The organism is Micromonospora vinacea (assembly GCF_015751785.1).
Lineage (GTDB): Bacteria > Actinomycetota > Actinomycetes > Mycobacteriales > Micromonosporaceae > Micromonospora > Micromonospora vinacea.
Genome location: NZ_JADOTY010000001.1, coordinates 6155651 through 6269226, shown reverse-complemented (window position 1 = coordinate 6269226; position 113576 = coordinate 6155651). Strand labels below are relative to the sequence as shown.

Annotated in this window: 98 protein-coding genes (1 of these 98 cut by a window edge); 50 read left to right on the top strand and 48 right to left on the bottom strand. The window is 70.9% G+C overall.

Translation table 11 applies throughout. The features are described 5' to 3' along the window. Window positions 1-3: 3 nt before the first annotated feature. The gene (locus tag IW249_RS29295) at window positions 4-582 is read left to right on the top strand and encodes a sigma-70 family RNA polymerase sigma factor (protein ID WP_307788747.1); all 579 of its coding nucleotides are present in this window, start codon (window positions 4-6) and stop codon (window positions 580-582) included. 25 nt (window positions 583-607) lie between these two features. Here IW249_RS29295 and IW249_RS29290 read toward each other — a convergent pair whose 3' ends face one another. Together IW249_RS29290 and IW249_RS34545 are read right to left on the bottom strand one after the other, a co-directional pair. Then, window positions 608-1435: a transposase gene (locus tag IW249_RS29290; RefSeq protein ID WP_231392697.1), complete on the bottom strand. Its 828-nt coding sequence runs from the start codon at window positions 1433-1435 to the stop codon at window positions 608-610. After that, on the bottom strand, window positions 1378-1776 hold the full coding sequence (locus IW249_RS34545) for an IS110 family transposase (protein WP_231392696.1): 399 nt from the start codon (window positions 1774-1776) through the stop codon (window positions 1378-1380). Before IW249_RS34545 ends, IW249_RS29290 begins: the two co-directional genes overlap by 58 nt. A gap of 242 nt (window positions 1777-2018) precedes the next feature. Here IW249_RS34545 and IW249_RS29285 point away from each other — a divergent pair, with 242 nt between their 5' ends. Beyond that, window positions 2019-3077, top strand: coding sequence for a threonine aldolase family protein (locus tag IW249_RS29285; RefSeq protein WP_231392695.1), 1059 nt, complete (start codon window positions 2019-2021; stop codon window positions 3075-3077). Window position 3078: 1 nt separating this feature from the next. Here the strand turns inward: IW249_RS29285 and IW249_RS29280 are convergent, their stop codons facing one another. Continuing rightward, the gene (locus tag IW249_RS29280) at window positions 3079-3960 is read right to left on the bottom strand and encodes a LysR family transcriptional regulator (protein WP_196923731.1); all 882 of its coding nucleotides are present in this window, start codon (window positions 3958-3960) and stop codon (window positions 3079-3081) included. A 132-nt stretch (window positions 3961-4092) separates the two neighbouring features. Between IW249_RS29280 and IW249_RS29275 the strand changes: the two genes are divergently transcribed. Continuing rightward, window positions 4093-5466: an MFS transporter gene (locus IW249_RS29275; RefSeq protein WP_196923730.1), complete on the top strand. Its 1374-nt coding sequence runs from the start codon at window positions 4093-4095 to the stop codon at window positions 5464-5466. Window positions 5467-5536: 70 nt separating this feature from the next. Here IW249_RS29275 and IW249_RS29270 read toward each other — a convergent pair whose 3' ends face one another. After that, window positions 5537-10999 carry an ATP-binding protein gene (locus IW249_RS29270; RefSeq protein ID WP_196923729.1) on the bottom strand — a complete coding sequence of 1821 codons (5463 nt, stop codon included), beginning with the start codon at window positions 10997-10999 and terminating at the stop codon, window positions 5537-5539. A 358-nt stretch (window positions 11000-11357) separates the two neighbouring features. On the opposite strand from IW249_RS29270, the gene IW249_RS29265 reads away from it, so the two are divergent. Together IW249_RS29265 and IW249_RS29260 are read left to right on the top strand one after the other, a co-directional pair. Then, window positions 11358-12614: a phosphodiester glycosidase family protein gene (locus IW249_RS29265; RefSeq protein WP_196923728.1), complete on the top strand. Its 1257-nt coding sequence runs from the start codon at window positions 11358-11360 to the stop codon at window positions 12612-12614. Window positions 12615-12740: 126 nt separating this feature from the next. Continuing rightward, a complete protein-coding gene (locus IW249_RS29260; RefSeq protein WP_196923727.1) occupies window positions 12741-13838 on the top strand; it encodes a winged helix DNA-binding domain-containing protein in 1098 nt (365 codons plus the stop codon). A 37-nt stretch (window positions 13839-13875) separates the two neighbouring features. On the opposite strand, the gene IW249_RS29255 is transcribed toward IW249_RS29260, so the two are convergent. Further along, window positions 13876-14949, bottom strand: a complete 1074-nt coding sequence (locus IW249_RS29255) for a hypothetical protein (RefSeq protein WP_196923726.1) — start codon at window positions 14947-14949, stop codon at window positions 13876-13878. A gap of 316 nt (window positions 14950-15265) precedes the next feature. Here IW249_RS29255 and IW249_RS29250 point away from each other — a divergent pair, with 316 nt between their 5' ends. Next, window positions 15266-15994: a cellulose binding domain-containing protein gene (locus IW249_RS29250; RefSeq protein WP_196923725.1), complete on the top strand. Its 729-nt coding sequence runs from the start codon at window positions 15266-15268 to the stop codon at window positions 15992-15994. 55 nt (window positions 15995-16049) lie between these two features. On the opposite strand, the gene IW249_RS29245 is transcribed toward IW249_RS29250, so the two are convergent. Next, window positions 16050-16847, bottom strand: coding sequence for an SAM-dependent methyltransferase (locus IW249_RS29245; protein WP_196923724.1), 798 nt, complete (start codon window positions 16845-16847; stop codon window positions 16050-16052). 353 nt (window positions 16848-17200) lie between these two features. Here IW249_RS29245 and IW249_RS29240 point away from each other — a divergent pair, with 353 nt between their 5' ends. After that, on the top strand, window positions 17201-17908 hold the full coding sequence (locus IW249_RS29240; RefSeq protein WP_196923723.1) for a hypothetical protein: 708 nt from the start codon (window positions 17201-17203) through the stop codon (window positions 17906-17908). Here IW249_RS29240 and IW249_RS29235 read toward each other — a convergent pair. Beyond that, complete coding sequence (locus IW249_RS29235; RefSeq protein ID WP_196923722.1) at window positions 17905-19269, bottom strand: serine/threonine-protein kinase; 1365 nt, start codon at window positions 19267-19269, stop codon at window positions 17905-17907. The two genes, IW249_RS29240 and IW249_RS29235, sit on opposite strands and share 4 nt — an antisense overlap. Before the next feature lie 56 nt (window positions 19270-19325). Between IW249_RS29235 and IW249_RS29230 the strand changes: the two genes are divergently transcribed. Together IW249_RS29230 and IW249_RS29225 are read left to right on the top strand one after the other, a co-directional pair. Further along, window positions 19326-19874, top strand: coding sequence for an RNA polymerase sigma factor (locus IW249_RS29230; protein WP_196923721.1), 549 nt, complete (start codon window positions 19326-19328; stop codon window positions 19872-19874). A gap of 157 nt (window positions 19875-20031) precedes the next feature. Beyond that, the gene (locus IW249_RS29225; RefSeq protein ID WP_196923720.1) at window positions 20032-22110 is read left to right on the top strand and encodes a PQQ-dependent sugar dehydrogenase; all 2079 of its coding nucleotides are present in this window, start codon (window positions 20032-20034) and stop codon (window positions 22108-22110) included. Between the two features lie 78 nt (window positions 22111-22188). Here the strand turns inward: IW249_RS29225 and helR are convergent, their stop codons facing one another. Continuing rightward, the gene (gene helR / locus IW249_RS29220; protein WP_307788746.1) at window positions 22189-24324 is read right to left on the bottom strand and encodes an RNA polymerase recycling motor ATPase HelR; all 2136 of its coding nucleotides are present in this window, start codon (window positions 24322-24324) and stop codon (window positions 22189-22191) included. Window positions 24325-24478: 154 nt separating this feature from the next. Next, complete coding sequence (locus tag IW249_RS29215) at window positions 24479-24859, bottom strand: YccF domain-containing protein (protein WP_196923718.1); 381 nt, start codon at window positions 24857-24859, stop codon at window positions 24479-24481. Window positions 24860-24970: 111 nt separating this feature from the next. Between IW249_RS29215 and IW249_RS29210 the strand changes: the two genes are divergently transcribed. From IW249_RS29210 to IW249_RS29200, 3 genes are all read left to right on the top strand, one after another. Beyond that, window positions 24971-25738, top strand: coding sequence for a glycerophosphodiester phosphodiesterase family protein (locus IW249_RS29210; protein ID WP_196923717.1), 768 nt, complete (start codon window positions 24971-24973; stop codon window positions 25736-25738). A 1-nt stretch (window position 25739) separates the two neighbouring features. Then, window positions 25740-26288: an SLATT domain-containing protein gene (locus IW249_RS29205; RefSeq protein ID WP_196923716.1), complete on the top strand. Its 549-nt coding sequence runs from the start codon at window positions 25740-25742 to the stop codon at window positions 26286-26288. A 114-nt stretch (window positions 26289-26402) separates the two neighbouring features. Next, entirely contained in the window at window positions 26403-26999 is a 597-nt protein-coding gene (locus IW249_RS29200) for a hypothetical protein (protein ID WP_196923715.1), read from the top strand. A gap of 46 nt (window positions 27000-27045) precedes the next feature. On the opposite strand, the gene IW249_RS29195 is transcribed toward IW249_RS29200, so the two are convergent. The 8 genes from IW249_RS29195 to IW249_RS29160 all read right to left on the bottom strand — a co-directional run bounded on the left by IW249_RS29195 (window position 27046) and on the right by IW249_RS29160 (window position 36459). After that, complete coding sequence (locus IW249_RS29195; protein WP_196923714.1) at window positions 27046-28962, bottom strand: glycerophosphodiester phosphodiesterase; 1917 nt, start codon at window positions 28960-28962, stop codon at window positions 27046-27048. A gap of 100 nt (window positions 28963-29062) precedes the next feature. Further along, window positions 29063-29800, bottom strand: a complete 738-nt coding sequence (locus IW249_RS35085) for a cellulose binding domain-containing protein (protein WP_196923713.1) — start codon at window positions 29798-29800, stop codon at window positions 29063-29065. A gap of 74 nt (window positions 29801-29874) precedes the next feature. Then, window positions 29875-30255 (bottom strand): DUF742 domain-containing protein, encoded by a 381-nt coding sequence (locus tag IW249_RS29185; RefSeq protein WP_196923712.1) that lies wholly within the window; start codon window positions 30253-30255, stop codon window positions 29875-29877. Further along, entirely contained in the window at window positions 30233-30682 is a 450-nt protein-coding gene (locus IW249_RS29180; protein WP_196923711.1) for a roadblock/LC7 domain-containing protein, read from the bottom strand. Before IW249_RS29180 ends, IW249_RS29185 begins: the two co-directional genes overlap by 23 nt. Then, window positions 30679-32061, bottom strand: a complete 1383-nt coding sequence (locus IW249_RS29175) for a nitrate- and nitrite sensing domain-containing protein (RefSeq protein WP_307788745.1) — start codon at window positions 32059-32061, stop codon at window positions 30679-30681. Before IW249_RS29175 ends, IW249_RS29180 begins: the two co-directional genes overlap by 4 nt. Then, the gene (locus tag IW249_RS34870; protein WP_196923709.1) at window positions 32043-32633 is read right to left on the bottom strand and encodes a nitrate- and nitrite sensing domain-containing protein; all 591 of its coding nucleotides are present in this window, start codon (window positions 32631-32633) and stop codon (window positions 32043-32045) included. Before IW249_RS34870 ends, IW249_RS29175 begins: the two co-directional genes overlap by 19 nt. Continuing rightward, the gene (locus IW249_RS29165) at window positions 32630-35194 is read right to left on the bottom strand and encodes a helix-turn-helix transcriptional regulator (protein WP_196923708.1); all 2565 of its coding nucleotides are present in this window, start codon (window positions 35192-35194) and stop codon (window positions 32630-32632) included. Before IW249_RS29165 ends, IW249_RS34870 begins: the two co-directional genes overlap by 4 nt. A 5-nt stretch (window positions 35195-35199) precedes the next feature. Next, entirely contained in the window at window positions 35200-36459 is a 1260-nt protein-coding gene (locus tag IW249_RS29160; RefSeq protein ID WP_196923707.1) for an Hsp70 family protein, read from the bottom strand. Between the two features lie 301 nt (window positions 36460-36760). Between IW249_RS29160 and IW249_RS29155 the strand changes: the two genes are divergently transcribed. From IW249_RS29155 to IW249_RS29145, 3 genes are all read left to right on the top strand, one after another. Then, window positions 36761-37642, top strand: a complete 882-nt coding sequence (locus IW249_RS29155; RefSeq protein ID WP_196923706.1) for an IniB N-terminal domain-containing protein — start codon at window positions 36761-36763, stop codon at window positions 37640-37642. A 115-nt stretch (window positions 37643-37757) separates the two neighbouring features. Next, window positions 37758-39614, top strand: coding sequence for a dynamin family protein (locus IW249_RS29150; RefSeq protein ID WP_196923705.1), 1857 nt, complete (start codon window positions 37758-37760; stop codon window positions 39612-39614). After that, a complete protein-coding gene (locus tag IW249_RS29145; RefSeq protein ID WP_196923704.1) occupies window positions 39611-41071 on the top strand; it encodes a dynamin family protein in 1461 nt (486 codons plus the stop codon). The genes IW249_RS29150 and IW249_RS29145 overlap by 4 nt, the downstream gene beginning before the upstream one ends. Before the next feature lie 104 nt (window positions 41072-41175). On the opposite strand, the gene IW249_RS29140 is transcribed toward IW249_RS29145, so the two are convergent. Together IW249_RS29140 and IW249_RS29135 are read right to left on the bottom strand one after the other, a co-directional pair. Then, window positions 41176-41466, bottom strand: coding sequence for a DUF1540 domain-containing protein (locus tag IW249_RS29140; RefSeq protein ID WP_196923703.1), 291 nt, complete (start codon window positions 41464-41466; stop codon window positions 41176-41178). Between the two features lie 133 nt (window positions 41467-41599). Continuing rightward, the gene (locus IW249_RS29135) at window positions 41600-42331 is read right to left on the bottom strand and encodes a DUF2470 domain-containing protein (protein ID WP_196923702.1); all 732 of its coding nucleotides are present in this window, start codon (window positions 42329-42331) and stop codon (window positions 41600-41602) included. Between the two features lie 41 nt (window positions 42332-42372). Between IW249_RS29135 and rpsD the strand changes: the two genes are divergently transcribed. The 4 genes from rpsD to IW249_RS29115 all read left to right on the top strand — a co-directional run bounded on the left by rpsD (window position 42373) and on the right by IW249_RS29115 (window position 48696). After that, window positions 42373-42981, top strand: a complete 609-nt coding sequence (gene rpsD / locus IW249_RS29130; RefSeq protein WP_196923701.1) for a 30S ribosomal protein S4 — start codon at window positions 42373-42375, stop codon at window positions 42979-42981. A gap of 253 nt (window positions 42982-43234) precedes the next feature. Then, window positions 43235-47170 carry a ThuA domain-containing protein gene (locus tag IW249_RS29125; RefSeq protein WP_196923700.1) on the top strand — a complete coding sequence of 1312 codons (3936 nt, stop codon included), beginning with the start codon at window positions 43235-43237 and terminating at the stop codon, window positions 47168-47170. Window positions 47171-47275: 105 nt separating this feature from the next. Then, window positions 47276-47623: a PadR family transcriptional regulator gene (locus tag IW249_RS29120; protein WP_091399577.1), complete on the top strand. Its 348-nt coding sequence runs from the start codon at window positions 47276-47278 to the stop codon at window positions 47621-47623. Beyond that, window positions 47620-48696 carry a hypothetical protein gene (locus IW249_RS29115; RefSeq protein ID WP_196923699.1) on the top strand — a complete coding sequence of 359 codons (1077 nt, stop codon included), beginning with the start codon at window positions 47620-47622 and terminating at the stop codon, window positions 48694-48696. The genes IW249_RS29120 and IW249_RS29115 overlap by 4 nt, the downstream gene beginning before the upstream one ends. 13 nt (window positions 48697-48709) lie before the next feature. Here the strand turns inward: IW249_RS29115 and IW249_RS29110 are convergent, their stop codons facing one another. After that, complete coding sequence (locus IW249_RS29110; protein WP_196923698.1) at window positions 48710-49069, bottom strand: hypothetical protein; 360 nt, start codon at window positions 49067-49069, stop codon at window positions 48710-48712. A gap of 55 nt (window positions 49070-49124) precedes the next feature. On the opposite strand from IW249_RS29110, the gene IW249_RS29105 reads away from it, so the two are divergent. Continuing rightward, window positions 49125-49577, top strand: coding sequence for a MarR family winged helix-turn-helix transcriptional regulator (locus IW249_RS29105; RefSeq protein ID WP_196923697.1), 453 nt, complete (start codon window positions 49125-49127; stop codon window positions 49575-49577). Between the two features lie 36 nt (window positions 49578-49613). Here IW249_RS29105 and IW249_RS29100 read toward each other — a convergent pair whose 3' ends face one another. Continuing rightward, entirely contained in the window at window positions 49614-50078 is a 465-nt protein-coding gene (locus IW249_RS29100) for a septum formation initiator (protein WP_196923696.1), read from the bottom strand. A 57-nt stretch (window positions 50079-50135) separates the two neighbouring features. Beyond that, the gene (locus tag IW249_RS29095; protein ID WP_231394402.1) at window positions 50136-51035 is read right to left on the bottom strand and encodes a helix-turn-helix transcriptional regulator; all 900 of its coding nucleotides are present in this window, start codon (window positions 51033-51035) and stop codon (window positions 50136-50138) included. A gap of 104 nt (window positions 51036-51139) precedes the next feature. Here IW249_RS29095 and IW249_RS29090 point away from each other — a divergent pair, with 104 nt between their 5' ends. From IW249_RS29090 to IW249_RS29075, 4 genes are read left to right on the top strand one after another with little or no spacing between them, the layout of a single operon-like run. After that, complete coding sequence (locus IW249_RS29090; RefSeq protein WP_196923694.1) at window positions 51140-51838, top strand: SDR family NAD(P)-dependent oxidoreductase; 699 nt, start codon at window positions 51140-51142, stop codon at window positions 51836-51838. A 25-nt stretch (window positions 51839-51863) separates the two neighbouring features. Continuing rightward, window positions 51864-52559 (top strand): response regulator transcription factor, encoded by a 696-nt coding sequence (locus IW249_RS29085; protein ID WP_196923693.1) that lies wholly within the window; start codon window positions 51864-51866, stop codon window positions 52557-52559. Further along, the gene (locus IW249_RS29080) at window positions 52556-53842 is read left to right on the top strand and encodes a sensor histidine kinase (protein ID WP_196923692.1); all 1287 of its coding nucleotides are present in this window, start codon (window positions 52556-52558) and stop codon (window positions 53840-53842) included. Before IW249_RS29085 ends, IW249_RS29080 begins: the two co-directional genes overlap by 4 nt. A 28-nt stretch (window positions 53843-53870) precedes the next feature. Then, window positions 53871-54425, top strand: a complete 555-nt coding sequence (locus IW249_RS29075; RefSeq protein ID WP_196923691.1) for a DUF5872 domain-containing protein — start codon at window positions 53871-53873, stop codon at window positions 54423-54425. Window positions 54426-54459: 34 nt separating this feature from the next. Here IW249_RS29075 and IW249_RS29070 read toward each other — a convergent pair whose 3' ends face one another. Next, window positions 54460-55443 carry a LysR substrate-binding domain-containing protein gene (locus IW249_RS29070; RefSeq protein ID WP_196923690.1) on the bottom strand — a complete coding sequence of 328 codons (984 nt, stop codon included), beginning with the start codon at window positions 55441-55443 and terminating at the stop codon, window positions 54460-54462. On the opposite strand from IW249_RS29070, the gene IW249_RS29065 reads away from it, so the two are divergent. Further along, window positions 55442-55891, top strand: coding sequence for a GNAT family N-acetyltransferase (locus IW249_RS29065; protein ID WP_231392694.1), 450 nt, complete (start codon window positions 55442-55444; stop codon window positions 55889-55891). The two genes, IW249_RS29070 and IW249_RS29065, sit on opposite strands and share 2 nt — an antisense overlap. Window positions 55892-56042: 151 nt before the next feature. Further along, window positions 56043-56603, top strand: coding sequence for a PepSY domain-containing protein (locus IW249_RS29060; protein ID WP_196923688.1), 561 nt, complete (start codon window positions 56043-56045; stop codon window positions 56601-56603). Between the two features lie 103 nt (window positions 56604-56706). Here IW249_RS29060 and IW249_RS29055 read toward each other — a convergent pair whose 3' ends face one another. Continuing rightward, entirely contained in the window at window positions 56707-58599 is a 1893-nt protein-coding gene (locus tag IW249_RS29055) for an ABC transporter ATP-binding protein (protein WP_196923687.1), read from the bottom strand. Between the two features lie 84 nt (window positions 58600-58683). On the opposite strand from IW249_RS29055, the gene IW249_RS29050 reads away from it, so the two are divergent. Then, a complete protein-coding gene (locus IW249_RS29050; RefSeq protein ID WP_307788744.1) occupies window positions 58684-59508 on the top strand; it encodes an alpha/beta fold hydrolase in 825 nt (274 codons plus the stop codon). 100 nt (window positions 59509-59608) lie between these two features. Here IW249_RS29050 and IW249_RS29045 read toward each other — a convergent pair whose 3' ends face one another. After that, on the bottom strand, window positions 59609-60862 hold the full coding sequence (locus IW249_RS29045) for an HNH endonuclease signature motif containing protein (protein WP_196923685.1): 1254 nt from the start codon (window positions 60860-60862) through the stop codon (window positions 59609-59611). A 40-nt stretch (window positions 60863-60902) separates the two neighbouring features. Between IW249_RS29045 and IW249_RS29040 the strand changes: the two genes are divergently transcribed. Continuing rightward, the gene (locus IW249_RS29040; protein WP_196923684.1) at window positions 60903-61103 is read left to right on the top strand and encodes a hypothetical protein; all 201 of its coding nucleotides are present in this window, start codon (window positions 60903-60905) and stop codon (window positions 61101-61103) included. Window positions 61104-61138: 35 nt separating this feature from the next. Here the strand turns inward: IW249_RS29040 and IW249_RS29035 are convergent, their stop codons facing one another. From IW249_RS29035 to IW249_RS29025, 3 genes are all read right to left on the bottom strand, one after another. Then, entirely contained in the window at window positions 61139-61627 is a 489-nt protein-coding gene (locus IW249_RS29035; RefSeq protein ID WP_196923683.1) for an HAD domain-containing protein, read from the bottom strand. Between the two features lie 35 nt (window positions 61628-61662). Then, on the bottom strand, window positions 61663-62301 hold the full coding sequence (locus tag IW249_RS29030) for a methyltransferase domain-containing protein (protein WP_196923682.1): 639 nt from the start codon (window positions 62299-62301) through the stop codon (window positions 61663-61665). A gap of 160 nt (window positions 62302-62461) precedes the next feature. Further along, window positions 62462-63673 carry a chitosanase gene (locus IW249_RS29025; RefSeq protein ID WP_196923681.1) on the bottom strand — a complete coding sequence of 404 codons (1212 nt, stop codon included), beginning with the start codon at window positions 63671-63673 and terminating at the stop codon, window positions 62462-62464. A 271-nt stretch (window positions 63674-63944) separates the two neighbouring features. Between IW249_RS29025 and IW249_RS29020 the strand changes: the two genes are divergently transcribed. The 3 genes from IW249_RS29020 to IW249_RS29010 all read left to right on the top strand — a co-directional run bounded on the left by IW249_RS29020 (window position 63945) and on the right by IW249_RS29010 (window position 66033). Further along, the gene (locus IW249_RS29020; protein WP_196923680.1) at window positions 63945-64544 is read left to right on the top strand and encodes an RNA polymerase sigma factor; all 600 of its coding nucleotides are present in this window, start codon (window positions 63945-63947) and stop codon (window positions 64542-64544) included. After that, window positions 64541-65248 (top strand): hypothetical protein, encoded by a 708-nt coding sequence (locus IW249_RS29015; protein ID WP_196923679.1) that lies wholly within the window; start codon window positions 64541-64543, stop codon window positions 65246-65248. The genes IW249_RS29020 and IW249_RS29015 overlap by 4 nt, the downstream gene beginning before the upstream one ends. Before the next feature lie 164 nt (window positions 65249-65412). Continuing rightward, entirely contained in the window at window positions 65413-66033 is a 621-nt protein-coding gene (locus IW249_RS29010; protein ID WP_196923678.1) for a hypothetical protein, read from the top strand. Window positions 66034-66079: 46 nt separating this feature from the next. Here IW249_RS29010 and IW249_RS29005 read toward each other — a convergent pair whose 3' ends face one another. Further along, window positions 66080-67705, bottom strand: a complete 1626-nt coding sequence (locus tag IW249_RS29005; RefSeq protein WP_307788743.1) for a glycoside hydrolase family 43 protein — start codon at window positions 67703-67705, stop codon at window positions 66080-66082. A 251-nt stretch (window positions 67706-67956) separates the two neighbouring features. On the opposite strand from IW249_RS29005, the gene IW249_RS29000 reads away from it, so the two are divergent. Genes IW249_RS29000 through IW249_RS28985 form a run of 4 tightly spaced genes read left to right on the top strand, consistent with a single transcriptional unit; the run spans window position 67957 to window position 72164 of the window. Next, window positions 67957-69249, top strand: a complete 1293-nt coding sequence (locus tag IW249_RS29000) for an extracellular solute-binding protein (RefSeq protein WP_196923676.1) — start codon at window positions 67957-67959, stop codon at window positions 69247-69249. Window positions 69250-69298: 49 nt separating this feature from the next. Beyond that, window positions 69299-70297, top strand: a complete 999-nt coding sequence (locus tag IW249_RS28995) for a carbohydrate ABC transporter permease (protein ID WP_196923675.1) — start codon at window positions 69299-69301, stop codon at window positions 70295-70297. After that, window positions 70294-71133 (top strand): carbohydrate ABC transporter permease, encoded by an 840-nt coding sequence (locus IW249_RS28990; RefSeq protein WP_196923674.1) that lies wholly within the window; start codon window positions 70294-70296, stop codon window positions 71131-71133. Before IW249_RS28995 ends, IW249_RS28990 begins: the two co-directional genes overlap by 4 nt. After that, complete coding sequence (locus IW249_RS28985; RefSeq protein WP_231392693.1) at window positions 71130-72164, top strand: LacI family DNA-binding transcriptional regulator; 1035 nt, start codon at window positions 71130-71132, stop codon at window positions 72162-72164. The genes IW249_RS28990 and IW249_RS28985 overlap by 4 nt, the downstream gene beginning before the upstream one ends. Window positions 72165-72170: 6 nt before the next feature. Here the strand turns inward: IW249_RS28985 and IW249_RS28980 are convergent, their stop codons facing one another. Further along, window positions 72171-72878 carry a SanA/YdcF family protein gene (locus IW249_RS28980; RefSeq protein ID WP_196923673.1) on the bottom strand — a complete coding sequence of 236 codons (708 nt, stop codon included), beginning with the start codon at window positions 72876-72878 and terminating at the stop codon, window positions 72171-72173. A gap of 554 nt (window positions 72879-73432) precedes the next feature. Then, window positions 73433-74767: an extracellular catalytic domain type 1 short-chain-length polyhydroxyalkanoate depolymerase gene (locus IW249_RS28975; RefSeq protein ID WP_196923672.1), complete on the bottom strand. Its 1335-nt coding sequence runs from the start codon at window positions 74765-74767 to the stop codon at window positions 73433-73435. A 364-nt stretch (window positions 74768-75131) separates the two neighbouring features. Between IW249_RS28975 and IW249_RS28970 the strand changes: the two genes are divergently transcribed. Continuing rightward, complete coding sequence (locus IW249_RS28970; RefSeq protein WP_196923671.1) at window positions 75132-77192, top strand: cellulose binding domain-containing protein; 2061 nt, start codon at window positions 75132-75134, stop codon at window positions 77190-77192. Window positions 77193-77341: 149 nt separating this feature from the next. Here the strand turns inward: IW249_RS28970 and IW249_RS28965 are convergent, their stop codons facing one another. The 3 genes from IW249_RS28965 to IW249_RS28955 all read right to left on the bottom strand — a co-directional run bounded on the left by IW249_RS28965 (window position 77342) and on the right by IW249_RS28955 (window position 81672). Then, on the bottom strand, window positions 77342-79693 hold the full coding sequence (locus tag IW249_RS28965) for a VWD domain-containing protein (RefSeq protein WP_196923670.1): 2352 nt from the start codon (window positions 79691-79693) through the stop codon (window positions 77342-77344). Beyond that, window positions 79690-80292: a hypothetical protein gene (locus IW249_RS28960; RefSeq protein ID WP_196923669.1), complete on the bottom strand. Its 603-nt coding sequence runs from the start codon at window positions 80290-80292 to the stop codon at window positions 79690-79692. The genes IW249_RS28965 and IW249_RS28960 overlap by 4 nt, the downstream gene beginning before the upstream one ends. 450 nt (window positions 80293-80742) lie before the next feature. Further along, window positions 80743-81672 (bottom strand): DDE-type integrase/transposase/recombinase, encoded by a 930-nt coding sequence (locus tag IW249_RS28955; protein WP_307788742.1) that lies wholly within the window; start codon window positions 81670-81672, stop codon window positions 80743-80745. Between the two features lie 536 nt (window positions 81673-82208). Here IW249_RS28955 and IW249_RS28950 point away from each other — a divergent pair. Then, a complete protein-coding gene (locus tag IW249_RS28950; protein WP_196923667.1) occupies window positions 82209-83009 on the top strand; it encodes a helix-turn-helix domain-containing protein in 801 nt (266 codons plus the stop codon). Continuing rightward, a complete protein-coding gene (locus IW249_RS28945; protein WP_196923666.1) occupies window positions 83000-83191 on the top strand; it encodes a DUF397 domain-containing protein in 192 nt (63 codons plus the stop codon). The genes IW249_RS28950 and IW249_RS28945 overlap by 10 nt, the downstream gene beginning before the upstream one ends. A gap of 71 nt (window positions 83192-83262) precedes the next feature. Here IW249_RS28945 and IW249_RS28940 read toward each other — a convergent pair whose 3' ends face one another. Further along, window positions 83263-86055 (bottom strand): M14 family zinc carboxypeptidase, encoded by a 2793-nt coding sequence (locus tag IW249_RS28940; RefSeq protein WP_231392691.1) that lies wholly within the window; start codon window positions 86053-86055, stop codon window positions 83263-83265. A gap of 10 nt (window positions 86056-86065) precedes the next feature. On the opposite strand from IW249_RS28940, the gene IW249_RS28935 reads away from it, so the two are divergent. From IW249_RS28935 to IW249_RS28925, 3 genes are all read left to right on the top strand, one after another. After that, a complete protein-coding gene (locus IW249_RS28935) occupies window positions 86066-86620 on the top strand; it encodes an effector-associated constant component EACC1 (protein WP_307788741.1) in 555 nt (184 codons plus the stop codon). Between the two features lie 153 nt (window positions 86621-86773). Beyond that, window positions 86774-88867, top strand: coding sequence for a hypothetical protein (locus tag IW249_RS28930; protein WP_196923663.1), 2094 nt, complete (start codon window positions 86774-86776; stop codon window positions 88865-88867). A 10-nt stretch (window positions 88868-88877) separates the two neighbouring features. Continuing rightward, the gene (locus IW249_RS28925; RefSeq protein WP_196923662.1) at window positions 88878-91139 is read left to right on the top strand and encodes a hypothetical protein; all 2262 of its coding nucleotides are present in this window, start codon (window positions 88878-88880) and stop codon (window positions 91137-91139) included. Between the two features lie 118 nt (window positions 91140-91257). Here IW249_RS28925 and IW249_RS28920 read toward each other — a convergent pair whose 3' ends face one another. After that, window positions 91258-92601 (bottom strand): glycoside hydrolase family 18 protein, encoded by a 1344-nt coding sequence (locus tag IW249_RS28920; protein ID WP_196923661.1) that lies wholly within the window; start codon window positions 92599-92601, stop codon window positions 91258-91260. Between the two features lie 146 nt (window positions 92602-92747). Here IW249_RS28920 and IW249_RS28915 point away from each other — a divergent pair, with 146 nt between their 5' ends. Beyond that, window positions 92748-93632 (top strand): bile acid:sodium symporter family protein, encoded by an 885-nt coding sequence (locus IW249_RS28915; protein WP_196923660.1) that lies wholly within the window; start codon window positions 92748-92750, stop codon window positions 93630-93632. Between the two features lie 60 nt (window positions 93633-93692). On the opposite strand, the gene IW249_RS28910 is transcribed toward IW249_RS28915, so the two are convergent. The 3 genes from IW249_RS28910 to IW249_RS28900 all read right to left on the bottom strand — a co-directional run bounded on the left by IW249_RS28910 (window position 93693) and on the right by IW249_RS28900 (window position 95459). Next, entirely contained in the window at window positions 93693-94112 is a 420-nt protein-coding gene (locus IW249_RS28910) for a PPOX class F420-dependent oxidoreductase (protein WP_196923659.1), read from the bottom strand. 212 nt (window positions 94113-94324) lie between these two features. Beyond that, on the bottom strand, window positions 94325-94951 hold the full coding sequence (locus IW249_RS28905) for a VOC family protein (RefSeq protein WP_196923658.1): 627 nt from the start codon (window positions 94949-94951) through the stop codon (window positions 94325-94327). A gap of 97 nt (window positions 94952-95048) precedes the next feature. After that, the gene (locus tag IW249_RS28900) at window positions 95049-95459 is read right to left on the bottom strand and encodes a VOC family protein (protein ID WP_091399534.1); all 411 of its coding nucleotides are present in this window, start codon (window positions 95457-95459) and stop codon (window positions 95049-95051) included. 69 nt (window positions 95460-95528) lie between these two features. Between IW249_RS28900 and IW249_RS28895 the strand changes: the two genes are divergently transcribed. Continuing rightward, a complete protein-coding gene (locus tag IW249_RS28895; RefSeq protein ID WP_196923657.1) occupies window positions 95529-96422 on the top strand; it encodes an NAD-dependent epimerase/dehydratase family protein in 894 nt (297 codons plus the stop codon). Between the two features lies 1 nt (window position 96423). Here the strand turns inward: IW249_RS28895 and IW249_RS28890 are convergent, their stop codons facing one another. The 4 genes from IW249_RS28890 to IW249_RS28875 all read right to left on the bottom strand — a co-directional run bounded on the left by IW249_RS28890 (window position 96424) and on the right by IW249_RS28875 (window position 99516). Further along, window positions 96424-97392: a glycoside hydrolase family protein gene (locus IW249_RS28890; protein ID WP_307788740.1), complete on the bottom strand. Its 969-nt coding sequence runs from the start codon at window positions 97390-97392 to the stop codon at window positions 96424-96426. Between the two features lie 352 nt (window positions 97393-97744). After that, the gene (trxA, locus tag IW249_RS28885) at window positions 97745-98092 is read right to left on the bottom strand and encodes a thioredoxin (protein ID WP_269215343.1); all 348 of its coding nucleotides are present in this window, start codon (window positions 98090-98092) and stop codon (window positions 97745-97747) included. Next, window positions 98071-98454 (bottom strand): MerR family transcriptional regulator, encoded by a 384-nt coding sequence (locus tag IW249_RS28880; protein WP_196923655.1) that lies wholly within the window; start codon window positions 98452-98454, stop codon window positions 98071-98073. Before IW249_RS28880 ends, trxA begins: the two co-directional genes overlap by 22 nt. A 105-nt stretch (window positions 98455-98559) precedes the next feature. After that, complete coding sequence (locus IW249_RS28875; RefSeq protein WP_196923654.1) at window positions 98560-99516, bottom strand: AraC family transcriptional regulator; 957 nt, start codon at window positions 99514-99516, stop codon at window positions 98560-98562. A 216-nt stretch (window positions 99517-99732) separates the two neighbouring features. Between IW249_RS28875 and IW249_RS28870 the strand changes: the two genes are divergently transcribed. The 4 genes from IW249_RS28870 (at window position 99733) to IW249_RS28855 (ending at window position 104706) form a co-directional block, all read left to right on the top strand. Further along, window positions 99733-101274: a flavin-containing monooxygenase gene (locus IW249_RS28870; RefSeq protein WP_196923653.1), complete on the top strand. Its 1542-nt coding sequence runs from the start codon at window positions 99733-99735 to the stop codon at window positions 101272-101274. A 114-nt stretch (window positions 101275-101388) separates the two neighbouring features. Next, window positions 101389-102588 carry a low temperature requirement protein A gene (locus IW249_RS28865; RefSeq protein ID WP_196923652.1) on the top strand — a complete coding sequence of 400 codons (1200 nt, stop codon included), beginning with the start codon at window positions 101389-101391 and terminating at the stop codon, window positions 102586-102588. Between the two features lie 159 nt (window positions 102589-102747). Continuing rightward, on the top strand, window positions 102748-103644 hold the full coding sequence (locus IW249_RS28860) for an acetyltransferase (protein ID WP_196923651.1): 897 nt from the start codon (window positions 102748-102750) through the stop codon (window positions 103642-103644). A gap of 75 nt (window positions 103645-103719) precedes the next feature. Then, window positions 103720-104706 (top strand): alpha/beta hydrolase, encoded by a 987-nt coding sequence (locus IW249_RS28855; protein ID WP_196923650.1) that lies wholly within the window; start codon window positions 103720-103722, stop codon window positions 104704-104706. 54 nt (window positions 104707-104760) lie between these two features. Here IW249_RS28855 and IW249_RS28850 read toward each other — a convergent pair whose 3' ends face one another. Further along, window positions 104761-105300: a DUF308 domain-containing protein gene (locus IW249_RS28850; RefSeq protein WP_196923649.1), complete on the bottom strand. Its 540-nt coding sequence runs from the start codon at window positions 105298-105300 to the stop codon at window positions 104761-104763. Window positions 105301-105545: 245 nt separating this feature from the next. On the opposite strand from IW249_RS28850, the gene IW249_RS28845 reads away from it, so the two are divergent. Continuing rightward, window positions 105546-106148, top strand: coding sequence for a VOC family protein (locus IW249_RS28845; protein ID WP_196923648.1), 603 nt, complete (start codon window positions 105546-105548; stop codon window positions 106146-106148). Window positions 106149-106256: 108 nt separating this feature from the next. After that, window positions 106257-108980: an ATP-binding protein gene (locus IW249_RS28840; RefSeq protein ID WP_196923647.1), complete on the top strand. Its 2724-nt coding sequence runs from the start codon at window positions 106257-106259 to the stop codon at window positions 108978-108980. A gap of 23 nt (window positions 108981-109003) precedes the next feature. Here the strand turns inward: IW249_RS28840 and IW249_RS28835 are convergent, their stop codons facing one another. The 3 genes from IW249_RS28835 to IW249_RS28825 form a co-directional block, all read right to left on the bottom strand. Next, complete coding sequence (locus IW249_RS28835; protein ID WP_196923646.1) at window positions 109004-109921, bottom strand: NADP-dependent oxidoreductase; 918 nt, start codon at window positions 109919-109921, stop codon at window positions 109004-109006. A gap of 88 nt (window positions 109922-110009) precedes the next feature. Beyond that, window positions 110010-110387 (bottom strand): nuclear transport factor 2 family protein, encoded by a 378-nt coding sequence (locus IW249_RS28830; RefSeq protein ID WP_196923645.1) that lies wholly within the window; start codon window positions 110385-110387, stop codon window positions 110010-110012. An 11-nt stretch (window positions 110388-110398) separates the two neighbouring features. Beyond that, window positions 110399-111502, bottom strand: a complete 1104-nt coding sequence (locus IW249_RS28825; protein ID WP_196923644.1) for an aldo/keto reductase — start codon at window positions 111500-111502, stop codon at window positions 110399-110401. A 141-nt stretch (window positions 111503-111643) separates the two neighbouring features. On the opposite strand from IW249_RS28825, the gene IW249_RS28820 reads away from it, so the two are divergent. Then, window positions 111644-112249, top strand: a complete 606-nt coding sequence (locus tag IW249_RS28820; RefSeq protein ID WP_196923643.1) for a TetR/AcrR family transcriptional regulator — start codon at window positions 111644-111646, stop codon at window positions 112247-112249. A gap of 59 nt (window positions 112250-112308) precedes the next feature. On the opposite strand, the gene IW249_RS28815 is transcribed toward IW249_RS28820, so the two are convergent. Next, window positions 112309-113576: the 3' portion of a tannase/feruloyl esterase family alpha/beta hydrolase gene (locus tag IW249_RS28815; protein WP_196923642.1), read on the bottom strand. The gene runs 325 nt beyond the window's last position; 1268 of the gene's 1593 nt are visible here — the last part of the coding sequence; its start codon lies off the right edge, out of view — the gene reads right to left on this strand; it ends in the stop codon at window positions 112309-112311.

Here is a 113576-nt window from a genome sequence, read left to right as displayed (position 1 = left end):
TCTGTGCGGAACGGCGTCGCTGACGACGACCAGGTGACCCGGTGGGCGCGGGAGGCGGGCCAGGGTGACCGGCAGGCCGCCACGGCGTTCGTCCGGGCACTACAGGACCAGGTCTGGCGGTTCCTGTCGCACCTGGCCGGGCCGGGGGAGGCCGACGACCTGACCCAGGAGACGTTCCTGCGGGCAATTCGCAACCTCCCCGGCTTCGCCGGCCGCTCGTCCGCCCGTACCTGGGTGTTCACGATCGCCCGCCGCGTTGCCGTGGACCACGTCCGGACGGCGGTGGCCCGCCCGAGGATGGCGTCGGTGCCGGACTGGCAGGCGGCGGCCGAGGCCGCGGGTGCGATCACCGCCGGCGCCGACGAGGGCGTGACCCTGCACCAGATGATCGCCGGCCTGACCCGGGAGCGCCGCGAGGCGTTCGTCGCCACCCAGGTCCTCGGCCTGTCCTACGCCGAGGCGGCGGACGTCTGCCAGTGCCCCGTCGGCACCATCCGTTCCCGGGTCGCCCGGGCGCGCGAGGATCTCGTCGCCGCCTGGCAGGCCGACACCGACCCTAGCCGCAAGCGACGAACCGGCTGACGGTGGATACTGGCTCCCCTCTGTGTCAAGACAACGCTGGGAGCGGAGTTCTAAGCTGGGTCTTGGCGGGTCCGGGAAGTGACTTCTCCGAAGAGCCGGCTTGGGGATGCGAGCTGGTCACGCTGGAGTCAGTGGTCGTTCCCCGTTGTCCTCCCGGGCCCGCTGCCGTGGCGGCCACGGCGTCGTTGATCATGAACCGGTAGACGATGTCGGACAGGCGTCGTTTCAGCGCGCGCAACGCTTCCATTGACGTCTTGCCGGAGGCTTTCTTGCGGTCGAAGTAGGCGCGTCCTTCGGTGGGGTTGCGGAGCTGGACGGTGGCCATGATGTGCAGCACTCGGTTGATCTGCCGGTTTCCGGCGCGGGAGAGCCGGTGTCGCACCTGCTCGCCGGAGGATGCGTCGATGGGGGCGGTGCCGTTCCAGGAGGCGAAGTGGGCCCGGTTCGGGAACCGGGTGATGTCTCCGACCTCGACCAGGAGCCGGGCGGCGCCGGATGGTCCGATGCCGTGCAGGTCCATGAGGGTGGTGCCGGTGGAGGCGACGAGTTCTTTCAGTTCCTTGTCGGCGTCCTTGGTGCGTTGGTAGACCCGTTCGAGGTCGCTGATCAGCTCCGCGGCGACCCGGCGTCGGGCTTTGCCGACCGTGTCGCGGGGTCGGACCTTGGCCAGCAGTGCCTTGGCCTGGGCGGCGGACAGGCTCTTCTTCGCCCCACCGGGAATCAGTTCCAGCAGCAGTTGGTGCAGCTGGGAGACTATTCGGGTGTGGTCGACACCGAGGGAACGGCGCCTGTCGATCAGGATCCGCAGCAGGGCGAGCTGTTCGTCGTTGACCACTGGGCGCAGTCCGGCCATGCGGGTGCCGACCAGCGCGATGGAGTGAGCGTCGGTGCGTCGGTCTTGCGGCCTTGGCCGGTGGCGAACACCCGCGCCCTGGCGGACAGCTTCGGCGGGACGTCGACGACCTGTTCGCCGTCGGCGAGTAGCCGGTTGGCGATGTGCCGGCCGATGCCCTGGCAGCCCTCGATCGCCCAGACCCGGTTCGGCCACTGCTTGGCGTACTTTGTCATCGCCGCATAGCCGTCCCGGCCGGTGTCGAACCGGCCGCCGCCGACGATGGTCTCGTCGCTGGTCATGACCTCGATCGTGGCGGAGCGTTTGTGCGGGTCCATCCCGATGACCACACGATCTGACATGCCACTCACCGCGCTCTCCGATGCTCGATCCGCTTGGGTTGTCGAGCCGGGAGGGCAACGCTACTTCGAGCCGAGCAAACCCCTCTTGAGCCTCTCCCCGCCCTGGGGCGGCGCCCGGGCCGCGCAGGCCAAATGAGAGCCACACGACCAGCGTGGGCAGCCGCAATGAGAGCGACAGCCCGGGCGCCTCGACCGAAGCCTGGCCGGGCCACGGTCGCAGGTCAATGAAACAAGTAGCCGCAATGAGTGTGCGGCGTTCCCTGTTTCTGCACTCCGAGCTGCGCCGCCGACCGCACGACCTGCTGCGGTCGATGCTGGCCCAGGTCGACCCGGCCACGCCGCCGAACGGCCCGGACGGACCGGTGGCCACCCTCGAACGGCGCGTGGCATCCCTGCTCGGCACTGACGAAGCCCTGTTCTTCCCGTCCGGGACGATGGCGCAGCAGGTGGCAGTGCGCATCCACGCCGACCGCCGTGGCCGGCGGGCCTTCGCCGCCCATCCGCAGTGTCACCTGGAGGTCTGGGAGCAGCAGGGGTACGCCGTCGTGCACGGGCTGCGGTTCCAGCCCGTCGGCGACCGCCACCGGCTGATCACCCTTGCCGATCTCGCCGCCGTCGCCGAACCGCTCGCGGCGGCGGTCTGGGAGCTGCCGCAACGGGACATCGGGGGAGTGCTGCCGGAGTGGGACGACCTCGTCGCGCAGACCACGGCGATGCGTGAGCGTGGCGCCGCCGTCCACCTCGACGGCGCCCGCCTGTGGGAGGCCCAGACGTACTACCAGCGGCCGTTCGCCGAGATCGTCGCGCTGTTCGACACCGCGTACGTCTCGTTCTACAAGGGACTACAGGGCGTCGGTGGTGCCGCGCTCGCCGGAGACGCCGCACTGATGGCCGAGGCACGGGTGTGGCGCCGCCGGCTCGGCGGCGACGTCTACGACGCGTGGCCGCTGGCGCTCACCGCACTGCACGGCCTGGACACAGTGCTGTCCCGGCTGCCGGCACACCGGGAGCACGGGGTGGCGATCGCGGCGGCCATCAACGCCGACGGGGTGGCCCGCGCGTTTCCGGACCCACCGCAGACGCCGATCTTCCACGTCCACCTCCCGATCGGCCCGGACGCCGCGATGCGGGCCGCCGACGCCCTGCTCGCCGCCGACGGGGTGGAGTTGTTCGGCCGGGTCCGGTCCGCCCCAGATCCGGACCGGTGTTCGTTCGAGGTCAGCGTCGGTGAGAACGCCATGGACCTCGCCCCCGACGAGGTCGTCACGTTCCTCCATGAGCTGCTGCGGCGCGCCACCTGAGTCAGGGCCGGGCTGCTGCATACAGGATGTCCCGCATGCCAGGCAACGCCTCCTGGTCTTCTCGCCAGATCAGCCGCAGGCAGAGATCCGGGAGGGGAAGGTCGAGTTGGACCAGGGTGCCGGAGCGGAGGCTGTCGGCGACCGCGAAGCGGGGTAGCAGCGAGATTCCGAGCCCGTGCTCGGCCCACGCGCGCATCACCGGGACTCCTCCGGCTCTGATCCGCTGAGGCCCGGAGCCGAGGATCCTGTCTCCGGCCATCCAGAACGAACACTCCGGCACGTTGACCAGGAGCCGCTCGTGCGTGAGGTCATCGGGGGTCAGCGCGGCACGGGCCGCGAGCGGGTGCCCGGGCGCGGATACCAGGGCGAGGGGGACCGGGTCGAGGTCGATGAAGGTGAGCGGTTCGGCGGGGGCCGGGAACCCGAGTCCGCCGACATCGTCGCCGGAATCCAGCAGCAGGGCGGCCTCGAGTCGTCCCTTGATCACATCGGCGAGGAGACCGTCGCGGGCGCGTTCGGTGTGGATCTCGAGGTCGATGTCCGGTCGACGTTCGGCAAATCGGGTGATCACCGCAGGCAGGTAGGAGCCGGCGAGGGTTTCCAGCGCACCGAGCCGGAGCTGGCGCCGTTCGCGTCTGACGTCGCGGGTGGCCTGCTCGGCCTGGTCGAGCAGCGCCCGTGCCCATCCCTGCAACCGTTCTCCGGCGGGGGTCAGCCGCATTCCCTTGGGACCGCGCACGAACAGGGCCACGCCGAGTGCTTCTTCCAGAGTCCGGATCTGCTGGGAGACGGACGAGGGGGCGAAGCCGAGCGCGACCGCGGCATCGGTCACGGTTCGGTAGCGGACGACGGCTTCGAAGGTGCTGAGTTGGCGTAACTCCACGTGCTCAGCAACCGCCCGGAGCGTTCGGAAATTCCGAACGCGTCGTTCGGCTACGGCGGTGGAGCCGCTGGTCTGCCGAAACGCACAGTGGTGGCGTCCTTCCACAGTCGTCTTCGGGGAGCTTCGCCAGTCATGACCCTTTTGAGATCGTCCGCACCAGCACGTGCGGATCTTCGGCAGCGGCGGAGGCACTCCACCGCCCTGACCGGCATTTCGCTGGGCTACTTCATGGTGCTGCTGGACATGACGGTGCTGTCGGTCGCCGAGCCTGCTCTGGCATCGTCACTCGACACCACAATGGCCGGGTTGCAGTGGGCGACCGTCGGCTACACAGTGGCGTTCGCCGCGCTGCTGCTGTCGGCGGGAGCGGCGGCGGACCGTTTCGGTGCCGAGCGGCTCTTCCGGGCCGGCATAGCGGTCTTCACACTCGCGTCACTGCTCAGCGCGTTCGCCCCGGGGCTGTGGGCCCTGGTCCTCCTGCGCGCGATCTCGGGGGTCGCCGCGGCGCTGTGCGTGCCAGCCTCGATGGCGATGATCGCCCAGCTCTACCCGGAACCGGCGGCGCGGGCGCGAGCGGTCTCGGCGTGGGCCGCGATCAGCGGTGCGGCCGTGGCAGCCGGTCCGATCGCCGGCGGCGCACTGGTCGGCGCGGCCGGGTGGCGGTCGATTTTCCTGGTCAACGTGCCCATCGGCCTGGCGGTGCTGGCGCTGACGTACGGCCCGGCGGTGACCTGCCCGCGCGGTTACCGCCGGATCGACTGGCCCGCCCAGTTGGCGGCCGTTGCCGTGCTGGCTCTCGTTACGGACGCGTTGATCGCTGCCGGTTCGCAGGCGTGGGCCCACGCCGTGTGGTCCTCGGTGGGGTGCGGAGTCTCGATGCTGGTCTTCTTCGGCCTGGAGCGCCACAGCCGGGCGCCGGTCCTGAACCGGGCGCTGCTGCGGTCCAGCCGGGTGCGGGCCGGGCTGCTGGCCGCTGCGGCGGTGAACTTCGCACTGACGGGGGCCCTGTTCGTGCTGCCGCTGCTGCTGCAGCAGCAGCGGCATTTGAACCCGCTGCAGACCGGGCTGGCGTTCCTGCCGCTGACGGTGCCCTTCGCGGTCAATCCGCCGATCACCGGCCGGATCGTGGCACGGGTGGGTCCGCGCCGACCGATCCTGGCCGGTCTGGCCCTGCTGACCGCCGGAGGCGCGGCGCTCGCCGGGGTGGTCTTCGCCGACGGCGGCTACCAGTGGCTCGCGGTCGGCCTCCTGATGACCGGCTTCGGTGTCTCCTACGCCCTGCCGGCGCTGGTCGCGGCCCTCGTCGGCGCCGCCCCGGCGGGCACGGCCGGTGCCGTGGGCGGCCTGCTCAACGCCGTGCGGCAAGTCGGTGCGACCCTGGGTGTCGTCGTCATGGGCGCTGCTGCCGCCGCCGGCACGGGGTGGGCTCTGCTGATCTCGGCCGCGGTCTGCACCATCGCCTGGTTCGTGTTCGCTGTCGCGCGCCCCGCCGATACCACCGGATGAGACCGGGGCGGGGCGGTGCCCGGTTCCTCGCTTCTCAGGATCCGAGCACTGCCCCGCCCGTCTCGTCGCGTTATCCCAGGTGGGCTTCGATGGCCTCGACGATGCGCGGACGCAGCTCGGCGGCGCGGATGACGGCGTCCACCGAGCCGACCTCGACGGCGCGGTGGATGTTGTGCACCCGGTCGAACTCCGAGGCCACCTCGCTGAGTTTCTCCGCGCGTACCGACGAGCGCAGCTCGTCGAGCTCCGCGGTCAGCGCGGCGCGTTCGGTGCCAGCCGAGGCGGCGGTGCGGGTCTCCAGGTCGCGCACCCGCGGGTCGGCCGCGGTACGGGAGTTGACGTCGGCGGAGAACACCACAGCGGCGGCGGGTGCGCCACCGAGCACCGAGGCGAACGAGCCCTCCAGCGCCAGCACCGTCATGTTCGGGTTCAGCGCCTTCGAGAACACCACGAACGCGCCGCCGTGGTAGCGCGAGATCACGCAGAAGACGATGGGTCCCCGGAAGTTCACGATCGCCCGGCCGATCTCGGCGCCGTACTCCAGTTGCAGCTTGCGCATCGACTCCGGTGAGCCGTCGAAGCCGGACAGGTTCGCCAGCACGACGAGCGGCCGGTTGCCGCTGGCCGCGTTGATCGCCCGCGCGGCCTTCTTCGACGAGCGGGGGAACAGCGTGCCCGCCGTGTAGGTGTCCGGACCGTCGGTGGGCGGGAAGCCGTGCCGCGGCACCGACCGGGACTCGATGCCGAGCAGGCAGACCGGGATGCCGCCGAGGTGGACGTCCTGCACGACGGCGGTGTCCGCGTCCGCCATGCCGGCCCAGCGCTCCAGCACCGGGTGATCCTGGTCGGAGAGGGCCCGCATCACCGTACGGATGTCGAAGGGCTTCTTGCGGTCCGGGTTGGACTCGACGGAGAAGATCTCACCGACGGTGGCGAAGGCGCTGCCCGCCACGTCGTGCGGGAAGGCGGAGATGTCGCGGTCGGCCGGGTCGGTGGTGACCGCCCGTCGGGGCGCGTCCTCGCCGGGCGCGACGTACGTGTGGTCGTAGTGCGCCATCACCACGTCCCGCGCGGCCGTCAGGTTCGGCGCCCAGTACTGCGCCTGCCCGTTCGGCCCCATCACGCGGTCGTAGCCGCCGATGCCGAAGTTGTCCTCAGCCGACACGCCACCGGAGAAGTCGAGCGACTGCTTGCCGGTGAGCACCATCGCCGAGTCGGGCGTCATCACCAGGATGCCCTTGGTGTGCATGAGCATCGTCGCCTCGGCGTTCCAGTACGGCTGCGCGCCGACGTTGATGCCCGCGACCACGATGTTGATCTCACCGCCGGCCTGGGTGAACTCGACGATCCGCTTGAGCGCGGCGGCCACCCAGTCCATGTTCTCCGTACCGGAGCTCATCGAGATCCGGGCCCCGGCGGACAGCGCCCACCACTCCAGCGGCACCTGCATCCGCTCGGCCAGGTCCAGTGCGGCGATCACGCGCCGGCACTCCGGCTCCGACAGGGCGCCCAGCGACTTCGTCGGGTCGCCGAGCAGCACCACCCGGGTGACGCCCTGGGGGTAGCGCTCGGTCGGCGTGGTGACCACTCCGGCGACGATGGCGGCGCTGTTGCGCCCCTTCGGCCGGTCCACCGGTACCAACACGTGGTCGTCGTCGAGGTCGTGCTCGACGAAATCGCCGAGCCGGCCGGTCAGCTCGTACGGGTACACGGTGTTGCGGCTGCTGGCCCGCAGCACCTTGAGCCGGTACTCGTCGAGCGGCTCGATCGGCTCGACCGGCGGCTCCCCGACGGCCAGCTCGGCGCCACCCGCGGCGTCGAACGAGATCCGTACGGCGATCCTGGTCAGCTCGCCGGTCCGGCGGTCGCGCTGGCGCGCGATGAACAGGATCTCCTCCAGGCCGGCGCCCGCTGTCGTCGGGCGGACCCGCCCGGCGATCATCTCCATCTCCTCGCGGGTCAGCTCGCTCGGCGGCCACACGTAGACCACGATGCGGTTGGTGTTGAATCGCGTCTTCGACGGCCGCCGCGACTGGGCGCGGCGGATCGAGTCGAGGCAGGCGGCGATGGCGTCCTCGGTCGTGGGCAGCGCGACCAGGCGGCCGTCCTGCTCGCGAAGCTCGGTCAGGTCACGTACCTGCGCGAACGCGACGAGGCGCTCGTCGGCCCGGTTCTCCCGCGCCACGCACTGGAAGAGGTAGACCTCCTCGTCCGACGACGGCAGCCGGGTCAGGTCGAACTTGTGCAGCCGCTCCAGCTGCATCCGCTGCGCGATGTACGGGTGCAGCCCGCGGATCAGCCGGTCCTCGGCCAACTGGGCACCCGCAGGGCGGAAGGTGAAGTGGTGGTGCATCACCGCGCCGCCGCGACCCGCGACGGTGGTGGTGACCCGACGTACCTGGGGCGGCAGCGGGTGCGCGGCGATGACCTCGGCCAGCGCCGCCGCCATCGCGTCGAAGTCCTCCGGCTGGTTCTCCCAGCCGAGGTAGATGTCGGCGTCCACGGCGTCCTCGCCGGTGGCCAGCTCGGCCAGCCCGCGTAGGGCGCTGCCCAGCGCGTCGAAGCTCACCGCGGCGGAGACCACGCTCGAGTCGGCGCGCTCGGCGACCACGAACGTGCAGTCGGCGACCCCCTGGGTGCGCACGCTGGTGAGTGACCGGTTGCCGTAGTACCGGCGGGTCAGCACCTCCAACATGACCGCGTTGTCGAGGTGGTCGCGAACGAGCCGCTGGCCGAGGAGCCGGACCAGCGGTTCGGTGCTACGCACCATCTCGGCGATGCGCTCGGCGCGGTCCGGTGCGTCCGGGTGCGCGTCCAGGTGCCGCAGGTGACCACGGACCTCGGCGTAGACGCGGGCGCGGTTGCGGCGCAGCAGCGGCTGGGCGAACCAGGCGAACACCACGCCGCGGGCGAGGTCCGCGACCACGGGGAAGCGGACCTGCGTCGCGGCGATCAACCGCTCCAGCGCGAGGCCGGCCGGCTCGCGCAGCGTCTCGTCCGGCGGGGTCTCCCGCAGCCAGGCGCGCAGCAGCGCCGCGACGACCTGCGCGTCCGCGGAGGCGCGCTGCTGGGCGAGGAAGATCCGGAAGACGGCGGCTTCGAGGGCGGGGGTGCGGTCCAGGTCGGTGACGCCGTAGCGGCCGAGCGCCTTGCCGAGCCTGGTCTGGAAGGCGTCCGGCAGCCCGGCCCGCTCGACGTCGAGGCTCTGCAGGTAGGTGTGGAAGTACTCCCGGGCGCTGTGCACGTGCGCGGCGCCGCCGTCCTCGCCCGTCGGACGGTTGCGGCTCAGCTCGGCGAGGTCGGCGAACACCTCGATGAGGTCGAGTTCGGCGGCCAGGGGTCGTTGACCGGCTTCGGTGGCCGCCCGCCGTGCGGTGAGGTAGTCGTCGAGCACCCGGCGGTCGTCGTGCGGGTCGACGTCGAAGCCGAGCAGCAGACCCCGCAGGTCCTCCTGACCGCGCCGGCTGCGCTCGTCCGCCGGGACGTCGGCGGCGGCGGTGGGCAGGTCCAGTTCGACGGTCTCGGTGCTCGGGTCGTCAGTGGTCTCCTCGGCGTCGTCCGCGAGCGGCTCCAGGCGCAGCAGCGGCGCACCCGCCTCGACCTGACTGCCCACCGAGACGGCGCACTCCTTCAGGCGCGCCTTGAACGGCGCCCGCAGCACCGTCTCCATCTTCATGGCTTCGAGCACGAGCACCGGCGCGCCCGCCTCGACCTCCGCGCCGACCTCCAGTGGCGTGGCGACGACCAGCGCGGGCATGGGCGAGCGCAGGACACCGCCCTCGTCCCGGCTGACCCGGTGCGTCACACCGTCCACCTCGACCAGGTGGGTCGGCCCGTACGTGCCGGTGAGCAGGCGGTAGCGGATGCCGTTGACGACGATCTGACCGGTGTGCCGGTCGAAGCGGTCGAGCTCGACGTCGGCGGTGCGCACGACGGGGCCGCTCTCGATGCCGACCCGGAACCGGTGCGCGCCGACACGCGCCACCCGCGTGCGGTAACCGACGCCGCGCAGCTTGAGGTCCAACGGTCGGCCGCTGGCGTGCTGCACCTGCGGGCGCCCGCCGGCCGCCGTCGACAGCAGCCGCTGCCGCTCGACGCGCTCCTCCTCCTCGTACGCCTCGATGGCGGCGGCGGCCAGGGCGACAGCGGAGTGGCGGTGCGTGACGAGCCGGCCCTCGCTGCGGACGCGGTCGATCCAGCCGGTGTCCGCGCTGGCGTCGATCACCTCGGGCTGGTCGAGCAGGTCGAGCACGAAGCTCTTGTTCGTCGCCCCACCCTCGATGATCACGGTGGTGTTCGCCATCGCCCGGCGCAGCTTGCCGAGCGCCTCGTCGCGGTCGCGGCCGTACGCGATGATCTTCGCGATCATCGAGTCGAAGTCGGCCGGGATGGTGTCGCCCTCGCTGACGCCGGTGTCCACCCGGATGCCGGGTCCGCTGGGCAGGTCCAGCCGGGCGATGCGGCCGGGCGACGGCGCGAAGTCGCGGTCGGGGTCCTCGGCGTTGAGCCGCGCCTCGATGGCGTGCCCACGCTCGGACGGCGGCGCACCTTCGAGTCGCCCGCCGGAGGCGACGTGCAGCTGCGCCTTGACCAGGTCGAACCCGGTGGTCAGCTCGGTGATCGGGTGCTCGACCTGGAGGCGGGTGTTGACCTCGAGGAACGCGAACAACCGGTCGCCGGGGTGGTAGAGGAACTCGACGGTCGCCGCGCCGCGGTAACCGACAGCCACGGCCAGCCGCTCGGCCGACGTCTTCAGCTCGGCGGCCTGCGCCGGGTCGAGCACCGGCGACGCCGACTCCTCGATGACCTTCTGGTTGCGTCGTTGCACGGAGCAGTCGCGCACGCCGAGCGCCCACGCGGTGCCCTGCCCGTCGGCGATCACCTGGACCTCGACGTGCCGCGCCCCGGTGACCAGGCGTTCCAGGAACACGATGCCGCTGCCGAAGGCCCGTGCCGCCTCCTGGCTGGTGCGCTCGTACGCGTCGACAAGCTCGGCCTCGTTCCTGACCACGCGGATGCCGCGCCCACCGCCGCCCGCTGTCGCCTTCAGCATCAGGGGGTAGCCGACCTCGGCCGCCGAGGCACGTGCGGCGTCCAGGGTCTCGACGGCGCCGCGGCTCCATGGCGCGACCGGCACGCCGACCTTCTCGGCGATCAGCTTCGAGCCGATCTTGTCGCCGAGTTGGCGCATGGCGTCCGGGCTCGGCCCGACGAAGGTGACGCCGATCTTCTCGCACAGCTCGGCGAACGCCGGATCCTCGGCGACGAAGCCCCAGCCGACCCAGGCGGCGTCGGCCCCGGTCTCGGTCAGGGCGCGCTCCAGCACCGCCAGGTTGAGGTACGGGCGGGCGGACGCCGGGCCGAGATCGTAGGCGATGTCCGCTTCGCGAACGAACGTGGCGTTGCGGTCGACATCGGTGTAGAGAGCCACGGTTTCGAGTTGGATGCCGGTCTCCGCGGCCAGCTCGCGGACCGCGTGGATGAGCCGCATGGCGGCTTCACCACGGTTGACGATGGCGACACGGTTGAACACCCGAAGAACCCCTTAGCTAGACCTCGACCTGCGTGCCGGGAGACGAAGGCTCCCAGCAGTGATCACCTTTCCGGGTGGCGGCGGCCAGCGCTATGGCGCAACCACCGAACCCACCGTCCCTCAGTTGTAGGAAGTGCACAAAACTTTTTGGCACCCCCGGGGATCGTGCCCGCCTGCGTCGGCCCGTCCCGCCGCTCCGGCAGTTGATCAAGACGGTGCGGGCGGTTCACGTCCGCAGCCTCCCGTGTTCACCCCCGGGTGATCGGCTGACCAGGAAGATCATCGCCGGTCCGGTCAACCGCCGGCCCGGCTCGACCATCCCGGCCCAGGCCAGGAACGCACCAGGAAAGGAGCGGCAATGAGGTCACCACACCTCGTACGCCCACGTCTGGCGCTGCTGCTCGCGGCGGGGCTGACCACGCTCGTGACGCCGGCCGGCGTCGCCCACGCCGCGACCGCCACGGTACCCGCGACGGCCACCCCGATCACCATCACCTCGACCGAGCAGCTCGCCCCGGGCGTCACATACGGCTCGTTCCAGGTGACCACGCCCCGAGGCGTCACAGTCGGTTACCTGCTCACCGCCGACCTGAAGAAGAACAAGGTCTCCCTGGACCTGCTGCACCCCGACGCGGTGGCGCAGCGCACTGTCGTCTCGGCGATGACGAACGAGCAGGGCGCCGTGGCCGGCGTCAACGGCGACTTCTTCAACAACAGTGAGACGCACGCGGGCGTGACCCCGACCTACTCGTCGTCCGGTCCGGAGATCGCCGACGGCGAGGAGTTGAAGTTCGCGGTGCCGACCGCCCAGCGTTTCGGCCCCGGCCTGGCCCCGGGCACCTCGACCCGGGACGTGTTCGGCGTCGGCGTGAACGGCAAGGCGCGCGTGGACACCCTGAGCTTGGACGGCGAGGTGCGCAGCGCGAAGGGCACCGTCGCGCTGGGCGGCCTGAACCAGTACGCGCTCCCGGTCGACGGCGTCGGCCTGTTCACCGCCGACTGGGGGACCGCCTCCCGGGTCCGGTCCACCTGCGGCACCGACACCAGCCGCAGCGACCCGTGCAGCACCCACACCTACGAGGTGACCGTACGCGACGGCGTGGTGACTGCGGTTGGCCCGACGCCCGGTGCGGGCGCGATCCCGGCCGACACCCAGGTGCTGGTCGGCCGGGAGGGCGGCGCGGACGCGCTCGACGACCTCGCCGTCGGCGACCGGGTGCAGGTGCGCGAGAAGCTCGTCTCCGTCGGCAAGCCGAAGCTGACCTTCGCGGTCGGTGGCGCGCCGATCCTGCGCGACGGTGCGCCGCTGGCAGGCCTGGACACCAAGACCGCCGCGGTACGCAGTGCGGCCGGTGTCAGCCCCGACGGTCGAACCGTGTACCTGGTCGCCCTGGCCGGCCGCGCCCCGGCCAGCGCCGGGTTCACGATCGCCGAACTGGCCGACCTGATGCGCTCACTCGGCGCGGACGCCGCAGTGAACCTGGACGGCGGTGGTTCGAGCACTGTCGCCGTCCGCGAGCCGGGCCAGGCCGCGGCCACCGCCCGCAACAGCCCATCCGACGGTACGGAGCGAATGGTCGCCAACGGCATCGGGATCTTCGTGGGCAGGCACTGATCGGTGCACCCGCTCGAATCCGCCCCGCCCGGTGCCGCCGGACGGGGCGGTTTCGCGTATCTGAGGCGGTCGGGCGCCCAGACTGTCGGCTCCGGGTCAGATAATGACGCCGGCCGAAAGGACCCTATGACCATTCTCGACACCCGGGCGCTCAACCGCGCGACGCTCGCCCGGCAGTTGCTGCTGGACCGCGCCGACCTGCCGGCGCTCGACGCCGTCGCCCACCTCGGTGGCCTCCAGGCCCAGGAGCCGCAGGAGCCCTTCATCGGGCTGTGGTCGCGGCTGCGCGCGTTCGACCCGACGGTGCTCTCGACCCTGCTGACCGAACGGCACGTGGTGCGTACCCACCTCATGCGCCGCACCGTCCACCTGCTCGTCGCCGACGACGCCGTGGCCTGGCGTCCGCGTCACGACGCCATGCTGCGCCAACGTGTGCTCGGGGTCTACCGGAGCGAGCTCGACGGGGTTGACCTCGACGACCTCGCCGCTGCCGCACGGGCCGTGGTGTCCGACGGTGAGCCCCGCTCGATGCCCGAGATCGGGCGGGCGCTCGGCGAGCGCTGGCCGACGGCGGGGGTGCAGGCGCTGGGCGAGATGGCGATCGCGCTGCTCCCGATGACACAGCTGCCGCCGCGCGGGGTGTGGCGGGCGAAGGGGGGCGTGCGCTACGCCCTGGTCTCCGCCTGGCTCGACCGGGAAATCGCCCCCCCGACCGCAGAAGGCGCCGACCAGGTCGGCCAGCTGCTCGTGCGCCGCTACCTGGCCGCGTTCGGCCCGGCGGCCACGGCCGACCTGCGGGCCTGGTGCGGCCTCGCCGGGCTGCCGGCAGTGGTGACCGCGATGCGGGACGAGTTGGTGACCTTCCGCGACGAACGTGGTCGGAAGCTGATCGACCTCCCCGACGCGCCGCGCCCCGACCCGGACACCCCCGCCCCGGTGCGGTTCCTGCCGGCGTTCGACAACGCGATCCTCGGCTACGACGACCGCACCCGGATCATCGACGACGCCCACCGTGGCCTGTCGGTGGCCGGCGAACGCGTGGTGCTCGTCGACGGCCGGGTCGCGGCGACCTGGAGCGTCGAGTCGGGCACGGTGACCGTCAACCCACTACGCGGCTTCTCCCGAGCGGACCGGGCCGCCGTCACCGAGCAGGGGCAGGCGCTGGCGGCCTTTCTCTCCGACGACGAGAGCGACCGGGTACGGGTCGGTTCGTCTCCCCGGTGACGGACCAGGACGGTCCGACCCCGGGGAGACGAAGAGATCAGTCGACGGTCGGTGGAGCCGTCCTCGCCGCCTCGGCGAGCGCCGCAGCCGCACCGGCGTACGGGTTGTAGCTGTAGGTGCGGGCCAGCCCGGTCGGCACTGTGAAGTACGCGGCCGACAGTTTCGCCGGGTCGCTGGCGATCTCGCCACGCGCGGGGGCGTCGTTGCCGTCGTCCCAGCCCCAGGGCGCGTTGGCGGAGTTGGTCGAACAGCTCCAGGTGCCGACGCCGCAGTCGCCGGACGTGTCACCGGCGAACGTGCCCAGGCTGGCGAACAGGCTCGCGTTGGACCGCTGCGCCCACAGGCCGCCAGCGGCGAAGATGTCGATCAGTTGGTACCGCACGTCGCGGTCGTTGCTGCTGCTGGGGGTCTCGGCGACGGTCGACGGGTAGTAGACCAGGCCGTCGCCGTTGATGTCGTACTGCGGGTGTGCCTTGAGGCCGTGGCCCTGTGCCTCCTGCGCCGTCACCGGGTGCTGGAACGTGTCGTGCGGTGACGCCTGGAACCGCAGGGTGCCGTCGATGCTCTCCCCGCCGCTGGTCCAGGTGCTGCCGGTCGGCGTGTAGGAGAAGAAGTCACTGTGCGCGACAGTGACGGCCGAGCGGAGAACGCCGTACGTGGAGCCGTCCCGCTCGATCGCGAACAGCGCGCCCTCACCGTCGTTCTCGTGTTCGGTCTCGAAGAACGGGTGGTCGGTCCAGTCGCGAGGGTGGAAGAAAAAGTACGTGATGTACCAGTGGGTGCTCGTCTCCACGACGGAGTAGTACACGTGCGCGGCGAACGAGGAGCCTGCCTGGCCGGCCCGGTCCCAGTTGTTGCGTCCGTCCAGGTCGCCGTCGAAGTCGACCCGGGTGAGGTGGTCCGACTGGCCGCTCAGGGCGTGGCTGCCGGTGGCGTCCACGTCCTGGTAGTGGATGGGCGCCCAGCGGAGGGCCAGCTCGGCCCGGCTGGCGGCGGCGTCGGCGGGGGCCGGTGCGGCCAGCGCGGCGGCCGTCAGCAGTGCCGCAGCGCCTGCCGCGATCAGTGCCCGCACTCCCCGGGGTCGCCGGGTCGTGCTGCTTGCGTCGAGCATGGTGTGCTCCCGTGTCCGAATGGATAGATGCCAATAGATCATTCGGGGTTCGGGCGCCCAGCGGGTGTCAGTGCGGCGACGAGGAAGCGGACGATGTTCGACGAGATCGGGATCAGGTTGTATCGATGTCCATCGCCTGCCATGCTGTGGTTCGGTGGTGCTCGGGGAGCCAGCGCGCACCAGATCTCCTCCGGTCCACGGGGCGTACGAGGTGACCATGTCACCCGTGCCGGGCAGCCCTCGTCGTCGACCGAAACCCGAGTGCGGCACCGGCTACCACCTCGGTCATCGGTGCCTGGTAACCACGGAGGTACCGATGCTTCGCATGTTCCTCGCCGTCACGGCCATGGCGCTGGCCACCTGGACCGGGACGACCACCACCGCCGAAGCGACAGCCACGCCGACGCCAACGCCGTCGGCGACACCGACGCCGGCCTGCCCACCGGCATTGCCGATCACTGCGAACGTGACCGGAGCTACCACCACGAGCCTGACCATCTCGTACTTCATCTTCTTCCGCCCACCCTGCGGCTACGACCCGCCGATGACAGTCAGCCTCTTCACCAGCCGCGAGGACGCCCAGCAGTGGCGGGCCGCTGTCGCCGAGGGCGTCTCCGGGCCGGAGCGCAACGGCGCGGTGACCATCGACCGGCTGACTCCTGACACGGAGTACTGGTACCGGTTCACCGACGTCGACGGCCGACGGGACCCGTACGTGATCGCCTCGGCCCGCACCGCCTCACCGACCTCGTGCCGCGCGACGGCCACGATCGACACCCACTGGGGCGGCGGCTTCGTGGCGACGGTCACGGTCCGCAACACCGGGACGCTGCCGCTGGACCGGTGGCGCGTCTCCTGGCGGTGGTCCGGTGACGAGCGGATCCAGGCGGCCTGGGGTGGGGTGGCCGAGACGGCCGGCGCCGACGCCACAGTGCGCAACGCCTCCTACAACGGGACGCTGGCGCTGGACGGAGCGACGACGTTCGGTCTGCTCGTGTCGACCAGCGCGGTGCCCGACGGCCTGACCCTGACCTGCGCGCGGTGAACGACGTCCGCCCCGCTCTGCCGAGACGGCGTGAGCGGGGCGGACGTCGTGTCGGTCAGGGCTTGCGGGCCACCGCGCCGTAGGCGTCGATCCCGACGGTGTCGGGATCCTCCGCTCGCCACAGCGGGATCGGCACCAGGCCCGGCTCCACCATCGTCAGCCCGTCGAAGCAGCTCTCGAGCTCCTCCGGGCTGCGCAGGATGTACGGAACTCCGCCGCTCTGCGCCAGCCGCTCGGCGCCGGAAACCACCGCCGGGCTGGTGTTGGTGCCGTCCCAGAGCACCAGGTGTGAGCCGGACGGCACCGCGTCCATGGTGCGCCCGACGATCGAGCGCACCACGTCCAGGTCGGGCTCGTAGCCCATCACGCCCATGTACATCACGGCGATGGGCTGGTCGAAGTCGAGCGTCTGCGCCGCCTCGGCGAGGATCTTCTCCGGGTCGTGGTAGTCGGCCGGGACGTAGGTGGTGACACCCTCCGACGTGGTGCTGGCCAGCAGTGCCCGCGCGTGCACCAGCACCATCGGGTCGTTGTCCACGTAGACGATCCGCGAGTCGGGCGCCACACCCTGGGCGACCGCGTGCGTGTTCTGCATGGTGGGCAGGCCGGTGCCGATGTCCAGGAACTGCCGGATGCCCGCCTCGGCCGCGAGGTAACGCACGGCCCGCACCAGGAACACGCGCGACTGCTGCGCCATGAGGACGATCTCCGGGTAGACCTCGGCAACAGCGTCGCCGGCCGCCCGGTCGGACTGGAAGTTGTCCTTGCCACCCATCCAGTAGTTCCAGATCCGTGCCGCGTGCGGCACGTCGGGCTGAAGCTTCGCGGCGAGTTCGGGGTCCGGGCCGGCCATGCCTGGCTCCTATCGAGGGGTCGTCAGCTGGAGGTAACCACAGCGGTACGAGCGGGATCGTACTCCCGCAATGTCCACTCTCGACCGGGGGTGGACCGCGCACGGAGAGTGGGGTGGCTGTCACCGGTGGACGTGTCCGGAGCAGGTCCGTACGGCGTCACCCGATGCCTTGGAACAAGCCTGTTCGAGCGATCGCCCCGAACCATCTGGCGCGGGACGGCACTACGCGTACGACCTGAGGAGGAGGAAAGGGGTGCACCGATGGTGGGCAGAGATGCCGCTCCGGTCACGTGAACCACCGCCCGTACCGGTGCATCAAACCCTGTGACAGACCCGCGAAGGAAGGATCACCCATGCGCGGAAACCTGCTCGTCGGTGCGATGCTCACCGTTGCGTTCGTCGCCGGTTGCACGTCAGCGGTGGAACGGGTCGGTGGTGACGCCGGGCCCGCCGGCTCTCCGTCCACCAGCGCGAGCCCGCCGAGCCCGTCGGCGTCGCGCGCTCCGGCGACCGGCAGCACCAGCCCGAGCGCTCCGGCCACCCGCAGCGCCACCCCGGGTGCCCCGGCCACCCGCACCTCCCGGCCGGCCGCGCCGGTGAGCGAGATCAGGCGGACCGACTGGCCCAATGCCACGATCCGCAACCTGGGCTTCTGCGGGGAGTCCGACTCCGTGGTGTTCCGGAACGGGTCGAACGGCCTCGACATCCCGTGCCGGATCCTGCCCAACGGCGCGCGGCCGGTCTATGCCGAGTTCATCACCGAGGAGCCGGCGAACGCGCCGTCGACCGAGGACGCGCTCGTCCTCGTCGAACTGGGCAACAGCGACGCCGCGCGACGGCAGGCCCTCGTGCCGGTTCAGCTCGCCGACGGCGGAGGACGGTACGCGTGGCCGGTCATCCTGGGCGACGATTCCAGCCCGTCCGGCGACCGGGTGATGACGTTCGTCTCGTACCGGGTGGTGGGCGAGGACGTGCAGGCCACCGTCCGCAAGCTCGACGGCGGCACCGAGACCCGTCGGTGGCGCAAGGCCGACGGAAGCGGAAACTGGAAGCGGTACTAGCGTTGCGCGACCATCGAAGCGTCCACCCGCAGCGTGCCGAGGATCTCGTCGGTGCGGTCGAGGCCGTCGGTCTGCTTGACCTGGACGTACACCGCGAAGGTGGCGGCGGCGGCGACCAGGGTGACCTCGCTGAAGGACGTCTGCGCGCCACCGCATCGCGCCCAGTGCCGGACGGTCCCACTGAAAGTGGCGACGGTGACCGCCCGAGCGGCGGCGGGCGTGCATCCACTGTGATCGGGCAGTGCCGGCTGCTCCGCTCCGCGCAGCGCACGGCTCACACCCACGAAGACTCCCGGTGTCGCGCTGTCGACATCGGACCACACTGTGAGGTCCGTCCCGACGAGCAGGCCGGGGCCACGCCCCTCGGCGAGGCCGATCACCGTCGGGTCCCAGCCACCGTCGCGCAGCTGCCGCGCCCAGCCGCCGGGAACGGCCACCGAGACAGCGCCGGTCGTGTCACCCACCCGGATCCAGCCGTGCGGCGCGGTGGCGGCGGTGGCGGATCCGGCCATGACCAGCGTCGCGGCCACGGCGCCGACGGCGGCCAGGAACCGGCGGAGCCGCCGCCGTGGCGGCGGGCGGGCCGTGAGCTGCCGGCCGGCGAGCAGACCCTCCAACGCGGAGGCGTACGCGGCCGCCGTGGGCCAGCGGCGGTCCGGATCGCGGTGCAGCGCCCGGCGGACGACCCGCTCGACGGCGGCGGGTGCGCGGGCTGCCGCCACCGGCTGCCCCGGCGGTACGCCGGTCAACATGTGTTGCGTCAGCGCGCCGATCGCATACACGTCGGCGCGCACGTCGATCCCTCTGCCGGGGACGAGTTGCTCGGGCGCCATGTAGGCGGGCGTGCCGGCGACCACTGTGAACCCGGACGCGTGCGCGAGTGTCTTGGCCAGCCCCAGGTCGGCGACCAACACCCGGTCACCGGCCGGGGTGGGGTCGAACAGCACGTTGGAGGGCTTGAGGTCGCGGTGCAGCACGCCGCTGTCGTGCAGGACGGCCACCGCCCTGGCGATGTCGGCGGCGATCCGCAACGCCGCGCGCACCGGTATCGGCCCGCCGGTCAGCCGGTCGGCGAGCGTGCCGCCAGCGGCGTACGTCATCACCAGGTACGGCCGGCCGTCGGGCAGCTCGCCGATGTCCAACACCCGGACCAGGTGATCGGAGTCGACCTGCCGCATGAAGCGGGCCTCCTGGCGGAAGCGTCCCCGGATGTCGGCCCGCTGCGACCAGTTGTCGGCGAGCACCTTCACCGCCACCGGCGAGCGCAGCTCGTCGTCGTACGCCAGCCACACGGTGGCGAACGCACCGGCGCCGACGGGGTGCGCGATGCGGTACCGGCCAACCTGTGGCGGGATGGACACGACCGTATTATCCGGCGACCGGGACTCCGGTGACGCCCACGAGCGGGGGAGCGCGGGTGGCGAAGGAATCTGACACCGAGGAACTGGCGAGGCGGGCTGCGGCAGGCGACAGCGCCGCACTCGATGCGCTGCTGGCCGCGATCGGTCCGCGGGTGCTGGAGCAGTGCGGGCGGTTCCTGCCCTGCCGGCAGGACGCGGAGGAGGCGGCACAGGACGCGTTGTTGCAGGTGGCCCGGCACATCCAACGGTTCGAGGGCCGGTCGCTGTTCTCCACCTGGTTGTACACAGTGGTCGCCAACTGCGCCCGCCAGACGTACCGGTCACTGCGGAGACGAGCGGCCGAGCGGCCCAGCGCGCTGCTGCCCGTCGAGGTGGCCGATCCCCGCACGACGAGCGTCATCGCCGGTTCCCGCCTCGACCTCCTGGACGCGCTGGACCGGTTGGAGGCGCACCGGCCGGAGCTGGCGACGGCCCTCGTGCTCCGCGACCTGTGTCAGCTCGACTATCAGGAGATCGCCGGGCAACTGGGCATCCCGATGGGCACGCTGAAGTCGCGGATCCATCATGCCCGCCGGTACGTCCGGGAGACGTTGCTCGGCAGCTGACCGAAGCGTACGCCGATCTGCGGTTTTGCCCCCCGATCGAGGGACATCGTTTGACATGGGCGCCGCACACATCTTTGATGGTCGATGTGCATGTTCGGCGTGGTCGGGCGCTTCGTCGTCTGGGCGGGCCGGTCGATGCCCTGATCCTGGAGGACGGATGCGAGTCGTCGCGCTGAGAAACCCACACCCACGACGGCGGCTGTTGCCGGCGGCGATGGTGGCGGTGACGCTGCTGAGCCTGGCCGTTGGTGTGCCGGCGGCCGCCGCGGCACCGTCGACAGTCGTTGGCGTGGCCAGCGGTCGTTGCCTGGACGTGGTCGGCAACGTCAGGACCGCCGGTGCCGGCATCAACATCTACGACTGCAACGGCCAGGCCAACCAGGCGTGGACCTTCACCTCGAGTGGTGAGCTGCGGGTATACGACGACACGATGTGCCTCGACGTGGTCGGACAGGACACCACCGCCCCGGCCGCGCTGCAGATCAACGGCTGCACCGGCGGCGCCAACCAACGCTGGCGGATCACCACCTCCGGGACCATCGTCGGGGTCCAGTCCGGCCTGTGCCTGGACGTGTCCGGCGCGGGCACCGCCAACAGCACCACAGTCGGTCTCTGGACCTGCAACGGGCAGTCCAACCAGCGGTGGACGACGTCCCTCGGCAGCGCCGACAGCCAGCCGCCGACGGCGCCGGGCAACCCACGGGTGAGCGGTCTGACGTGCAACTCGGTGACGTTCGCGTGGAACGCCTCGACGGACAACGTCGCTGTGGCCTTCTACGACATCTACCACGACGGCCAGCTGATGACGTCGGTGAGCGGCACGACGCTCTCCACCAACCTGACGGTGGTGGCCGGGGCGACCTGGGGTCTGTACGTCAACGCCCGCGACGCCGCCGGCAACGTGTCACAGGCGAGTGCCACCGTCTCCATCACTCCGCCGCCCTGCCAGGCCGACAGCCAGCCGCCGACCGCGCCGCAGCAGCTCACCGGCACCGCGTCGGGCACCACTGTGACGCTGCGCTGGACCGCGTCGACCGACAACATCGGGGTGCGGGCGTACGACATTCACCGGGCCGGCGCGAAGGTGGGCACTGTCACCGGCGCGCCGCCGGCGACCACGTTCACCGACAGCGGCCTGGCGGCGAACACCTCCTACCAGTACCACGTGGTGGCTCGGGACGCGCAGGACAACGCCTCGTCGCGCAGCGGCACCGCGACGGTGACCACCGGTGCGGCGTGCGCCAACCCGGTGTGCGGGGTGCGGCAGGTCACCACCGACACCGACATCCCGTGGGGTCTGGTGACGTTGCCCGACGGCAGCGTGCTCTACAACCGCCGCGACGCGCACGACATCATCCAGCTCAACCCGACCACCGGGGCCAAGACCAACCTGGGCACGGTGCCGAACGTGCAGAGCACTGACGGTGAGGGTGGCCTGCTGGGCCTGGCCATCTCGACCAGCTACGCCAGCGACCGCTGGCTGTACATCATGCACACCTCGCCGAGCGACAACCGCATCGTCCGGATCAGGTTGGAGAACGGGCGACTCAACACCGCCAGCGAACAGGTCCTTCTCAGCGGCATCCGGCGGAACAAGTACCACGACGGTGGTCGCCTGCGTTTCGGCCCGGACGGGAAGCTGTACGCCAGCACCGGAGACGCCCAGAACGGCAACTACGCCCAGGACCGGTCCAGCCTCGAAGGCAAGATCCTGCGACTCAACCCGGACGGCACAGTCCCCTCGGACAACCCGTTCGGCAACTACGTGTGGAGCTACGGCCACCGCAACCCGCAGGGGCTGGCGTTCGACTCGCAGGGCCGGCTGTGGGAGCAGGAGTTCGGCAACTCGGTGATGGACGAGACCAACCTGATCACCAAGGGCGGAAACTACGGCTGGCCGGCGTGCGAGGGCACCAGTGGCAGCTGCGGCACGGCCGGGTTCATCGCGCCGGCCCGCACCTATCCGACCGCCGAGGGGTCCTGCTCCGGCATCACGATCGTGCGCGACGCGCTCTACGTTGCCTGCGCCCGAGGCGCTCGGATGTACCGCGCGGTGATCAGCGGCAGCAGCCTGACGAACGTGCAGACGTACTTCAGTGGTACCTACGGTCGGTTGCGGACCGTGGAGCCGGCTCCCGACGGGGGGCTGTGGCTGACCACCACGACTGTCGGCGACAAGGACAGCACCCCGAACAACAGCAACGAGAGGATCCTGCACGTCACGCTCGGCAACTAGTTCCGACGCCCCGCAGGGCCGCCTCCGGGCGGTCCTGCGGGGCGTCGGGTGCCCCGAACCCGGCCGGGCGGCACGCCCTCACCCGCTGGTCAGGAGCACGAGTTGCTGGGTTGCCCGGGTCATCGCGACGTAGCGGTCGACCGCCCCTGAGACGCCGGTGCCGAAGGTTTCCGGGTCGACGAGGACGACCAGGTCGAACTCCAGGCCCTTGGCCTGCTCGGGGCTGAGCGACCGGACCCGGGCCGTGGGCGGGAACGTCGGGTCACCGATGACGCACGCGATTCCGTCGGCGTGCGCGGCGAGCCATGTGTCGAGGATCGACAGCAGGTCGGCGACCGGTCCGTGCACGACGGGGAGCCCGTTGCCGCGGATGGAGGTCGGCACGTTCGCGTCCGGGAGCACGGCCCGGATGACCGGCTCGGCCTCCGCCATGACCTCCGCCGGCGTCCGGTAGTTGATGCTCAGCGAGGCGACTGTGACCCGGTCCAGCCCGACCCGCTTGAGGCGTTCCTGCCAGGACTCGGTGAACCCGTGCCGGGCTTGGGCGCGGTCGCCCACGATGGTGAAGCTGCGCGACGGGCAGCGAGCCAACAGCATCTGCCACTGCGCGTCGGTCAGCTCCTGCGCCTCGTCCACGACGATGTGCGCGAACGGGCCGGCCAGCAGGTCCGGATCGGCGTCCGGCAGCCCGGACTCGTCGGCCAGGACGTCGCGCAGGTCGGGTTGGCGCAACATCGCCAGCAGGCCCTCGCCGTCGTCGTAGGTGTCGGCCGCGAGCAGTTCGTCGACGACCCGGGCCATGTGCTCGCGTTCGACGGCGGCGGCCGGGTCGCGCCGACGGCTGCGCCCCGACCTCTCCGCGTCGCCGAGCCGCTGCCGGGCCGCGTCGAGCAGCGGCAGGTCGGACACGGTCCAGGCCCGGGGCTCGTCGCGTTGCAGCTTGCGGACCTCCGCCGGGCTGAGCCACGGCGCGCATTTGCGCAGGTACGCGGGCACCGACCACAGGTCACCCACGAGATCGGCCGCGTCGAGCAACGGCCAGGCACTGTTGACCGTTGCCCGCAGTTCCCGGTTACGCAGCAGCGAGTCGCGGAGCAGGTCCTCCGGCTCGTCGCCGTCGTACCGGTCGACGAGGATGGTGAGCAACTCCTCCCAGATCTCCTCGCGCGCCTCGTTGTGCGGGGTGCCCGGGCCTGGCGCCTGGAACGCGTCGGCCCAGTCGTCGGCGCTCAGCCGGACGTCGGAGTCGCCGACCGTGATCGTCATCGGGGCGGTCGGCGGGTCCTCGTAGAACCGCACTGCGGCGTCGACGGCGCGGATCAGCTCGGCCGAGGACTTCAGCCGGGCCACCTCCGGGTCCGTGTCGGCGGTTGCCGTGGCCCCCTCGGGGACGAGGTCGCGCAGGGTGCAGGTCTGCACGTCCTCCTCTCCGAGGCTGGGCAGGACATCGGCGACGTAGGCCAGGTAGGGCTGGTGCGGTCCCACGAAGAGCACCCCACCCCGGCGCTGACCGAGGCGCGGGTCGGAGTAGAGCAGGTACGCGGTGCGGTGCAGGGCGACGACTGTCTTACCGGTGCCCGGACCGCCGTCGACCACGAGGGCGCCGGCCGAGCCCGCCCGGATGATGGCGTCCTGGTCGGCCTGGATCGTGCTGAGCACGTCGCGCATTCGGGCCGACCGGGCGCTGCCCAGGCTGGCGATGAACGCGGACTGGTCGTCGAGCGCGACGGCGTGCCCCACGAACCCGTCCGGGGTGAACACCTCGTCCCAGTAGTCGCTGATCCGGCTGCGGGTCCAGCGGTACCGGCGGCGGCTCGCCAGGCCCATCGGGTTGGCGTGGGTCGCGCCGAAGAACGGCTCGGCGGCGGGTGAGCGCCAGTCGAGCAGCAGCCGCCGACCTGTGCTGTCGGTGAGCCCGCGACGTCCGACGTACACGGGCTCGGGGTGGTCCGCCTCGACCACGTGGCCCAGGCACAGGTCCAGCCCGTAGCGGCTCAGCGAGCGCAGGCGGGCGGTCAACCGGCGGACCTCCTCGTCCCGGTCGACGGCTTGGCGGCCCTTGCCGCCGGGCGCCCGGCGTGCGGCGTCCAGGCGGTCGGACAGCTCGGCGTTCAGCTGCGCGAGGCTCTGCGCCATGGCCGCGAAGTGCCGCTCGTCCTGGGCGATGAGCGCCGGGTCGCCCTTGAGGGCGAGGTGGTCGGGAAGTTCGAACACGGAGGTAGGCAAGGAATCCAATTCATGACTTCCATTTCGGCAGAATCTGGCCTCGGCCGACGATTCTGCGTCATAAATGGGGTCTTGCCGCAAGCCCCCCAGTGCGGTATAAGTTAGAGGTAGCGGGAGACCGGGTGTCTCCCGTTTTCCGTGTTCAGGGCACGTCAACGACCTCGCGGCCGAGGGGCCAGAACGCGGCCGGCACGAGCTTGAAGTTGGCGATGCCGAACGGAATCCCGATGATCGTGACGCAGAGGGCGACGCCCGCGAGGATGTGGGAGAGCGCCAGCCACCACCCGGCCAGCACCACCCAGAGGATGTTCGCCAGGCCGGAGCCGACGCCCGCGCCCGGCTTGGGCACCACTGTGCGACCGAAGGGCCACAGCGAGTAGACCGCGAGGCGCAGCGACGCGACGCCGAACGGGATGGTGATGACCAGGACGAAGCAGATCAGCGCGGCGATGCCGTAGCCGACCGCCAGCACGAGGCCACCGCCGAAGATGAGCCACAGCACATTCAGTACGAAACGAATCACCACTCCAGCATGAAACACCCTCGCCACCGACCGCTGTAAGGTACGCGAAAACCCTTCCGCGGTGTGCTCCGGAGTGCGGGTAGCCCGGTCCCGGAAGCTCAGGAGGATCGCGTGTCGTCCGACGACGTTTGGCTACTCGACACCCCGATCGCGCACCGCGGGCTGACCGGCCACAATCGACCCGCCAACTCGCTCGCGGCGTTCGAGGCAGCCGCCGACGCCGGCTACGCCTGCGAGCTGGACGTGCAGCTCACCCGCTCCGGCGAGCTCGTCGTCGTGCACGACTACGACCTCACGGCGCTCACCGGTGCGGCGATCGCCACCGCGGAGCTGACCCCGGCCGATCGGCAGCGGCTCCGGTTGCAGGGCACCGACCAGCGGGTGCCCACGCTGTCGGAGGTACTGGACCGGGTCGCCGGACGGGTGCCCCTGCTGATCGAGTTGAAACGGCCGACGCTCGCCCTCAACTTCGATCTCGTCGACGAGGTGCTGCGGCAGACCGCCGACTACCCGGGGCGGTACGCGGTCGAATCCTTCGACCCGTTACTCGTGGCGGCGTTGCGGGTGGCGGTGCGGAAACTACCGCCGCACCGCCGAGTGCCGGTGGGGCGCATCTGCGGGCTGCTGCGCACCGCCGGGCCACTGACCCGGATGGTGGGTCGCAGTATGGTCAGCAACCTGGTCACTCGACCCGATTTTCTGGCCTACGAGGTCGACGCATTTCCGTCCACTGTGACGGCGTGGTGGCGTCGCCACGGGGTTCCGGTGATTGCCTGGCCGGTCGCCTCACCGGAGCGGGAGATGTTCGCCCGTCAATACTCCGACAACATCGTGTTCTCGGGCTATAGACCGTCGCATGGGCAGCATCTAGCATCGTGACGTGTCTGTTGACCAAGGACAGAGCGGGCTGCTCGCCGTGTCGCAGAAAAGCCCTCCCGGTGATCCGTTACAGGTCTACCGCGCCTTGGCGGAAGACAGCGTCAACAAGCTCAGAGACCATTACGACTGGCGGGCCAAATGGCACCGTCGACTGTTTCGTTCCACCGGCATACTGGTCATCGTCGTCAGTGCGTCGCTGCCACTGCTCGCCGGCTTCAGCTACCCGGGCAAGAATCTCGTAATCGCGGTCTCGGGCGTGGTCATCGCCACCGCCACCGCACTACGCACCTTTTATCAGTGGGATCAGATGTGGGCGCTGCTGCGGCGTACCCATTTCGGTCTCATCGAGGCGAGCAACCAGTGGCGACTCGCTTTCGGTCGCGCCGAGGCGACAGCTGATCCGGCCGAGCGGGAGCAGCGCGCCTACGCGGCGACGGAGGCGCTGCTGGCGAAGATCGAGGGCATCCGGAGTGCCGAGACGGAGAAGTTCTTCAGCTCGCTGGCGTTCCCGGAGGAATCCGCGCTGACTGGCAAGCCATTCCGTCCCTGACCGGCGGTTGACAGGTCTCGGGGTTGGTCGGTGGAAGACCTGAGACGGAATCCAGGGCTAGCCGAGGGAAGCTCCCGGAGGTCGGCAGGCTCCGGCGGCCACATGCTGGCTGGCATGAAACGCGCTGCGCTCTACGTGATCGCCGGACCGGTCGGCATCGTGGCCTACGGCCTGGTCCGGCTGTGGGCAAGATCCGACGGGGTGTACGGCCCCGGGTTCGACTGGCAGGCCGCGCACCTGGTCGCTCTCGCCGGCATGGTGTGCTTCGTCCCGGGTGTGCTCGCGCTGTCCCGCCTGCTGCCCCGCAGTCCGTGGCGCACCGGGGTGCTGGCCGGCACGTTTGTCGGCCTCGCCGCGACGATGGTGCAGTTCGGCGCGGACATCGTGGAGGGGCTGCTGGCCGAGGACCGGGCGGAGATGTCGAGGCTCAGCGCGGACTTCAAGGACATCCCTGGCGTGGAGGTGGCCTTCTACGACGTCGTACCCCAGCTCTTCTTTGTCGGCCTGTTCGTTCTCACGGGCATGCTCGCCGCCCGACGGCGGCTGCCGTGGTGGAGTGTGCCGCTGCTCCTCGTCGGCACCGTCCTCCCGGCGATCACCCTCGACCTGCTCCCCATCGGCGGCCTGTGCATGGGGCTGGCGTTGGCGCCAGCGCTGCCGTTGGTGCGAGAGCGGGGCGAGCGGGCCGCATCGCCCGCTGCCCTCCACTGAGGACTCTGGGTGGCGCGGTCCGAGGGCCGCGCCACCCGGAGAGCCACTACTTCAGCGCGAGGGTGCGGGCGTCGGCGGCGATGACGCTGGCGACCTCGGCCGGCACCAGCTTGCCGGCCTGCCGGTCGGCGTAGGTGGCCAGCTCGGCGTACTGGGCGTGGGCCAGCTTGGTGGTCATCGCGGTGACGGCGGCCGGGTCCGCGCTTGAGGTGAGGATCAGATAGCCGAGGCCAGCCTGGCTCACCGTCACGGTGAAGGTGCTGGTCGCGGTGGCGGTGCCCTCGGGCCCGGTCACCTCGGTGGAGATGGTGTGCCGGCCGGCGGTCAGCTTGGCCAGGTCGAGCTTGCGCCCGGCGGCCGACTTCCTACCGTCCAGCGTGACGGTGACGGCGTCCGCGTTGGTCGCGGCGACCGTGATCACCGGGGACTGCGCCCGGTCCAGCCGGGACCCGTTGGCCGGCGAGGTGATCTGCACGGTCGGGTCCGCCGAGGCCCGCTGGACGAACGCCGAGTTCCACCCGACCAGCTCGGCCGCGCGGTTGGTGATGATCGCGTCGGTGCCGATCCGCTCCAGCCGCTGCCACAGGCCGGCGGAGTCCATCGTCCAGGCCATCACGGCAACCCCGGCCGCGTGCAGCGGGGCGACGACCTCCGGCTTGGCCAGCAGCGCGTTGCCGTCCGGGTTGTACGCGGTCAGGTGCAGCTCCTTCGCGAGCGCCACCGGGTCGGCGTCGAGGGTGCTGCGCAGCAGGCCGAGCGGCAGCTCGGGGGCGATCTCGTGGGTGTACTTCAGGGCGTCGACCTCGAAGCTCTGAATGAAGACGCGGCCCATCATCTGCTCGTCTCGGATCACCTGGATGATGGTGGCCACCTCGTCGCGGGTGTGCTTGCCCTTGATTTCCACGAGCAGGTTGCCGCCCCGGGTCCGCAGGTCGGCGAGCTGCTCGGCAAGGGTGGGCACCCGCTCGCCGACGTACTGCGGGCCGAACCAGGAGCCGGCGTCGAGTGCCTTGATCTGCGCGGCGGTCAGGTCCCGGATGTTGCCGGTGCCGTCGGTGGTCCGGTCGACGGTGCCGTCGTGCAGGATGAACGGGATGCCGTCCTTGCTCGGCTGGACGTCGTTCTCGATCCAGTCGGCGCCGCCCCTACGGGCGATCTCCTGGGCGACGAGGGTGTTCTCCGGTGCGGCGGCGGACGCGCCGCGGTGGGCGATCACTGTGAACGGGCTGCCCTCGGGGCGGAGGTAGCCGTTCGGCGCCAGCTCGGTGACGGTGACGTCGTCGTACGACACGGTCGCCCCGTTGACGAAGAGCCCCTGGACTCCATCGGCGGAGCGCTGGAGGCTGCTGGTCCGCATCGCCTCCCGCCCGTCGAAGATCCAACGGGCCTGATTGCCGTGCACCTCGACGGCGACGCGGACGTCCCGGCCGGTGCCGGCGGCGGACGGGGCGGAGGCGGTGTTCGTCACGACCCAGGCGTTGGCAGTGGTCCGCTGGGCGAATTCGAGCCCGTTGGCGGCGGTGGTGCCGCTGCGCATGGTGGCGATCCACCAGGGGGTCGCGCCGCTGGCGGGAACGTCGATGCCGAGCGAGGCCCAGCGGGTGGCGGCCGAGACCGACTCGAAGCGCATCGTCGCCTCGAGGCGGAAGTCGTTGAGGTGCCGACCAAAAGTGATCTTGTTGTTCTCGCTGGAGCTGGCGGAGGTTCCGTACAGTCGGCCGTTCTCGACCTTCCAGGCGCCGTCGACCGCGTGCCAACCGGCGGGCAGCGACCCGGCCGAGAAGTTCTCCGAGACGACGACGCTGCCCGGCTCGGCGGTGGCTGGCGACGAGGTCGCGACGGCGACCGCGGCGGCAGCGCCGGTGACGGCGAGGGCGGCGACGACGGCGGCGGCCCGGGTGCGCAGGGCGCCGAGGCGCGATCCGGCGCGGCGAAGCGTCGGTGATGCGGGTAGGACAGTCATGGCCGGAACGGTACGAAGCAGGCCCGAACTGATGATCAATCAAGCATGGCGGTCGCCGGAACGTCGGGTGTACGCGCTCGATCGCTGTGTACCCGGTTGGTCAGTTCGACAGGCCGGAGCAGGCGACCCCGTCGATGGTGCACGCCTTCGGGGCGGAACCGGTCAACGATCCATTGACCCGGAACGTCACCCGGACCGACGCGTTGACGGGCACCTGGCCGGTGTTCGGGTCCGGCACGAACGTCCACACCGCACCGTCCCGGCTGGCCTGTGCACCCTCGACCCCGCTGACCCCCAGCGACTCCCGCGGCAGGGTGACGACAAGCGTCCACCCCGGCGCCGGGACCGAGCCGGGGTTGCTGATCGTCACTGTCGCACCGTAGCTGAGCAGGGCGTTGTCAGTGATGGCGAAGTCGGCGCTCAGGGCCGCCGGGGTGGGCTCGGCGGTCGCACCGGTCGGCGTGGGCCGGGTCGACGACGCGACGGCCGGTGGGACCGCGGAGGCGGAGGCGGATGGGGGAGCGGTCACCGCCGGGCTGGTGAGCGCCGGTCGCGCCTGCGCGCGGGGGGTAGCGGACGGCGACGCGCCCACCTGCTCCACGGACGGCGGCGGGTCGAGGGTCACCGGCGTCAGCTTCTCCGGCGTACGCAGCACCCCGACGACGGACACGACCGTCGCGACCAGCACCCCGAGCGCCGCGACGACGGCCACCCAGGTGGCCCGCGAGACGTCCTCCCGACCGGTGAGCACCCGCCGTACGGCCGCGACGATGGCCACGACCCGATCCAGCAGGATGATCGCCACGGTACGGCGTGGCTGGGGTGGTGTTGCCGGCACTGCCTGTCTCTCCTTCAGTTCGTCGCCGGGTGCGCGCCCGCGATCCGTCCGGGCCGCGGATAGCACCCGACCGGTCACAGCGCGCGAAGCCCGACGAGTATCGCCTCGAGCAGATCCTCGGTCGGCAGCTCCGACAGCATCGGCGGTTCGTGCGTCTCGATCAGCCCGGCCGCCAGCAGGTCGCCGAGCAGCACCCGGACGGTCCCCAGCGGAAGGTCCAACTCGGCACCGACCTCGGCCACCGACACTGGATGGTGACACAGCTCGACGATCCGCGCCTGTTCAGGGAAGAGCGGTGTGGGGGGCGTGACCCCCCGTCGGGCGACGACCAGCGAGATCAGGTCGAACTGGCCGCGTGCGGGCGCCGTGCGCCCCCCGGTCATCGTGTAGGGCCGGGCGACCGGACCCGCGTCGTCGTCGTACCACGCCTCGTCAGTGGCGCCGCTGGTGTGCACCAGTGTCCCCGATCGTCACCGAGGAGGCCGGGCCCAGCGTGATCGGCAGGTGCTGCTCGGCCTGCCCCACGAAGAGCGCCACCTCGTACGCCATGTCACCGACCTCGACGTCGTCACCGGCGATCCGCACGGTGAGGATGGTCCCGTTCGGGATGGTGGCGATGAACAGGAACGCCCGCGACATCTGCACCACGACCTGGCGCAGCCGCCCCGCGTCGCAGGTCCGGGTGGCGGCCAGCCCCAACGCGATCAGGCCGGCGACCACGCCGGAGATCTGCTCGGCCAGCTTTTCCCCCACCCGCCGCGAGCCGCCGAGGGGCAGCCCGTCCGGTGAGAGCACCACGGCGAACTCCGCGCCGTGCACCCGGTCGACCAGGTTGTTCAGGGCGTCGGTCAAGCCGTCCTCGGTGACCACTGCAGACGTCATTGATGTCTCCTTGCTGTTCTCGCGACTGGCAACTCGACAGTGTCGAGGCTGGTCCTGCCGTGGTCCGGGCCGATCGGGCCGGGGTGGCGGACCCGCGTCGGCAGCGCGCCGTCGCCGTTCGGGTCGGGTAGGTCGGTGCCGGTGCGGGCCGGTGGGTACGGGGTGTCGGGTGGTGCGTTGGCCGGTGTGCGGCCGGCGTCGGTGACGGTGACCAGCCGGGAGGGGAGGAGCACGACAGCGGCCGTTCCACCGCGCCGGCTGGGGCGCAGCGAGATTTGGGCGCCGCAGCGGCCGGCCAGTACGGCGGCGGCGTACCAGCCGGCGAGGCCCGCGGGCGGGCCGTCCGGTGGCGGGTTGCCGAGGAGGTGGTTCGCCTCGGCCAGCGTGGCGGCGTCCAGGCCGGGCCCGTCATCGACGACGAGGACGGCGCACCCCTGCTGTCGCTGTTCACCGCTGACCCGCACTGTGGTGTCCGCCCCGGAGAAGGTCAGGGCGTTCTCGATCAGCTCCGCCAGTAGGTGGATGACGTCCGTGACGGCCGGCCCCGCGAGCGACCACGGCCAGTGCGGCGCGATCAGAACCCGGTGGTAGTCCGGCACCTCGGCGACCGCGCCACGGGCCACGTCGAGCAGTGGCACCGGGCGTCGCCAGCGGCGGGCGGGTGTCGCGCCGGCCAGCGTGATCAGTTTCTCCACGTTGCGGCGGATGCGGGTGGTGAGGTGGTCGAGTTGGAACAGCTCCCCGGTCTCCTCGGTGGACCGTTCCCGACGTTGCATCCCGTCCAGCAGGTTGAGTTGGTCGCGCAGCAGGACCTGGTTGCGTCGGGTCAACCCCAGGAACAGCTCCCGCTCGGCGTCACCCCCCGGTGCCGCCGGTTCCTGGGCTGGGGCCGGCGTGTCCGGCACCGGGGCCGGAAGGTCGGCGTCGGTCCTGGTCAGCTCGTCGGTGAGTCGGCGGACAGTGCCCGCCCAGCTCAACAGCAGCACGAGCACGACAATGAGGCCGAGCCCCACCACCGCCCCGGTTTGGGCGATGAGCACGGCGGCACCGGGTGTGGCCCGCTCGACGCTGCTGCGGGCGGTGGTCGTCACCAGCGTCTGCAGCGCGCCGAGGGCGGCGTCCGCCGCGGCCCGCCAGCCCTGGACGGTGAGGCCGGCCAGAGCGTTTGCGGTGCCCGCCTGGAGCAGCAGCCGGTCCTCCAGGGCGAGCAGGGCCGCGAACTCGGGGCCGGCGGCGAGGCGCTGGTGCGCGCCCTGGCCGTCGGGTGGAAGCCCGGCCACGGCCTCGGTGCGCGCGTACCGCTGGATGTTGACCAGCGCGGCCAGCCGGCGCCGCTCGTCGACGCCGAGCCGCGCACCGGTCAGGGCCGCGCTGACCACTGTGTCCTCCCGGGCGAGCACCTCCCGGGCGCGGGCCAGCGCGCGATCACCGCGCGGGTGTCGGCGGCCAACCCGCTCTCGTACGCGCCCCACTCCGGGCCGTACACCCGGAAGGCCACGTCGATGACCTCGTCGTACCCGGCGATCGTCGCGCTCTGGTCGAGCCGCCCGGTGTCCACCTGGGATCGGGTCGTGCCCAGGCCGTCGAGTCGTCGGACCAGCTCGCCGGCCCGATCACGGACGGTGCCGGCGCTGAGCAGCCGAAGGTCGCGGCCCTTGGTGAACTCGCGGATCTCGGCGGCGGCCCGGTCGGTGCCTTCGCGGGCCCCGACCAGTGCGGGTGTCGGCTGCCCCGCCCCGGCGAGCGTCTCGGCGGTGATCCGGCGTTCCGTCTGCAGGCTCAGGATCAGACGGTCGATGGGTTGGCCCAGCGTGTCCGCCAGCGCCCGGACGCGCAGCAGGTCGACGGCGTCCTGGCTGGACACGTACGCCGCGTACGACCAGAGGGTGATCAGCACGGCGGCCAGCACGGCCAGCCTGGTCCGGATCAGCCGAACATCGTTACGGGTCATCGGCCGGCCCGCTGCGGCCACGGTTGCCCGGCCGTGTCACTGGCCCGGTCGGCGACGAGGGTGCGCAGCAGCGCCAGCAGCTCGGTGCGGTTGGCGCAGTTGAGCCGGTTGCGCATCCGGGCCACGTGGTGTTCGACGGTCTTCGCCGAGATGAAGAGCCGGTCGCCGATCTCCCGGTAGGTCAGGCCGGCCAGCACCAGCTCGGCGACCTCGTACTCGCGGTCGCTGAGCCCGTGCTGGGTGGGGCCGGCGACCCGTGCCGTGCTCGCGCCGGTCGTCGGTGGCTGCCCGCCGGACCCGCCGGACGGCCGCCCCTGCAACGCTCGGGCGCACTCCAGCAGGCTCGTCATCGCCCGTCGGTCCGCGGTGCGGATGGCGGCCTGCCCGGCCAGACGGGCGCCGTCCCAGCACAACCCGGTGTCGTGCAGCCCCCGGGCCGCGGCCTCCACCCGGATCGGGTCGACGACCCCGCGGAGCACCTCCACCCAGCTCTCCGCGGCGGCGGCCACCACTGCCGCGTACCGGCTGTGGTCGGCGGCGGCGAGCAACGCCGTGACGTGTTCGTCGGCGACCGTCGGCTCGCTGGTCAGGATGGCGGCGTGCAGCCCGCTCCAGTGCAACGGCACACTCCACAGTGGTGGGCTGCCGAGGCGGTCGAGCAGTGCACGTCCCTGGTGCAGGTACGGCTCCAGCCGGGCCAGGTCACCCAGCCGCGCGCCCGCGATGGCCAGCTCACCCAGCGGCAGCACTGTGAACAGGTCGACGGGGTGCCGCACCACGGCCTCCAGCGCCTGCCCCCAACCCCGCTTCAGTGCCCCGAGGTCACTGTTGCGCCGGCCGATGCCCATCCGGATCGCGGCGGCGAAGAGCTGGTCGCGTGACTCCAGTGGCCGCCCATCGAGCGTCACAGTGGCGAGGCGCTCCCCGGCGGCGTGGATCTCGCCACGGACCATCAGGATCCAGGCCTGCAGCAGCCGGTGGCGGCGGGCCATCAGTGGGCCGCCGACACCGGCGCCCAGGGCGCGGTGCAGCACCCGTTCGGCGATCTCCAGCTCACCGCAGTGCACCGCCGTCAACGCGGCGAGGGCCGCCGGGCTGTCCGGCAGCAGCGCGGCTCGTCCGTCCGGCTCCAGCAGCGCGGCGGCCTGCACGAGCGCGGACAGCGCGGCGGTCGGCGGGCCGGTGACGCTCTCCCGTACGCCGTTGGCCATCAGCCGGGCGGCGCTGGCGTGCAGGGTGGGCGGTTCACCCGCCGGGTCGCCCGCCGGTGACTCGGCGGTGGCGGCCAGGTCTCCGGTGGCGAGCCCGCCGACGATGGCGAACGCCGCCGCCGAGGCGGTGCCCGACCACCGGAACAGCTCGACGCTGCGACCGACGTGACCACGGTGGGCCAGGGCGGTGGCGGCGACCACGGCCGCCTCGGAGCGGTCCGGGGGAGCGGCGGTGGCCAGCAGCCGGTCCGCCAGCCGAAGCGCGTCGTCGAGGTCACCGGCGAGCGCGGCGGCGAGCGCCTGCCGCGCGTTGGGCGGCTGCCCGGCCGTCGTGGCCGCCGCGAACAGTTCGGCGGCGAACGCCGGCTCGTCGGCCAGCGCCTCGTCCGCCGCGGCGGCCAGGGTCGCGGCCGGGCAGTCGCCGAGCGCGCCGACCGCCAGCAGGGAGCGGACCAGCGGTAGCACCGCGCCACCCCGGGCGAGCTGCAACTCGGTGAGCCGACGCCAGACCGCCGTCCGCTCGGTGGTGGGGCTGAGCGTCGCGACGGCCCGCCGGACGATCGGCGCGAGCCGGCCGTCGGCGCCGAGCAGCCCGGCCGCCCTGGTCGTGGCGATCAGTTCGTCCACCCCGGCCGGGTCCCGACCCAGCAGCGCGCCGAGCATGCTCACCGGCAGCGCACCGCCGGCCGCGACGGCGAGCAGCAGTCGTCGTACCGCGGTGGGCTGGACGTCCAGGTCCGGCCCGAATTCGAGGATGACGGACCGGGGTGGCTCGACCATCGCGCCGGTCCGGGTCTCCGCGCCGGCCAGGCCGCGGGCCAGCCGTTCCACATCCCGGGGTACGCCGGCGGTCTGCGTGTGGACGAAGTCGACCAGGTCGGCGGGGCGGCCCAGCTCGGGTGTGGCGGCGAGATGGGCGGCGGTCTGCTCCCGGGTGAACGGGGTGAGCAGCACGGCCTGCCCGTCGCGTCGCAGCGCGTCGACAAGCTCGCTGAACGCCGCTGACCGGGGCCACGGGCGGTGGGCGACCACCAACCGGTGTCGACGGCCGGCGACCAGACGCACCAGCGCGCCGATCCGCGCGTCGTCGAGCAGGTGCGCGTCGTCGACCAGTACCACAGTGTCGGGGTCGACCGGCTCATCCGGCTCCGGGGCGGCCGTGCGTACGGCGATCCCGGCGCGCTGGTGAACGCGCTCCAACTCGGCGAGGAGTGCGGTCTTTCCGTGACCGGCCGGGCCGGCGATGCCGACGGTCAGTGGACCGGTCGGATCCTGCGCGACAGAGTCCAGCAGCGCCTGCAACCCCTTGTCCACTGTCAACAGTGGTGCGGCGAGGTCATTCATGATCATCGGGGTCATCCTTCGCGTCCTCGGCCGCGGGCCAGCGCCAGGCGGGACGGCTTCGGCAGTTCCAGTGGGAGGACCCGGACCGGGGGCCGCGGTGGCGGATCACCCGGAACGGTGTGGTGGGGGCGGCGTGGTGCCGGGATGGTGGCCTGCCCGGCGCCGCTGACCGGGGCCGGAACGCGGGCCGGCGGCGGCTGGCGGGGGCGTGGTGACACCACCTGGCAGGCGGCCATCGCCGCCCCGGTGGCGGCGGTCAACTGTGCGTCCGGCTCCACCTCGACGGGCACCGGGAGGGCCGCGCTGATCAGTTCGGTCACCAGCGGGACCCGGGTGGAGCCGCCGGCCAGCAGGACGCCGTCGAGCTGCGCCGGAGTCAGGTCGGCACTGCGCACGGCGCGGAGCAGGAGGTCGACGGTGGCCTGCACCGTCGGGCGGATCATGGCCTCGAACTGCGCCCGGGTCACCGGCACCCGGGCCGGGCCGCTCGGCAGGGTCAGCACCACGTCGGCAGTGAGGTCGACGGTCAGCACCCGCTTGACCCGGTCACACTCCGCGCGCAGCCCGCGCAGCGCGGCCTGGGCCCCGCGGCGGCCGGTCGCCGCCAACTCCCGGGCCAGCACGGTACGAGCATGCTCGGCGAGCGCCTCGTCGAAGTCGGCGCCACCGATCGGGTCGAGACCCTGCGGGGTGCCGAACGTCTCGTAGGTGCCGCGTGGGGTGCGGCGTACCAGAGCCGCCTCGAAGCTGTTGCCGCCCAGGGCGTAGACCACGGCGGTGCTGCCCGCGAACCCGCGAGCGGCGTGGCTCTCGGCGACGGTGACCGTGCGGGGCAGCAACGTCACGTGCCGTAGGCCGAGGTCGGACAGTGCCCGGTGCAGCACCTCCCGTCGGTAGGGGCGCCACCCGGCCGGGTGGCTGAGCACGATCGCCTCGGCCGCCCCACCCTCCTGGGCGTGGACCCGCTCCACCACCCACGCCGCCAGCTCGGCGGTCAGCGTCTGCGGCGCGCACGGCTCGCCGCCGAGCAGCACCGGCACGTCGTCGCCGATCCGGTGGACGAAGTCCCGGGTGGTGCGGCTGCCGTCGTCGGTCGCGGGCTCGCCGACGTGCAGCGAACCGTCCTCCGCCAGGCACAACACCGAGGGCATGAGAGGTGAGCCGGCGCTCAGCGGGACGGCCTCGGGACGGGTCCAGGTCGCGCCGCGTCGCCGTGCGACGGCGGCGGCCGTGTTACTGCTTCCGATGTCTATCCCCAGGACGTACGGCATCGTCTCTGTCTCTCCCCGTGAGTCGGCCGGTCGGTGGCGATGGCGTCGGCTGCCCGACGACGCACCCCCGGCGAACCCCGCGGGCTCCTACGTTCGTACCAGAGATCAGTCCCTGGTCGGGACCCTAATCTCGTCGGGACGGTTTCCCCCTGTCCCCCTAACGTACGAGGTGGCGCAGCCCCTAGTTCAACCGCCCCGGATTCGGGCTCAGCCCCGATGCCCGGGGGTGACCCCCGGCAATAGCGTCGTCACCGTCGACGTACGACACCCCGCCAATGCCACATCCGAGGAGAACCGGCACATGGACTCGCAGCAGACGCTCCACGACTTCGTGCTCGACCTACTGACGAACCCGGACGCGCGGTCGGCCTTCGACCTCGACCCCGAGGGCGCGTTGCGGGGCGCCGGGCTCACCGACATCACCGCCGCTGACGTGCAGGACGTCGTGCCGCTGGTCGTCGACTACGCGCCGGGGGCGGGCCTCGCGCCGTTGGCCTCGCCGGTCGAGCAGCTCGGGCTGGACCCGCTGCTCACCGACACCACCGACGTGGTGGGTCAGTTGCAGAGCGTGGCACAGCAGATCAGCATCACCAGCTCGCCCAGTGGCGTGGACGTCAAGGCCGGCGTGCTCGGCGCCATCGCTGTCGACCCGTCGACCGCCGCCGCCGGGGTCACCGTGCTGCCGGGCATCGGTCTGGGTGTCGGCCCGTCCGGCCTCGACACCGACCTGGCCGGCGTCTCCGACGTGGCGCACACCCTCGACGCCGACGTGGTGCAGCCGGTGGACGCGATCGCGGACCCGGTGCTCGGTGACGTGACCGGCACCGTCGGCGACCCGACCGGTCTGCTCGGCGTCACTGACTCGAACCTGATCGGCGGCGACCTGACCGGCGGTGTCCTCTCCGGCACCCACGGTCAGCTCGGCGGGGTCGTCAGCTCGCTGGGTGTCGACGACACCCTCAACGGGCTGGGCCTCGGGCACGGCGACGGTGTCGTCGGCGGGGTCCCGCCGCTCGACGTGCCGTCGACGGTGGGCGGCGTGACGCACCAGGTGGACAGCCTCCTCCCCGGTGTCACCGACACTGTCGGTGACGTGACCGGTGGGGTCACCGATGGTGTGCTCGGCGACTCGCACGCCTCGTCCGATCACGGGCTGCTGGGTATCACCGGCGGTCTGCTCTGACCCGGATCTCCGGTCGGAGCGGAGGGCCGGATCGTCTCGGGCGGTCCGGCCCTTCCCGGTTCCACATCCGGTCCCTCTTGATAATTAACCTGAAATCCGCACACTTGGTGCGGTGATGGCCGGGATCTGGTTGGACGTGCTGGACGAGATCGCCCGCACCTGCACTGCACACGGTCGTGGTGACCTACTCCAGACGGTGCGGCAGAAGCGGGCGCAACTGCTGGACCCGACGCTGCGTGTCCTGGTCATCGGTGAGCCGAACCAGGGCAAGAGTCAGCTGATCAACGCGATCATCAACGCTCCGGCCTGCCCGGTCGGCGACGGCCGGACGACTGTCCTGCCCACAGTGGTGCAGCACGCCGAGGCCCCCACCGCTGCGGTGGCGCAGGCACCGCCACCGGCACCGGGCCACCCCACCGGCACTGCCGCCGCGGCGACCGTCGAGCGGACCCCGGTGGCGCTCAACCAGGTCGCGGCGGGCGTGGCCGGCCTGGTCGGGCGTCGGCCGGGCGGCGGCCCGGCGTACGTCGAGATCGGACTGCCCCGCGCCCTGCTCGGTGCCGGGTTGGTGCTGGTGGACACTCCCGGCGCCGACGAGGTCGCCGGTATCGGCGCCTCCGCCCCGGTCGCCTCGCCGGCCCGCGCGGACACCGTGGTGCTGGTCTCCGACTCCACTCGGGAGTTGTCGGTCGCCGAGCTGAACATGCTGCTGCACATCATGCGTTCGCACCCGAACGTGGTGGTGGTGCAGAGCAAGACCGATCTGGTGGCGGACTGGCGTACGGTCGCTGAGCGCAACCGGCAGCACCTGGCCGAGGCGGGCGTCCCGGCGACGCTGATCCCGGTCTCCGCGGCGCTGCGACTGCGCGCCGCCGCGGCCGACGACCGTGGTCTCAACGCCGAGTCCGGGTTTCCCGCGCTGATCGCCCGTCTGCAACGCGACCTGGCCGGCAAGGCCGACCACCTGGCCCGGGCGGCGGTGCAGACGGTGGCCCGGACGGTGGTGGAGCAGTTGGCGGCGCCGCTGCGCGCCGAGTTGGCGACCCAGGAGGCGGAGGAGCAGTCCGGGCCGATCTCCCGGCTGCACGCGGCGCAGCGCGAGGTCGACGAGCTGCGCCGGTGCTCCACCCGGTGGCAGAACACGCTGACCGACGAGATCACCGACCTGCTGGCCGACCTCGAGTACGACCTGCGCGACCGGACCCGACAGATCCTGCGCGCGGTGGACGAGGCGTTCGACACCGCCGACCCGTTGGTCGCCTGGGACACCTTCCAGGACTGGTTGGAGCGGAGCCTTGTGGAGGCGGCGGAGGCGAACCACGAGTGGCTGATCCAGCGCTGCGACTGGATCGCCCGGCGGGTGGCCGCCAACTTCGACCGGTACGGCTACGACGTGCTTCCGCCCTGGTCGATGACGATGCCGGACGACATCGGCGAGCGACTGCCCGAGCTGCAACGGCCGACGATCGACCGGTTCACCACCGGCCAGAAGTTGTTCACCGGCATGAAGGGCTCGTACGGCGGCATGCTGATGTTCGGTCTGGCGACCACCCTGGCCGGGATGCCGATGATCAATCCGGTCTCGGTCGGCATCGGGGCGCTCTTCGGCGGCAAGAGCATCCGCGACGAGAGCAAGCAGTTGCTCCGTCGCCGGCAGGCGACCGTCAAGACGGCCATCCAGCGGCATGTCGACGACTTCTTCGTCCGGATCATTCGCGACTGCCGGGACGCCGCCCGGCAGGTGCAGCGGATGCTGCGGGACCACTTCACCGGGCTGACCGAGGAGCTTCAGGAGGCCATCGTGCAGTCGTTCCGCAGCGCGAAGCAGGAGGCCGACACCGATGCCTCCCTGCGCGAGCAGCGGCAGCGCGAGATCCGGTTGAAGATGACCCGCCTGGCGGCGGTGTACGAGCAGGCTCAGCAGTTGACCGGTGCCCGTTCCGCCCCGCTGCTGCTGGAGCCGCAGCCGTGACGGTGGGGGTGCGCCTGGATGAGGCGGCGTGGGGGTTGCTGCACCAGGCCATCGAGCTGTACCAGGACAATCCCCGGGCCGTGGCGGAGCTTCGGCAACAGGTGGCCCGACTAGAGCAGCCGCTGCGGATCGCCATCGTCGGCCCGTGGCGGTCGGGCAAGTCGACGGTGCTCAACGCGTTGATGGGCGAGGAGGTGGCGCCGGTCGAGCGGGCGGACGGCGCCTTCACCTGGTACGAGGACGGGGCCGCGCCGCACGCCACCGCCTACCCGGTCGGGCAGCCGCCGCAGGAGCTGGCAGTGGTGAAGTCGGCGACCGGGCTGCGGGTGGATCTGGGCTGGGGTGCGGGGGACGTGCGGGACATCGTGGTGCGGTGGCCGACGCGGGCGCTGCGGCAGATCACGCTCATCGACACCCCGGCGGTCACCGGCGGCGCGGAGCAGGGCCGGGCGCCGGTGTTGGAGCGGGTGCTGCGCGATTCGGACGCGGTGCTGTACCTGACCCGCGACGGTCGCGACAGTGATCTGCGGGTGCTGGAGTCCGCACGGGACAGTGCTGTCGGCCAGTCCGCTCCGGTCAACGTGATCATGGTGCTGTCCCGCGCCGACGAGACCGGTGGAGGCCGGATCGACGGCCTGCTCACGGCACGCCAGCTCGCTCGACGGCACTACCGCGACCCGAGGGTGAACGCGCTCAGCGTCAACGTCGTGGCGTGCAGTGGGATGATCGGGCTGGCCGGCCGGATGCTCGGTGAGTCGGACTTCGCCGCGCTCGCGACCCTGGCCCAGGTGCCCCGGGCGGAGTTGGACGCCCACCTCATCTCCGCCGATCGCTTCCTCCGCGGCGAGCTGCCGGTGCGGCTGGACACCGAGGTGCGCGCCGCGCTGCTCGGTCGGTTCGGGGTCTTCGGTGTCCGGCTGGCGGCCACGCTGGTGCGCAGCGGGTTCGACAGCCGGGTGAAGCTCTCCGCCGAGTTGATTCGGCGCAGCGGTCTCACCGAGCTGCGTGAGTCGGTGACGCGCTGTTTCATCGATCGCCGCGACGCGTTGAAGGCCCGGTCCGCGCTGGCCGCGGTGGAGGCGCTGTCGCGGGCCGAGCCCACCCGGGGCTCCGCCGAGTTGGTCGGCGCGGTGGAGCAGATCCTCGCCGGTGCGCACGAGTTCCGGGAACTGCGCCTGCTGGTGGCGTTGCGGAACACCCGGCTGGGGTTCGACGCGGAGTTGGCCGCCGAGGCGCAGCGGCTGGTCGGCGGCGACGGGGTGGGCCTCGCGGCCCGGCTCGGTGTCGAGCACGAGGCCGACGTGCGGCGGCTCTGGGAGGTCGCCTCCGACGCGCAGTGGCGGTGGCGGGATCGGGCGGAGGATCCGCTGCTCCCGCTGGCGCAGCGGCGCGGCGCTCAGGTGGTGGTCCGTAGTTGCGAGGGGATGATCGCCGAGCTGGTCGCGGGCGGTCGCTGAACGCCGACGATCGCCGGCACGCCGATTGTCGTTCCCGCGGAGACCGCCTCGGACGCCGATGAGGGACGGCGGGGCGGCCGTCCCTCATGCGCGTCACGCCGGGGTCAGCGCGGCTGGTACGTCTGGCAGTCCGCGATGTCCTGACCCGGACCGACCCGGATGGACGGCGCGTGGCACTCCAGTTCAGCGTTGTGCTGGCAGTCGGACCGCTTGCAGGCACCGACCTGGGCGATGACGCGGTCCAGCCCGCCCTTCGCCGAGGTGTCGATGAACGTGGCGCAGCTGGCGTTCTGCTGCCCGATGGTGATGGCGAACGCGTGGCAGCCGTCATGGTTGTAGCCGCAGTCGGTGACAGTGCACTCGTGTACCCGCGGCATCTCCAGCATGTCAGTCATGGCGATCTCGCTTCCGTCGGTGGTGCCGGGCCACCGTCATACCCGGCCTCGACGGGACAAGTCCCTCTCAGCCGTCTCTTTCGGGGATGTTCCGCATAGGCCAGCCTTGCCTAAGCGCTGAATGTGGCGGTCGTCAGCGGGCGTGTCGGGCCCGGCAGCCGTGCGGGTGCCGAAGCAGTGCCTCGATCCGAGCGCCGAGTTCGTCCGGGTGCCGCAGCGGCGCGCGGAAGTGCAGCCGGACGTCCCGGTCGCCAGTGCTCCGCTCCAACCGGAGTACGACACCGTGGCGGTCCAGTCGTACCGGCCGGACCTGGCGGACACCCTGAAGGTGGCGGGCGGGTACCAGTCGGCTCAACCCCTCGACCGTGTGCGGGTGGTGGTGGTCGAGGTGACACAACAGATCGGCCTCGACGGCGGCCAGCGGGTCGGGTTGGGCGGTCGCGAACTCGTCCGCGTCGATACCGGTGGTGCGGCCATCGGCGGTCAGTTCGGCGGTGGCGAGGTCGAGGACCGTCACCAGGTCCTGATCGCTCCCGGTCGGGGCGGCCTCGGCCACCAGCCAGCCGGTGAGCCTGGCGCGTCCGCGCACCCGTTCGCGTACCGGGGTGGGCGCCAGATCCGTCACCTCGACCATCGCGACGGTCTCCCTCTGGTGCGCGAGATGCTCGGCCAGGTGGCAGCCGGCCGGTAGGTCGACCCGCAGCCGCCCGTCGCTCGTCACGACGTGCCGTCCGACGACGTACGCCTCGACGCCCGGGATGTGCAGGGTGAGGGAATTGGCGGCGACGAGCATCGATCGGAGCCGGACGGCCGCGTCGTCCGGGGAGTCCGCCGTGCTGGTCGGGAGCTTGCTCAAGGCGATCATCTCCTAATAAGGTTAGGCTTACCTTACTTGAGAGGCGAAGCATGAATCAGACCCGTCCCAAGGTCAAGCGCTCCCGAGCCCTGGGCATCGCGCTGACCCCGAAGTGCGTGCGCTACTTCGAACGCCGCCCGTTCCCGCCGGGGCAGCACGGCCGGGCCCGACGCACCACCAGCGACTACAAGGTCCGGCTATTGGAGAAGCAGCGGCTCAAGGCGCAGTACGACCTGCACGAGGGGCAGCTCCGGCGCGCGTTCGACCGCGCCGTGCGCCGGCCGGGCAAGACCGGTGACGAACTGATCGTCGAACTGGAGAGCCGGCTGGACGCGCTGGTGCTGCGAGCCGGTTTCGCCCGCACCATCTACCAGGCCCGCCAGGTCGTCACCCACCAGCACGTCACTGTGAACGGCCGTCGCCTGGATCGGCCGTCCGCACGGCTGCAACCCGGTGACGTCATCGCCGTGGCGGAACGCAGTCGGGGCAAGGCGCCGTTCGTCGTGGCGGCGGCCGGGGCGCATGCCCCGGAACGTCTCGCCCCCTACCTTGAGGTGAGCCTGCCCGGCCTGACCGCTCGGCTGACCCGGCTCCCGCTCCGCTCGGAGGTCCCGGTGGTCTGCGACGAGCAACTCGTCGTCGAGTACTACTCACGCTGACCGGGTTGGGAAGGGCCCCGAGTGCGGGCATCTGCGCCGGGGCCCTCCGTGGATGGATCGCGGCCCGAAAACCGTTATTCGATCTCGCTTCGCACGGTCGTCCCTGACCTGCGGAGATAACGCTCTCACGGATGGTGGGAGAGTGCTTGACGCGCCCGTGATCCGGGCGCAACGATGCATTCACATATCTCGTCCCACCACCGCCAGGCGTGATCGGCGCACGCCGTCCCTCGCACCGCGAAAGGACCCCACCGTGCGCAGATCCCTGAGATCGTGGCTCGGCCTCGCGCTGAGCGCGATCCTCGTGGCGGGCGGCATCGTCGCCGCGCCACCCACGGCAAGCGCCGCACCGTTCACCGTGCTGGTCTTCAGCAAGACCGCCGGATTCCGGCACGGATCCATCACCCCGGGCATCGCCGCGATCCAGCAACTCGGCGCGGCCAACGGCTTCACCGTCGAGGCCACCGAGGACGCCGCCCAGTTCACCGACGCCAACCTGGACCGGTTCGCCGCGGTGATCTGGCTCTCCACCACCGGCGACGTGCTCAACGCCGCCCAGCAGGCCGCGTTCGAGCGCTACATCCAGGGCGGCGGCGGGTACGTGGGCGTGCACTCCGCCTCCGACACCGAGTACGACTGGCAGTGGTACGGGGGACTGGTCGGGGCGTACTTCGCCTCCCACCCGGCCGAGCAGAACGTCACAGTGAAGGTCGCCGACCAGGTGCACCCCTCGACCGCGACGCTGCCGCAGCGGTGGAACCGGTTCGACGAGCTGTACAACTACCGCACCAACCCCCGGGGCAACGCGCACGTGCTGGCCACCCTGGACGAGACCACCTACACCGGCGGGAGCATGGGCGCCGACCACCCGATCTCCTGGTGCCAGAACTACTCCGGCGGCCGAGCCTGGTACACGGGCCTGGGGCACACCGACGCGTCGTACACCGAGGCCAACTTCCGCCAGCACCTGCTCGGCGGCATCCGGACGGCCGCCGGCGCGGTCGACGCCGACTGTGGTCCCACAGTCACCAGCAGCTTCCAGCAGGTGGAGCTGGCCAAGGGCGCGGCCGAGACCGGCGAGCCGATGAGCCTCACCGTCCTACCGGACCGGGGCGTGCTGCACACCTCCCGCAACGGCGTGATCCGGCACACCGACGCCGCCGGCAACACCAAGATCGCCGCCACCCTGCCGGTCTACACCGGCGACGAAGAGGGCCTGCAGGGCATCAAGGCCGACCCGAACTTCGCCACCAACCGCTGGGTGTACGCCTACTTCGCCCCACCACTGAGCACCCCCGGCGGCGGTGCGCCGGCCACCGGCACCCCGGCCGACTTCGCCGTCTGGGACGGCGTCAACCGACTGGCCCGGTTCACAGTGAACGCGGACAACACCATCAACCTGGCCAGCGAGACGTTGATCCTCAACGTGCCGACCAGCCGGGGCATGTGCTGCCACGTCGGCGGTGACATGGACTTCGACGCGGCCGGCAACCTGTACCTGTCCACCGGCGACGACACCAACCCGTTCGACTCGGCCGGCTTCACCCCGATCGACGAGCGGGCCGGGCGCAACCCGGCGTTCGACGCGCAGCGCACCTCGGCGAACAGCAACGACCTGCGCGGCAAGGTCCTCCGGATCAAGCCGAGCGCGGCCGGTGGTTACACCATCCCCGCCGGCAACATGTTCGCCCCGGGCACCGCGCGGACCCGCCCGGAGGTCTACGCGATGGGCTTCCGCAACCCGTTCCGGATGAGCGTGGACAAGGCCACCGGCATCGTCTACCTCGGTGACTACGGCCCCGACGCGGGCACCGCCGACCCGAACCGGGGGCCGGCGGGCAACGTCGAGTTCGCCCGGATCGACCGGCCCGGCTTCTACGGCTGGCCGTACTGCACCGCCCGCAACGACGCCTACAACGACTACACCTTCCCGTCCGGGCCGTCCGGGGCGAAGTTCAACTGCGCTGGCGGGCCGGTCAACAACTCGCCCAACAACACCGGCATCACGCAGCTGCCGCCGGCCGTCTCGGCCTGGTTGCCGTACGGAGGCTCCGGCTCGCCGCCGGAGTTCACCGGCGGTGGACTGTCGCCGATGGGCGGCCCGGTCTACCGGTACGACCCGAACAACACCTCGCCCGTGGCGTTCCCCGAGTACTACGACGGGACCTACTTCGCCGGTGAGTTCGGTCGCCGCTGGATCAAGAACATCAAACTCGACGCGTCCGGCCAACCTCTGAAGATCAACCCGTTCCCGTGGACCGGCACCCAGGTCATGGACATGGAGTTCGGCCCGGACGGCGCGCTCTACGTGCTCGACTACGGCACCGGCTGGTTCAACGGCGACGCCAACTCGGCGCTCTACCGCATCGAGTACGCCCGCGAGGGCAGAGCGCCCGTCGCCAAGGTGTCCGCCACCCCGACCAGTGGCACCGCGCCGCTGACAGTGGCCTTCTCCTCGGCCGGCACCCTCGACCCGGACGGCGACCCGTTCACCTACGCCTGGGACTTCGACAACAACGGCACCACCGACTCGACAGCGGCGAACCCGAGCTTCACGTACACCACCAACGGGACCCGCAGCCCGACGCTGACGGTCCGGGACACCACCGGCAAGACGGCCACCGCGAGCGTGGTCGTCACCGTCGGCAACAGCGCCCCGGTGGTCACAGTGAACACCCCGTTGAACGGGCAGACCTTCAACTTCGGGGACGCGGTGCCGTTCTCCGTCACCGTTACCGACGCCCAGGACGGTGCGATCAACTGCGCCCGGGTCAAGGTGAACTACGTCCTCGGCCACGACTCGCACGGCCACCAACTGGGCAGCGTGCAGGGCTGCACCGGGGTCATCCAGACCTCGGCCGACGGCGAGCACGACACGGCGGCGAACATCTTCGGCATCATCGACGCCGAGTACACCGACCTGGGCGGGGGCGGCCAGCCGGCGCTGACCACGCACACCCAGGCCGTCCTGCAACCTCGGGTACGCCAGGCCGAGCACTTCAGTGACTCGTCCGGCGTCCAGATCGTCGCCGGGGCAGCCGGGCACGGCGGCGCCGCGGTCGGCTACGTCGACAACAACGACTGGATCTCGTTCCGCCCCTACAACCTGACCGGCGTCCAGTCGTTCAGCGCCCGGGTCGGCGCACCGGCCGGCGGTGGCGGCACGTTGGAGTTGCGGGTCGACTCACCCACCGGGCCGCTGGTCGGTTCGGCCACCGTCGTGCCCACCGGCGGGTACGCGAACTTCGCCACTGTCACCGGCGGGGTCACCGCCCCGACCGGCACCCGGACGCTGTTCCTGGTCTTCAAGGGCACCGGCCCGTACTTCGACATCGACGAGTTCACCCTCTCCACCAGCCCCGGCGGTCCCGGACCGGACCCGGACCCTGATCCCGAGCCGGGCGCCAACCTGGCCCGGGGCAAGCCGGCGCGCGCGTCCAGCTTCGAGGGCGCGTTCGGCGCGGCCAACGCGTTCGACGGCGTGGCCGGCACCCGGTGGGGCAGCGCCTTCGGTGACCCCCAGTGGATCGACGTGGACCTCGGCGCCACGTACGCCATCAACCGGGTCAAGCTGACCTGGGAGGCGGCGTACGGCAGCGGCTACCAGATCCAGACCTCACCGGACGGGGTCAACTTCACCACGATCCGTACGGTGACCGGTGGCGACGGCGGGGTGGACGACCTGACCGGGCTCAGCGGGTCCGGCCGGTACATTCGGCTGCTCGGCACCACCCGGGGGACCGCCTGGGGCTACTCGCTGTTCGAGTTCGAGGTGTACGGCGGCACCGGTAGCCCGACCGGCGGCAACCTGCTGTTGAACAAGCCGACGTCGACGTCCAGCAACGAGGGGGCCGACGTGTCCGGCGCCCAGGCCGTCGACGGCAGCCTCACCACCCGCTGGTCGAGCACGTTCTCCGATCCCCAGTGGATCAGGGTCGACCTCGGCAGTGCCACCGCGATCGGCCGGGTCAAGCTGAGCTGGGAGGCGGCGTACAGCAGCGCGTACCAGATCCAGACCTCGAATGACGGCACCACCTGGACCACAGTGAAGACGGTGACCGGGGCCGACGGCGGCGTGGACGAGCACTCCGCCCTCGGCGCCAACGGCCGCTACCTGCGGATCTACGGCACCGCCCGGGGCACCGGATATGGCCATTCGCTCTGGGAGTTGGAGGCGTACGCGAGCTGAACCACCAGCGATGACGTGGCCGGCGCGGTGATCCGTGCCGGCCACGTCCGTCACTGCACGCACGTCGTCCTTGCATATACCGCCTATCGGTATATGCTCTCTGGCATGGCTGAGGCTCCACTTCGGGAACCGACGTTCCTGGTGCTCACCGCGCTGGCGGAGGCGCCTATGCACGGGTACGCCGTCATCGAGGACGTGCTGCGCATCTCCGACGGCCGGGTACGCCTGCGCGCCGGCACCCTCTACGCCGTCCTCGATCGACTCCGCGCCGACGGTCTCATTGAGGTCGAGCGCGAAGAGGTGGTCCAGTCCCGACTGCGCCGCTATTACCGCCTCACCGCCCTGGGCGCGCGGCGGCTCACCGAAGAGGCGTCCCGCCTCCGACACAACGCGGACGCCGCCCGGGTGCGGCTGCGCCGCAGCGGCCTGCTGACCGACGGGGGTGCGGCGTGAGCAGTGACGACCTGGAGCGCCGCTACCGGCGGCTGCTGGCCGTCTATCCGTGGCAACACCGTCGGGTGTACGAGGACGAGATGCTCGCCGTGCTCCTCGCCGGCGCGCGGCCGGGCCAGCGGCGCCCCGGCGCCGCGGACGTGCGGAATCTGGTCGGCGCCGGGTTGCGGGCGCGGTTGCGGGTGGGCGCACGGGGGCTCACCGAGCCGAGCTGGGCGGACGCGGCGACGGTGACCGGCCTGCTGGTCGGGGTCGTCCTGCTGGCCCTCGCCGGAAAGGCGCTGCTCGACCAGCTCGTCCTCGCGCCGAAGATGCCGCCCGGGTTCGGGTCGAGCAGCCCGGATCTCGTCGACTGGTTGCGCGTCGCCGGTTGGGCGGGGGTCTGTGCCGCGGTGCTGGTCGGGTGGCGCTGGGTCGCCGCCGGTCTGGCCTGGGCCGGCGTGCTCGGCTGGGGCGCGCTCGTCGCCCCGCAGACCAGCGACAACCCCACATACGTGGTGGACACGTTGCCGCAGTTCGCCCTCACCGTGGTGGCTGCCGCCGCGCTCACCGTGCCGGTGCCGCGTCGCCGGGCGATCACGCTGCTGGGCGTACGCCGACTGCTGGCCCTGCTGCTCGCACCGGCCGCGATCGTCGCGCTGCTGGTGACAAACCGGGTGACCAGTCCCGCGTTCGTATTCGTCGGCGGAGCGTCCTATCAGGTCTTCTACGACATCGAGGCGAGCAGCGAGCTGGTCCTCTGGCTCTACGTCGCGGGCCTGGCGGCCGCCGCATCGGCCATGGTGATCGCGGTAGCCACGCTCACTCCGGAGGTACGCCGACGGATCGTGGTCATGCTCCTGCCCGTGGCAGCCCTCGCCCTGGTGATCGACAGCGCCCTCGCCGGTTGGGTCACCTCGACCATGAACATGGGACACACGATCCCCCTGGTGCCGGCGCAGTGGGCGATGCTGGTGCTCGTCGCGCCGGTGACCTTCCTGGCCGGGGCGCTGCTCGTCCGCCGCCGGGAGGAGACCCTGCGCATGGTCGCGCTGGGCCGGAACGCCGACCGCGAGCAGCCAACGGGTCAGTGAGGCGGCCGGCTGCTCACCCGACGCCCGGCGGCTGTCCATCATCGGCGCGGAACACCGCTCGGCTCACATAGTGCCGGGACTGCCTGTCGAAGCGCCCGAGCAGGTCACGGGCCGCGGGCGGGACAACGGAGGCGGACGGATCGCCGCCGGTGAAGGCCGACACCGCGGCGAAGTCGGTGAATGTCATGGCGGTGAGAAATTCGCTGCCCTCGGCGGGGTCCAACTCCTGCGGGGAACGACGCAGAACCCGAAGCTCCCGAAGCCCGTCGACGCGCCGGGCGAGGATCGCGGGCGCGATGTCCTGCGTCAACAGCCGGTCGTAGGCGTCAGCGAGAGCGGGCTCGGTCCACCCGCTCCACAGTCGAAGAATCATGACAGCATGCTGTCATTCCAGTAATAGGCTGTCAACGTGCGCTAGCATCCCGGCGATGACCGAACAGAAGCAGGACCGGGTCGACGCGTATCGGCTGCTGATGGCAGACGTGTACGAACTGGCAGGCGAGTCTCGGCGCTCAAGCGAGGAGCTGGCCCGAGAAGCCGGACAAACTGCCGCCCGATGGCACGTGATGAGCGTGCTCTCCGACGGCGCCCGCACCGTCGCGAGCGCGGCGCGCAGACTCGGCCTCGCTCGACAGAGTGTGCAGCGAGTGGTCGACGACCTGGCCCGAGCCGGGATGGTGGAGTTGCACGACAACCCCGATCACCGCCGTGCGCCACTGGTGACACTCACGACAGAAGGGCTGGGCACGCTCACCGGCCTCCTGGAACGCTCGGACGCCGACCGCCGGGACGCCGTCGAGCGAGCGGGTCTCAGCCTCAGCGATCTCGAGAATGCGCGCGCGACGCTCCGAAGGTTGGTGGACGCTCTGCAGAGCCGCTGAACCGCCGCGACACCCACCTCACCTGCTCCCAGGTCGTCAGTCGTCGGCGACGGCCACCGGCTCCGAGCCGATGCAGCGCACCTTCAACTCGTACTCCCGGGCCGCACCCTGGAACGTGACCTCGACGTCGTCGTCCGGGCCTCGGTCCACGTCGCGGACCCGGTAACCCTGCGCGGGCGCCCAGGAGACGAGGCGTACGCCGCCAACGCCGCACTCGGCGACGGCCGTGCCGCCGTCGGTGGCGAACCCCCGGCGGGCCCCGGAGCTGGCGCTCGGCGCGGGCCCCGTCGTGCCCGGCCCGGCCGATGCGGTGTCTGTGGTGCCGGCGGGCACCGGCTCCGGTGAGGCGAGCGCCCGCTCGATCTCGGCCTCGCTGCGCACCCCACCCGGCGTGCCGGTGAGGCTCTCGCCCACCAACCGGATCGCGCCCAGCCCGATCAGGGTCGCGATGGCGGCGGTGGCCACCCATCCGGTGGCGACGAGGATCGAACGACGGCCCATCCCCTGACTATCCCCGATCCACGGTTGCCGCCGGCACATCCGGACCCTAAGGCACGGTTAACGCCTGCCCGGGTGGCGGGCCCTGTCGTCGAGGTCCGCAGAACCCGCCGGTTGGTGGACGCCTGCCACCGTGGCGAGGCGGATCTTGGTCTCGTCATCGGTGCCCGGGGCCGCGGTGAGGATCACGATCTTCAGTTCGGCGTCGCCGTCGGTCAGGACATCGCAGTCGACCCGGACAGTACCGACCGCCGGGTGTTCGACGATCTTGCGGTCTTCCCGGTGAGCGGTGACCGTCCCGGCCGCCCACAGGTTGGCGAACTGCTCGTTGCCCTCGGCGAGATCACGGACGAGCTTCGCCAGGCGTCGATCACGGGGAAACCGGCCGGTGGCCCGCCGCAGGTCGGAAACGACGGCGGCGCTCGTGGCAGCGGCGTCCAGTGAGATCACGGGCCAGCGTGACATCCCCGGTCCGTCGGAGTTCACCGGGAAGGTGTCGCGGGCGAAGTTGCGACGAACCGGCGGGGACGCCGACGGGTCGCCCAGCAGCGCCGCCCAACTCGGGTTCCACCAGATCACCTGCCAGTCCGCGGCGAACACGGCGACGGCAGCGTCACCGAGGCGGCCCACCACCCGCTGCACGCCCGGAGGAATGTGGTCAGAAATCTGGTCGTCCGTCGGTGGGGCAAGGTTGGCCAGCCGGAAGAGATGGTCGCGCTCGGCGGACGTCAGCTGTAGGGCACGAGCGAGCGCGGAGGTCACCTGCGCCGACGGGGTGGTCGCCCGCCCCTGTTCCAGGCGCACGATGTAGTCGACCGACACCCCGGCGAGCTCGGCCAACTCCTCCCGTCGCAGCCCGGCGGCTCGGCGCCCATGGCCGGCGGGCAGCCCGGTCGAGGCCGGCGACAGGCGGTCGCGCCAGGCACGGATCGTCGCCCCCAGTCCCGCAGCCTGCGTCATCACGCCTCGATTGTTTCGCACCCCGCCACGACGAGGGTGGTATTGCTTGTCCTACCGTCGCGGCGTCTCTGGCACAGGCCTGGACGGCGACAAACGATGGGTGCATGACGATCACCTTTATCACCGGAGCCAACAAGGGGCTCGGTCGCGAGACCGCCCGCCGCCTCATCGAGCTGGGCCACACCGTTCTCGTCGGCGCTCGCGACCCCGAGCTGGGCGCTGCGGCGGCGGACAGGCTCGGAGCCCGTTTCGTGCAGATCGATGTCACCGACGACCACTCGGTCGCCGCCGCGGCCGCCGAGGTCGAGAAGCGCGAGGGCCGCATCGACGTGCTGATCAACAACGCGGGCATCCACGGCCCGTTCGGTGACCCGAGCGAATTGACCAGCGGCGACCTGCTCGCTGTCTTCGATGTCAACCTCCTCGGCGTGGTGCGGACGACAACCGCGTTCCTGCCGCTGCTGCGCCGTTCACCCGACCCAGTGATCATCAATGTGAGCAGTGCGATGGGCTCACTGGCGGCCACCCATGACCGTTCACGAGCCGAATCGGGTGTCATCGCCCCCGTCTACACGTCCTCCAAGGCGGCGCTCACCATGCTGACCACCCAGTACGCCAAGGCGATGACGGACATCCGGATCAACGCCGCCGACCCCGGATACACCGCCACTGACCTCAATGGAAACAGCGGTCCGCAGACCGTCACCGAGGGCACCGACGCCATCGTCGCCCTCGCGACGGAAGGCCCGGGACACGGCTCGGGCCGCTTCGTCGACCGCCACGGCGAGATCGCGTGGTCCTAGGCGGTGAGCCGCTAGCCTGCCAGGTGTGCCGCGCCTACTGCTCATCGAGGACGACCTGACGATCCGTACCCCGCTGATCCGGGCCCTGCGCGAACGCGGCCACGCGGTGGCCGCGGCCTCGACCGCGATGGCCGGGCTCCGCGACGCGCTGGACGACCGACCCGACCTCGTCGTGCTCGACCTGGGCCTGCCCGACCTGGACGGCCGCGAGCTGCTGAGGATGCTGCGCGCGGTCAGCGCGGTGCCGGTCATCGTGGCCACCGCGCGCGACGACGAGACCGAGATCGTCCGGGTACTCGACGCGGGCGCCGACGACTACGTGGTCAAGCCGTTCACCGCGGCCCAGCTCGACGCCCGCGTCCGGGCGGTGCTGCGGCGGGGCCCCTCCGGTGCCGACGGGCAGGACCTCACGCTCGTCGTCGGCGGGCTCCGCGTCGACCCCCGGGCCCGGCAGGTCACCCTCGACGGTGCCGCGGTCGAGTTGACGCCCCGCGAGTTCGATCTGCTGCACCACCTCGCCGGCCGACCCGGCCAGGTGGTCACCAAACGTGAGCTGCTCACGGAGGTGTGGCAGATCCCCTACGGCGGCGCCGACAAGACCGTCGACGTGCACCTGTCCTGGTTGCGTCGCAAGTTGGGGGAGAACGCCCAACAGCCCCGCTACCTGCACACCGTGCGGGGTGTCGGGGTGCGTCTCGAAGCCCCGGCGGCGCAGCCGTGAGGGCGCGTCTCGCGCTGCTGGTCGCCGCGGTCAGCGTCCTCACCCTCATCGCGTTCCTGGTGCCGTTGGCGCTGCTGGTCCGCACCGTCGCCGAGGACCGGGCCACCGTCCGGGCCACCGCCGACGCGCAGAGCCTGGTGCCGGTGGTCGGCACCGCCGACGCAGCGACCATCCGGCTCACCGTCGAGCAACTCGCCGCAGAGTCCGGGCGGCCGGTGAGCGTCTTCCTACCGGACGGCACGGTGCTCGGCGCCCAGACACCGCGTACGCCCGCGGTTGCCCTCGCCGCGCGCGGACAGAGCCTCACCGGGGAGTCGGCGGCCGGCCGGGAGGTGGTCATCGCCGTGCAGGGTCGGGCGGACGGCACCGGGGTGATCCGGATCGCGGTGCCGCAGCGCGAGCTGACCGCCGGGGTCACCCGTGCCTGGCTGGTACTGGCCCTGCTCGGCGTGATCCTCGTGCTGATCGGGCTGCTGGTTGCCGACCGGCTGGCGCGCACCCTGGTCCGGCCCATCAGCGACCTCTCGGCCGTCTCACACCGGCTGGCCAACGCCGAGTTGGACGCCCGGGTCACGCCGGCCGGCCCACCCGAACTGCGGGAGGTGGCCGGCGCGCTCAACCATCTCGCCACCCGGATCCAGGTGCTCCTGGTGCAGGAGCGCGAACAGGTCGCCGACCTGTCGCACCAGCTGCGTACGCCGCTGACGGCGTTGCGGCTGGAGGCGGAGTCGTTGCGGGACCCGGACGACGCCGCCCGGATCACCGCCGCCGCCGACGGGCTCGAACGCGCGGTCACCGGGCTGATCCGCCAGGCCCGGTGGCGGCACGCACCGGCACAGCCGGCCGTCTCGGACGCGGCGGCGATCGTCGCCGACCGGGTCGCGTTCTGGTCGGTGCTGGCCGAGGACACCGGCCGGGCCGTCACCCTCGATCTGACACCCGGCCCCCTTCCCGTCGGCGTGGCCGCCGACAACCTGACGGCGGCGGTGGACGCCCTGCTCGGCAACGTCTTCGCGCACACCCCCGACGGGACGCCGTTCGCCGTCCGGCTGGCCAGGGAGGTGGGCGAGGTGGTCCTGACTGTCGCCGACGAGGGCCCGGGCATGACCGCCGGGGCGATCCGGCGGGGCGCCAGCGCGGCCGGGTCCACCGGTCTCGGCCTGGACATCGCCCGCCGTGCCGCGCAGGCCGCCGGGGGTCGACTGGAGTTGCGGGCCGGCCCGGGCGGCGGCGCGCAGGTGCTGCTCCGGCTCGGGCCTCCGGCGTCACCGCCGGATGCATAGGCGCTGCGGTGCCGGGTAGCTGCCAGTCATGGCGCGGTACACGAAACCCGAGCTCAGAGAGCAGATCAAGGAAGAGGTCAAGGCCTCCGACAAGGGCGGCCGACCGGGACAGTGGTCGGCACGCAAGTCGCAGCTGGTCACTCAGGAGTACAAGAAGCGCGGCGGCGGATTCCTGGGCGAAAAGGACGAGCGGCAGAAGTCTCTCCAGCGCTGGGGCAACGAGAAATGGCAGACGAAAGAGGGTGACACCCGGGCGCGCAAGGGCGGCACGACGAGTCGCTACCTGCCCAAGAAGGCCTGGGAGGAGATGTCGGAGAACCAGAAGCGCGCGACCGACACGAAGAAGCGCGAAGCGTCCCGATCCGGCAAGCAGTACGTCGCCAACACCGGGCCGGCCAAACGCGCGCGTCGGGACGCCACCACCGCCGGACGGATGTCGGAGATGTCGGTCGCGGAGGCGGCCAAGCTGGTCCGTGGCCTCGACACGCGACAGCTCAAGACCGCGTTGCGTAACGAGCGCGCCAGCAAGGACCGCAAGACGCTCGTCCAGCGGCTGGAAGCCGAACTCAACCGGCGCGGCTAACCGTGCCGATACGGCAGGTGGCGCAGCGGGCAGCTCAGGAAGCCGGCCCCGCGGCCTCGAAGCCCGTCGAGGTGATCCGGTCGTCCTGTCGGCGGCGCAGGATCTGCACCTCGGTGGTGGCCTCGGTGCCGGTCAACGGCAGCACTCCCACCGAAGCGGGCACCACGGCGGAGATGCTCGCCGGGGCGATCGTCACCCCGAGTCCGGCCGCGACCAGATGCGCCACTGTGGCCCAACTGGTGGCGTCCTGGACGATGTTCGGTGTGTAGCCGGCTTCCAGGCACGGCCGAAGATTGCGCTGGTAGGCCCGCTCGCCGGCCACCCGGGGGAAGAAGACGAACGGGTCGTCGCGCAGCACCGCGGCGTCGATCGCGAGGTCTCCGGCGTGCGGATGATCGGCCGGCAGGACGGCGACGAAGGACTCGGTGGCGAACGTGGTGCCGACCAGGTCGTCGCGGTCGTCCGCGTCCCGAACCACGCCGAGATCGACCTCGCCGTTCAACAACCGGTCGACGATGTGCGCCGTGTACGCCTCGTGCAGGCGTAGGTGGACGGCCGGATGGCGCTCGCGGAATCGACGGATCGGCCCAGCCAGCCCGAGTTGAATCGCCGAACTGACGAAACCGATGTCGAAGCGCCCCTGCTCCCCGCGCCCGATCCGACCCGCCTCGTGCACGTCGTCGGCCACGGTGGCCAGCACCCGCCGGCACCGGTCCAGATACGCCTCGCCCGCGGGCGTCAGCGCCACCGACCGGGAGGTACGAACGAACAGCGGCGTGCCGATCATCGCCTCGAGCTGGCGGATCTGCTGTGACAGCGGCGGCTGGGCCATCCGCAGCCGCACCGCGGCCCGGCCGAAATGGAGCTCCTCGGCGACCGCGACGAAGTAGCGCAGGTGGCGCAACTCGGGTTCCATATCTCTAGGATACGGATGGCCCCGAACAAGATACTGGACGTTCGAATAGCGGTGGCCGGAGAATCCAACCATGAAGCCGAGCACGCTGACCATCACGTCCATGACGACCACTGCGGAGGCCGAGGCCTTCCGGACGCTGAACGAAGAATGGATCTCCCACTTCTTCACCATTGAGGAGTCGGACCGCAAGACGCTCAACGACCCGTTCACCGCCATCGTCGGCCCGGGTGGCGACGTGCTGATCGTCCGCGACGGTGAGGAGATCATCGGCTGTGTCGCCCTGGTCCGCAGCTCGGACGACGTCTTCGAACTGTCGAAGATGACGGTGCTCCCGACGGTGCGCGGCCGGGGCATCGGCCGCCAGCTCATCGAGGCGGCGATCGCGCGCGCCCGCGAGCTCGGCGCGACCACCCTGTTCCTGGGCAGCAACACCAGGCTCGCGAACGCGGTGCACCTCTACGAGACCACCGGTTTCCAGCACGTGAGTCCGGATCAGATCCCGCTGCCGCCGTACGCCCGCGCCGACGTCTTCATGAAGATGGCGCTCTGACCAGCCCAGGCCGAGGGCCCGGCCGCAGGGTCGACACCACCGCCGGCTTAACCCGGCCTTAGCGTTCGGACAGCGCGGTGCTATCCCAGTTCAGCGGATCCTCGGAGCCGACAACCAAGGAGTTGACATCCGAGGAAAGGTAGACACCACGATGAAGCGCACCAATCTGCTTCTGGCGACGGTCGGCGGTTCGGCGGTGCTGGCGGTGGCCGGGGTCGCGCTGGGCGTCAACGCCGCGAACGACTCGCGGACCGGCGGCACGGCACTCGCCGCGGCGACCGTCGCCCCGACGGCCACGGACGCGCCGGACGGCAGCGCCACCAGCACCGCGCCGGGCGGCAGCGCCACCAGCACCGCGCCGGGCGGCAGCGCCACCAGCACCGCGCCGGGCGGCAGCGGCACGCCGTCGGCAGGCACCCCATCGGGTACGCCGTCGGCGGGCACCTCGCCAGCGGGCAGCGCGGTCGACGAGAAGCGCGCCGGTGAGATCGCGCTCGCCAAGGCCGGTGGTGGTCAGATCGTCGAGGTCGAAGCCGAGCAGGAAAACGGCCGACCGGTGTGGAGCGTCGAGATCGTCGCGGGCGACACCGAGCACGAGGTGGACGTCGACCGGGACAACGGCTCCGTGGTCAAGGCCGAGCAGGAGCCGGTCGACGACGATGACAACGACGACAACGATGCCGACGACAAGGACGACGACGACAACGACTGACCGCCGTCGCTGCCCACCCCGGTGCTTCCACGGGGGTGGGCGGCGGCGCGTTGTGACGCGGTGGTCGGACCGTCCTTCCTGGGCGGACCGACCACCGCGTGCGTTATATGGCGACGCGTTGCTCCTGGACCGTCGGCTTCTCCTGGGCGAACTGGGTGCGGTACAACTCGTGGTAGCGGCCGCCCGCCGCGAGCAGGTCATTGTGTCGCCCGCGTTCGACGATGCGCCCGGCCTCCACGACGAGGATCTGGTCGGCCGCCCGGATGGTGGAGAGCCGGTGCGCGATGACCACGCTCGTCCGGCCGGTCAACGCCTCGGCGAGGGCGTCCTGCACCGCCGCCTCCGAGGTGGAGTCGAGATGCGCGGTGGCTTCGTCGAGGATGACCACGCGCGGACGGGCCAGCAGCAGTCGCGCGATGGTGAGCCGTTGCCGTTCCCCACCGGACAGGCGGTATCCGCGCTCGCCGACGACGGTGTCCAGCCCATCGGGAAGGCTGCGGATCAGGTCGTCGAGTCGGGCCCGCTGGAGCACCTCCCACATCTCGTCCTCGGTCGCGTCGGGCTGGGCGAACGCCAGGTTGGCGCGGATGCTCTCGTGGAACAGGTGCCCGTCCTGGGTCACCACACCCAACGCGGTCCGGATCGACTCGGCGGACAGCTCACGTACGTCGACGTCGGCGAGCTTCACCGCGCCGTCCTCGACGTCGTACAGACGCGGCACGAGCTGCGCGATCGTCGACTTGCCCGCACCGGAGGAGCCGACGAGCGCCACCATCTGCCCCGCCTCGGCGCGGAACGACACCCCGTGCAGCACCTCCTCGCCGCCGCGCGTATCGAGCTTCGCCACGTCCTCCAGGGACGCGAGCGACACCTTGTCCGCCGAGGGGTAGCCGAACCGGACCCCCTCGAACTCGACAGCGACCGGCCCTTCCGGAAGAGGGCGAGCGTCCGGCTTGTCGAGGATCAGCGGCTTGAGGTCGAGGACCTCGAACACCCGCTCGAAGCTCACCAGTGCGCTCATCACCTCGACCCGAGCGCTGGCCAACGAGGTCAACGGTGCGTAGAGACGCGACAGGAGCAGCGCGAGGGCGACCACCGTCCCGGCGTCGAGGCTGCCCCGCAGGGCGTAGAGACCACCGAGCCCGTAGACCAGGGCCAGCGCCAGCGAGCCGACGACCGTGAGCGCGGTGATGAAGACCCACTGCAGCATCGCCGCACGGATGCCGATGTCCCGGACCCGACGTGCCCGCGCCGCGAACTCGGCGGACTCCTCGGCCGGCCGCCCGTACAGCTTGACCAGCGTGGCGCCGGGTGCGGAGAACCGTTCCGTCATCCGCGTGCTCATGGCCGCGTTGTGCTCGGCCGCTTCCCGCTGCAACTGAGCGAGCCTCGAACCCATCCGGCGGGCCGGGAGAACGAAGATGGGCAGCAGGACGAGCGCCAGCAGCGTGATCTGCCAGGAGAAGGTGAGCATCACGGCCAACGTCAGCATCAGCGTGACGGCGTTGCCGACCACACTCGACAGGGTGTCGCTGAAGGCCCGCTGCGCACCGATCACGTCGTTGTTCAGGCGGCTGACCAGCGCACCCGTGCGGGTACGCGTGAAGAACGCCACCGGCATGCGCTGGACGTGGTCGAAGACAGCCGTCCGCAGTTGGACGATCAGCCCCTCACCGATGCTGGCGGAGAGGAACCGCGTGACCAGCCCCAGCCCGGCCTCGGCGAGGGCGATCACGGCGATCAGTACGGCCAACCGGATCACCACGCCGCTGTCGGCGCCGTCGACGATCGCGTCGACCACCCGACCGGCGAGAACGGGCGCCGCCACAGTGAGAACCGCCGTCACCACACTCAACAACAGGAACCTGACGATCAGGGCGCGGTGTGGCCGTGCGAACTGCGCGATCCGCTTCAAGGTGGCGCGGGACAGCGGTCGCTCATCCTGCGCGTTCATCGCGTGGTGCAAGGACATCCACGCCGTAACTTCCATGCTCATGCGTAACCTCCGATACCGGAGGCTAGGACCTAACCCGAGCTTGAGGTCAAGTCGCCACGCGATACTGGCGATGTGGACTTGCGCGTGCGCGACGACGACTGCCGCCTGTGGGCGGAACAGGCCGGCGCCGGGCCGCCTCTGGTGCTCTGTCACGGAGGTCCGGGTCTCTGGGACTATCTCGCCCCGGTAACCCGGCTGCTCGAGCAGCATGCCCGCACCATCCGGTGGGATCAGCGCGGTTGTGGGCGCTCGCAGCGGCGCGGACCGTACGGCATCGCCCGCTTCGTGGCCGATCTCGACGCGGTATGGGACCAGTTGGCCGGGCCACGGACGGCCCTGTTGGGCCATTCGTGGGGTGCACACCTGGCATTGCGGTACGCCATCGAACACCCCGAACGGGTCAGCCATCTGATCTACGTGTCCGGGACCGGCATTGATCCCGATCGCGGCTGGCACCCGCACTACAAGCGGAATCTGAGGCTGCGGCTCGGGCCTCATCTGGACCGATGGGAGGCCCTCAGCGCGCGCGACCGCACCCCCGCAGAGGAACGTGAATGGGCGGTGCTGCAATGGTCGGCCGACTTCGCCGACCACGGTGCGGCACTGCATCACGCCGATCGCATGGCCACGCCGTGGCTGGGCATCAACCACGACTGCAGCCAGGCCGTCAACGCCGAGGTCAAGCAAGAGCTCAGCAGATCCGACATGGCCGCGCAGTGCCGAGCGCTCGACCTGCCCGTGCTGATCATCGACGGCACCGAGGACATCCGGCCCCGCTGGGCCGTCGACTCGCTGCACCGCGCGTTGGCCAACAGCCAGCGGGTGAGCCTCACCGGGGCCGGCCACCTTCCGTGGGTCGAGAATCCGCACGACTTCCGTCGGGCGGTGGCCACCTTCCTGAGGCAATAGGGTCGCCAGATCTCCAGCCGGCCTTACCGCGATCTCCCGGATTCGCGACAGCGCCACTGCCCAGCGGCGATGTCTCCGACGGATTGGCTGCTGGCTGCTCCTATGTTCGTCGGTGGTAGTGGTTGCGGCGGGGGAGCTGTTCGGGGTCGAGCCAGGCGGGTGGAATGAACTCCGGATGTCCGTCGTCGCCGAGCCGGACGACCCAGTCGGTCTGGTGGACGTGCCGATGGTGGTGGCCACAGAGCAGCACGGCGTTTGTCAGGCTGGTGGTGCCGCCGTCGGCCCAGTGGTGGATGTGGTGGGCGTCGCACCAGCGCGGTGGGCGGTCGCAGCCGGGGAACGTGCAGCCGCGGTCGCGAAGCACCAGGGCGCGGCGCAGCGGCCCGGTGATGAGGCGGCGTTGTCGACCGACGTCGAGGACCTGGCCGGTGCCGCCGAGGACGGCGGGCAGGATGGTGGCGTCGCAGGCGAGTCGACGCACGGTGTCCGGGGTGAGGTTGAGGCCGGTGTCGAGGGTGCCGCTGCTGAGCTGTCGGGTTAGTTCGTCGTAGGTGGTGGTGACGACGATCTGGGCGGGGTCGCCGCCGCTGTCGGGCAGTTGGCCGGTGCGGAGGGTGAGTCGGCAGATGTCGGTGAGGGCGTCGTGGCGGCGTTGTCCGGGGGATCGGGTGTCGTCCGGTCCGGACGGGGTGGTCAGTGGGTCGATGGCGGCGCGGAGCAGGCCGGCGGTTTCGGCGTCGAGGGTGCCGGTGAGTCGGAGTCGGCCGTCGGTCTGCTCGGACAGGGTGAGGTGGTGGCGGTCGTGGGTGGCGCGGCGTGCTTCGGCGTCGAGGGCGGCTTGGGCGGCGGTTTCGGCGATGTCGGGGGCGACGTGGTCGAGGATGCGGGTGCCGAGTTTGCGGAGGTGGGTGGGGTCGAACTGTGCGGCCCAGCCGACGAGCACACCGACCGCCTTGTCGGCGGTCTCGGCGTCGGCGGTGGCCTGGACGGTGGTGGCGGTGTCGGCGATGACCCGGGCCTGGTCCAGGCTGATGGCGCCGTCAGCCAACGCTTGTCGTATCCCCGGGTTGCCGGTGTCGAGGGCGGTGGCGAGGTCGATCAGGCGGCGGGCGGCGGGGATGGTGAGGCGCAGTCGTTCGCGGAGCCAGACCGCGGTGCAGGAGGCTCCCTGGGTGCGGGCGGTGCCGCGGCCGTCGACCTCGCGGACCAGAGCGAGTTTGACGGCGGCGAGCCGCTGCTCCAAGCGGTGCACGGCGTCGAGTGCGGCGATCAGGTCCTGTTCCGGGAGGGCCCAGGCAGCAGCGTCGACACACGCGGCGACCGCGTCGTCTGCAAACGCCAACTCCTCGAGCATGCCCCGACACTAGAACAGGTGTACGACAGTTCCAGTCACCATGATCGATTCACCTGGCGACTCGCCGGAGGGTTCGTCGGTGCCGAACTCCTCCCAGGCCAGGATGGGCCGGCTGCCCGGCGATGCCGAGAGCTGGTGTCGACAGTGCTGGCTGGTGCCCTGGCATGAGCGAGGGCTGGGTGTCGACGGCACCGCCTGGTCCCGGTATGGGCGAGCGCTGGATGTCGACGGCGCTGCCTGAGGTCCGGGTATGAGCGAGGGCTGGGGCGTCGCTAGCTATTCGCCGACGGGCTGCTGAAGAGCCTTGGCCCAGGCCATGACGTGATCGATGGAGCTACGGGTCAGGCCGACCGACGGGTCGGCGGTGATCAACAGGGTGGGGCTGCTGCGTGCTGCGGCCCAGATGTGGGCTTGCGGCGTGTGGAGGTCGTCGATCCATGCCGTTGGCCGTTGCTGGGCGTAGGCGGCGATGACGGGGATCTTGTCGCTCGGGTGGAACGGCGCGGGTGGCATGGTGATCACGGGCAGGGGAGCGATGCGCAGAAGCGGGGCGAGGAGTTGGTTGGCCTCGTCGTTCCAGCTCGTGGCCCAGGCGATGTCCAGGATGGCGCTCGCTTCGGTGATCCAGGCGCCGTGGCTGGGGTTGACGCGTACGGGCTCCTCGCCGGGGAACAGGTGGTGCTCGGTGTAACCGGCGGGTGGTTGACGGGTCCCGTAGGGACTGAGAACGCCGTCGATGTCCAGCAGGAGCAGAGGCCGGTTCATCCGGAGGATCCTGCCGTAAAACGGTCCGCCCGGTGTCACGCGATGAACGTGAAGATCTCGCCGTTGGTGGCCAGCGGCTGCGGGGTGCCGGCGAAGCGGTGAACGCCGACGGAAAACAGCACGCCGTCGGGGGCGTGGAAGACCCGTTCGGCAAACCCGGCGTCGGCCAACCACGTTCGGATCCTTGGTGTGAGGTCAGGCGCGCGTCGGGTCCTCGTCCAGATCACCGTGGCGTCAGCGGCGCAGAGCTGCGGCAGTGCGTTGATGGTGGCGTGGGCGTCGGCGTCGCTGATGTTGCCCAGGACTCCCGCCATGATGACGAGGTCGGCAGGCACCGCCTGTCGGTAGGAGGCGAGGTCACCCGCGTCGGCCTGCATGACGGTCACGGTTTCGAGGTTCTCGGTGACTGCTTTGGCTCGGGCTGCGGCGACGTTGCGCGGGTCAGACTCGATCAGGGTGACATCGGCCCGTGTGGCGTCGGGGCGCGAGGCCAGCACGTTCAAAACGTCGTGACCTTGGCCGGCACACATGCTGACCACCGACACAGGCTTGCCCGGTCGCTCATCGAACCAGGCGGCGATGTGCTGCTGAACCAGCCGTAGCCGGCGTGCCAGCGGCGAGTCGTCATCGGCGTACGGGCTGTGCCAGGCGAACCAATCCTTGCCGTCGTTCACGGAGACTGAGCCTGCCAGTCCCAGCCGTGGCGGCGGTGTCGGCACGCCGATCGTGAGAAGAGCCTTGGCAGGTAAGTGGTTCAGGCAGCCGAGAGGGCCAGGCGGCGAGGTCGTCGGCGAGCCGAAACTCCGTGCCGGCGACCCGCCACCATCCAGCGGCCTAGCCGATGCGGAACTGGTCGCCGTAGACGGCGAACACCAGCGGTGTGTTCAGGTTGAAGTTGCCGTTGTTGAGGAACACCCGCTGGGCGGTGTCGACGCGTGAGGTGTCCGAGTGGGCCTCCTCCTTCTTCATCTCGATGACCCGCTCGTCGAGGAAGGCGTTGAGCCAGGTCCGCTCGTCGCCGCCCTGGGCCGGTGGCTTGGCCCGGTTCAGGGCGCGGTTACGGATCTGCCGCATGCCCTCGTACCCGTGCATGACCGCCGCGTCGTAGTAGGCGAACTGGCCGAGTGCCCGGACCTGGTCGTTCTTGCCGTCGCGTACCGACGGGTTGAAGTAGACCCGGTCGCGTTCGGCCTCCTGGGCGGCCTGGAACACCGAGTCGGTGGCCGCGGTCCGCCAGTCGCGCGGGAAGTTGGGGTCGAGGCCTGCGTGCGACGAGGTGCCGTTGACGTTGCGCAGCGCCGGCAAATAGCCGGCGAGCACGTTGCCGGGCTTGGTGCGGGTGTACGCCTCGACCAGTTCGAGCATGTCGCCGGTGCCGGAGCAGAAGCCGATGATGCCGGCGGTGTAGCCGCGCCCGTCGCCGATGTCCTCGATGTAGGAGAACTGCGCGCGCCAGTCGAGCGAGGAGTTCTCCGCGGCCGAGACGAGTTGCATGGCGACGTTCTTCTTCGCCGGGTCGTCGAGGTTGGTCCCGCTCGGGGTGGTGGGTGTGGGGGTGGGGGTGCTGCCGCCGCCCGGCAGGGTCCACAGCTGGTTCGTGGTGCCGCCGCAGGTCCAGATCTGCAACCGGGCGCCGTTCGCGGTGCTCCGGTCGGTGACGTCGAGGCACTTGCCGGAGCCGGAGTTGACGAGCGCGCCGTTGCTGGCGGTCCACTTCTGCGCGCCGGTGTTGTTGCAGTCGTACAGCTGCACCTTGGCGCCGTTGGCGGTCGACGCGGCGGTGACGTCCAGGCACTTGCCGAGTGCCCGGATCGAGTTGTCGGTGTTGCCGACGGTCCACGTCTGGGCCGCGCTGCCGTTGCAGTCGTAGAGCTGGACGGGCGTGCCGTTGGCCGAGCTGGCGCCGGCCACGTCGACGCACTTGCCGCCGAGGCCGGTGATCGGGCCGGCGGTCGCGGCGCTCGCCGACGGCAGGCCGTAGCCGACTGCGGCGACGCCGACCAGCAGGGTGCCCACGACGTAGGCGGCTGTTCTCTTGTGAACCATGGTGTTCCTCGGGGAAGGGGCGGCGTGCCGCCGGCCGGTCGGTTCGCGGTGCCCGTCGGGGCCGAACTGCCGCGCCGGGGCCAAGCATCAGGAAACTGTATTAACAGATACCAGTACGTCGATTCCTCGTCAATCGGCGACCGCGAGGCGTGACGGCACCTGTTCATCCCGTCGTTGGCGGGACGTACCTGCCGGTGGCTATCGTCGGGCCGTAACTGATCAACGGGCCGGTCCGTCGGAACCAGCACCGTCCGACGGACAGAAGATGGTCATGGAGTCGAGTCTGCGCGCTCGGGTGCGAGCCGGTGACCCCGGCGCGTTCGCCGAGCTGTTCGACCAGTACGCGCGCTCGGTGTACAACCACGCGTTCCGGCTGACCGCCGACTGGGCCACGGCGGAGGACGTCATGGCCGCCACGTACCTGCAAGCCTGGCGTTCCCGGGAGCGGGTCACCGCGGAGGGCGGGTCGCTGCGTCCCTGGCTGCTCGGCATCGCCACCAACGAGGCCCGCAACCACATCCGCAGCAACCGCCGCTACCGCCGGATGGCCGCCGCGCTGCTCGCCTCCGACGTCACAGTGCCCGACCACGCCGACGAGGTCGCCGGTCGACTCGACGACAGCCGACGTATCGCCGCCGCGATCGACGCCCTGGCCCGGCTGCGACGACCCGAGCGCGAGGTGCTGACACTGTGCCTGTGGGAGGGCCTCGACTACGAGTCCGCGGCGGAGGCGCTGGGTGTCCCGGTCGGCACGGTGCGGTCCCGGCTGTCGCGGGCCCGCGCCCGGCTCCGTACCCTCGTCGACGCCCCACCGCGCGCCGCCCGGCCTGCGGTCGTGGACGCCTCGCTCGTGCGGGAGGGCAGCCAGTGAGCGCGCCGGACCCGGCCGAGTGGGCGCAGATCGCCCCCCATCCCGGTGACCACGACCTGCCGGCGGGCCGGCACGAGCTGCACCGCACGCGCCTGCTGACGGCGATCGCGCAGCGGCCGCGTACCCGAAGAAGGGCTTTTGTGCCGCTGCGGCCCGCGCTCGCGGCGGCCGCTTTGGTAGTGGTCGCGGCGGGCGGAGGACTCGCGGTACGGTCCGGCGACGCGCCCCCGGTGGCGCTCCCGTCCCCCGAGGCGAGCCGCCCGGCCGCTCGGCAGGCACCGCCGGGCACGGCCGCCAAGAATCGTGGGTACGGCACGGTGCGTCAACTCACCGACGCGGCTGAGCTGGTGGTCCGTGGCGAGGTGACGTCGGTGACGGACGGGCGGGCGGTCTACCGGGTGGCCGAGGTGCTCTACCGCGCCCCGGACGCCCCGGTGCCCACCGAGATCTCGGTTGCGGCGGAGTTGTTCGGAACGACCGGCCGGCCGACCGTCCTGTACCTGGGCCTCGCGGACCCGGGTGCGCGTCTCTACCGTCCGCTCGGCGGCGAATTCGGGATCTTCGACCTCGCTGGGGAGACGGCCACCAGCCGGTCACCGGGGATGTCGGTGACCGGTCTGCGCGCCGAGGACGCCGCCGGGGCGGGCCGCGCGTTCGTCACCACGGTGGCCGAGCTCCGTCAGCTCGCCCGCGAGCGGCGCTGAGCCCGCAAGCGCCGAGCTGAGCCCGCAAGAGCCGAGCCCGAAACAACTGAGGCCGAGAAAAAAAGATGGAACTCGGTGCCCGGGACGCACAGATAGAGGGCGTAAGCAGTGCCGCGTTCCGAGCGAGACGACCCGGGACGGCACCGAGACGCGAGGAGCGTTCCATGGCAGTCGACAGTCGCCGTACCCGGGCTCTGTGGGCCACGGCCGCCGCTGTGCTCGCCGCCGCGGCGTTGTCCGCCTGCGGCAGCGGCGGCGCAGACCCGGCGGCCGCGCCCGCCCCGACCAGCACCGCCCCGACCAGCGCGGCCACACCGACCGACGTCGCGCCCCCGCCGATCAAGGGCAAGCTGCGCGGGTACGGCACAGTGCGGCAGCTCAGCGAAACCGCGGACCTGGTGGTACGCGGTGAGGTTGAGGCGGCCGGATTCCGGGTCGACGAGGTGCTGCGCGCGACGAGCGGGTCGAGCGTACGGGCCGGGGCGCGGATCACACTCGCCCCGCTGCCCGCCGGTGTGCCGGACATGGCACACATGTCGACGCTCGAGGCCGGCCAGTTCGTGGTCCTCTACCTCGCCCAGGACCCGGCGGCCCCGACGTTCCGGACGCTCAGCGGCGACTTCGGCGTGTTCGACCTGAGCGGATCCGGCGCGGAGACCGCCGCCACGACCCGCTCGCAGACCATGGCGGTCAGCGGCCTGCTCGCCGAGGACCCGGCCGCGTCCGGCCACGGTTTCCGCACCACCCTCGGTCAGCTGCGCGCCGTCGCCGCCCAGGTCAGGTAGGACGAGTGGGAACGCGGACGGCACCCGCCGAGTGCCGTCCGCGTGGTCACTGCTCCCGGTAGGTGGCCAGGTCGAAGTCGGCGTGCACGCCGTCGCCGCCCAAATCCTGCACCCACAGGCCGAGGAAGGCGCCGGTGAATCCCCACGCCGCCGGCTCACCGTCGATGATCAGCGCGGCGTGTTCGTCGGACAGGATTGTCGCGTCCAGCTCGACCGGCAGTCCCTGCCAACCGGCGCCGAGGTCGTAGTCGAAGCGCACCGCCGGCCCGTCGAAGACGGCCCGCAGGCCGACCCGGGTGACGCCGCCGACGTCGACGGTCAGATCGGGGTACGCGGTGCGTCGCCCGTTGTCGGAGCTGAGCAGTTCCAGCACCGTCCGCCCGTCGTCGGCACGGGTCAGGTAGAGGTGGTGCCAGTTGAGGGTGTTGTAGTAGGCGGTGATCCCGGCGAGCTGACGGTGGTCGGCCGGCGCGAACTCCACCACTGTCTCCAGCGAGCACCCCATCGCGCCGACGCGTCGCCCGACCAGGCTGGGTGCCTGGCGACCGACCGGCGACTGCCCGCCGTGGACGCGCAGGTACGACGGGCGGGTGTGCAGGTCCACCCAGTCCGGGGTGGCCGGCCGACGCAGCGTGGACCAGCACCGGCCCAGCTCGGGGGAGTCGAAGTGGTCGGTCTCGGGCTCCGCCGGCCACGGGTGCGCGGGCAGGTCGGGTGCGACAACGTCGTCCGCGGGCACCCCTCCGGCGACCCGCGGCCAGCCGTCCGACGGCCACTCGACCCGCTGGATCGCGGTCTCCCGACCCAGCACGCAGTTGCCCAGCGGGGAGTACGGGCGGCCCACCAGGTGGGCCAGGTACCACTCGCCGTTCTGCGTGCGGACCAGGCTGCCGTGACCCGCCTTCTGCAACCGCAGTTCGGGTCGCCCGAAGGAGGTGAGCAGCGGCCCGTCCGGGTCCACCTCGTACGGCCCGAACAGCTCCCGCGACCGCGCCACGGTGACCTGGTGCTCCCAGCTGGTGCCGCCCTCGGCGGTGATCAGCCAGTACCAGCCGTCGTGGCGGTACAGGTGCGGGCCCTCGGTGACCCCGACCGGTGAGCCGGTGAACAGGATGCGGGGGCTGCCGACCAGGCGGCGTGCGGCACTGTCGTACTGCTGGATCTCGATACCGCCGAAGCGGTCGCGGCCGGGTCGCCAGTCCGCGCTCATGCCCAGCAGCCAGGTGGTGCCGTCGTCGTCGTGGAACAGCGAGGCGTCGAACCCACGCCCGTGCAGTTTCACCGGATCGGACCAGGGGCCGGTGATGTCCTCGGCGGTGACCAGGAAGTTCTGCGGATCCCAGTAGCCGCTGGCGAAGCTGGCCACGTCGCTGTAGACGAGGTGGAACTGACCGTCGTGATACGTCAGGTCGGGCGCCCACACCCCGTTGGAGTCGCCGCATCCGCGCAGGTCGAGCAGGCGCCGGTCGGTGATGATCCCACCGAGGCTGCGCCAGTTCACCAGGTCACGCGAGTGGTGCACGAGCACGCCCGGATACCACTCGAAGGTCGAGGTGGCCAGGTAGTAGTCGTCGCCGACGCGCAGGATCGACGGGTCCGGGTGGAACCCGGCAAGGATGGGATTGCGGATCGACCGGGTAGCGGTCGCCACGGTAGCGATGTCGGTCGACACGAGCGCTCCTCTGGGCGGGCTGGCTGCAACTTCCGGAAACTCGCGGTCTCCGGCCATTGAAGATTGTGCCTACGCTAGCCGGTCTTTTCGCAATAGGACAGAGGTCTTGACCGTTGCGACGTCAGCTCGTAGCGTGCCGGCCATCGATCGGTATTACCGGCGAAGCATTGAAAGTTTCGGAGATCCGTAGATCCCCACCCGCCCGCTCAGCCGGCGTCCGAGCACCCCGGAAGTCCCCGAAGGGATCGATCATGACCACGCACCTCTCCCGCCGAACGCTGCTCGGCCTCGCCGGTGCCGGCGCCGGTGCCTTCCTGCTGAGCGCCTGCGGCGACGACGAGCCCAGCGACCCGAACGCCCCGCAGACCATCAACTGGTGGCACATCCAGAACACCGAGCCGATGCTGCCGGTCTGGGCGGCGCTGGCCAACGAATACAAGGCCGCGCACTCGAACGTCACCCTCGACATCCAGCCCCTGGAGAACGAGGCGTTCAAGGCCAAGCTCACCACCGCCACCCAGGCCGGTGACCCGCCCGACCTCTTCCAGTCCTGGGGTGGTGGCGTGCTCAAGCAACAGGTGGACGCCGGCCTGGTCAAGGACATCACCGACGACGTGAAGCCGTGGATCGGGGGCCTGCTGCCCGCCGCCATGGAGCCGTACACGATCGACGACAAGATCTACGGCGTTCCGTTCGACATCGGCATGGTCGGTTTCTGGTACAACAAGGACCTCTTCGCCCGCGCCGGCATCACCGCCGCGCCCACCACCTGGGCGGGCGTGCTCGACGTGGTCCGCCAGCTCAAGACCGCAGGCATCACCCCGATCGCCCTGGCGGGCAAGGACAAGTGGCCGGCCCACTTCTACTGGTCCTACCTCGCGATGCGCATCGGTGGGGTGGGCGCGTTGCAGAAGGCCGTCGACGACAAGAACTTCGACGCCCCTGACCTCGTCGCCGCCGGCGACCGGCTCAAGGAACTCGTCGACCTGCAGCCGTTCCAGAAGGGGTTCCTGGGCGCGGCGTACGGCACGCCCGACGGGCAGGCCGCCACCATGGGCAACGGCGGGGCGGCCATGGAGCTGATGGGGCAGTGGGCGCCGGCGGTGCAGGCATCCAGCTCCACCAGCAAGAAGGGCCTCGGCGACAAGCTCGGCTTCTTCCCCTTCCCCACCGTCGAAGGTGGAAAGGGCGCCACGACCGAGGTGTTCGGCGGCGGCAACGGCTTCGCCATCGGCAAGGACGCCCCCGCGGCCACCGTGGACTTCCTGAAGTTCCTGCTCAGCGCGGACAACCAGCGCAAGTCCGCGCAGACCGGCGCGGTGCTACCGACCGTGAAGGAGGCCGCGACGGCCATCCCCGACGCCAACGGCAAGCTCGTCGCGGAGACGCTCGCCGGCTACACCGGCTTCCAGCTCTACCTCGACCAGGCGTACGCGCCGGCGCTCGGGTCGCAGATCAACGACAGCGTCGCCGAGTTGGTCGCCGGCAACAAGTCGCCCGCCCAGATCGTCAAGGACATCACCCAGGTGGCGAAGACCGTCTGACCGTGACCACCCACCCATCCGTAGCCGGCGAACCCCCTGTGGAGTAGGCATGACCAGCCCATCGACCGTGTCGGACACCAGGCGCGGCGACCCGGCGACGGACCCGCCGGCACCGGGGCCGGGCACCGCGCGACAGCGTGGCCGCCAGCCCCGGCCGGGCCGCGGCGGCGTCCTCGCCATCTTCCTCACACCAGCCCTGGTGCTGTTCCTGCTGCTGGTCGTCGCCCCCATCCTGGTGGCCAGCTACGCCAGCCTCTACAAGTGGAACGGCTTCGGGCTGCCGGAGAACTTCGTCGGGCTGGACAACTACACCCGCGCCTTCCAGGACCCGACCTTCCGTGGTGACCTGTGGCGCGGCTTCGTGCTGGTGCTGCTGTCCCTGGTCGTCCAGCTGCCCGCGGCGTTGGCCCTGGCCATGCTGCTCAATCAGCCACTACGGGGTCGTGCCGCCTACCGGCTGATCTTCTTCGCCCCGTACGTGCTCTCCGAGGTCACCACGGCCGTCCTGTTCGACCTGGTGTTCTCACCCAACCGGGGCCTGGGCGACGCGATCGCGACGTGGTTGAGCGCCGACGCCGGCGCGGTCTTCGCCGACCCGGACACCGTGCTGTACGCCGTCTTCCTCGTGGTGTCCTGGAAGTACTTCGGCCTCTACATGATGCTCTTCCTGGCCGCGCGTCAGGGCATTCCCAAGGAGTTGTCGGAGGCCGCGGTCACCGACGGCGCCACCGCCTGGCAGGCGTTCCGGCACGTCACACTGCCCCTGCTCGGGCCGACCATCCGCATCAGCGTCTTCCTGTCGGTCATCGGCACCATCCAACTGTTCGACATGGTCTGGGTGCTCACCCGGGGCGGCCCGATCCACTCGTCGGAGACCATGGCCGTGACGATGTACGAGTACGGCTTCCGCCGTTTCGAGGTCGGCTACGCCAGCGCCATCAGCATCATCATGTTCCTGCTGAGCCTCGTCTTCGCCCTCTTCTACCAGCGCATCGTCCTGCGTCGTGACACCGCGGGAGCGATCACCAACCAGGGAGGCCAGCGATGACCGGCACGGTGAACCGCGCCCAGCGGACCCGCAGCCTCGTGCTGCACCTCGTCTGCGTCGTCGTCGGAGCGCTCATCGTCGTACCGGTCTGGTTCGGTGTGCTGGGCGGCTTCAAGGACAACGGTCAGCTCTCCACCAACCCGCTGGGGTGGCCCGACCCCTGGACGCCGTCGAACTACACCGACATCCTGACGTCCGGGGTGTTCTGGCGGCAGCTCGGCAACAGCCTTCTCATCGCCGTGAGCAGCACCTTCATCGTCGTCGCCGCGGCGGCGATGGCCGCGTTCGTCTTCGCGCGGTACGCCTTCCGGGGTCGCGAGTTCCTGGTGACCCTGTTCGCGATCGGCCTGATGTTCCCGTTCGCGGTGGCCATCCTGCCGCTGTTCGTCCTGCTTCGCGGCATGGGCCTGCTGGACAACCCGCTCGGCGTCATCCTGCCCCAGGCCGCTTTCGGGCTGCCGATCACCATCATCATCCTGCGTCAGTTCTTCCGTACCATCCCGGCCGAGGTCGAGGAGGCCGCCGTCCTCGACGGCTGCGGCTCGTTCGGGTTCTTCTGGCGGGTCCTGCTGCCGATGGCCCGTCCCGCCCTGGCCACCGTGTCGGTGCTGGCCGTGGTGACCAGTTGGAACAACTTCATGCTCCCGCTGGTCGTCTTCACCGACCAGAGCTGGTGGACCCTACCCGTCGGAGTCCAGGCCTTCCAGGGCCAGTACACCGCCGAGACCGCACGGGTGCTCGCCTACGTCGTGCTGTCCATGGTGCCGGCCCTGGGCTTCTACGCCGTTGCCGAACGTCAACTCATCGGCGGTCTGACCGGCAGCGTCAAGGGATGACAGGGGGGACCGTGGGCACGGAGAACGGCCGAAACGTCACCATCGCCATGATCGCGCGGTTGGCCGGTGTCTCCGTGCCCACCGTCTCCCGGGTCATCAACGGCCGCTCCGACGTCGCCCCCGACACCCGCGAACGCGTCGAGGCCCTGCTCAACCGGCACGGCTACCGCCGCCGGTCACCGGCCAGGCGCACCGACGCCGCCCTCATCGACCTGGTCTTCAACGACCTGGACAGCCCGTGGGCCGTGGAGATCATCCGTGGGGTGGAGGACGTCGGCCAGACCAGCGGAGTCGGCACCGTCGTGTCGGCCATCCACTGGCGCATCTCCTCGGCCAAGCAGTGGCTCGACAACATGCGTACCCGCTCCACCGAGGGAATCATCTTCGTGACCTCGATGGTGAACCCACCGTTGCAGGCCGAGCTGCGACGGCTCCACCTGCCGGTCGTCATCATCGACCCGGCCGGGGTCGACCCGCAGGAGTCACCCACCATCGGCGCCACCAACTGGGCGGGCAGTCTCAGCGCCAACCAGTACCTGATCAGCCTCGGCCACCGCCGCATCGGCTTCATCGCCGGCCCGCCGCACCTGATGTGCAGCCGGGCCCGGATGGACGGCTACCGCGCGGCTCTGAGCGCCGCCGGCATCCCCATCGACGACGCCCTGATCCGCCCGGGCAACTTCTACCACGAGGCCGGCTTCACAGCGGGTACGCAGCTGCTGGCCCTGCCCGACCCGCCCACCGCCATCTGCGCCTCCAGCGATCAGATGGCGCTCGGTGTCTACGAGGCGGTCCGCAAACGGGGCCTGCGGGTGCCCGACGACGTGAGCGTGGTCGGCTTCGACGACCTGCCGGAGGTGCGGTGGTGCTCCCCGCCGCTGACCACAGTCCGGCAACCCCTGGCCGAGATGGGCATGCTGGCCGCGCGTACCGTGCTGCGCCTCGCCGGAGGCGAGAGGACCGAGAGCCCTCGGGTCGAACTCGCCACCGAGCTCATCGTCCGCGACAGCGCCGCACCACCACGGTCGTGACCTCAGTCAGCCGGCGCGCAACGCGTCGTCGACGCCCGTCTCCCGGCGGCCGAGGTGCGCCGGATCCCGCCCGGAGAGCAGATCCAGCGCGGCCTTCAGGCAGGCGCCGTTCTCCCGGGACGAACTGAACCACCACGTCTGGGCGTACCGCTTCGCGCTGTCGTCACCCACGCCGTTGGCGTCGATGCCGAGGCGTCGGCACAGCGCCACGGCACGCGGAAGATGGAAGGTCTGCGTCACCACAGTGGCTTGCCGCACCCCGAAGATCCGCTCGGCGCGCGCACATGAGTCGTACGTGTCGAAACCGGCGTGGTCCGGAACCACCTTGTGCGCTGGTACACCCCGCTCCACCAGCCAGTTCCGCATGGCGGCGGGTTCGTTGTAGTCGGCGTTCATGTTGTCGCCCGACACGAGGATCGCCCGCACCTTGCCGGCGTCGAACAGCCGCCGCGCGATCTCCAGCCGGGCCGTGAGGACGGGTGAGGGCGTGCCGTCGGCGTCCACCTTGGTGCCCAGGACCAGGGCGACCGGCGCGTCCGGCACCTCGGCCTCGCCGTAGAGGTGGCCCTCCGCGGTGTCGCGGATCCACGTCACGCTGGCCACAGTGCCCCCGGCCAGCGCCACCGCTCCCACCGTGAGCGCGAGGACCGTCCGGCGGACCAACCGCCGGTGCTCCCCGTACCACCGCCTGGCCGCACCGAATCGTCCCCGCATGCCGCAAGGTTATTCCGCCCGCGCTCACGACTGTCGTCGGCGTGCACGCGAACCACCCGGCGGCGGTAAACAGAGAACATTGTCTATGGACAATCGCTCACTGTTAGCGCTAACGTGACGGACAGTCGTCGATACTCGAACGACCTCGGGCCGCGTGACGGAGCTGTCGCCACTGGTTCAGGGCGTGACGGACGACGATCGTGGCGTGGGGCGGGTGGCACGTGGCCGGCGCGAGACGGCCCGGGACCACCATCGGGCGACCCGTGCGCCACGCGGCCGAGGCATGAACGGCCACCGGGATTCCAGGGCACCGCAGCAACCGGGACAGTCGTGCGACGACAACCGGGCCGCTCACATGCCCAGCGCACACCGCTGAGCAGCCGGGCCGCCCTGATGACGACCGTCGGTTTCGACCCTGGCCGCCGGGTCGCGTCCCGCTGTTCGGAGTCCGGGCCCGAGCAGCGGGACGCCACCCGGCCCGGCTCGGAAGGATCCCGAGCCGGGCCACACGCCGCATGAGCAACCGACGGGGTACGCCGACGTCGGTCACCGCGTCAGCTGCGGGTCCACCGCTGACTGTTCGTGCCGTTGCAGCTCGACAGGACCGCAGGGGTGCCGTTGGCGGTCCCGGCGGCGTTGGGCGTCAGACACAGCCCGGACTGCACGCCGGTGACAGTGCCGTCGGTGTTGACGTTCCACTGCTGGTTGGTGCCGCCATTGCAGTCCCAGATGATCACCCGGGTGCCCGGTGAGGTCCCGGCGCCCTCGGCATCCAGGCACTTCGTGCCGTACACCTGGAGTTGTTTCGTGGCGGTCGACGTCCACTGCTGGTTGGTGCCGCCGTTGCAGTCCCACAACGCCAGCTGCGTGCCGTTGGTCTGCGACCGGGACGGGACGTCCAGGCAGCGGTTGGCGCCGGTGTTGCGCAGCGGCGCCGCCGTGCCGCCGGGCGGTGGGGTGGTCGGGCTCGTGGTGTCGAGGCCGAGGAACCGGACGGCCTGCGCGGCGTCGAACGGGATGGAGTGGCCGTACCCCTGGAAGCTGATCGCTTCCACGGGGGCCGTGCCGCCGGTGCCCCCGTACCGGGTACGGGTGGCGCTGGTCTGCGGGGAGTCGGTGAAGCTGGGGGTCTGCGACACACCCTGCACGTTGGTCCACTGCTTGATCTGCTCGCCGAAGTTGACGTAGCTCAGGGTGGTGTCGGTGGTGCCGTGCCAGATCTGGAACCGGGGACGCTTGCCCGAGTAGCCGGGGTAGGCGCTGCGGACCAGGTCGCCCCACTGCTGCCCGGTCCTGACGATCCGTCCGCCGGAGCACTCGCTGTTCCACTCCGCGCCGTTGGTGGTGGCGAAGCACCCGAACGGGACCCCGGAGGAGCTGAACCCGGCGTTGAACAGGTCCGGGTAGAGGCCCACCATCACGTTGGTCATCATGGCGCCGGAGGAGAACCCACCCACGGAGATCCGGGTCGCATCGACCGGGTAGCGGCTCCGGACGTGGTCGACCATGGACTTCAGCCCGACCGGGTCGCTGCCACCGTCGCGGCGCAGGGCCTGCGGCGACGAGACGTCCCAACATTTGCTGCTCCGGGTCACCGACGGGTAGATCACGATGAAGCCGTAGCGATCGGCGAGGGTGCTGAGCCCGAAGCCGCTGTGCACCGCCGGACCACTGCCGGTGCAGTAGTGCAGGGCCAGGAGCAGTGCCGGCTGGGCCGCGACCCGGTCCGGCACGTACAGGTGCATCTGGAGGTTCGTGGGGTTGGTGCCGAAGTTGGTCACCTGGGTGAGCGTCGCGGCCGACGCCGGGGTGGCGACAGTGACCACGGCCGTCATCGTCGCCAGGGCCGTCGCCAGCGCGGCGGCCAGCAGTGCGATCCTTGATCTCATCGGCGGTTCCTCTTGTCGTGAGTCGGGGACCCGGCCACGGACGCTGGTCGCCTCGCATCGACTGTGAGCGATAACATGCCGTTCGTCAAGGCGTAACGTATGACGTCTGTCGATCCCGTGCGCTGCGGTCCGAGTGCCGCGCACCTTGAGATTGTCGAGCCGACAGTGCCATTGTGGTACGTCGATGAAGAGCCGCGCGCGGGGCTGACACCCGTCCACTGGGCAGCCGGGATCCAGATGTGATCTCCGGGGGACGGTGACACAAGCGATGGACCAACGAGAGTCATCCCTCCATGGGCTCGCCCGTCACCGCGTCGCACCCTGACCGGGCGGGCGACTCATCTGCGCGAAGGAACCCCCGCCCATGCGTACACCGAAGACCCGCGCAACACTCCTGGCGGGCCTGCTGCTCGCCGCGAGCGCGCTCGCGGGCGTCAACCCACCAACCGCCAGCGCGGCGGCCGACCCGGTCACCGTCACCGTCAACACCCGCGCGGGTCTGGCGACCGTGCCGGACACCGCCCTCGGCGTCAACCACGCCATCTGGGACTCGAACCTCGGCACCGCCGATACGTCGGACCTGCTCAGAGATGCCGGCGTGCAGATGATGCGCTACCCCGGCGGCTCGTACGCCGACATCTACCACTGGAAGGACCACACAGCGCCCGGCGGTTACGTCGCGCCGGGAACCGACTTCGACACCTTCATGGCGGCGGTCCGGCGCGTCGGCGCGCAACCGATGATCATTGCGAACTACGGCACCGGCACGCCCGCCGAGGCCGCCGACTGGGTGCGGTACGCCAACGTGACTAAGGGATACGACGCGCGCTACTGGACCGTCGGCAACGAGAACTACGGCAACGGCCACTACGGGTCCGCGTGGGAGGCGGACGACCACCCGGACAAGAGCGCGACACAGTACGCGAGGCTGGTCGTCGAGTACGCCGACGCGATGAAGGCTGTCGACCCGAGCATCAAGGTCGGGGCGGTGCTGACCATGCCGGGCAACTGGCCGGACGGGATCACCGCCGGCAGCGACCCAGGCCCGTGGAACCAGACGGTGCTCTCCATCGCCGGTCCGAAAATCGACTTCGTGGACGTGCACTGGTACCCGGGCGGCACCGCCGCCGAGTCGCTGGCCCGCGTCGACCACCTTCCCGACGCCACCTACCTGCTGCGGCAGCAACTCGCCCGGTACGCCGGCGCGGACGCCGACCGGATCGGTATCAGCTTCACCGAGCTGAACGTCGACGCTGGCCGGAACACCCAGCCGGCGGCGCTCTTCCTGGCCGACGTCTACAGCGGACTGCTGGAGAACGGTGTCTTCACCGCCCACTGGTGGAACGTGCACAACGGCATGGGCGCCGTGACGCAGGTGGCCGGCCAGACCGACTACGGCGACTTCGGGATGCTCTCCAGCGGCGCCTGCACCGAGGACGGCTCGGTGTGCCAACCGCCGCTGAACACACCGTTCGCGCCGTACCACGGTCTGAGCATGATGAAGCTCTTCGCGAAGACCGGCGACCAGTTCGTTCGCGCCGGCACCGACGAGCCCCTGGTCACCGCCCACGCGGTCCGCCGCAGCAACGGTGACCTCGCCGTGCTGCTGGTGAACAAGGACCCGGACAACGACCACCCGGTCACCATCGACTACGCCGGGTTCGCCCCGTCGGCCGGCGCGCCGACGGTCTCCACCCTCATCAACGGCGCCACCGGCATCGCCACCAGCCAGTCCGGCTCGGCGACCAGCCGGACGTTGCCGGCGTACTCGTTGACCACGCTGGTGCTGCGCCCGGCCGGCGCGACCGCCGGCCGGCCGACGGCACCGGGCCAGCCGACCGCGAGTGGCGTCACCGACCGCGCCGCGACGATCAGCTGGCCGGCGGCCACCCCCGGCGGCAGTCCGATCGCGAAGTACGAGGTGCACCGGCAGCACGGCGCGGTCAGCGAGCAGCTCGGCGAGACGACGACCACATCGTTCACTGTCGACAACCTCGTGCCGGGCAGCAGGTACACGGTCAACGTGCTGGCCCGCGACACCGCCGGACGGGTCTCCTGGGCCTCACCGCCGCTCACCTTCGCCACCGGCAGCCCCGCCGCCAGTACGTGCACCGTCCGCTTCACCAGCAACAACGACTGGGGCAACGGCTACATCGGCGGCGTCGAGATCATCAACAACGGGACCAGCCCCCTCAACGGCTGGACGCTCACCTGGACCTGGCCCACCGGCTGGCAGCAGGTGAGCAGCGGTTGGAGCGCCACCTGGGAGCAGGTCGGCACCGCGGTGCGGGTCACGCCCACCGCCGACAACCGGCAGATCGCCGCCGGCGGCACCGTGAGCGCCGGCTTCGTCGGCGCGTACGGCGGGCCGAACGTGCTGCCCACGGCATTCACGCTCAACGGCACCGTCTGCGCCACCGGCTGACCGATCGGCCAGGGGGCGTCGATGGTCACTGCGGCTCGGGTTGCCCCTGACGTACTCCCCGAAGTGTGTGATGCCTGTGGGTCATCAAGATGACTCACAGGCATCACGCTCATCCGGGAAGGGCCGTCCCCCCACAACAGCCGCCGCAGTCAGCGACCCTGGCGCATGGTGACCGTGCCCGAGCCGGTGTCGTCCGCCCACGGGTCCAGCACGAGGGTGTACGTGCCGCCCTTCGGCAGCGGACCCGTCTCGAACCGCCCCGTCCCGCCGATGACGCAGCCGCTTCCCACCGTGTCGCCGGCCGGGCCATTCAGGAGCAGAATCCCGCACCGGTCCGGCAGGCTGGCGGCGGTCACCTCGACGGTGATGCGACGACCGGCGTCGGCGGGGAACCGCAACCGGCTCACCGCACCGGGTCGGCTGACCGTCAGTGTGGCGGCCCGGCCGTCCGCCACCGTGTCGGCCTGCTCGTCGTGAGCGTCGCGCAGCCGCACGTCCGCCGCGCCGGTGTCGGTGGAGGTCCCGTCGACTTCCAGCACGTACCGGCCGCTGGCCGGTAGGACGAACCCGTCGACGTGGCCCTTGCCGCCGATCACGCAGCCGCTGGTCACCTGTTCGCCGGCCGGGTCCCGCAGGCGCAGCAGGTTGCACCGGTCCGGCACCGTGGCGTCGGTGACCTGGAGGAAGACCTTCTGGCCGGCGCGTCCGTCGAAGGACAGGCGGCTGATCGCGCCCGGTTGGGCGAGCGTCGCCCGGACCGCGGGCCCGTCCAGCGTGAGGGTCTTCTCCTCGTCGGTCACCGCAACGACCCGTACCGTCGCCCGACCGAGGTCGGCATCCCACGGGTCGAGTACCACCTCATGGTCGCCGGTGGCGGTCAACGTGGTCGTGTCGATGAAGCCGACACCGGAGATGACGCAGCCGGTAGCCAGCTGACGGCCCTGCGGGTCGAGCAGCAGCAACACGCCGCACCGATCCGGCACGGTGGCGGCGGGCACCTCCACGAAGATCTTCTGACCGGCCCGGCCCGGCACCTTCATCGCGGCCGTGGCGCCGGCCCGGGTCACCGCCAGGTCGACATCACCGGCAGCGGGCACGTCGCGCTGGGAGCGGGCGGCGTCCTCGGCGAACGCCACCTGCCCGGTGAGACCGACGTCGAGCACACAGTCGGCGAAGATCTGCGGATCGGTGACACCGGCTCGCCGGCAGACCAGTTCGGCGGTGGCCCGGTTGGGCAGGTCCCGGACGGTGAGCAGCCGGTCCGGGAAGCGCCGGTCGGTGAATGTGCCGGTGTTCTGCCCCGGCTCGTAGTCGAACAGCGACCGTTGCGCCTCGACGCGCCAACTGTCGGCGAAGCCGGGGTACAGCGCCTCGAACGTGGGCGGCTGCGGCACCCGCTTCCCGTTGCGCACGGTCAGGTCGTCGCCGGGGTCACCGTCGTGGTCGCCGAGCAGACCCTCCAGCGTTCCGGCCCGGGCGGTGGGCGCGCCGACGCTCACGCTCAGCCCCCACACGCCGATCGGCTGCGCGGTCAGCCGGGTGCCGTCCGGCCATTCCACCGTCACCGTGCCGTCTCCCCAGGTGGTGACGGTGCCGCCGCGCGGAAGCTTCACCCCGTCGGGCGCGGACACCGGGGCGGCGCCGTTCACCCGGACCGCCGGGCCGTCGGGTGTGACGTACACGCCGACTCGGTCACCGGCCACCCGAGCGGCGACGGCCGAGTTGACGGCCACCACCGAACTGGCCGGGAACATCGTCTGTCGTACCTGGACCTCGAAGTCATCGGCTGTCGAGCGGGTCAGCACGAACTCCCCGGCGGCCTGGAAGCCGTACCGCAGACCGTCGTAGGTGAGCAGGTGCGGGTCGCCGTTGCTGTTCGCGCACCGGTAACCCTTGCCGATAACCGAGATCGAACAACCACCACCGCCGGGCGGTCGGGGCCTGGGCTTGTCGCAGTCCTTGCCGTTCGACGGCAGCGGCAGCCCGCTGTACGTCGTGCGCAGCGGCACACCCACGGCCTTGCGGTACGCGTTCTCCGCCAGCACCGCGTGCACCTCGCCGGGATCCACCTTGCTGGCCAACTGGCCGCCCTGCGTACAGAACTGGCCCCGCTCGATGCCGTTGGCCAGGTCGAGGGCATGGTTCATCTCGTGGATGAGGGTGGCGCACTGATCCTCGGTGAAGCCCGCGCCCTCCTCCGGCAGCGCCCGCCCGTCGTTCTTCGGCACCCAGTTGATCTGCACGTCACTACCCGGGATGTACTTGGTGGTGCTGCTCTCCGAGTCGACGATGGGCTCACGGACCCGGATCCTCTTTCCGGAGCGTTCCAGTTCTTCGAGTACCTTGCCGTTGCCGGAGCTGCGAATCTGCCCGACGCAGCCCGCGTACTCCGTCTGGAGGCCAGGTTCAACGGTGACAACGGCGGACGCCGCCTGGGGGGCGAGGAGCACCAGCACTCCCGCAAGAACCAGACCCGTCCGGATCGCGCGCATCCCGGTCATCCGCCCTTCACCTCGAACGCGACAGTGCCCTGCTCGGCCGTCGCGGCGCAGGCATCCGCCGGCACACCCCGCAGCGGCGCTCGCAGATAGCCCAGCACCAGCCGGTACGCCCCCGGCTGGTCGACCGACCACCAGGTGACGGCGGCCCCACCCCGTCCGTCCGGCGCGGAGGTGGTCAACGCCGCGCCGACCGGGCTCTGCGGGTCGCTGCGCAGCGTCAGCTCCACCGACCCGCGCGGCGGCACCCGCACCAGGTTCTCGACCAGGTACGTGGTGAAGTCCCGGTAGTAGGCGGCCCCGCCGACCGCTGGTGCCACCGCCGTGCCGTCGCGGGTCAACGACAGGACCGTCACCGCCCCGTCCGGCACGCGGCTGAGCTGGCACTCGGCGTCGCGGTTGTTGACCAGCTTCAGTCGCAGGCTGATCTGTTCACCCACCCGATACGACTGTTGGCCGGCGCTGACGGTCAGGCCGACAGTCGCCGTGCCGCTGGACGGCGTCGGCGACGGACGCGACCGTCTGCACCCGGCCGTGGTGACCGTCAGCAGCAGGGCGAGACCGCCGGCCAGCACCGCCGTCCCTGCGCGGGATACGACCATGGGCCGTGAGCCTCCTCCGGGTGCCGACCGTCGGCACAGATCCCGGCCAGCCTGCGCCGCAGGGTGCAGGGAGCGCTGTCGTGATCCGGCCCGGTGGATGTCCGCTAGCCGACCCGAGGGGTGCCGAGCCGCCGGCCACCGAGGACTCGCAGGTCGCCTGCACCGGCTACAGCGGCGTCGCCCGCAAACCCTGGGCCGGCTTGGTCCGCTCGGGCCGAACCACCGATGCGGCCTGTTCCGCACAACGCCGATGTCGGCCCTGGCCAACGGCATTGTCCAGTTTGTCCCGAACGGACAATCCGGCTCGCCCGTCACCGCATGCGCCGGACGGATTCCGCCGTCGAGCCCCGCCTGATCGCCAGATCTTGGACAGTTTCCGTTAGGCGTAACTGTGCTGTCCCGAGTCATGTGTCAAGGGGGAGTCCCGATAGATGTGTCAGGTGTTGTTGATCAGGCTGCTCGGGTGAGGCTGATGTAGGTCCGGTCGGGGGTGAGGTGGAAGTGGCCGAGGGGTTGGCCGTCTTGGTGGTAGATGGTGATCCGGCTCTGGTCGCGGATGGCGGTGATGGTGGCGCCGGCGTGGGTGGTGCCGACGCTGGTGCGGTGTCCGGCGACGGTGATGGCGCCGGTGCTGCCCACGAGGCAGCGGTGCAGGGTGGCGTCGGTTTGCATCGGTAGGCTGGCCGGCCCGCCGAGGCTGGGCGCGTGTGTCCATGCCTGGGCGGGGGTGGCGCGTCGCGGCAGGGCGCTGTGGCGTCGTTGGGTGTTGTAGTAGCGGCGGTAGACGTCGAGGAGGTTCTGCAGTTCCGCGCGGGTTGCGGGGGCGGGGTGGGTGCTCAACCATTTTTTGAGGGTTTGGTGGTGGCGTTCGACCTTGCCGCAGGTCTGCGGATGGTAGGGGCTGGAGTTGATCGGCCGGACATTGTGGTCCAGGAGGCACTGGACGAACGTGGAGATCGATCCGGGCCGGGTCAATCGGCTGGTGAACGCGGTCCCGTTGTCGGACAACACGATCGCCGGGGTGCCGTACTCGTCGAATGCCTGCCTGATCGCGGTGACCGCGCCTTCGGCGGTCTCCGCGCTCGTTGCGTGACAGCCGACGAGGGTTCGGGTGCAGTCGTCCAGGACGTCGAAGACCGCGGCGAGGCTGCCGTCGGCGAGCCGGACGTTCGTGGCGTCAATTTGGTAGCAGTCGCGGGGCCGGGCGTAGACGAACCGCCGAAACGAGCTGCGCGGCCGTTTCGCCGGGTTCCGTTCGAGCAGGTCATGCCGGGCCAGGACCCGGTTGATCGTCGATCGCGACGGCACCCGCCACGGCGCACCGGTAGCGGCGTGCACCTCGATCAGCGCGTCGCGAATGAAGTCAGCCCCGTTATCCACGCCGAGTTCGACGCGCAGCTTGCAGATCCAGGCGTCCAACTCCGGTGGCGTCGTCCGCGGACTGCTACGCGGCCGCCGGGACCGCTCATGCCACTCGCCCTCATCCCTGATCCGTGCCTGATGCCGGTAAACGGTACGGACCGAAACCCCATGCTCACGCGCGAACTCGGCGGCGTTGATCCGCACCCAGCAGCCAACTGGGCATCGAGCAGATTCATGACACGCCGCCGAGAAGCCATACCCGGCACCATGGACCAGCACACCCAAGGCCCCTGCCAAGTGACACATGTATCGAGACTTCAACACTGACAGATGTCATGGGACTGAATAGTTAGGCCGTAACGGAAACTGTCCAAGATCTGCATGGGTTCGAGGGAAAACGCGGTCAGCTAGCGCGGTCAGTTGGCGCGCCGCGCGCCGACGGTGACACTCCGCAGATGAGGCCGCTACGCTCAGGCAGCGGCTCACCGGATCGGATCGAGCTGGCGAAGCGTTCCACGTCGGATAGCGGCGTGGGTAGCTGTGGGGGAGTACGAATGGCCGACTTGCCGCACCCGCTCGCCGCGTTCATCGTGGCCGAAATTCGCCGCGCCCGAGGGGCCTCCGGGATGACCCAGGATTCCTTCGGTCGGGGCGCTGGCTTCAGCGCCTCGCACGTCAGCGCGGTGGAGAGCGAGACGCGGGCGCTGACGATGGACTTCATCAAGGGCGCCGACCGGGCGTTCAAGAACGGCGGGCTGTTCGAGCGCATGGTGGGTAAGCTCGGCGCCCCGTCGTGGTTCCTGCCGTGGTTGGACGCGGAGCGCACGGCGACGCAGCTCAGGTGCTTCCAGCCGAGCCTCGTTCCGGGCCTGCTCCAGACGGAGAGCTACGGCCGCGCCGTCATCCGCTGCAACGACACGCTGAGCGACGACGAGGTCGAGAAGCGGCTCGCCCACCGGATGGACCGGCAGGAGACCCTCACGAAGGCGACTGCCCCTCACTTCGTCGCCGTCATCGCCGAGGCGGTGCTCCGCCGCGCCGGCGCGGACTTCCGCGACATCATGGCGGGGCAGATCAAGCAGTTGACCACCCTCGCCGAACGGCCGAACATCAGCATTCACCTGCTGCCGGACGAGGTCAGCATGCACGTCGGCCTGACCGGGCCGTTCAGCCTGGCCCGGCTGCCCGACCACAAGTGGGTGGCCGAGATGGAGAACCAACTCGGCGGCGTCGTCATCGACCGCGACGACGATGTGGATACCCTCGTGTCGAGGTGGGAGATGGTTCGCAGCGAGGCGCTACCCCGCCAGCAGTCGCTGGATCTGATGAAGGAAGTGGTGACGTCATGGACCTGACCGGCGCTACGTGGCGCAAGTCCACCCGCAGCGGCTCCGGCGGCGGCAACTGCGTCGAGGTCGCGGACAACCTGCCCGGCATCGTGGGCGTGCGGGACTCCAAGGACCCCGAAGGGCCGGCGCTGGTCTTCGGGCCGGTGGCCTGGCGGGCCTTCGTCGCCGAGGTCGCCCGGCGGCCATAACCCCAACCCCGAACGCGCAGAAGCGCCCGCCCCCAACTGAGGGGACGGGCGCTTTACCGTGCGGGAGTCGGTTAGCTCACCACCGACCGCAGCGGCACCTTCGCCTCGCGCAGCGCGCGTACCAGATCTCTTGCGAACGGGTGTTCGTCCACCTGGAGCCCTTGCGGGTTCGGGATCACGACGTACGCCGAGCCGTTCTTCTCGGACGCCTGCGCGTCGGTGGTGAAGCGTTCGACGATCGCCCGGGTGCGGGTTAGATCGCCGGCCGCCACCTGGATGGTGATCGGCCGCCACCCGCCGCCCAGGTCCGGCGTCACCGGCGCGGCGGCGGCGCTGGCGCGCGCCGCGTCAACGCCGGCCGGGCGCCGGGCGTCCGACGCGGCGGTCGCCGGGTAGAGCAACACGTTGGCGACCAGGTGCAGACCATTTTCGTTGTACGCGCGGAAGAGCGGATTGAACGCGAACAGCACCGCCCGACCGGCGCCGGTCGGCTCGTCGACGACGGCCGCAGTGCCCTTCAGTGTCTCTGCCCCGACGGTGTAACCGTTGGCCCAGAAGGTGTCACCCGTCGGGTAGGTGAGCACGTTCGTCCCGGTGGTGCTCGGGGTCAGGATCGGGTCGCTGTTGTTGAACTCGAAGTCCTCCGCCGGGCGACCCGACGCCACCGGGCTGTCCCGGTCGACGTCGACGCGCAGGTGCGAGCCGATCACCAGGTAGTCCGCCGGCTTGGTCTTCTCAGTGGTCGAGGTGAGCCCGGCGGCGCGGGCGACCCGGGTGCCCTCGTTGCGCAGCCCGAGGTAGGTGTGGCCCTGGCCGATCCAGTCGCGCAGGTTGGCCTGTCCGGCGGCGGTGAGACCGCCGGTGGCGCTGCTGCCGTCCGGCACCAGCAGCACGGTGCGCCCGGTGAACGCCTCGGTGTTGTCGTTGATGTCGGCAGTGGTGACCGGTGTGAGGTCGAGCCCCCACCGCTTGCCGAGCACGTAGCGGGCCTCGCCGTGCGAGCCGGAGGTGGTGGAGATGCCGGTGCCCTGGAACAGCCCCACGTCGGGCAGGTCGAGGCGGGTGCCGGACGGCCGGCCGCCCGGGGTGAGGGTGACCCCGAGGGATTCGGCCAACTGGTCGACCGTCCGGCTCAGCTTGGCGGCCGGGATGGCGACAGTGCTGGTCGTGAGGTCACGGACCAGGGGTACGCCACGGCCGAGCAGGTCGAAGGTGAGCTCCGCGGCGGCGGCCGAGTCGAGCGGGTACGTGTACGAGCCCCAGGGCCACGCCGCGCCGGTGCGACCGCCGGTGACCTTGCGGACCAGGTCGGCCCTCGGCCGGACGGTGTCTCCGGTGTAGATGGTGTTGATGCCCATCAGCAGCGGGTTGCTCCAGGACGACACGTCGTAGAAGTACGGGAACGGGACGTACGGGTCCTCGCCCATGACGGCCTGGATCCAGTGCTTCTGCGGCTGGTCCATCGGGATCCAGTACGCGCCCTTGGGCACTGTCACGTTGGTGGCGCTGCGCCCGCCGAAGACCCGCGCGGTGGGCACCCGGGTCGCCTTCTGCACCTCGTACACCTCGACGTCCATCCGCCGCAGCCGCTCGACGAGCTGGCGGACGTCGGCGAGCTGCCGGTCGGGCAGCAGGAAGTACGAGCGGATGGTGAGGTCCGGCACCGGGAACTGGACCTCGTTGGTGGGCTGCACCACCTCGTTCGGCTCCAGTGTGCCCGCCCGGCCCTGGGCGAGCGCGTCGGTCCAGATGTCGAAGTAACCGTCCAGCACTTCGCGCTTGTTCGCGGCGGCCCAGCCGAGCGTCGACCACTGCGTGTGGAACTGCTGCTGGACCCGGTCGGCCACCGCCGAGGCGCTGCCCTTCTCGTACGTCATGCCGGCCGCGCCGAAGCCGGTGGTCGGCACCGTGTCGCCGTAGCCCATGAAGAACATGTCGTACGTGTCGTAGTTGAAGTAGCACTCGGTGGTGACGGTGTCGTCGCAGGCCCCGTTGAAGCCGAAGCCGGCCTTGTTGGCCTCACCGATCCGGTTGATCCAGTCCACCGCCTCACCGGCGATCTCGTGGTGGATCGGGTCGGCGTTGGGCGGGAAGAAGTACTGCCGGCCGCCCATCTCGTGCGCGTCGATGAAGACCTGCGGCGGGTAGCGGCGCAGCAGTTCGAGCTTGCCGTCGGTCTCCTGCTGGGTGCGGGCGAACCAGTCCCGGTTCAAATCGAAGCCGAACTCGTTCTGCCGGCGGGTCGCGTCGCGGCCGTCCGGGTTCTGGGTGGGGACGATGATGGTGACCAGGTTGTCGTTGCGCTGGGCGACCGCGCAGGACAGGCCCGCCGCCAACTCGTACAGCGTCTTGAGCGCCGCGTCGGCGCCGCTCTTCTCGCCGCCGTGCACGTTCGCGGTGACCCAGACGATGGCCGGGCTGTCCTTCGCCGTCCGGGCGGCGGTTCGCGCGCTGGTCCGGCGCGGGTCGCGCAGGTCCCGGACGTCGTCGGCGATCTCGCGTAGCGCGGCGGGGCGCACGTGGCGCTCGTTGGACACCACCGCGTACGGCAACGGCTGGCCGAGCACACTGGTGGTCATCACGCCGGTGACGACCCGGTTCGAGGCGCGATCGACGGCCCCGAGGTAGGTTCGGACCTCGTCGTTGGTGACGACCCGCTCCTGCCCCGCGCCGAGCGGGAAGCCGAGCACGTTCTCCGGAGTGGGCACCGTGCTCAGCCGTGCGGTCGGGTCGTCGCTGCACCGGGTGGGCTGGGCGGCGCTCGCGGACGGCGTGCCGCCGAACAGGGGAACCATACCGAGCAGGAGCGTGATCGTGGCGGCACGTGCCAGCCGCCGGGCGGGGACCATCCGGAACGGACGCATCGATGGGGCCATGAGTCGTGTTTCCCCTCTTGGGAACAACCTCGCAGTGGCCGGAGCCTATGAACCGTCGATACGACGGTCAAGGGTTGATCGATATTGCCGACTACTCGGCGTGCCGGTCCCGACGCGGACTGGCAGGATGGTGGCGTGGGCTTGTCGTCGTCTGGGAGGGGGAGACGTGCCGGAGATGATCACGCTTTCGGTCCATCCGGATCTTCCGTCCGCCGATGCGCGGCGTTCGCTGGCATCCTGGCTTCGCGCTGAGGATCGGTTGCGGGAGGGAGTGACCACGACCTCCCCGGAGGGGACGTCGGCCGACCGCGCTGACGTACTGCGGGTGGCCGCCAGCGACGCGGGCACCGCCATGGTGCTGGTGCAGGCGATCGCCGGCTGGCTGACGCACCGCCGCGACGATGTGACGGTGAAGCTCACCCGGCCCGACGGGTGGTCGGCCGAGGTGGACGTGCACCGGGCTCGGGACATGGACCAGGTGACAGCGCTCATCGAGGCTGCCGTGGGTGCTCTGGCCGATCACCAACCGTCTGTCGAGACCAACGACCGCTGAGCCGCCCCGACCCGACCGGGTCGACCGCGTTGACCGATATCGATCGCCGCACGGATAGCCCGTAGCGCGCTCCGAAGTGGATCGATGTCGGGTTCTCGACCCAGCGCTACCGCCCGAATCTCCTTGCCCGGACAGTGCACTGCGCCGGAGGAGGTGGGGAAGTTGGGGCAGCCGACGGGTGAGACCGTCATGATCCGGGACTGGTTCAGTGTGCCGCGGGTGTCCGCCGAGAACCGGGCGGCGGTCTACGGCGTACGTACCCAGGATCCGCGGGTGGAGTTCGTCGCGCTGACCGTACGGTACTGGATGGACGCGCACGCCACCCGCTCGATGACCCGCGACCGGGTGTTGCAGGCGATGACCGGTCGGATCTCAGCCGACAACGTCTGGGACCTGGTCGCGATGCTGGCGAGGCTTGGGCTGGCCGAGGCGTTCTTCGACCTGGCGGCCTCCGACGTCGACACGGATGGCGCGTTCCGACGCTTCCTGCTCGGCCTCGACCCCGCGCTGCTCGACGCGATGCGCCACTACGCGGCCTGGAACGGCATCAATCCGAAGCTGTTCCTCGACGGCTTCCTGGTGGGCGTCGGGGAGTCGTTCGCGACGGTGGTGGTCGACCTCGGCAAACTCGTGCAACTGGTCGGTCGCCTCCAGCAGGAGCAGCTGACCACCCTGATCGTGCTCACCGTGGACCCCCGGGCAGGTCTGCAACGTCTCGCCGAGCAGGCCACCGTCGTCCGCGAGGCGCTGGCCGGCGTCCTGGCCGCGCTGGACCCGAGCACCGTGCCCGAGCGGCTGCTGACGCTCTGGCGCGGCTGGGTGGCGGAATTCGGGCGGCACCTGGAGGAACTCGACCCGTTCGCCGCCGGCCGGCTGCTCGGCCGGATCGCCGGCGACCTTTTCCAGCTGCTGACCGGCCTGGTCCAACTGGTCCGGCTACTCGGCGGGGTGGCGGTGCGCGCCGCGATCCGATACGTGCCGCTGCTGATCGTGGGTGCCCGGGAGGCCGCCGCCGAGCTTCGTCTCCTGACCACCCAGATCGCCGCGCTGCTCGTCGCGATCGGCCGGGCGGCACTGCTGGCCACGCCGCAGGTAGGCCTGGCCGTGCTGCGTACCCTGTTCCCCCCGAAGGTGCTCGAAGCGTTGTACCGGCGGGGCCGGGTGCTGCTGGTCGACGCCGAGCTGACCCTGACCGTGTTCAACCAGGCTGCGCACGCCGAGGCGTTCGCTGGGGCGGGTGCGGGAGCCCAGCTCAGCGCGCTGATCAGCGCCGACGGCAAGCCGGTCCTGATGGCGTGCATGTCGGAAACGGTGCCGTCGGCCGGTCGCTCGGCCAGCCGAGCGGAGCTGAGCCAGGCGCTCGACGAGATCATCAAGCGGGTCGAGGACCTGCGGGAGCTCAAGCCGCCCAAGACCCCCCGTGACATCCGGGCCGCCGCAGTGCGGGCCGCCATCGCCCGCCAGCTCGAGCAGCGCCTGACCACCGTGTTCAACCGGGCGTTGCAGACCGCCGCGTACGAGGAGTTCCGCGCGCTGCGCAAGGCCGGGCAGGCGCAACCCTGGCGGCTCGGCCAACAGGTACACCGGCGGATGGCGGCCGAGACCGCTCAGTTGGTCGCTCGCTCACCGGGGTTGCAGGCGTTTGCGGAGAAGTCGCTCGCCACTGTCGTCGAGGCGGTCCGCGCGGCCAACCCGGAGCTGGCTGCGGCCCTGCGCGGCTCCGACGCGGTGCTCCGGCAGACGGTCGCCCAACTGCTGCTCAGCCACCCGGACCGGGACCTGCTGCTGCGCCTCGTCGGGTTCACCCGGAGCCCGTCCGCGGCCGGCGCGGAGAAGGCGTTGGCCTCCCACCTCGCCGAGCGGTTCGGGTGGAAGGCGTCAACGACCGTTGGTGAGCTCCGCAGCGACCTGCTGTTGGTCGACTCGGAGGCGGCCCGGGTGACCAACGTGGACTGGACCGCGTCGACGAAACTGGAGCGCTTCGAGAAGACGTGGGGCACTGTCGCCGACGACCTCGGCGAGGCGTTCGACGGTCGCTGGGAGGCGATCGCGGACGCGTACCAGCGGGCCAGGAAGGGCGGGGTGCCGGCTGAGGTCGTCGCCGGCCTGGAGGAGCTGACGGCGCACGCCGTGCGGGAGACGGTCGTCCGGCAGGCCGCCCTCAGCCAGTTGTTTCCCGGGTTCTTCGTCACCTCGCACGAGATGACCTACCAGGGCCTGCAAACCCTGTTCAAACTGCCACTTTAGAGGAGCACCGATGGGTGAAGTCGTCGTCGCCGACGCGGACCTGGCGACGCTGGGGTTCAGCACCGCGCACTCCGACCGCTACGTCTACTCCAACTACTTCGTGCCGGTCCAGCTCACCTTCGACGACGGGGAGACGCCCCTGCTGCCGTTCTACGTCAAGCAGGCGCTGATCGAGGCAATGCGGTACGGCGGGCTCTCCCATGACCGGCTGCCGCACCTGCTCAAGGAACTCGGCCTGTCGGGGCTGTGGAAGGCCAACGACATGGACGCCGCCGAGGCGGCGCTGCCGGGGCAGGACTCGGGCATGACCAACCGCGAGCCGCCGGCCCGGCGCCAGAGCCTCCTCGGTGACCAGGAGGCGGAGTTCGTCGCCGGCCTGCTCCAGTCCGACGTGGGCATCGCGTTCCTCGACCGGACCCGGATCCGGCCGGTGGGCTTCGCGCTCGGCGAGCACGTCTACGCGCTGGCGCTCGCGCCCGGCGAGGAGGCGGTGCTGGAGCAGCGCACCTACACCAAGCGTGAGTTGACCCTGGAGGAGCAGGACGAAACGGAGAAGCAGACCGACGTCGAGCTCACCAGCGCGCTCACCACGGAACTGCAGGAGGGCTTCGAGCGGCAGAAGTCGCTCACCGACACCTGGGGGCTCAACGCCAGCCACACTGGCCAGTACACCAGCCCGACCGGCATCTGGGGCACCTTCAACGCCAGCCACACGATCGGCTACACGCGCAGCGTGACGGCGGCCAGCCAGGAGACCAGCCGCCGTGCGGTCAAGGACAGCCAGACTGCCACCTCCAAGGTCGCCGCCCGCTACCGCACGCAGCACAAGACCGACTTCAAGCTGGTGAGCGAGACCGGCATGGAGTCGACCTCGAAGCGGACCGTACGCAACCCCAACCGGGCAACGCCGATCACACTGCACTACTTCAAGGTGCTGCAACGGCTGGAGTTGGCCCACGAACGGTACGGCGCCCGGGTGTGCTGGGCGCCGACGGTGAAGGACCCGGCGCTGGCGTTCGCCAAGAAGATCACCGACGGGCGCCAGCGGATCAGAGACAACGCTCTCGCCGCGCTGCCTGCCATGCCGGTCAAGCCGGTGCCCCCGGCGCCCGGCGTGCCGGCCGCCGTGGAGACCCGCACCATCTACTCCCCGGTGGTCACCCTCGACAAGTGGGGCTTCACCGGCGACATGAGCGCCGATTACGACATCGACGTCGTCTTCGACAGCGGTTGGGAGTGGGACGGCGACATCGAGACCATTCGGCAGAGCCTCACCCTGTTCACCCGCCGGCCGCCGTCGGGCATCGCGGCCCGGGTGGTCGGCGTTCCGGTGGTCACCGACGCCAACGGTCAGCCGGCACTGCGGGTACGCATCCACGTCGGCGCGGCCAGCTGGCTCGCCGGGCCCGGCGCCGACGTGCAGCTCGCCGCCGCGTTCCGGCGTACCCCGACGCTGGTCGCCGAGAACGCCGACGACGCCGCCTACAACGCGCTGGTAGCGGGCTATCTGACGGACCTGCAGGATTGGCAGGACACGCGCGGCGCGGCGCTGGCGGCGGCCGAGGAGGCCGGGGACGAGTTCGAGGCGCGGCTGCGCGGCGGGTACTCACCGGTCAACGAGATGGTCTCGCAGATCGTCGAGGCGCACTTCCCGGCCAGTGTGCGGGACGAGGCGTGGGAGATCGACTTCTGGCACCGGGTCTTCGACTGGGAGCGCGCCTCGTTCGTGTCGTACCCCGGCTGGTGGTCAGCCGGTGACGCCCGCGCCCCCGAGCGCGACCCGAGTGACTTCCTCAACGCCAGCTGGGCAAAGCTCTACCTCCCGGTGCGGGCCGGTATGGAGCTGGCGGCGCTGCGGTGGATCTTCGGCAAGGCCGTGGCGACCCGGCTCGCGCCGATGGTGGAGCAGCAACTGGCCGCGTTCGTCGACGAACTGGGCGCGTTCCGCACCAGCCACCTCGGCAGTGGCGACGAGATGCCGGACCTGACCAGTGAGTGCCAGGAGGTGCCGGAGCGGGTCTACTGCCTGGCCAAGTGGGCTGAGCTGATGCCCACCGACGGCACTCACCTGGAGGTCGTGCAGGGCGCGACGACCGCGGCCGACGCGGTGACCAGCAAGGAGATCACGGACGCGGAGGCTCTGCGGGCGGCGCTGCTCGACGGCGAGCTGCAGACCAACCGGCTCAAGACCAGGGCGTACGACCAGATGACCGGGGCCGCCGACGTCGACATCCACCTCGGCACGTCGGGTAACAGCAGCCCGACGGCGTGACACAGCGGCGGTTCCCCCTCCGCGGGGCACACGCCTCCTGACGGGTCGCGGCACCGTCCCGCCGGCCCGCCGCCAGCCGAGGAGTCGGCCGGCGACGGGCCGGGTGGATCGGGTACGGCTACCAGGTGGTCAGGCCGAGGCCGATCGTCTTGGTCAGCGTGGCGTTGTCGTCGTCGCCGTCGAGCGACCAGATCATGGCGCCGGCCAGGCCGGCCCGTCGGATGTAGAGCGTCTTCTGCAACACGACCGCCGGGTCGTCGTACGTCCACAACGTCGTACCGTCGAACAGCCAGGCGTGCCCGGCGCGCAGGTCGCGGTGCACCGTGTAGCCGTTGCCGGCCAGCGTCTTGAGCTTCTTGTAGTCCTCGTACCCGGCCTCGAAGGTGGCCGGCGCGGGCCCGGTGGCCGGTTGGAACAGGCCGTTGCCGCCGCCGGTGATGCCGGTCCAGCCGCGACCGTAGTAGGGGATGCCGAGCACGAGCTTGTCGCGCGGCGCGCCACGGGCGATCCACCCGTCGATGGCCACCTCGACGGAGAAGTCCGGGTTGTCCGGGGCGCCCGTCGGGACGCGAAGCGCCGACTGCTGGTTGGCCCGCGCGTCCCAGCCGCCGTGGAAGTCGTACCCCTGCACTGTGGCGAAGTCCAGGTACTTGAAGATCTTGCGACCCTCGTAGCCGGCGTCCATGGTGGCCGGGCTGGCCGGCAGGAACGCGGTCAGCGGGTGGTGCGCGCGGGTCGTGCGCCCGTACGCGTCGAGCTGCCGGCGGAACTCGGCGAGCAGCTTGGTGAAGTTCTCCCGGTCCTCCGGGCGGATGACGTTGCCGGGCTCACCCTCCCAGTTGGGCCACTCCCAGTCGAGGTCGATGCCGTCGAAGACGCCGGCCCCGGCGCCCGGGCCGCCCGCGGCGCCGTCGCCGCCGGGCAGGTTGCCCTTGAGGTAGAGGTCGATGCAGGACGTGACGAACGCCTTGCGGGAGGCGTCGGTGCGGGCCGCGTTCGAGAAGTACGTCGACCAGCTCCAGCCGCCCAGCGAGATCAGCACCTTCAGTTCGGGGTGCTTGGCCTTGAGCTTGGCGAGCTGGCCGAAGTTGCCGTTGAGCGCCTGGCCCGGGGCGTCCGCGACGCCGTCGACGCTCTCCTCGGCCGGGACGGGGCGCTGGTAGTCGGCCCAGGCGTCGCCCTCACCCGGCCCACCGTCCACGTAGCAGCGGCCGTCCTCGCTGACGTTGCCGAAGGCGTAGTTGAGGTGGGTGAGGCGGCTCGCCGCCCCGGAGGTGTCGAGTTTCTTGACCGGGAAGGCCCGCCCGTAGATGCCCCACTGGGTGAAGTAGCCGACCCGGTGGTAACCGGTGCGGCGCTGGTGGTTGTCGCCGGCGCTGGCGGCGGTGGGCGGAGCGGCGGTGACCAGCACTGTCGCCAGGGCGACGACGGCGGTGAGACGGCGGTGGCGGAATGGTCGCATCGGCACACTCCCACGAGACATCAAGCAGAATTAGTAAAGAGAGTTATCTGATTGATGAAGTTAAGCCGATCACCGTCCGGGGTCAAGAGCCGTCCAGCCACATGGGGGATTGTGGCGGCGTTACCGGGTGGTAACGATGTTGTGCCATGGACTCCGCCGTGACTCTGATCGGACTACCCGTCGCCCTCGGCATCATCATGCTCGGTCTCGGTCTCGGACTGACCACCGCGGATTTCCGCCGGGTGGCCCACCATCCACGAGCCGCCGTCATCGCACTGGTCTGCCAGGTGCTGGTGCTGCCGGCGCTCTGCTTCTGCCTCGTCCTCGCGTTCGACCTCGCACCCGAGCTGGCCGTCGGCATGATGCTGCTGGCCGCGTCACCGGGCGGCACCACCGCCAACCTCTACAGCCATCTGTTCGGCGGGCACGTGGCCCTGAACATCACCCTGACCGCCATCAACTCGGTGCTCGCCGTGTTCACCCTGCCGATCCTGGTCAACCTGTCGGCGGCGTACTTCCTGCCTGACGGGAGGAGCATCGGCCTCCAGTTCGACAAGGTGCTCCAGGTCTTCGCCATCGTGCTCGTCCCGGTCGCGATCGGCATGCTCATCCGTGCACGGATGCCGCAGGTGGCCGAGCGGCTGAACCGCCCGGTCCGGATCCTCTCCGTCGTCGTCCTCGTCGCGGTGATCGCCGGCGCGGTGCTCGGCGAGCGGGAGAACATCGCCGACTACTTCGTCTCGGTCGGCCTGGCAGTGCTCGCCTTCAACCTGCTCAGCCTCGCCATCGGGTACGGGGTGCCGCGCCTCGCCGGTGTGGACCGGAGCGCCGCGACGGCCGCCGGGTTCGAGATCGGCATCCACAACAGCACCCTGGCCATCACGATCGCGCTCAGCCCGGCGCTGCTCGACAGCACCCAGATGGCCATCCCCGGCGCCGTCTACGGCATCGTCATGTTCTTCACCGCGGCAGCCTTCGGCTACCTGGTGACCCGCGTCGGCACCCGGTCCGCCACCGCACTGACGCCCTGACGGCTGACGCCCTGGCGCCCTGACGGCTGTCGTCGAGGGCGCCAGGGCGGGCGGCAACGGTCAACCGATCTGGTCGTTGTCCTTCTGCGCGCCCCAACCGTGCCAGCGGTCGACCTCGATCAGGGCACTGACCCGGGCGCGGTCCCGGCGTGGGTACGCGTTGCCCGTGTAGTGCTCCGACAACCGGTCGATGTCCGCGAGGTTCTCGTCGGGGCGCAACTCGGCGACGTGCCCGATGATGCTGACGTGGGTGTACCAGCCCGCCTCGTCGAGCACGGTGAGGGCCACCCGGGGGTCGTTGCGGACGTGCTCCAGCCGGCGGCGGCTCTCGTCCATGTTGACCAGGATCCGGCCGTCCTCCCACAGGTACCAGGTGGCGGCGGACACCGGCTGGCCACCGTTGCGAAGGGTGGTCATGACGGCGGGGTTCGGCTTCTGGAGCATGGCGACCGCGGCCTCGGGAAGCGGTGGCTTGGACATGAAGTCTCCTCGTCGCGACAACGTTTACCCCTGCACGTTACGCACCCTCTGGCCCCGATCATGGTGCTACAGGTACATCGCGCGATCAGCCGAGCCAGCGGCCGTCACGCATGAGGACGCGTCCCTCCAGCTCGTTCGCCTCCCGCCAGGCCTGGATGCGCTGCGGTCGGATCAGAAAGTACTGATAGGGCTCGTCGAGGCCGTTCCTCCAGTCACTTCGCGGTCGCCAGCGATGAGGCTTCCCAGGCGAACCCGTCCGGGTCGGTGAAATGCCCGCCGTCGCCGCCGATCGTGAGTCGATGCGACCCGGTGCCGCCGGGAGCGACGCCGACGTCCTTGGCGAGGGCACGACGTCGGTAAAGCGCCAGCTTCACGGGGCTGGACCCGGCAACGAACTCGACGTACATGCGGCCGAAGCTCTTTGCCACCGCAAGGCCGCGCTCGACGTAGAACCGCTTGCTCGCAGCCACGTCCGCGACTCCGAGCAGGAGCACCATCTCGTCGATCTGCCGGGTAGCCGGGCCGCTGTCCTTCTTCGCCGAGGTCGCGATCTTCCAGATCGTCCCGTCCGGGGCTTGGACGACACCGCCGTAGCCCCAGAGCGACTTCGCGGCAGGCTTCAGCGACGTGGCACCGGCGTCCAGGGCGGTGCCGATGAGGCTGTTGACGGTGGCCGGCTGGGACACCGTGAGCGCCAGCGTGAACCCACGGAAGCCGCTCGTCGGTGCCTCCGAGGCCCGCAGGCGAATCTGCCTGTCCAGACCGAAGGCGGCGGTGTAGAAGCGCTGGGTGACCGCGGGGTCGGCCACGTCGAGGGTGACGGATGCGATGGATGTCATGGCGATCACGCTATTTGCGGCCGGGCGACCGGCGCTTCTTGATTCGTGACCGGTCTCGTCAGCTGTCCCGAACGGTGCACATCGAGGACCGGACGGCTCAGCGAAGCTCCTGGATGCGGACCAGGTTGCCGGCGGGATCGCGGAAGGCGCAGTCGCGGATGCCGTACGGCTGCTCGGTCGGCTCCTGGACGACCTCGGCGTCGCCGGCCTGCACCTTCTCAAAGGTGGTGTCGAGGTCCCGCGTGGCCAGCAGGATCCAGCCGTAGGTGCCCTTGGCCATCATCTCGGTGATGGTGCGGCGCTCGTCCTCGGTGGCCCCGGGGTCCGCGGCCGGCGGCGCCAGGAGGATGGACGTGCCGGGCTGGTCGGCGGGGCCAACCGTGATCCAACGCATCGTGCCCTGACCGACGTCGCTACGGACCTCGAAGCCGAGGGCGTCGCGGTAGAAGGCCAGCGAGGCGTCCGGGTCGGTGTGCGGCAGGGAGCACGTGTGAATAGTGATGTCCATGTCGATCATGCTAGGGGTAACGCCGTACCCGCGTGTGGGTCACCGTCTGCCCCCGGCGAAGATGTGGTCATGAGCGAATCCACACTGCCCAGGCGTGTCGTCGTCACCGGTGCCACCGGCAAGCTCGGCCGTGCCGTGGTCTCCCACCTGCGCTCCGTGGGCGTCGACGTCCTGGCTGTCGACCGCGTCGGCGGACGCGACCCCCGCGACGTGGACGGCGAGTTCCTCCTTGTCGACCTGACGGACTACGGGCAGGTGGTGGAGGCGTTCACCGGGGGCGCCGACGAGCACGCGGGCGGCGTCGACGCGATCGTGCACCTCGCGGCGGTCCCGGCTCCCGGGCTGATGTCGAACGCGACCACCTTCGCGAACAACTCCGCCGCGACGTACAACGTGTTCGCCGCGGCCAGGGCCGCCGGAATCAAGCGGGTCGTGTGGGCGTCGAGCGAGACGGTGCTCGGGCTGCCGTTCGACACCCCGCCGCCGTACGCGCCGGTCGACGAGGAGTACGCGCCACGGCCCGAGTCGACGTACTCGCTGAACAAGGCCCTGGAGGAGGAGATGGCCCGGCACTTCTGTCGGTGGGACCCGGAGTTGGTCATGGTGGGGCTGCGCTTCTCCAACGTCATGGACGTCGAGGACTACGCGCCGTTCCCCTCGTTCGACGCCGACCCGCGGCTGCGCCGGTGGAACCTGTGGGGCTACATCGACGCCCGCGACGGGGCCCAGGCGGTCGAGCGGGCGCTCGCGTACGACCAGCCCGGTGCCGACGTCTTCGTCATCGCCAACGCCGACACCGTGATGACCAGGTCCAGCGCCAGCCTGATGGCCGAGGTCTACCCGGGCGTGGAGATCCGTAAGGAGCTGGGTGAGCACGAGACGCTGCTCAGTATCGACAAGGCCCGCCGGGTGCTGGGGTACGAGCCGCAGCACTCCTGGCGGGACCACGTCGACGTGCTGTAGGTCAGCGCGCCGCCTGGTAGGCGCGGCCGACGGCGGTGGCGGTGCTGCCGGTACGGAACAGCCCGGTCTGGTCCTTGTCGGTGGCGGGCAGGCCGAACCACGCGTACCGCTGTAGCCAGGACAGCCCACCCAGCATCCGGGTGGCCGCGGTGAGGAAGGCGGCCTGCTGTGCCTGGGTGGGGAAGCGGACGCCGTTGGAGAAGTCGATCAGGGCGAACTCGGTGAGCCAGATCGGCAGGTTGTACCGGTCGTGCACGGCCTGGAGGTACGACCTGAGCTGGTTGACCGCGTTGGCAGTGGTGAAGTCGCCGCCGTACCAGTGCAGGGCGATGAAGTCGACACGGTAGCCGCGCTGCTTCGCCCCGGCCATGAACCGGTCGAGCCATTCGCCCGGCCGGTCGCCGCCCCAGGCCACCGCCGGGCTGCCCAGCGGAAGGCCGGTGGCCTGCAACTGCGGCCACAGCTCCAACGCCTGCTCGACGGTCATCTCCGCCTGGCCCTTCAGGTCCGGCTCGTTGAATCCGAGCAGGTAGCGGCCGTTCTTCCTGGCCTGTTGCAGGTTGGTGGCGGTGACGCTCTTCGCCCCCCAGATCATCGGGACGAACTCGGCGCCCTTCGGGCTGGTGACGCCCGAGTGGGCCACGTCCCAGGTGTAGTACCAACTGGCTCCGGAGTTGGCCAGCGCCTGGCTGACGCCGTCGAAGGTCCACACTCCGACGCCCTTGCGCTTCGAGGTCACCGCCGGGCCAGCCGGGGCGACCGGACGCCCGGTCGTCGGCTTCACCGCCGGCGTCGGTGTCGGGGTCGCCCCCGCCGGGCTCGTGGTGGCGGTGGGCGTGGTCGCGCTGGGCGCGCCGGGTTGCGGGCTCGCGGGCGGCGGCGCGTCGAGCGCCTGCGTCGCGGCCGGGGCGGGCGTCGGCCCGGTCGGCTGCACCACGACGATCACACCCGTCACCAGTACAGCGACCACGGCCGCCACCAGGAGCGGCCACAGTAGCCGCCTCGCGCCGGTCGGGAGGCGGCCGAGCGGCCCGCGTCGGGGTTCCGCGTGGACGCCCCGGTTTCCCCTCGCGGCGTCCGCTTCACCCTGGCCGGTTGCGCGCATCGTCTCGACTCCTTCACGTGGTAGTACCGCTACCTGGTGCAGACGGTGACGGAAGGTCCGCCACCTGCCTCCCCTCAGGAGACTCGCCGGCCGCATCGGGATAACGATTTCCACCACTGATGTCGACCGTCGATCACCACCTGGTTCTCCGACAGCACCAACCACCCTGGCCGGGACGACACCCGGTCCCGGTCCGACGGGCTCGCGGCGGCGGCCCTTACCACCCGGCCTGTGCGGTCAGGGTCTGTCGCAGGTACGTCTTCGGCCTGGACCCCACGGTCGAGCCGACGACCTCGCCCTGACGGAACACGAGCAGGGTCGGCAGGGACATCACCCGGTAGCTACGGGTCGCTCTGGGGTTCTCGTCGGAGTTCAGCTTTGCCACGACCATCCGGTCACCGAACTCTTGGGCCAGTTCGGCGAGGCTCTTCTCGATCGCCTTGCAGGGCGGACACCAATCCGCCCAGAAGTCGACGACCACGGGCCGGTCGCTGGCCAGCACCAGCTCCGCGAACGTGTCGTCGGTGACGGTGACCAGCGAGCCTACTTCCGCCTTCTGCGGCATGTTTTCTCCCGGTGTGCGATCGCATGGGTGAGTTGACTGTGCAGTTGCTGGCGGACCGCGCCGAGCCGGTCGATGACGAGGTCGACCTCGACGATCTTGCGCCGCAGCACCAGCACCGAGTCCGGGCAGACGTCACCGGACGTGTTGCCGGCTCGGAGGCAGGCGACGAACGGGCGGACATCGTCGAGGTCGAACCCGACGTCGAGTAGCGCCCGGATCTCCCGCACGACGCGTAGCTCCGCCTCGTCATAGATGCGGTAGCCGTTGGCGGAGCGCTGCGCCCGTACCAATCCGTGCGCCTCGTAGTAGCGCAGAGTGCGAGGGCTCGTGCCGGCCCGCTCAGCCAGCTCGCCGATCAGCATCCGACCTCCTCCATCGGCCCGTCGCGACCACGCTAAACCTTGTCGTCAGCGTCAAGGCAAGGGCCGGGCGGGGCCCGGCGAGGTGCCGGGGCGAGGCGACGGTCGTCAGCGGCGCAGGGTCGTGGACGGCGTCTCGCCGAATCGGCTCCGATACTCGGTCGCGAACCGACCGAGGTGCACGAAGCCGTGTTGCAGGGCGACAGTCGTCACGGACGCCCCCGGCGCGGCCGAGCGGAGCGTGCGGTGCGCCGCGTCGAGCCGGCAGGTCCGCAGGTACGCGGTCGGCGTGGTCTGCAACTCACGGCGGAAACAGTCCTGCAGCGTTCGGACGCTCACCCGGAGCGCCTCGGCGACGTCACCGACGGTCAGTGCCTCGCCGTGGTGGTCGGAGATCAGGGCGCAGGCCCGGCGGACGAGACGCCCGGGTTGGGCGTGCTGGGACGGCTCGGCCAGCAGGTGGGAGTGGCTGTGCCGGTGGGCCAGCAACAGCTTGCCGATCAGTCCCTGTTCGAACCGGGCGGCGACCTGCGGGTGGTCGAACAGGGATGCCGGTTGCGACAGCTCGTCGGCGAGGAACGCCACCCCGCGCGCCCACGCCTGCGCTGTCGGCGTGGTCATGAGCATGCCGACGTCGAGGCGGACCGGGTCGTCCACCGGGTGGCCCAGCAGCCGGGCGAGTTCCCGGTCGACGGCGTGCCGGTCGGCGTAGAAGATCCGGTGGGGCGATCCCTCGGACCACCGCATGTCCGACGGGTCGTACGGGGACAGGACCGAGGCGACCTCGGGGGTCGAGGTCACGATCTGACCGGCGTGCCGGACCGTCGTGCTGCCGGCGCTGGGGATCTGGACGAGATAGAAGGTCTCCAGCGCGGGCGGTTGAATGCGGACCGCCTGCCCGTAGTCGAGGTCGATGACGCCCACCCCGCCCGCCCGGCGAGCCGCCATCCGCAGTCGCACGTTGTGCACGCCCGGCTGGGGGGTCAGCCGGTGTGGACAGAAGACCCGGCCCACCTCGGCGCGGGCCTGGTCGACGTCGTCCGTGCGGACCGTCACGGCATCCATCCGACACCTCCCGGGCGTCCCGTCGCGCTGACCGTAAGGCGTGAGCGGGCCGGACCAGACCGGAAAGCCGTCGACCCGACAGGAAAAGGGGCCGGCTGCGTACTGCGGACAGTGCCCGCGTCGCGCGGATAGCGACCATCCCGGCCTGCCCGCTAGCGTTCGACCACCGCTGGCGGTCGGCGCCGGCACCGTTTCGTACGTCCTTCGGAGGAGATCATGAGGATTGCCGTCGTCGGTGCCGGATTCGCCGGTGTCAGCGCAGCGAAGGTGCTGCGGCAGAGCGGATTCGACGTCACCGTCTTCGAGCGGGCGCCCGACGTCGGCGGGGTGTGGAGTCGCACCCGCCGATACCCCGGCCTGCACACCCAGAACGACAAGGGCACCTACCACCTCTCCGATCTGCCGATGCCCGCCCACTACCCGCAGTGGCCGTCCGGTGAGCAGGTGCAGCAGTACCTGGAGAGCTACGTGGAGAAGTTCGGGCTGGCCAGCGCGCTGCGCCTCTCCACGGAGGTCGCCTCCGCCGAGCTCGTCAACGACGAGACCGGGTGGCTGGTCACGTCGCGGCCGGCGGGCGCCCAGGACCCGCTGACTGTGGAACGGTACGACCACCTGATCGTGGCCAACGGCATCTTCTCCGACCCGGTCGTCCCGTCCTTCGACGGGCACGCGAGCTTCGAAGCCGCAGGCGGGCGCGTCCTGGCGACGGGGGAGTTCCACGACATCGAGGCGGCCCGAGGTAAGAACGTCCTCGTGGTGGGGTACGGCAAGTCGTCCTGCGACGTGGCGGTCCCGGTGAGCGAGGTCGCCGCCCAGACCCACGTGGTCGCGCGCGAGCTGCTCTGGAAGATGCCCCGCAAGCTCGGTGGTGCTCTCAACTACAAGTACCTGTTGCTCACCCGGATGGGTGAGGCGCTCTTCCGCTACCTGCACCTGAAGGGCTTTGAGCGGTTCCTGCACGGTCCGGGGAACGGTCTGCGCCGACGCATGGTCGACAGCGTCGGCTCGGTCGCCACCCGGCAGCTCAACCTGCGCGAGCTGGGTCTCGTGCCCAACGGCAGCTTCGAGGACATCGCCCGCAGCACGGTCAGCCTCGCCACTGAGGGTTTCTTCGAGCGGGTGACCGACGGCCGCATCGCCGTGCACCGGGAACAGGTGATCACCGAGCTGCTGGTCGACGGTGATCGGCCCGCCGCCCGCCTGGCCGACGGCACGGTGCTCGCTGCCGACCTGGTGATCTGTGGCACCGGCTTTCGCCAGCACGTGCCGTTCTTCGACGACGCGTTGCACGCCCGGCTCCAGGACGACGCCGGCAACTTCATGCTCTACCGGCAGATCCTGCCGATCGGCGTGCCGAGGCTGACGTTCGCCGGCTACAACTCGTCGTTCTTCAGCCCGCTCAGCGCGGAGATGGCGGCGGTCTGGACGGCCGCGTACCTGCGGGGTGGGCTCACAGTGCCGACCGAGGTCCGGATGCGTGACGAGGTGCGCGCCCGGCTGTTCTGGATGACGAAGCGCACCAACGGACGACACGCTCGCGGCACGAACATCATCCCGTTCTCGATGCACAACGTCGACGAGGTGCTCGACGAGTTGGGGCTCAACGTCGGCCCGCTGACCCGGGCCCGGCAGTGGCTGTTCCCCGTCGACCCGGGCTCGTACCGCAGGGTGACGGCGCAGATGATCCGGCGTACCGCCGACCCGGTATCTGCCATCAGCGACGAGGGTCCGATAAACATGGATAAAATACGCAGATAGGGATCAGGTGGGGCCGGTCGGTGAGGAGGCTCGGGGACGATGGCAGCGGAACAGGGTCAGCACCGTCGGGTGCCCGTGCCGGCGGCCCTGGCCGGCTGAGCTGTCTCGCCGTCCGTGTTGACGCGCACCGCGTTCTTTCGTGGGCTCGGGGACAGCAAGAGCCCACGCTCGGCGACCGTCCTGGAACTGCTGTTCGACATCGTCTACGTCTTCGCGTTGGCCCGTCTCGCCGGGCGGGTCGCGGACGACCTGACCATCGTCCGGCACACGCTGCTGTCCGAGGCGGGCCAGACCGTCCTGTTCTTCACGGCGATGTGGATGATCTGGTCGCTCAATGCCCTGCTGGCGAGCACCTACGACCCTCGACGCCCCGATCTGCAGGCCGTCCTGCTGGCGACGATGTTCGGCACGCTGGTGCTGGCTGTCACGTTGCCGCAGGCCTTCGGCCAACGCGGCGTGATATTCGCCTGCACCTACGTCTTCATCCAGGTCGGCCGGCCGCTCTTCCTGGTGTTCGCCCTGCGGGGTCACGCGGGTCGCGCGTTCTCGCTCCGGGTGCTGACCTGGCACCTGGCGTCCAGCGTGCTATGGATCAGCGGCGGCATCAGTGGTGGTCTCGGTCGGGGCATCTTCTGGACCATCGCCCTCGCCATCGAGCTGATCGGCGCCGCCACCACCTACCCCCTGCCCCGGATGGGCGGGAGACAGCTCATCAGCTCGGGGGTCACTGTCTCGCAGGAGCATCTCGCCGAGCGGTACAACCAGTTCTTCATGATCGCCCTCGCCGAGGTGGTGCTCGAAGCCGGCGCGGCGGTCAGTTTCCCGGGCTTCACCACCGGGGGGACCATCACCCTCGTCGCCGCGTTCGTGGCGGTCGTCTCGTTCTGGCGCATCTACTTCTACCACGTCAGATCCGGCCATGCCTCGACCCCCAGCGGGGAGGGGATCCAACTGTCGCGGTGGGCGAGCTACAGCCTGCTGCTGATCGTCGGTGGCATCATCTGCACCGCCGTCGGCTTCGGACAGGTCATCGAGGATCCACACCCTCCGATCGACTGGGCTCTGGTGGCCATCATCTTCGGCGGGCCGGTGCTGTTCCTGATCGGGCGGAGCGCCCTGGAGCGGGAGGACCGATCCGCACCGCGGTGCCGGGCGCTGTACTACGGCGCGGTGGCGCTGGTCGTGGCAGCCCCGCCGATGGTGCTGCTCCCGCCGGTCGCCGTGGCGGCCGTCGCGGCGGCGATCCTGGCCGGCATCACCGTGTACGACCAACGTGCCCACAAGCGCGGGGCGGAGACCAACCCGACGCTGTGACGATCCGTTGCGAACCGCCGACCAGTCCGCGTATGGTCGTCGGGCACGCCGTCGAGCTGGAAGGAGGTCAGAACAATGTCCGATGTTCTGCGCCCCCTCCGCGCTCCGGCGTCCGCGCGGATCTGACCCGGGGCGCGCGCTTCCCGGAGGACCAACCCCATGACTGATCTGGTCATCCGTCCGCTCGTCGCGGGCGAGGAAAACCTGTTCGACTCCATGCCCGATCCGCTGCCCCAACTGCGCCAGGTCGCGTACGCAGACGGGATCGCCGGTGGCGGCTACCGGCCCGAGAACACGTGGGTCGCGCTGCGCGCCGGCCGGTTGGTGGGCCGGGCCGCCTGGCTCCTTCCCCCGCGTGCCGTCGGTGCCCCCTGGCTGGACCGGTTCGACCTGGACGCCGAGCCGGAGGTGGGCGCCGAGCTTTTGCGCGCCGCCCACGAGGCGCTGGGCGGCCCTGGTCTGTACTACGCCGCGCTGCCGGCGCACTGGCGGCGTCGACCCGAGGTGCTGGCCGTGGTGCGGGCGCCCATGGAGGCCGCCCGGCTCGCCGGGCTGGTCGAGCGGGGGGAGCGGCTCCGCTGCTCCTGGACGGGCACGCCCCTGCCAGCGTCCTCCGGGCGGTACGACTTCCGCGCGCCCGTCGACGTGGCGGAGATCAACGCCCTGGTCGCCAGGGTCGTGGAGCCGGACGTGCTGACCGGTGTCGAGATCGCGCGGGTGGTCGGCGGCGTCGACCTGGCCACCGACCCGCTGGCCTGGCTGGGCGAGAACACCGAGGAGTGGCGCGTCGCGGTGGACGCCGGTAAGCCGGTGGGCCTGGCCGGAACGGCCGGCGATGCCTGCTTCCCACTGCTCGCCTATCTCGGCCTCCGCGACGAGGCGGCCCGGCCCGAACTGCTGGCCGAGGCGGTCCGGGTGCTGGCCGCCAGCGGTGCCCGCGAGGTCATCGCCGATGTGGAATCGCACCGGGTGGCGGTGCTGGCGGAGTTGGAGCGGACCGGCTTTCGACAGTTGCGCTCCCGGGTCGTCTTCGCGCCACCGAACAACCAGGAATAGCTGACCGGGTGCGCCCGGTCACCCGGGCGCACCCCCTCAGCCGGCGCCGAGCGCGGCCCCTGTCAGCATCTGTCCATGCCGGAGATCATCGCGCTTCTCGTCGGCGGGTTGGCGCTCGTCGCGGCGGCGGTCGCCGGGCTCTATCTCTGGCCGGTGGGCCGCCGTGGGCTCCGGGTCGCGCCGGCCCGACCGCTCGACTTCGACACCGCCACCCGTGCCGCCGCGACCATCATCGCCGCCGAGGCTGCCGATCCGGCGGTCCGACCGGAGTCACGCAGCCGCCTGCTGAGCCACGGCTCCCGTACCGGCCGGGCCGTGCTGCTGTTGCACGGATACACCCTCGCGCCCGAGCAGTACGAGGGGCTGGCCGAGGAGTTCTTCCAGCGTGGGTACAACGTCTGGATTCCCCGCGCGCCCCAGCACGGGACCGTGGACCGGCGGGCCCACCACCGGGTCGAGGCCGGTGAGCTGACCACGTACGCCGCGCAGGGGTGGGCAGTCGCGGCGGCCCTGGGCGACGAGGTCGGCGTGGTGGGGATCTCCGGCGGCGCCGTGCTGGCGGCCTGGTTGGCCCAGGTGCCGGGCAACGTCGTACGGCATCTGCTGTTGCTCTCGCCGTTCTTCGGCCCGAACCCGCGACAGGCGCCGGCCTACGCGGTCAAGCCGCTCATCGTGCTGTACGGGCGTCGCGTCCTCCGGGACCGCGTCACGTCGCGCGGCTACTCCCTCGCCGCCGTCACCCAGTACCTGACGATCGCCCGTACGTTGCCGAACCCCGCCCGGGGGAACGGGCTGCGGACCGCGGCGGTCGCGATCAGCCCGCTCGACGGCGTGGTGGACCTCCGGGCAGCGGTCCGGGTGCCGCGCCGGATCGCCGATGCGAACGCGATTCCGCTGCGGGTGTGCACCCTGCCGGCGACGTTGGGCGTCGAACACAACACCCTCAACCTCGCTGCCCTCGGCGCCGACGGCGACGAGTGGCGCCGGCGGTACGTCGCGCTCTACGAGGGTGAGAACGCGTCGGCCTCCGGGCTCGCCGGGACGACAAGCATCGGCGAGTGACGGTCGACGACGCCGTGGTGGCAGGTGAGCCCCTGCCATCACGGCGTCGGTCGGTCATGCCCGGACGGTCTGTCGGCGCTGCCGCCAGGCGAGGCTCGCGGCCTGCAGGACGAAGAAGACACCGCCGGCCGCGGTGTAGACGATCAGCATGCTGAGGCTCGGCTCCGCGCCGAGGGCAGCGGGCAGGTAGGTCGCGCCGGCGATGACCGAGAGGGCGCCGGCGACCAGCATCGGCCACTGGCGGCCGAGTTCCGGGCTGTTGCGGCGGATGGCGACGGTGAACTGGGCCACGCCGGAGACGATCGCCCAGACGCCGAAGGTGAAGAGTACGGCGCCGATCCCGCTGCTGGCCGCCAGTCCCAGGGCGAGTGCCGCCAGGGCGCTGAGCGTGGTGTTGAAGATCTGCAGCTTGCGGGCCGGGGTGCCGGGATCTTCGCGGGCGTCGAGCAACGAGGCCACCACGTCGATGAGTGGATAGGCGATCAGGAGGACCACGGTGGTGGCGGTGAGCGAGTCGCTGACTGTCGAGAATCCGGCGGCCCAGGCGATCGCCACGAGGCCACGGACGAGGTAGATGCGAAAGAGGGGAGACATCCGAGGGTCAGCTTTCTGCCGGTCGTGTCGGTTACCCAGACGACTCTTCCGGCCGTGCCGCTGCATGGCCCCAGGGAGACACCCTGGCCGAGGCACTGGCCTCCGACCGACTGGCCTTCAGCGCACTGGGCCGGTGACCCCAGGGCGCGGGCCAGGGGATCTCCCTGGGGCGACCGGTGGGTGCCGCGCGCGACGGTGAACACCGGACGGCGAACGGCGTCCGGTGCCACAGAGGAGTGAAGATCGTGGATTTCAAGCTCGAGGTCATCGTCCTGCCGGTCTCGGACGTGGACCGGGCCCGGGACTTCTATCAGAAGGTCGGCTTCCGGCAGGACGTCGACTACGTCGCCCCGGACGGCTTCCGCGTCGTGCACTTCACCCCGCCCGGTTCGGCATCCTCGATCATCATCGGTGACGGGGTGTCCGACGCCGCGCCGGGCTCGGTGCAGGGGATACACCTCGTCGTGGACGACGTGGTCGCCGCCCGCGCGGAACTGGTCGCCCGTGGAATCGAGGTGAGCGAGGTCTTCCACGACGCCGGAGGCGTGTTCCACCACGCCGACACCCGCGACCGGGTGACCGGCCCGCAGCCGGAGCGACTGTCGTACAGCTCGTTCGCCTCGTTCAGCGACCCGGACGGCAACGGCTTCGTCCTCCAGGAGGTCACCGCGCGGCAACCGGGACGGATCACCCACGTCGTCTACGGCTCGGTGCCCGAGGTGGAGCAGGCCCTGCGCGACGCCGCCGCGGCGCACGGCCGGCACGAGGCGGAACTCGGTCACGAGGACGCGGACTGGCCGATCTGGTACGCCGACTACATGGCCCGGACCGCCGGCCTCGGCGCCTGATTTCCGCGCGGTCCCTCGCGCAGCCGACGCGCGGGGGGCCGCCCTTTGAGCTGGCCGGACCCGGGATCGGTGATCTCACTCGGTGTACCCTCCGCCGGGGAGGATGACGTGCCGAGTAACACCGAGGGTTCCGCGCTGCGGGGACGTCGGCGCGAGCGGGACACGCTCGACCGACTCCTGCGTGACGTTCGCGCCGGGCACAGCCGGGTGCTGGTACTCCGCGGCGAGGCGGGTGCCGGTAAGAGCGCACTCCTGGACTACCTCAGCGAGCATGCGTCGCCCGGTCGGGTGACCCGGGCCGCCGGGGTGGAGCCGGAGTCCGAGATCGCGTACTCGGCGCTCCAGCAACTCTGCGCGCCGCTGCTCGGTCACCTCGATGGGCTGCCGGAGCCGCAACGGCTCGCCCTCGCCACCGCCTTCGGGCTGAGCCCCGGCGACCCGCCGGAAGGGCTGCTCATCGGCCTCGCCGTCCTTGGGCTGCTCGCCGAGGCCGCGGCGGAACAGCCACTGGTCTGCATCGTGGACGACGTGCAGTGGATGGACCGCATGTCGGAGGTCATCCTCACCTTCGTCGCCCGCCGACTGGACGAGGAGTCGATCGCGCTGGTCTTCGCCTCCCGCAGCCCGGGGGACGAACAGATCCTCGGCAGCCTGCCGGAACTGCGGGTCGACGGGTTGCCGGCCGCGGAGGCGCGGGCGCTGTTGGATTCGGTGCTACCCGGGCCGGTCGACGACCGGGTCCGAAACCGGATCGTCGCCGAGACGCGCGGCAACCCGCTCGCCCTGCTCGAGCTGCCACGTGGCCTGACACCAGCGGAGCTGGCGTTCGGGTTCGGCGGACAGGCCGCAGCACCCCTGGCGAGCCGGATGGAGGAGGGCTTCCGACGGCGCATCACCGCGCTTCCGGCGAACACCCGCCAACTCCTGCTCGCCGCGGCGGTCGAGCCGGTCGGCGACGTGACGCTGCTGTGGCGCGCCCTGGAGCGGTTGGGGGTCGGACCTGACGCCGCCGCGCCGGCCGAGGCCGCGGGACTGGTCGAGTTCGGGGCGAGGGTGCGGTTCCGGCACCCGCTGGTGCGTTCGGCCGCCTGGCGGTTGGCCGAGGCCGCCGACCTGCGTGAGGTGCACCGTGCGCTCGCCGAGGCGACCGATCCGGATCACGACCCCGACCGCCGCGCCTGGCACCGGGCGCACGCCGCCGTCGGGCCGGACGAGGAGGTCGCTGCCGAACTGGAGCGTTCGGCCGGTCGCGCCCTCGCCCGGGGCGGCCGGTCCGCCGCCGCGTCCTTCCTCGAGCGCGCCGTCGCGCTCACCCCGGACCCGAAGTCGCGTGCCGCACGCGCCCTGGGTGCCGCGCGGGCCCGACTCGACGCGGGAGAGCTGAATCAGGTTCCGGACCTGCTGGCGGCCGCCGAGTTGGGTCCACTCGAACCGTTGCAGCGGGCCGGGGTGGAGCGTCTGCGGGCCCAGGTCGCGTTCGCGTTCAACCCCGGCAACGCGGCAGGTCCACCACTGCTCGCGGCCGCCCGCCGGCTTGAGGAGCTGGATCGCGCCTCGGCGCGCACCACGTACCTCTCGGCGGTGGGTGCCGCCGTGCACGCGGGCCGGCTTGCTGGCGGCGACCTGCGCCGGGCGGCCGAGGCGGCCCGCGGCGTGCCGGCCGGCGACGAGCCGGCCGGCCTGTTCCTGACCGGCCTCACGGCATGGACCCTCGACGGGTACGCGCACGCCGTTCCGTATCTCCGCCGGGCTCTCGAAACGATGACGGCGGACGAGAACCTGCACCTGCTCTGGCTGGCCGGGCCGGTCGCGCACGAGGTGTGGGACGACGCCGCCTGGTTCCGGCTCACCGAGCGGGCGGTCGGCTTCGCCCGTGCCACCGGTGCGCTGTCGCTGCTGCCCACAGCGTTGGCGTTCCGCTCCGGCGCGCTGGTGTTCGCGGGTCGGTTCGTCGACGCGGCCAGCCTGGTCGACGAGGCCGATGCCCTCGGCCAGGCCACCGGGATGGCCATGCATCCGTCCGCCTCACTCACCCTGGCCGCCCACCGTGGCCGGGAGTTGCCCGCGATGGAGCTGATCGACGCCACCGTCAAGGACGCCGACGCGCGTGGCGAGGGGCGCCTGCTCGGCCTGGCCGGCTACGCCAGGGCGGTGCTGGCCAACGGGCTCGGCCAGTATCCGGCCGCGCTGCATGCCGCGCGTCAGGCGACCGAGTACGTGGACCTCGCCGTGTTCAACTGGACGCTCGGTGAGCTGGTCGAGGCCGCCGTCCGCGCCGGAGAGACCGAGGTGGCCGCCGAGGCCCGCGAGCGCCTCGCGGAGCGCACCGGCGCCGCCGGCACGGACTGGGCGCTCGGCGTGCAGTCCCTCGCCGACGCCCTGACGGGAGCGTCGGGGAGGGCTGAGGACCGGTACCGGGAGGCGATCGAGCGGCTCACCGGTGGCCAGCTCGGTCTGCAACTGGCCCGGGCCCGACTGCTGTACGGCGAGTGGTTGCGTCGGGAGAATCGCCGCGCCGATGCCCGGACTCAACTGCGTGCCGCGCACGAGGCGTTCGCCACGATGGGCGCGGAGGGCTTCGCCGAGCGGGCGGGCCGGGAACTGCTCGCCACCGGTGAGACCGTCCGCAAACGGACCCTCGGTGAGCCGGTCGCGCTCACCCCGCAGGAGGCGCAGATCGCCCGACTAGCGGTGGCCGGGCAGACCAACCCGGAGATCGGTGCCGCGCTGTTCCTCAGCCCTCGTACCGTCGAGTGGCACCTGCGCAAGGTCTTCACCAAGCTCGGCATCGGGTCGCGCAGGGAGCTGGCGGCGGCCCTGCGCGACCGCTGACCGCAGGTAACGGACCCCCTCGTTCAGTGACTGAGCACGACCTTGCCCGACAGGCGGCCGGCGGCGTGACGGCGGTGCACCTCGACGATCTCTGTCATCGGGAGGTGCTCGCTGACGCCTGACGAGATCCCGTCGGCGTCCACCCGGCGGGCAATCTCGTTGAGGTGGGCGGGATCCCAGCGGACGGTCATGACCATCGCGCGCACCGCGGGGCGGCGGTCCGTCGCCGCGGCCGAGGTGATGGAGACCAGACGACCCCCCGGCTCGATGAGGGCGACGAGCCGATTCAGGCCGGACCCGTCGATGGGTGCCGTGTTGAACACAGCGTCGACCGGCTCGGTCAGCCGGTCGACCGTGTAGTCCAGGATCTGGTCGGGGCCGGCCGACTGGGCTGCCGTGATGCTGGCCGGGCCCGCCACTCCCAGGACGGTGGCACCAGCCAGCTTGGCGAACTGCACGGCCAACCGACCGACGCCGCCGCCCGCGCCGTTGACCAGGATGCGCTGGCCGGGCCGGACCCGCAGGTGGTCGTGAATGCCCTGCCAGGCGGTGAGCCCGGCGATCGGCAGGGCGGCGGCGTCGGCGAGCGGGATGCTCGTTGGCGCGGGGACCACCATCGCCGCCGGAGCGACGGTGAACTCCCCGGTTGCGCCGTCCGCCGGTCGTGGCAGGGCCGCGATGACCCGGTCGCCGACCGCATGGCCGGTGACACCCGGGCCGAGTTCGACGATCGTGCCAGCGACGTCGGTGCCAGGGATGTGCGGCATCCGGACGGGATGGGAATGATGCAGGACACCGGCTCGGATGACGGCGTCCGCCGGGTTGAACGACGCGCCCGCGACGTTGATCAGGACCTCACCGGAACCGGGGACGGGCACGGGTGCCTCCTCGTAGCGGAGCACCTCCGGTCCGCCGTACTCGTGCATTCGGATGGCGCGCATGTCTTCCTCCAGCGGGGTGTGCGGCAAAGGGGGGTGCCCGCAGCCACGACCCGGGCTGCGGGTTCGTGGCCGCGGGCACGAGGGTGGGTCAGCCGGCGACGAGCTTCTGGGCGTACTCCGGGTTGGTGTAGTCACGCCAGGCGGCGATCCTGCCGTCGCGGATCTCGTAGATCGCCATGTTCATGACCGGTGCCACCGGTCGGCCCGGCAGGCCGAGGCCGTGGACCTGCTCGGCGATCACGACGTCGCCGTCGACCGCCTGGTGCACTGTCGCGAACTGGACCTCCGCGAACATCCCGAAGACGCCGCGCCACACCTCCACGACCGCGTCCCGGCCGCGCACCTGCTGGTCGCCGTACGCGTGGAAGACGACATCGGGGTGCAGGTAGGGAACGAGGCGGTCCGCGTCCCTGGTGTTGAACGCCTCGACGAACTCACGAACGAGGGTGTCGTTGCTCTGTGCCATGTCCGGTCCCTTCACTTGGTGGGCTGGGTGGCGCCGTTGAACACCGGCGGGGTGTAGCCGGCCGGCTTGTCGCCGATGCCGAGACCGGGGCTCACCACCCAGGACTGGTACTGCGGGGTGAACATCACGTAAGGCCCCCCGAACTGCGGCGCGCTGGCCTCCTCGAGCCGGCGGCGGGCGTCGGCCGGGATCTCGAAGTCGAGCGCCTCGAAGTTGCTGCCGACCTGCTCGGCACTGCTCGCCCCGATGATCACCGAGGCGACGGCGGGCTGGGTGGCGACCCAGTTGATCGCGACCTGGGCCATGCTGCGACCCAGGTCGGCGGCCACGCTCTCCAGTGCCTCGATGACCTGCCACTCGCTGGGGCTGACCTCGCGACCTCCGGCGTCGGGATTGGTCAGCCGGCCGCTGCCGCTCAGACCGTCGCCGGTGCGCCGGTACTTGCCGCTGAGCAGGCCGCTGGCGATTGGGCTCCACGCGGTGAGCCCCATGCCCATGGTCTGGGCCATCGCCACGTACTCCGCCTCGATGCCCCGGCTGACCAGGGAATACGGGAGCTGCAGATTGATCATCGGGGCCAGCCCGTGCGCCTCGGCGTAGCTCTGCGCCCGGGCGGCGTACCAGGCCGGTACGTCGGAGAGGCCGGCGTAGCGGATCTTGCCGGCGCGCACCAGGTCGTCGAGGGTGTGCACGACCTCCTCGACCGGGGTGATCCGGTCCCAGGTGTGCAGCAGGTACAGGTCGATGTAGTCGGTGCCGAGCCGGCGCAGTGACGCCTCCACGGCCCGCATGATGTGCTTGCGGCCGTTGCCGCTGGCGTTCGGGTCGGTCGGGTCGACGGTGTTGGTGAACTTGCTGGTCAGCACGAGCCGTTCCCGGACACCGGCCCGGTCGATCAGGCGGCCGAGGATCTTCTCGCTCTCCCCGGCGGTGTAGAAGTCCGCCGTGTCGATGAAGTTCCCGCCCGATTCCAGGTATTGGCGGAAGATCGGCTCGGCCTCCGCCTCGGTCTTGCCGTACGCGGCGTGGAACCCGTCGACGCCGAAGTTCATGGTGCCCAGCGCCAGCCGGCTCACCCGCAGACCGGACCGCCCGAGCAGGTAGTAGTGGTTCATCGTTGCGTCCTCCCGATCGTGGTGTCGGCCCGTGGCGGACCGCGCTCCAGACCTTTGCTCGCCAAAAATGGACCTGCAAGTCCAAACCTGCGGCTAGGGTTGGACCGGCAGCCGAGGGCGGATGCTGGTGACGGAGGTCTCATGACACGCGCGTTGACCCGCAAGGGCGAGGCGACCCGGGCGCGGATCGTCGCCGGTGCCGCCGCCGAGATCCGTGAGCGCGGCGTCGACGACGTGCGCCTTGAGGATGTGATGGCCCACACCGGCACCAGCAAGGGTCAGCTCTTCCACTACTTCCCCGACGGCAAGGAGGAGTTGCTGCTCGCTGTCGCCCAGCATGAGGCCGACCAGGTGCTCATCGACCAGGAGCCGATGCTCAGCAACCTGACGTCCTGGCCGGCCTGGCTGGCGTGGCGCGACCGGCTCGTCGAGCGCTACCTCGCACAGGGGGTGAAGTGCCCGCTCAACGGTCTGCTCGGCCAGACCGGCCGGCGGGCGCCCGGCGCGCAGGCGATCGTGACCGGTCTCATGTGGCGCTGGCAGGCAGCGATCACCGAGGGCATCCGGCAGATGCAGTCGACCGGGGACATCGCCCCGGACGTGGACGCCGAGCGCGCCTCGGCGGCGTTGCTGGCGGGCATCCAGGGAGGCGTACTGCTGTTGCTCTCCACCGGCAAGATCGATCACCTGGAGGCCGCCCTCGACCTCACCATCGAACGCCTGCAGGCGAGCGCCCGCACCGCCTGACGGCCCGGTCGGCGGCGGCCCGGAGCGGGATCGCTCCGGGCCGCCGATCTCAGGTGTCCTCAGGCCATGACGCAGCGGTAGTTCGCCGCCGCCTTCGGGTCGCCGTGACCGGTGAAGCGGGCCACCTGCGGGTACCGGCAGGCGTTGCGGGTGACGCTGCCGTCGGCGCTCGACGTGTCGAGGGTGGCCGGGGCCTGACCCTTCTCCACCCAGTCGACCAGCGCGTCCAGCTCACCGGTCGGCTGTGGGCCGGGGCCGCCGCCGCAGTGGGCCACGCCGGGCAGCAGGAACAGCCGGTAGAAGTCGTCGACCCGGCGGTTGCCGCCGGACACCCGGTTGACCCGCTCGCGGTAGTCGACGGTGCCCTGGGTGGGCACCAGCTGGTCGGCCTGGCCGTGCCAGCTGAGCAGCTTGCCGCCGGCGCGGGCGAACTCGGACAGGTCGGGATCGTCGGTGCCGATGACGTCGTTGTAGCGCTCCTGGGATTCGCGGAAGATCTGTGCGAACCGCTGGTAGGTCAGTTTCGTGGTGTCGAACGAGGGATCCTGCTGCACGAAGTACTTGACCCAGGTGTCGGCGACGGTGAACGGCTCGCCCGCCTTCGCCAACCAGTCGAAGGTCGCGCCCTTGTTCGGCCCGTACCAGAGCTTCTTGCCGGTGGGGGAGACCGGTCCGGCCCAGATCTTGCGGACCGCGTCGGCGGTGGCGGCGGAGATCGTGATCTCCTTGCCCTCGCAGACGACAGTGGTACCGATCAGCCGCCGGGTGTCCCAGTGACAGTCCTGCGGATCGTCGATGATGCCGTCGGCAACCCCGTCGAGAGTGTCGCAGGCCTTCGTCGCGGCGGCGTTGAACGCCTCCAGCTCACACTGGGTGGGCTGGACCTTCTCCTCGTTGAAGACGACCTGCGGCCACAGCGTGGCGACCGCGAACCGGTCCCAGTTGACCGCCGGCGCGTCGGCGAGGATGCCCTGGAAGTCGGTGGGGTGGTCCTGGGCCTCCTGGTAGCCCTGACGGCCTCCCGTCGAGCAACCGTTCCAGTAGGCGTAACGCACCGGAGTGCCGTAGAACCTCCTGGCCACGTCCTTGCCGACGACGGCCATGTCGTGCAGCGAGCGGGAGGCGAAGTTCTTCAGCAGCGGTGTGTTGACCGTGCCGGCCGCAGTGAGCGCCCAGCCGCTGACATCGGCCGGATTCTGGCCGATGCCGGCATCGGTGGCGGCGGCGACGTAGCCGTTCTTCACGGCGCTGACCAGCGGGGCGCCGAAGTCACCGGCGAGGTAGGCGCTGCCGCCGATGGCCTGGAACCGGCCGGTCCACAGTCGCG

Excerpts from the sequence above, each read along its gene's own strand:
- IW249_RS29095 (WP_231394402.1), bottom strand. The coding sequence starts at position 51,035 with ATGACGCAGGCTGCGGGACTGGGGGCGACGATCCGTGCCTGGCGCGAC.
- IW249_RS29285 (WP_231392695.1), top strand. The coding sequence starts at position 2,019 with ATGAGTGTGCGGCGTTCCCTGTTTCTGCACTCCGAGCTGCGCCGCCGA.
- IW249_RS28850 (WP_196923649.1), bottom strand. The coding sequence starts at position 105,300 with ATGTCTCCCCTCTTTCGCATCTACCTCGTCCGTGGCCTCGTGGCGATC.
- IW249_RS28960 (WP_196923669.1), bottom strand. The coding sequence starts at position 80,292 with ATGGTCGTATCCCGCGCAGGGACGGCGGTGCTGGCCGGCGGTCTCGCC.
- IW249_RS29075 (WP_196923691.1), top strand. The coding sequence starts at position 53,871 with ATGGCGCGGTACACGAAACCCGAGCTCAGAGAGCAGATCAAGGAAGAG.
- IW249_RS29195 (WP_196923714.1), bottom strand. The coding sequence starts at position 28,962 with ATGACTGTCCTACCCGCATCACCGACGCTTCGCCGCGCCGGATCGCGC.
- IW249_RS34545 (WP_231392696.1), bottom strand. The coding sequence starts at position 1,776 with ATGTCAGATCGTGTGGTCATCGGGATGGACCCGCACAAACGCTCCGCC.
- IW249_RS28895 (WP_196923657.1), top strand. The coding sequence starts at position 95,529 with ATGAGCGAATCCACACTGCCCAGGCGTGTCGTCGTCACCGGTGCCACC.
- IW249_RS28945 (WP_196923666.1), top strand. The coding sequence starts at position 83,000 with ATGGACCTGACCGGCGCTACGTGGCGCAAGTCCACCCGCAGCGGCTCC.
- IW249_RS28880 (WP_196923655.1), bottom strand. The coding sequence starts at position 98,454 with ATGCTGATCGGCGAGCTGGCTGAGCGGGCCGGCACGAGCCCTCGCACT.
- IW249_RS29025 (WP_196923681.1), bottom strand. The coding sequence starts at position 63,673 with ATGGTTCACAAGAGAACAGCCGCCTACGTCGTGGGCACCCTGCTGGTC.
- IW249_RS29155 (WP_196923706.1), top strand. The coding sequence starts at position 36,761 with ATGGACTCGCAGCAGACGCTCCACGACTTCGTGCTCGACCTACTGACG.
- IW249_RS28830 (WP_196923645.1), bottom strand. The coding sequence starts at position 110,387 with ATGGCACAGAGCAACGACACCCTCGTTCGTGAGTTCGTCGAGGCGTTC.
- IW249_RS28950 (WP_196923667.1), top strand. The coding sequence starts at position 82,209 with ATGGCCGACTTGCCGCACCCGCTCGCCGCGTTCATCGTGGCCGAAATT.
- IW249_RS29250 (WP_196923725.1), top strand. The coding sequence starts at position 15,266 with ATGCTTCGCATGTTCCTCGCCGTCACGGCCATGGCGCTGGCCACCTGG.
- IW249_RS28875 (WP_196923654.1), bottom strand. The coding sequence starts at position 99,516 with ATGGATGCCGTGACGGTCCGCACGGACGACGTCGACCAGGCCCGCGCC.
- IW249_RS28975 (WP_196923672.1), bottom strand. The coding sequence starts at position 74,767 with ATGAGATCAAGGATCGCACTGCTGGCCGCCGCGCTGGCGACGGCCCTG.
- IW249_RS29040 (WP_196923684.1), top strand. The coding sequence starts at position 60,903 with ATGATCGATTCACCTGGCGACTCGCCGGAGGGTTCGTCGGTGCCGAAC.
- IW249_RS28995 (WP_196923675.1), top strand. The coding sequence starts at position 69,299 with ATGACCAGCCCATCGACCGTGTCGGACACCAGGCGCGGCGACCCGGCG.
- IW249_RS29090 (WP_196923694.1), top strand. The coding sequence starts at position 51,140 with ATGACGATCACCTTTATCACCGGAGCCAACAAGGGGCTCGGTCGCGAG.
- IW249_RS29000 (WP_196923676.1), top strand. The coding sequence starts at position 67,957 with ATGACCACGCACCTCTCCCGCCGAACGCTGCTCGGCCTCGCCGGTGCC.
- IW249_RS29140 (WP_196923703.1), bottom strand. The coding sequence starts at position 41,466 with ATGACTGACATGCTGGAGATGCCGCGGGTACACGAGTGCACTGTCACC.
- IW249_RS28870 (WP_196923653.1), top strand. The coding sequence starts at position 99,733 with ATGAGGATTGCCGTCGTCGGTGCCGGATTCGCCGGTGTCAGCGCAGCG.
- IW249_RS28990 (WP_196923674.1), top strand. The coding sequence starts at position 70,294 with ATGACCGGCACGGTGAACCGCGCCCAGCGGACCCGCAGCCTCGTGCTG.
- IW249_RS28825 (WP_196923644.1), bottom strand. The coding sequence starts at position 111,502 with ATGAACCACTACTACCTGCTCGGGCGGTCCGGTCTGCGGGTGAGCCGG.
- IW249_RS28985 (WP_231392693.1), top strand. The coding sequence starts at position 71,130 with ATGACAGGGGGGACCGTGGGCACGGAGAACGGCCGAAACGTCACCATC.
- IW249_RS34870 (WP_196923709.1), bottom strand. The coding sequence starts at position 32,633 with ATGACCCGTAACGATGTTCGGCTGATCCGGACCAGGCTGGCCGTGCTG.
- rpsD (WP_196923701.1), top strand. The coding sequence starts at position 42,373 with ATGAATCAGACCCGTCCCAAGGTCAAGCGCTCCCGAGCCCTGGGCATC.
- IW249_RS29275 (WP_196923730.1), top strand. The coding sequence starts at position 4,093 with ATGACCCTTTTGAGATCGTCCGCACCAGCACGTGCGGATCTTCGGCAG.
- IW249_RS29240 (WP_196923723.1), top strand. The coding sequence starts at position 17,201 with ATGCGCGGAAACCTGCTCGTCGGTGCGATGCTCACCGTTGCGTTCGTC.
- IW249_RS28980 (WP_196923673.1), bottom strand. The coding sequence starts at position 72,878 with ATGCGGGGACGATTCGGTGCGGCCAGGCGGTGGTACGGGGAGCACCGG.
- IW249_RS29150 (WP_196923705.1), top strand. The coding sequence starts at position 37,758 with ATGGCCGGGATCTGGTTGGACGTGCTGGACGAGATCGCCCGCACCTGC.
- IW249_RS28925 (WP_196923662.1), top strand. The coding sequence starts at position 88,878 with ATGGGTGAAGTCGTCGTCGCCGACGCGGACCTGGCGACGCTGGGGTTC.
- IW249_RS29060 (WP_196923688.1), top strand. The coding sequence starts at position 56,043 with ATGAAGCGCACCAATCTGCTTCTGGCGACGGTCGGCGGTTCGGCGGTG.
- IW249_RS29180 (WP_196923711.1), bottom strand. The coding sequence starts at position 30,682 with ATGACGTCTGCAGTGGTCACCGAGGACGGCTTGACCGACGCCCTGAAC.
- IW249_RS29105 (WP_196923697.1), top strand. The coding sequence starts at position 49,125 with ATGACCGAACAGAAGCAGGACCGGGTCGACGCGTATCGGCTGCTGATG.
- IW249_RS28820 (WP_196923643.1), top strand. The coding sequence starts at position 111,644 with ATGACACGCGCGTTGACCCGCAAGGGCGAGGCGACCCGGGCGCGGATC.
- IW249_RS29200 (WP_196923715.1), top strand. The coding sequence starts at position 26,403 with ATGAAACGCGCTGCGCTCTACGTGATCGCCGGACCGGTCGGCATCGTG.
- IW249_RS28835 (WP_196923646.1), bottom strand. The coding sequence starts at position 109,921 with ATGCGCGCCATCCGAATGCACGAGTACGGCGGACCGGAGGTGCTCCGC.
- IW249_RS28935 (WP_307788741.1), top strand. The coding sequence starts at position 86,066 with ATGAGTCGTGTTTCCCCTCTTGGGAACAACCTCGCAGTGGCCGGAGCC.
- IW249_RS29120 (WP_091399577.1), top strand. The coding sequence starts at position 47,276 with ATGGCTGAGGCTCCACTTCGGGAACCGACGTTCCTGGTGCTCACCGCG.
- IW249_RS29110 (WP_196923698.1), bottom strand. The coding sequence starts at position 49,069 with ATGATTCTTCGACTGTGGAGCGGGTGGACCGAGCCCGCTCTCGCTGAC.
- IW249_RS29165 (WP_196923708.1), bottom strand. The coding sequence starts at position 35,194 with ATGATCATGAATGACCTCGCCGCACCACTGTTGACAGTGGACAAGGGG.
- IW249_RS29035 (WP_196923683.1), bottom strand. The coding sequence starts at position 61,627 with ATGAACCGGCCTCTGCTCCTGCTGGACATCGACGGCGTTCTCAGTCCC.
- IW249_RS29100 (WP_196923696.1), bottom strand. The coding sequence starts at position 50,078 with ATGGGCCGTCGTTCGATCCTCGTCGCCACCGGATGGGTGGCCACCGCC.
- IW249_RS28900 (WP_091399534.1), bottom strand. The coding sequence starts at position 95,459 with ATGGACATCACTATTCACACGTGCTCCCTGCCGCACACCGACCCGGAC.
- IW249_RS29055 (WP_196923687.1), bottom strand. The coding sequence starts at position 58,599 with ATGAGCATGGAAGTTACGGCGTGGATGTCCTTGCACCACGCGATGAAC.
- IW249_RS28860 (WP_196923651.1), top strand. The coding sequence starts at position 102,748 with ATGACTGATCTGGTCATCCGTCCGCTCGTCGCGGGCGAGGAAAACCTG.
- IW249_RS29245 (WP_196923724.1), bottom strand. The coding sequence starts at position 16,847 with ATGGCCGGCCCGGACCCCGAACTCGCCGCGAAGCTTCAGCCCGACGTG.
- IW249_RS29045 (WP_196923685.1), bottom strand. The coding sequence starts at position 60,862 with ATGCTCGAGGAGTTGGCGTTTGCAGACGACGCGGTCGCCGCGTGTGTC.
- IW249_RS28915 (WP_196923660.1), top strand. The coding sequence starts at position 92,748 with ATGGACTCCGCCGTGACTCTGATCGGACTACCCGTCGCCCTCGGCATC.
- IW249_RS29070 (WP_196923690.1), bottom strand. The coding sequence starts at position 55,443 with ATGGACGTGATGGTCAGCGTGCTCGGCTTCATGGTTGGATTCTCCGGC.
- IW249_RS28855 (WP_196923650.1), top strand. The coding sequence starts at position 103,720 with ATGCCGGAGATCATCGCGCTTCTCGTCGGCGGGTTGGCGCTCGTCGCG.
- IW249_RS28920 (WP_196923661.1), bottom strand. The coding sequence starts at position 92,601 with ATGCGACCATTCCGCCACCGCCGTCTCACCGCCGTCGTCGCCCTGGCG.
- IW249_RS29160 (WP_196923707.1), bottom strand. The coding sequence starts at position 36,459 with ATGCCGTACGTCCTGGGGATAGACATCGGAAGCAGTAACACGGCCGCC.
- IW249_RS28905 (WP_196923658.1), bottom strand. The coding sequence starts at position 94,951 with ATGACATCCATCGCATCCGTCACCCTCGACGTGGCCGACCCCGCGGTC.
- IW249_RS29225 (WP_196923720.1), top strand. The coding sequence starts at position 20,032 with ATGCGAGTCGTCGCGCTGAGAAACCCACACCCACGACGGCGGCTGTTG.
- IW249_RS28970 (WP_196923671.1), top strand. The coding sequence starts at position 75,132 with ATGCGTACACCGAAGACCCGCGCAACACTCCTGGCGGGCCTGCTGCTC.
- IW249_RS29260 (WP_196923727.1), top strand. The coding sequence starts at position 12,741 with ATGACCATTCTCGACACCCGGGCGCTCAACCGCGCGACGCTCGCCCGG.
- IW249_RS29135 (WP_196923702.1), bottom strand. The coding sequence starts at position 42,331 with ATGATCGCCTTGAGCAAGCTCCCGACCAGCACGGCGGACTCCCCGGAC.
- IW249_RS28910 (WP_196923659.1), bottom strand. The coding sequence starts at position 94,112 with ATGTCCAAGCCACCGCTTCCCGAGGCCGCGGTCGCCATGCTCCAGAAG.
- IW249_RS29020 (WP_196923680.1), top strand. The coding sequence starts at position 63,945 with ATGGAGTCGAGTCTGCGCGCTCGGGTGCGAGCCGGTGACCCCGGCGCG.
- IW249_RS29265 (WP_196923728.1), top strand. The coding sequence starts at position 11,358 with ATGAGGTCACCACACCTCGTACGCCCACGTCTGGCGCTGCTGCTCGCG.
- IW249_RS29065 (WP_231392694.1), top strand. The coding sequence starts at position 55,442 with ATGACGACCACTGCGGAGGCCGAGGCCTTCCGGACGCTGAACGAAGAA.
- IW249_RS28940 (WP_231392691.1), bottom strand. The coding sequence starts at position 86,055 with ATGCGTCCGTTCCGGATGGTCCCCGCCCGGCGGCTGGCACGTGCCGCC.
- IW249_RS29010 (WP_196923678.1), top strand. The coding sequence starts at position 65,413 with ATGGCAGTCGACAGTCGCCGTACCCGGGCTCTGTGGGCCACGGCCGCC.
- IW249_RS28965 (WP_196923670.1), bottom strand. The coding sequence starts at position 79,693 with ATGACCGGGATGCGCGCGATCCGGACGGGTCTGGTTCTTGCGGGAGTG.
- IW249_RS29255 (WP_196923726.1), bottom strand. The coding sequence starts at position 14,949 with ATGCTCGACGCAAGCAGCACGACCCGGCGACCCCGGGGAGTGCGGGCA.
- trxA (WP_269215343.1), bottom strand. The coding sequence starts at position 98,092 with ATGCCGCAGAAGGCGGAAGTAGGCTCGCTGGTCACCGTCACCGACGAC.
- IW249_RS29290 (WP_231392697.1), bottom strand. The coding sequence starts at position 1,435 with ATGGCCGGACTGCGCCCAGTGGTCAACGACGAACAGCTCGCCCTGCTG.